The 114,135-nt window shown below is 65.9% G+C and carries 107 protein-coding genes and 1 pseudogene (1 of these 108 cut by a window edge); 46 read left to right on the top strand and 62 right to left on the bottom strand.

Features of this window, described 5'->3' with window-relative positions; translation table 11 throughout:
• Positions 1-502: the 3' portion of an aldose epimerase family protein gene (locus tag ASE91_RS08585; RefSeq protein ID WP_056625009.1), read on the top strand. It extends 638 nt beyond the left edge of the window; 502 of the gene's 1,140 nt are visible here — the last part of the coding sequence; its start codon lies beyond the left edge, outside the window; the stop codon is at positions 500-502.
• A gap of 68 nt (positions 503-570) precedes the next feature.
• On the opposite strand, the gene ASE91_RS08580 is transcribed toward ASE91_RS08585, so the two are convergent.
• The 4 genes from ASE91_RS08580 to cysD all read right to left on the bottom strand — a co-directional run bounded on the left by ASE91_RS08580 (position 571) and on the right by cysD (position 5,288).
• Positions 571-1,515: a cation diffusion facilitator family transporter gene (locus ASE91_RS08580; RefSeq protein WP_056625007.1), complete on the bottom strand. Its 945-nt coding sequence runs from the start codon at positions 1,513-1,515 to the stop codon at positions 571-573.
• A 193-nt stretch (positions 1,516-1,708) separates the two neighbouring features.
• Complete coding sequence (locus tag ASE91_RS08575; RefSeq protein WP_156357743.1) at positions 1,709-2,455, bottom strand: 3'(2'),5'-bisphosphate nucleotidase CysQ; 747 nt, start codon at positions 2,453-2,455, stop codon at positions 1,709-1,711.
• On the bottom strand, positions 2,449-4,371 hold the full coding sequence (cysN, locus tag ASE91_RS08570) for a sulfate adenylyltransferase subunit CysN (protein WP_056625000.1): 1,923 nt from the start codon (positions 4,369-4,371) through the stop codon (positions 2,449-2,451). Before cysN ends, ASE91_RS08575 begins: the two co-directional genes overlap by 7 nt.
• Positions 4,371-5,288 (bottom strand): sulfate adenylyltransferase subunit CysD, encoded by a 918-nt coding sequence (gene cysD / locus ASE91_RS08565; RefSeq protein WP_056624994.1) that lies wholly within the window; start codon positions 5,286-5,288, stop codon positions 4,371-4,373. Before cysD ends, cysN begins: the two co-directional genes overlap by 1 nt.
• 396 nt (positions 5,289-5,684) lie before the next feature.
• On the opposite strand from cysD, the gene ASE91_RS08560 reads away from it, so the two are divergent.
• The 7 genes from ASE91_RS08560 to ASE91_RS08530 all read left to right on the top strand — a co-directional run bounded on the left by ASE91_RS08560 (position 5,685) and on the right by ASE91_RS08530 (position 12,648).
• Positions 5,685-7,049: an EAL domain-containing protein gene (locus tag ASE91_RS08560; protein ID WP_082453914.1), complete on the top strand. Its 1,365-nt coding sequence runs from the start codon at positions 5,685-5,687 to the stop codon at positions 7,047-7,049.
• 79 nt (positions 7,050-7,128) lie between these two features.
• Positions 7,129-9,528, top strand: coding sequence for an ATP-binding protein (locus ASE91_RS08555; protein ID WP_056624991.1), 2,400 nt, complete (start codon positions 7,129-7,131; stop codon positions 9,526-9,528).
• Positions 9,529-9,589: 61 nt separating this feature from the next.
• Positions 9,590-9,979: a response regulator gene (locus ASE91_RS08550; RefSeq protein WP_056624988.1), complete on the top strand. Its 390-nt coding sequence runs from the start codon at positions 9,590-9,592 to the stop codon at positions 9,977-9,979.
• A 123-nt stretch (positions 9,980-10,102) separates the two neighbouring features.
• A complete protein-coding gene (rpsU, locus tag ASE91_RS08545) occupies positions 10,103-10,309 on the top strand; it encodes a 30S ribosomal protein S21 (RefSeq protein ID WP_056001986.1) in 207 nt (68 codons plus the stop codon).
• Between the two features lie 88 nt (positions 10,310-10,397).
• Positions 10,398-11,012, top strand: coding sequence for an FKBP-type peptidyl-prolyl cis-trans isomerase (locus ASE91_RS08540; RefSeq protein ID WP_056002359.1), 615 nt, complete (start codon positions 10,398-10,400; stop codon positions 11,010-11,012).
• A gap of 126 nt (positions 11,013-11,138) precedes the next feature.
• Positions 11,139-12,176, top strand: coding sequence for a M48 family metallopeptidase (locus ASE91_RS08535; RefSeq protein ID WP_156357742.1), 1,038 nt, complete (start codon positions 11,139-11,141; stop codon positions 12,174-12,176).
• 253 nt (positions 12,177-12,429) lie between these two features.
• On the top strand, positions 12,430-12,648 hold the full coding sequence (locus ASE91_RS08530) for a hypothetical protein (RefSeq protein ID WP_200909493.1): 219 nt from the start codon (positions 12,430-12,432) through the stop codon (positions 12,646-12,648).
• Positions 12,649-12,793: 145 nt separating this feature from the next.
• On the opposite strand, the gene ASE91_RS08525 is transcribed toward ASE91_RS08530, so the two are convergent.
• The gene (locus ASE91_RS08525) at positions 12,794-13,576 is read right to left on the bottom strand and encodes a metallophosphoesterase family protein (RefSeq protein ID WP_056624983.1); all 783 of its coding nucleotides are present in this window, start codon (positions 13,574-13,576) and stop codon (positions 12,794-12,796) included.
• Positions 13,577-13,719: 143 nt separating this feature from the next.
• On the opposite strand from ASE91_RS08525, the gene galU reads away from it, so the two are divergent.
• Positions 13,720-14,586 carry a UTP--glucose-1-phosphate uridylyltransferase GalU gene (galU, locus tag ASE91_RS08520; protein ID WP_056001976.1) on the top strand — a complete coding sequence of 289 codons (867 nt, stop codon included), beginning with the start codon at positions 13,720-13,722 and terminating at the stop codon, positions 14,584-14,586.
• 34 nt (positions 14,587-14,620) lie between these two features.
• On the opposite strand, the gene ASE91_RS08515 is transcribed toward galU, so the two are convergent.
• From ASE91_RS08515 to ASE91_RS08475, 9 genes are read right to left on the bottom strand one after another with little or no spacing between them, the layout of a single operon-like run.
• On the bottom strand, positions 14,621-14,956 hold the full coding sequence (locus ASE91_RS08515; protein WP_056624980.1) for a DsrE family protein: 336 nt from the start codon (positions 14,954-14,956) through the stop codon (positions 14,621-14,623).
• Entirely contained in the window at positions 14,944-15,693 is a 750-nt protein-coding gene (locus ASE91_RS08510; RefSeq protein ID WP_056624972.1) for a HesA/MoeB/ThiF family protein, read from the bottom strand. Before ASE91_RS08510 ends, ASE91_RS08515 begins: the two co-directional genes overlap by 13 nt.
• Positions 15,690-16,112, bottom strand: coding sequence for a hypothetical protein (locus ASE91_RS08505; protein ID WP_056624969.1), 423 nt, complete (start codon positions 16,110-16,112; stop codon positions 15,690-15,692). The genes ASE91_RS08510 and ASE91_RS08505 overlap by 4 nt, the downstream gene beginning before the upstream one ends.
• Positions 16,109-16,546 (bottom strand): dUTP diphosphatase, encoded by a 438-nt coding sequence (gene dut / locus ASE91_RS08500; RefSeq protein ID WP_056624966.1) that lies wholly within the window; start codon positions 16,544-16,546, stop codon positions 16,109-16,111. The genes ASE91_RS08505 and dut overlap by 4 nt, the downstream gene beginning before the upstream one ends.
• Complete coding sequence (locus ASE91_RS08495) at positions 16,543-17,331, bottom strand: alpha/beta hydrolase family protein (RefSeq protein WP_235530386.1); 789 nt, start codon at positions 17,329-17,331, stop codon at positions 16,543-16,545. The genes dut and ASE91_RS08495 overlap by 4 nt, the downstream gene beginning before the upstream one ends.
• A 4-nt stretch (positions 17,332-17,335) precedes the next feature.
• Positions 17,336-18,511, bottom strand: coding sequence for a bifunctional phosphopantothenoylcysteine decarboxylase/phosphopantothenate--cysteine ligase CoaBC (gene coaBC, locus ASE91_RS08490; RefSeq protein ID WP_056624963.1), 1,176 nt, complete (start codon positions 18,509-18,511; stop codon positions 17,336-17,338).
• Positions 18,508-19,596 (bottom strand): hypothetical protein, encoded by a 1,089-nt coding sequence (locus ASE91_RS08485; protein WP_082453911.1) that lies wholly within the window; start codon positions 19,594-19,596, stop codon positions 18,508-18,510. Before ASE91_RS08485 ends, coaBC begins: the two co-directional genes overlap by 4 nt.
• Positions 19,593-21,125, bottom strand: coding sequence for a 2-polyprenylphenol 6-hydroxylase (gene ubiB, locus ASE91_RS08480; protein ID WP_056624960.1), 1,533 nt, complete (start codon positions 21,123-21,125; stop codon positions 19,593-19,595). The genes ASE91_RS08485 and ubiB overlap by 4 nt, the downstream gene beginning before the upstream one ends.
• Before the next feature lie 52 nt (positions 21,126-21,177).
• Positions 21,178-21,909 carry a class I SAM-dependent methyltransferase gene (locus ASE91_RS08475; protein ID WP_056624957.1) on the bottom strand — a complete coding sequence of 244 codons (732 nt, stop codon included), beginning with the start codon at positions 21,907-21,909 and terminating at the stop codon, positions 21,178-21,180.
• Positions 21,910-22,004: 95 nt separating this feature from the next.
• Here ASE91_RS08475 and mutM point away from each other — a divergent pair, with 95 nt between their 5' ends.
• From mutM to dnaA, 3 genes are all read left to right on the top strand, one after another.
• Positions 22,005-22,817 carry a bifunctional DNA-formamidopyrimidine glycosylase/DNA-(apurinic or apyrimidinic site) lyase gene (gene mutM / locus ASE91_RS08470; protein ID WP_056624954.1) on the top strand — a complete coding sequence of 271 codons (813 nt, stop codon included), beginning with the start codon at positions 22,005-22,007 and terminating at the stop codon, positions 22,815-22,817.
• A gap of 91 nt (positions 22,818-22,908) precedes the next feature.
• Positions 22,909-23,172: a 30S ribosomal protein S20 gene (gene rpsT, locus ASE91_RS08465; RefSeq protein WP_056001951.1), complete on the top strand. Its 264-nt coding sequence runs from the start codon at positions 22,909-22,911 to the stop codon at positions 23,170-23,172.
• Between the two features lie 466 nt (positions 23,173-23,638).
• Complete coding sequence (dnaA, locus tag ASE91_RS08460) at positions 23,639-25,045, top strand: chromosomal replication initiator protein DnaA (RefSeq protein ID WP_056624952.1); 1,407 nt, start codon at positions 23,639-23,641, stop codon at positions 25,043-25,045.
• Between the two features lie 188 nt (positions 25,046-25,233).
• Here dnaA and ASE91_RS08455 read toward each other — a convergent pair whose 3' ends face one another.
• The 4 genes from ASE91_RS08455 to secB all read right to left on the bottom strand — a co-directional run bounded on the left by ASE91_RS08455 (position 25,234) and on the right by secB (position 30,282).
• Positions 25,234-26,865: an alpha-D-glucose phosphate-specific phosphoglucomutase gene (locus ASE91_RS08455; RefSeq protein ID WP_056624949.1), complete on the bottom strand. Its 1,632-nt coding sequence runs from the start codon at positions 26,863-26,865 to the stop codon at positions 25,234-25,236.
• Positions 26,866-26,968: 103 nt separating this feature from the next.
• On the bottom strand, positions 26,969-27,973 hold the full coding sequence (trpS, locus tag ASE91_RS08450; RefSeq protein ID WP_056624945.1) for a tryptophan--tRNA ligase: 1,005 nt from the start codon (positions 27,971-27,973) through the stop codon (positions 26,969-26,971).
• 12 nt (positions 27,974-27,985) lie between these two features.
• Positions 27,986-29,566, bottom strand: a complete 1,581-nt coding sequence (gene murJ, locus ASE91_RS08445) for a murein biosynthesis integral membrane protein MurJ (protein ID WP_056624942.1) — start codon at positions 29,564-29,566, stop codon at positions 27,986-27,988.
• Between the two features lie 215 nt (positions 29,567-29,781).
• Positions 29,782-30,282, bottom strand: coding sequence for a protein-export chaperone SecB (gene secB / locus ASE91_RS08440; protein WP_056001935.1), 501 nt, complete (start codon positions 30,280-30,282; stop codon positions 29,782-29,784).
• A 179-nt stretch (positions 30,283-30,461) separates the two neighbouring features.
• On the opposite strand from secB, the gene ASE91_RS08435 reads away from it, so the two are divergent.
• The 4 genes from ASE91_RS08435 to ASE91_RS08420 all read left to right on the top strand — a co-directional run bounded on the left by ASE91_RS08435 (position 30,462) and on the right by ASE91_RS08420 (position 34,090).
• Positions 30,462-31,106 carry a Tim44/TimA family putative adaptor protein gene (locus tag ASE91_RS08435; protein WP_443024528.1) on the top strand — a complete coding sequence of 215 codons (645 nt, stop codon included), beginning with the start codon at positions 30,462-30,464 and terminating at the stop codon, positions 31,104-31,106.
• Positions 31,107-31,111: 5 nt separating this feature from the next.
• Complete coding sequence (gene mltA, locus ASE91_RS08430) at positions 31,112-32,389, top strand: murein transglycosylase A (protein ID WP_056624939.1); 1,278 nt, start codon at positions 31,112-31,114, stop codon at positions 32,387-32,389.
• Positions 32,370-32,912: a Smr/MutS family protein gene (locus ASE91_RS08425; RefSeq protein ID WP_056624936.1), complete on the top strand. Its 543-nt coding sequence runs from the start codon at positions 32,370-32,372 to the stop codon at positions 32,910-32,912. The genes mltA and ASE91_RS08425 overlap by 20 nt, the downstream gene beginning before the upstream one ends.
• Positions 32,913-33,157: 245 nt before the next feature.
• The gene (locus ASE91_RS08420) at positions 33,158-34,090 is read left to right on the top strand and encodes a hypothetical protein (protein ID WP_156357741.1); all 933 of its coding nucleotides are present in this window, start codon (positions 33,158-33,160) and stop codon (positions 34,088-34,090) included.
• A 50-nt stretch (positions 34,091-34,140) separates the two neighbouring features.
• Here ASE91_RS08420 and ASE91_RS08415 read toward each other — a convergent pair whose 3' ends face one another.
• The gene (locus ASE91_RS08415; protein WP_056624933.1) at positions 34,141-34,584 is read right to left on the bottom strand and encodes a J domain-containing protein; all 444 of its coding nucleotides are present in this window, start codon (positions 34,582-34,584) and stop codon (positions 34,141-34,143) included.
• A 122-nt stretch (positions 34,585-34,706) separates the two neighbouring features.
• Here ASE91_RS08415 and ASE91_RS08410 point away from each other — a divergent pair, with 122 nt between their 5' ends.
• The 3 genes from ASE91_RS08410 to ASE91_RS08400 all read left to right on the top strand — a co-directional run bounded on the left by ASE91_RS08410 (position 34,707) and on the right by ASE91_RS08400 (position 38,976).
• On the top strand, positions 34,707-35,447 hold the full coding sequence (locus ASE91_RS08410; protein WP_056624930.1) for a WecB/TagA/CpsF family glycosyltransferase: 741 nt from the start codon (positions 34,707-34,709) through the stop codon (positions 35,445-35,447).
• A 105-nt stretch (positions 35,448-35,552) separates the two neighbouring features.
• Entirely contained in the window at positions 35,553-37,700 is a 2,148-nt protein-coding gene (locus ASE91_RS08405; protein ID WP_056001919.1) for a cellulase family glycosylhydrolase, read from the top strand.
• A gap of 286 nt (positions 37,701-37,986) precedes the next feature.
• The gene (locus tag ASE91_RS08400; protein ID WP_056624927.1) at positions 37,987-38,976 is read left to right on the top strand and encodes a glycosyltransferase; all 990 of its coding nucleotides are present in this window, start codon (positions 37,987-37,989) and stop codon (positions 38,974-38,976) included.
• A gap of 39 nt (positions 38,977-39,015) precedes the next feature.
• Here the strand turns inward: ASE91_RS08400 and ASE91_RS08395 are convergent, their stop codons facing one another.
• The 4 genes from ASE91_RS08395 to ASE91_RS08380 all read right to left on the bottom strand — a co-directional run bounded on the left by ASE91_RS08395 (position 39,016) and on the right by ASE91_RS08380 (position 43,807).
• Complete coding sequence (locus ASE91_RS08395; protein ID WP_156357740.1) at positions 39,016-39,882, bottom strand: hypothetical protein; 867 nt, start codon at positions 39,880-39,882, stop codon at positions 39,016-39,018.
• On the bottom strand, positions 39,879-41,249 hold the full coding sequence (locus ASE91_RS08390) for a GNVR domain-containing protein (RefSeq protein ID WP_056624921.1): 1,371 nt from the start codon (positions 41,247-41,249) through the stop codon (positions 39,879-39,881). Before ASE91_RS08390 ends, ASE91_RS08395 begins: the two co-directional genes overlap by 4 nt.
• Positions 41,246-42,586 (bottom strand): ATP-binding protein, encoded by a 1,341-nt coding sequence (locus tag ASE91_RS08385; RefSeq protein ID WP_056624918.1) that lies wholly within the window; start codon positions 42,584-42,586, stop codon positions 41,246-41,248. Before ASE91_RS08385 ends, ASE91_RS08390 begins: the two co-directional genes overlap by 4 nt.
• A 69-nt stretch (positions 42,587-42,655) precedes the next feature.
• Positions 42,656-43,807 carry a GumK N-terminal domain-containing glycosyltransferase gene (locus ASE91_RS08380; RefSeq protein WP_056624915.1) on the bottom strand — a complete coding sequence of 384 codons (1,152 nt, stop codon included), beginning with the start codon at positions 43,805-43,807 and terminating at the stop codon, positions 42,656-42,658.
• 292 nt (positions 43,808-44,099) lie between these two features.
• Here ASE91_RS08380 and ASE91_RS08375 point away from each other — a divergent pair, with 292 nt between their 5' ends.
• The 8 genes from ASE91_RS08375 (at position 44,100) to ASE91_RS08335 (ending at position 52,685) form a co-directional block, all read left to right on the top strand.
• A complete protein-coding gene (locus ASE91_RS08375; RefSeq protein WP_056624913.1) occupies positions 44,100-45,284 on the top strand; it encodes an outer membrane beta-barrel protein in 1,185 nt (394 codons plus the stop codon).
• Positions 45,284-46,072, top strand: coding sequence for a polysaccharide biosynthesis/export family protein (locus ASE91_RS08370; protein ID WP_056624908.1), 789 nt, complete (start codon positions 45,284-45,286; stop codon positions 46,070-46,072). The genes ASE91_RS08375 and ASE91_RS08370 overlap by 1 nt, the downstream gene beginning before the upstream one ends.
• Positions 46,073-46,133: 61 nt before the next feature.
• A complete protein-coding gene (locus ASE91_RS08365) occupies positions 46,134-47,672 on the top strand; it encodes a lipopolysaccharide biosynthesis protein (protein ID WP_056624905.1) in 1,539 nt (512 codons plus the stop codon).
• Positions 47,669-48,748, top strand: coding sequence for a cellulase family glycosylhydrolase (locus ASE91_RS19930; protein WP_056624902.1), 1,080 nt, complete (start codon positions 47,669-47,671; stop codon positions 48,746-48,748). Before ASE91_RS08365 ends, ASE91_RS19930 begins: the two co-directional genes overlap by 4 nt.
• Positions 48,745-49,863 carry a glycosyltransferase family 4 protein gene (locus tag ASE91_RS08355; RefSeq protein ID WP_056624899.1) on the top strand — a complete coding sequence of 373 codons (1,119 nt, stop codon included), beginning with the start codon at positions 48,745-48,747 and terminating at the stop codon, positions 49,861-49,863. Before ASE91_RS19930 ends, ASE91_RS08355 begins: the two co-directional genes overlap by 4 nt.
• 260 nt (positions 49,864-50,123) lie before the next feature.
• Positions 50,124-51,413, top strand: coding sequence for an exopolysaccharide biosynthesis polyprenyl glycosylphosphotransferase (locus tag ASE91_RS08350; RefSeq protein WP_235530385.1), 1,290 nt, complete (start codon positions 50,124-50,126; stop codon positions 51,411-51,413).
• Positions 51,414-51,527: 114 nt separating this feature from the next.
• The gene (locus ASE91_RS20945; protein WP_321163787.1) at positions 51,528-52,085 is read left to right on the top strand and encodes an acyltransferase; all 558 of its coding nucleotides are present in this window, start codon (positions 51,528-51,530) and stop codon (positions 52,083-52,085) included.
• A gap of 135 nt (positions 52,086-52,220) precedes the next feature.
• Positions 52,221-52,685 carry a PilZ domain-containing protein gene (locus tag ASE91_RS08335; RefSeq protein WP_082453905.1) on the top strand — a complete coding sequence of 155 codons (465 nt, stop codon included), beginning with the start codon at positions 52,221-52,223 and terminating at the stop codon, positions 52,683-52,685.
• Positions 52,686-52,689: 4 nt separating this feature from the next.
• Here the strand turns inward: ASE91_RS08335 and ASE91_RS08330 are convergent, their stop codons facing one another.
• From ASE91_RS08330 to ASE91_RS19290, 4 genes are all read right to left on the bottom strand, one after another.
• Positions 52,690-54,000, bottom strand: coding sequence for a hypothetical protein (locus ASE91_RS08330; protein WP_056624891.1), 1,311 nt, complete (start codon positions 53,998-54,000; stop codon positions 52,690-52,692).
• 148 nt (positions 54,001-54,148) lie between these two features.
• Entirely contained in the window at positions 54,149-56,116 is a 1,968-nt protein-coding gene (locus ASE91_RS20080) for a M10 family metallopeptidase (protein WP_056624888.1), read from the bottom strand.
• Entirely contained in the window at positions 56,116-56,556 is a 441-nt protein-coding gene (locus ASE91_RS08320; protein ID WP_156357738.1) for a hypothetical protein, read from the bottom strand. Before ASE91_RS08320 ends, ASE91_RS20080 begins: the two co-directional genes overlap by 1 nt.
• Positions 56,557-56,738: 182 nt before the next feature.
• Positions 56,739-56,960 carry a hypothetical protein gene (locus ASE91_RS19290; protein ID WP_156357737.1) on the bottom strand — a complete coding sequence of 74 codons (222 nt, stop codon included), beginning with the start codon at positions 56,958-56,960 and terminating at the stop codon, positions 56,739-56,741.
• A 315-nt stretch (positions 56,961-57,275) separates the two neighbouring features.
• Here ASE91_RS19290 and ASE91_RS08315 point away from each other — a divergent pair, with 315 nt between their 5' ends.
• The gene (locus ASE91_RS08315) at positions 57,276-58,088 is read left to right on the top strand and encodes a hypothetical protein (RefSeq protein ID WP_056624885.1); all 813 of its coding nucleotides are present in this window, start codon (positions 57,276-57,278) and stop codon (positions 58,086-58,088) included.
• A gap of 598 nt (positions 58,089-58,686) precedes the next feature.
• On the opposite strand, the gene ASE91_RS08310 is transcribed toward ASE91_RS08315, so the two are convergent.
• From ASE91_RS08310 to murB, 10 genes are all read right to left on the bottom strand, one after another.
• Positions 58,687-62,412, bottom strand: coding sequence for a Calx-beta domain-containing protein (locus tag ASE91_RS08310; RefSeq protein ID WP_082453904.1), 3,726 nt, complete (start codon positions 62,410-62,412; stop codon positions 58,687-58,689).
• 144 nt (positions 62,413-62,556) lie between these two features.
• Positions 62,557-62,778, bottom strand: coding sequence for a hypothetical protein (locus tag ASE91_RS08305; protein WP_056001864.1), 222 nt, complete (start codon positions 62,776-62,778; stop codon positions 62,557-62,559).
• 168 nt (positions 62,779-62,946) lie between these two features.
• Complete coding sequence (locus ASE91_RS08300; protein WP_235530384.1) at positions 62,947-64,872, bottom strand: cadherin-like domain-containing protein; 1,926 nt, start codon at positions 64,870-64,872, stop codon at positions 62,947-62,949.
• A gap of 425 nt (positions 64,873-65,297) precedes the next feature.
• Positions 65,298-66,887, bottom strand: coding sequence for a hypothetical protein (locus ASE91_RS08295; protein ID WP_056624879.1), 1,590 nt, complete (start codon positions 66,885-66,887; stop codon positions 65,298-65,300).
• Positions 66,887-67,153: a spike base protein, RCAP_Rcc01079 family gene (locus tag ASE91_RS08290; protein ID WP_056002344.1), complete on the bottom strand. Its 267-nt coding sequence runs from the start codon at positions 67,151-67,153 to the stop codon at positions 66,887-66,889. Before ASE91_RS08290 ends, ASE91_RS08295 begins: the two co-directional genes overlap by 1 nt.
• Before the next feature lie 830 nt (positions 67,154-67,983).
• Positions 67,984-69,708 carry a TolC family outer membrane protein gene (locus ASE91_RS08285; protein WP_056624873.1) on the bottom strand — a complete coding sequence of 575 codons (1,725 nt, stop codon included), beginning with the start codon at positions 69,706-69,708 and terminating at the stop codon, positions 67,984-67,986.
• A gap of 148 nt (positions 69,709-69,856) precedes the next feature.
• Positions 69,857-71,242, bottom strand: a complete 1,386-nt coding sequence (locus ASE91_RS08280; protein WP_056624870.1) for an HlyD family type I secretion periplasmic adaptor subunit — start codon at positions 71,240-71,242, stop codon at positions 69,857-69,859.
• A complete protein-coding gene (locus tag ASE91_RS08275) occupies positions 71,239-73,083 on the bottom strand; it encodes a type I secretion system permease/ATPase (RefSeq protein ID WP_056624864.1) in 1,845 nt (614 codons plus the stop codon). The genes ASE91_RS08280 and ASE91_RS08275 overlap by 4 nt, the downstream gene beginning before the upstream one ends.
• Positions 73,084-73,129: 46 nt before the next feature.
• Positions 73,130-74,422: a UDP-N-acetylglucosamine 1-carboxyvinyltransferase gene (locus ASE91_RS08270; protein WP_200911217.1), complete on the bottom strand. Its 1,293-nt coding sequence runs from the start codon at positions 74,420-74,422 to the stop codon at positions 73,130-73,132.
• A complete protein-coding gene (gene murB, locus ASE91_RS08265) occupies positions 74,419-75,438 on the bottom strand; it encodes a UDP-N-acetylmuramate dehydrogenase (RefSeq protein WP_082453903.1) in 1,020 nt (339 codons plus the stop codon). The genes ASE91_RS08270 and murB overlap by 4 nt, the downstream gene beginning before the upstream one ends.
• A 430-nt stretch (positions 75,439-75,868) precedes the next feature.
• Between murB and ASE91_RS08260 the strand changes: the two genes are divergently transcribed.
• Positions 75,869-76,849, top strand: coding sequence for an SDR family NAD(P)-dependent oxidoreductase (locus tag ASE91_RS08260; RefSeq protein ID WP_056624862.1), 981 nt, complete (start codon positions 75,869-75,871; stop codon positions 76,847-76,849).
• Between the two features lie 125 nt (positions 76,850-76,974).
• On the opposite strand, the gene dapE is transcribed toward ASE91_RS08260, so the two are convergent.
• A complete protein-coding gene (gene dapE, locus ASE91_RS08255; protein ID WP_056624861.1) occupies positions 76,975-78,105 on the bottom strand; it encodes a succinyl-diaminopimelate desuccinylase in 1,131 nt (376 codons plus the stop codon).
• A 91-nt stretch (positions 78,106-78,196) separates the two neighbouring features.
• On the opposite strand from dapE, the gene ASE91_RS08250 reads away from it, so the two are divergent.
• The gene (locus ASE91_RS08250; RefSeq protein WP_082453902.1) at positions 78,197-79,222 is read left to right on the top strand and encodes an esterase-like activity of phytase family protein; all 1,026 of its coding nucleotides are present in this window, start codon (positions 78,197-78,199) and stop codon (positions 79,220-79,222) included.
• A gap of 274 nt (positions 79,223-79,496) precedes the next feature.
• Here ASE91_RS08250 and rpmB read toward each other — a convergent pair whose 3' ends face one another.
• Positions 79,497-79,799, bottom strand: coding sequence for a 50S ribosomal protein L28 (rpmB, locus tag ASE91_RS08245; protein ID WP_056001840.1), 303 nt, complete (start codon positions 79,797-79,799; stop codon positions 79,497-79,499).
• Between the two features lie 167 nt (positions 79,800-79,966).
• On the opposite strand from rpmB, the gene ASE91_RS08240 reads away from it, so the two are divergent.
• Positions 79,967-80,200, top strand: a complete 234-nt coding sequence (locus tag ASE91_RS08240) for a hypothetical protein (RefSeq protein WP_056001837.1) — start codon at positions 79,967-79,969, stop codon at positions 80,198-80,200.
• A 60-nt stretch (positions 80,201-80,260) separates the two neighbouring features.
• Entirely contained in the window at positions 80,261-80,692 is a 432-nt protein-coding gene (locus ASE91_RS08235; protein WP_056625205.1) for a nucleoside deaminase, read from the top strand.
• A gap of 2 nt (positions 80,693-80,694) precedes the next feature.
• Here ASE91_RS08235 and ASE91_RS08230 read toward each other — a convergent pair whose 3' ends face one another.
• Positions 80,695-81,372, bottom strand: coding sequence for an OmpA family protein (locus tag ASE91_RS08230; protein WP_056625202.1), 678 nt, complete (start codon positions 81,370-81,372; stop codon positions 80,695-80,697).
• A 174-nt stretch (positions 81,373-81,546) separates the two neighbouring features.
• Between ASE91_RS08230 and ASE91_RS08225 the strand changes: the two genes are divergently transcribed.
• The 3 genes from ASE91_RS08225 (at position 81,547) to ASE91_RS08215 (ending at position 83,877) form a co-directional block, all read left to right on the top strand.
• Positions 81,547-82,851 (top strand): hemolysin family protein, encoded by a 1,305-nt coding sequence (locus ASE91_RS08225; RefSeq protein WP_056001834.1) that lies wholly within the window; start codon positions 81,547-81,549, stop codon positions 82,849-82,851.
• A 9-nt stretch (positions 82,852-82,860) separates the two neighbouring features.
• Positions 82,861-83,334, top strand: coding sequence for a hypothetical protein (locus ASE91_RS08220; RefSeq protein WP_156357736.1), 474 nt, complete (start codon positions 82,861-82,863; stop codon positions 83,332-83,334).
• 192 nt (positions 83,335-83,526) lie between these two features.
• Positions 83,527-83,877, top strand: coding sequence for a hypothetical protein (locus ASE91_RS08215; RefSeq protein ID WP_056624857.1), 351 nt, complete (start codon positions 83,527-83,529; stop codon positions 83,875-83,877).
• A 311-nt stretch (positions 83,878-84,188) separates the two neighbouring features.
• Here ASE91_RS08215 and ASE91_RS08210 read toward each other — a convergent pair whose 3' ends face one another.
• Both ASE91_RS08210 and purD read right to left on the bottom strand, forming a co-directional pair.
• Positions 84,189-84,857 carry a hypothetical protein gene (locus ASE91_RS08210; RefSeq protein WP_056624854.1) on the bottom strand — a complete coding sequence of 223 codons (669 nt, stop codon included), beginning with the start codon at positions 84,855-84,857 and terminating at the stop codon, positions 84,189-84,191.
• Positions 84,858-84,860: 3 nt separating this feature from the next.
• Positions 84,861-86,129, bottom strand: a complete 1,269-nt coding sequence (gene purD, locus ASE91_RS08205; protein WP_056624851.1) for a phosphoribosylamine--glycine ligase — start codon at positions 86,127-86,129, stop codon at positions 84,861-84,863.
• Between purD and xseA the strand changes: the two genes are divergently transcribed.
• Genes xseA through ASE91_RS08180 form a run of 5 tightly spaced genes read left to right on the top strand, consistent with a single transcriptional unit; the run spans position 86,128 to position 90,217 of the window.
• Positions 86,128-87,501, top strand: coding sequence for an exodeoxyribonuclease VII large subunit (gene xseA / locus ASE91_RS08200; RefSeq protein WP_056624848.1), 1,374 nt, complete (start codon positions 86,128-86,130; stop codon positions 87,499-87,501). The two genes, purD and xseA, sit on opposite strands and share 2 nt — an antisense overlap.
• Positions 87,502-87,516: 15 nt before the next feature.
• Entirely contained in the window at positions 87,517-87,714 is a 198-nt protein-coding gene (locus tag ASE91_RS08195) for a DUF2093 domain-containing protein (protein ID WP_056001818.1), read from the top strand.
• Positions 87,711-88,517 (top strand): M23 family metallopeptidase, encoded by an 807-nt coding sequence (locus ASE91_RS08190; protein ID WP_056624846.1) that lies wholly within the window; start codon positions 87,711-87,713, stop codon positions 88,515-88,517. The genes ASE91_RS08195 and ASE91_RS08190 overlap by 4 nt, the downstream gene beginning before the upstream one ends.
• A gap of 57 nt (positions 88,518-88,574) precedes the next feature.
• Entirely contained in the window at positions 88,575-89,105 is a 531-nt protein-coding gene (locus tag ASE91_RS08185) for a superoxide dismutase family protein (RefSeq protein WP_082453901.1), read from the top strand.
• A 35-nt stretch (positions 89,106-89,140) separates the two neighbouring features.
• Positions 89,141-90,217, top strand: a complete 1,077-nt coding sequence (locus ASE91_RS08180) for a lactonase family protein (RefSeq protein WP_056624844.1) — start codon at positions 89,141-89,143, stop codon at positions 90,215-90,217.
• Positions 90,218-90,390: 173 nt separating this feature from the next.
• Here the strand turns inward: ASE91_RS08180 and ASE91_RS08175 are convergent, their stop codons facing one another.
• Both ASE91_RS08175 and ASE91_RS08170 read right to left on the bottom strand, forming a co-directional pair.
• Positions 90,391-90,939: a 5'-methylthioadenosine/S-adenosylhomocysteine nucleosidase gene (locus tag ASE91_RS08175; RefSeq protein ID WP_235530383.1), complete on the bottom strand. Its 549-nt coding sequence runs from the start codon at positions 90,937-90,939 to the stop codon at positions 90,391-90,393.
• Positions 90,902-91,507, bottom strand: a complete 606-nt coding sequence (locus ASE91_RS08170; protein WP_056624837.1) for a hypothetical protein — start codon at positions 91,505-91,507, stop codon at positions 90,902-90,904. Before ASE91_RS08170 ends, ASE91_RS08175 begins: the two co-directional genes overlap by 38 nt.
• Before the next feature lie 416 nt (positions 91,508-91,923).
• Here ASE91_RS08170 and acnA point away from each other — a divergent pair, with 416 nt between their 5' ends.
• Together acnA and ASE91_RS08160 are read left to right on the top strand one after the other, a co-directional pair.
• The gene (gene acnA / locus ASE91_RS08165; RefSeq protein ID WP_056624831.1) at positions 91,924-94,599 is read left to right on the top strand and encodes an aconitate hydratase AcnA; all 2,676 of its coding nucleotides are present in this window, start codon (positions 91,924-91,926) and stop codon (positions 94,597-94,599) included.
• Positions 94,600-94,684: 85 nt separating this feature from the next.
• A complete protein-coding gene (locus ASE91_RS08160; protein WP_056624819.1) occupies positions 94,685-95,689 on the top strand; it encodes a glycosyltransferase in 1,005 nt (334 codons plus the stop codon).
• A gap of 30 nt (positions 95,690-95,719) precedes the next feature.
• On the opposite strand, the gene ASE91_RS08155 is transcribed toward ASE91_RS08160, so the two are convergent.
• The 5 genes from ASE91_RS08155 to ASE91_RS08135 form a co-directional block, all read right to left on the bottom strand.
• A complete protein-coding gene (locus ASE91_RS08155; RefSeq protein WP_156357735.1) occupies positions 95,720-96,067 on the bottom strand; it encodes a hypothetical protein in 348 nt (115 codons plus the stop codon).
• 48 nt (positions 96,068-96,115) lie between these two features.
• Positions 96,116-96,514, bottom strand: coding sequence for a hypothetical protein (locus ASE91_RS08150; RefSeq protein ID WP_056624812.1), 399 nt, complete (start codon positions 96,512-96,514; stop codon positions 96,116-96,118).
• A 259-nt stretch (positions 96,515-96,773) separates the two neighbouring features.
• On the bottom strand, positions 96,774-97,520 hold the full coding sequence (locus tag ASE91_RS08145; RefSeq protein WP_056624810.1) for an HAD-IIB family hydrolase: 747 nt from the start codon (positions 97,518-97,520) through the stop codon (positions 96,774-96,776).
• A 64-nt stretch (positions 97,521-97,584) separates the two neighbouring features.
• Positions 97,585-97,965, bottom strand: a complete 381-nt coding sequence (locus ASE91_RS08140; RefSeq protein ID WP_056001791.1) for a hypothetical protein — start codon at positions 97,963-97,965, stop codon at positions 97,585-97,587.
• Positions 97,958-98,656, bottom strand: a complete 699-nt coding sequence (locus ASE91_RS08135) for an EI24 domain-containing protein (protein WP_056624806.1) — start codon at positions 98,654-98,656, stop codon at positions 97,958-97,960. Before ASE91_RS08135 ends, ASE91_RS08140 begins: the two co-directional genes overlap by 8 nt.
• A gap of 125 nt (positions 98,657-98,781) precedes the next feature.
• On the opposite strand from ASE91_RS08135, the gene ASE91_RS08130 reads away from it, so the two are divergent.
• Positions 98,782-99,780: an adenosine kinase gene (locus tag ASE91_RS08130; RefSeq protein ID WP_056624803.1), complete on the top strand. Its 999-nt coding sequence runs from the start codon at positions 98,782-98,784 to the stop codon at positions 99,778-99,780.
• A gap of 83 nt (positions 99,781-99,863) precedes the next feature.
• On the opposite strand, the gene ASE91_RS08125 is transcribed toward ASE91_RS08130, so the two are convergent.
• From ASE91_RS08125 to ASE91_RS19285, 4 genes are all read right to left on the bottom strand, one after another.
• Positions 99,864-101,360, bottom strand: coding sequence for an amino acid permease (locus ASE91_RS08125; RefSeq protein WP_056624801.1), 1,497 nt, complete (start codon positions 101,358-101,360; stop codon positions 99,864-99,866).
• A gap of 107 nt (positions 101,361-101,467) precedes the next feature.
• Positions 101,468-101,845: a histidine triad nucleotide-binding protein gene (locus ASE91_RS08120; protein WP_056624800.1), complete on the bottom strand. Its 378-nt coding sequence runs from the start codon at positions 101,843-101,845 to the stop codon at positions 101,468-101,470.
• 4 nt (positions 101,846-101,849) lie between these two features.
• Positions 101,850-102,167, bottom strand: a complete 318-nt coding sequence (locus ASE91_RS08115) for a phosphoribosyl-ATP diphosphatase (RefSeq protein ID WP_056624798.1) — start codon at positions 102,165-102,167, stop codon at positions 101,850-101,852.
• A 1-nt stretch (position 102,168) separates the two neighbouring features.
• On the bottom strand, positions 102,169-102,315 hold the full coding sequence (locus ASE91_RS19285; RefSeq protein ID WP_156357734.1) for a hypothetical protein: 147 nt from the start codon (positions 102,313-102,315) through the stop codon (positions 102,169-102,171).
• A 171-nt stretch (positions 102,316-102,486) separates the two neighbouring features.
• Here ASE91_RS19285 and ASE91_RS08110 point away from each other — a divergent pair, with 171 nt between their 5' ends.
• Positions 102,487-103,251: a hypothetical protein gene (locus ASE91_RS08110; RefSeq protein ID WP_056001774.1), complete on the top strand. Its 765-nt coding sequence runs from the start codon at positions 102,487-102,489 to the stop codon at positions 103,249-103,251.
• A 181-nt stretch (positions 103,252-103,432) separates the two neighbouring features.
• Here ASE91_RS08110 and ASE91_RS08105 read toward each other — a convergent pair whose 3' ends face one another.
• The 9 genes from ASE91_RS08105 to ASE91_RS08065 form a co-directional block, all read right to left on the bottom strand.
• Positions 103,433-103,885 (bottom strand): MaoC family dehydratase, encoded by a 453-nt coding sequence (locus tag ASE91_RS08105; protein WP_056001771.1) that lies wholly within the window; start codon positions 103,883-103,885, stop codon positions 103,433-103,435.
• A gap of 39 nt (positions 103,886-103,924) precedes the next feature.
• Entirely contained in the window at positions 103,925-105,184 is a 1,260-nt protein-coding gene (locus ASE91_RS08100) for an alkaline phosphatase family protein (RefSeq protein WP_056624793.1), read from the bottom strand.
• A 67-nt stretch (positions 105,185-105,251) separates the two neighbouring features.
• The gene (ychF, locus tag ASE91_RS08095) at positions 105,252-106,352 is read right to left on the bottom strand and encodes a redox-regulated ATPase YchF (protein WP_056001765.1); all 1,101 of its coding nucleotides are present in this window, start codon (positions 106,350-106,352) and stop codon (positions 105,252-105,254) included.
• Between the two features lie 65 nt (positions 106,353-106,417).
• Complete coding sequence (locus ASE91_RS08090; RefSeq protein WP_056624790.1) at positions 106,418-106,999, bottom strand: TIGR02466 family protein; 582 nt, start codon at positions 106,997-106,999, stop codon at positions 106,418-106,420.
• A 38-nt stretch (positions 107,000-107,037) separates the two neighbouring features.
• Positions 107,038-107,919 (bottom strand): alpha/beta hydrolase family esterase, encoded by an 882-nt coding sequence (locus ASE91_RS08085; RefSeq protein WP_056624787.1) that lies wholly within the window; start codon positions 107,917-107,919, stop codon positions 107,038-107,040.
• A 342-nt stretch (positions 107,920-108,261) separates the two neighbouring features.
• Positions 108,262-109,131 carry an AraC family transcriptional regulator gene (locus tag ASE91_RS08080; RefSeq protein ID WP_056624785.1) on the bottom strand — a complete coding sequence of 290 codons (870 nt, stop codon included), beginning with the start codon at positions 109,129-109,131 and terminating at the stop codon, positions 108,262-108,264.
• A gap of 167 nt (positions 109,132-109,298) precedes the next feature.
• On the bottom strand, positions 109,299-109,865 hold the full coding sequence (gene pth, locus ASE91_RS08075) for an aminoacyl-tRNA hydrolase (RefSeq protein WP_056001753.1): 567 nt from the start codon (positions 109,863-109,865) through the stop codon (positions 109,299-109,301).
• 328 nt (positions 109,866-110,193) lie between these two features.
• On the bottom strand, positions 110,194-110,862 hold the full coding sequence (locus ASE91_RS08070) for a 50S ribosomal protein L25/general stress protein Ctc (RefSeq protein WP_056625196.1): 669 nt from the start codon (positions 110,860-110,862) through the stop codon (positions 110,194-110,196).
• A 283-nt stretch (positions 110,863-111,145) separates the two neighbouring features.
• The gene (locus ASE91_RS08065) at positions 111,146-112,015 is read right to left on the bottom strand and encodes a TraB/GumN family protein (RefSeq protein WP_056624782.1); all 870 of its coding nucleotides are present in this window, start codon (positions 112,013-112,015) and stop codon (positions 111,146-111,148) included.
• 125 nt (positions 112,016-112,140) lie between these two features.
• On the opposite strand from ASE91_RS08065, the gene ASE91_RS08060 reads away from it, so the two are divergent.
• Together ASE91_RS08060 and glyS are read left to right on the top strand one after the other, a co-directional pair.
• On the top strand, positions 112,141-113,007 hold the full coding sequence (locus ASE91_RS08060; protein ID WP_056002326.1) for a glycine--tRNA ligase subunit alpha: 867 nt from the start codon (positions 112,141-112,143) through the stop codon (positions 113,005-113,007).
• Positions 113,004-114,135: pseudogene (glyS, locus tag ASE91_RS20560) on the top strand (glycine--tRNA ligase subunit beta); the annotation flags it as partial. The gene ASE91_RS08060 and the pseudogene glyS, both read left to right, overlap by 4 nt.

Below are 114,135 nucleotides of genomic sequence, written 5' to 3'. Positions count from 1 at the left end.
TGCGCTGGGCACGATGGCTCACAAGCTGACCATCCCGGCCAGCCGCTATACCCCGGTCAACGACGCGCTGATCCCGACCGGCGAACGTCGCCCGGTCGCGGGCACGGTGTTCGACTTCACCCGCGGGCGGATCGTCGGACAGGATGTCCGCGACGGCCGCGATCCGCAGATCGTCGCCGGGCGCGGCTATGACCATAATTTCGTGCTCGACGCCGGGATCACCCGCGAACCCAAGCTCGCCGCGCGCCTCGAAGATCCGGCGTCGGGCCGCGTGCTCGAAGTGCTGACGACCGAACCGGGCGTGCAATTCTATTCGGGCAATTTCATCGTCGGGACGCTGATCGGCAAGAACCGTCATGTCTATCGCATGGGCGACGGCATCGCCCTCGAACCGCAGAAATTCCCTGATACGCCGAACCAGCCGGCGTTCGGATCGGCACGGGTCGAACCGGGCAAGCCGTACCACCACCGCATGGTCTATCGCGTCTCGGTGGCACGGTAAGTTTCACTAGGGGGAAATCGTATCCCCGCCTGCGCGGGGATACGCTTATGCGGCGCAGACCATAGCCTTCAATGCGCGTGGATCAGCGCGCAATCGTCGCCAGCCTCGACCTGCACGGTCGCATGGCCGATGCCGAACGCCTGCTCCAGCCGTCCCGACAGGTCGGTCAGGAACGCGTCCCCCGGATGCCCCTGCGGCATCACCAGATGCGCGGTCAGCGCGGTTTCGGTCGTGCTCATCGGCCAGATGTGCAGGTCGTGCACCCGCGCCACGCCGGGCAGCCCGGCCAGCAGCGCCTCGACCGCAACCGCATCGATCCCGCGCGGCACCGCCTGTAGCGCGAGGAGCAGCGATTCGCTCAGCAGACTCCACGTCCCGATCAGGATGATCGCGACGACCGCGAGACTGACGACCGGATCGATCCATCCCGCCCCGGTCCACAGGATCGCCAGCCCGGCGATCACCACCCCCGCCGACACCGCTGCATCGGCCGCCATGTGTAGATACGCGCCCCGGATATTGACGTCGCCATGCCGCCCGCGCGCGAACAGCAGCGCCGTGGCAAGGTTGACGACGATCCCGGTCAGCGCGACCCAGACGACCGGCCAGCCATCGATCGGGCGCGGATTGCCCAGCCGCTGGATCGTTTCGAGCAGGATCGCCCCGACCGCGATCAGCAGCACCAGCGCGTTGGCGAGTGCGGCAAGGATCGTGGACGCGCCAAGGCCATAGGTGAACCGCCTCGACGCCGGTCGCTTGGCCAGTTCGACCCCGCCCCACGCGATCAGCAGCCCCAGCACGTCCGACAGATTGTGCCCGGCATCGGCAAGCAGTGCCATCGAATCGAACCAGAAACCCGCCGCCCCTTCGATCAGAACGAAGCCGATGTTGAGCAGCGTTCCGATCGCGAAGGCGCGGCCGAAGTCGGCCGGTGCGTGCGAATGTCCGTGATGCCCGTGCTGGTGATGGCCGTGCCCGGAATGATCGCCATGGTCGTGATGATGATTGCCCATGGTTCGCTTCTGACAGGTGGGTCGTGCCGAGGCCAGATGCGATACGGTTCGTGGCCGCAACCGGGGGCGGCGGGGACGACGGACATGGGCCACAGGCTGGCATCGATCGCAGCCTGTTGTCGGTGAACGGATCGAAGCGTCGGACCCGTCCCGATCGGTCAAACCATTACATCGGCCGCTTGGAAGCCGTGCGCTACCGATCCAGTTCCAGACCGGCGATGATCGGCAGGATCCGCGCCGCATCGTCGCGCCGACAGATCAGCAGATCGGGCAGCCACGTATCCTGACAATTATAATAGAGCGGCGACCCATCGATCCGCGACGCGTGCAGTCCGGCCGCCAGCGCCACTGCGACCGGCGCGCAACTGTCCCATTCATACTGCCCGCCAGCATGCAGATAGATGTCGGCCTCCCCGCGCACCACCGCCATCGCCTTGGCACCCGCCGATCCCATCGGGATCAGTTCGGCGTCGATCGCTTCGGCGACCGCCAGCGCCTGTGGCGCGGGGCGGGTGCGGCTGACGACCATGCGCGGGCGGGCGGGGCGGGGCGGCACCACCGGTGCGGGGCTGCTCGACAAGGTGACGCCCAGCGACGGCAACGCCACCGCTCCGGCCTCGGCACGGCCGCCGACCGCGAGCGCGATATGCACCGCCCAGTCGTCGCGTCCCTCGGCATATTCGCGGGTGCCGTCCAGCGGATCGACGATCCATGTCTGCGCGGCGGCGCAGCGCGCCTTGTCGTCGGCGGACTCTTCGGACAGCACGAACGCATCGGGGCGGGCGGCGCGCAGTCGTTCGAGGATCAGCGTATTCGCTTCCCGGTCGCCGCGGTCGCCCAGCGCCTTGCCGGTCTCGCGCCCCTCCGCCCGGATTGAGAGCAACAGCTTGCCGGCCTCGTCGGCGATCGCGGTGGCGAGAAGTGCGTCGTCGGTCACAATACCGGCGCCCAGATGCCTAGCACATGTTCGACGATGCGTTCGGCGGCGGCTTCCGGCGTTTCGCGCGTCGTGTCGACATGGATTTCCGGTGCGAGCGGCGGTTCGTAGGGGCTGTCGATGCCGGTAAAGTTGGCCAGCGCGCCGCTGCGCGCCTTGGCATACAGCCCCTTCACGTCACGCGCTTCGGCGACGGCCAGCGGCGTATCGACGAACACCTCGACGAACTCGCCCGCGGGCAGCATCGAACGCGCCAGATCGCGTTCGGCACGGAACGGCGAGATGAAGGCGGTCAGCACGATCAGTCCGGCATCGGCCATCAACTTGGCGACCTCGCCGACGCGGCGGACATTCTCGACCCGGTCGGCATCCGTGAAGCCCAGATCGCGGTTCAGCCCATGACGGACATTGTCGCCGTCGAGCAGGAAGCTGTGCTTGCCCAGCGCGTGCAGCTTCTTCTCGACCAGATTGGCGATCGTAGACTTGCCCGACCCCGACAGGCCGGTGAACCACAGGACGCGGGGGGATTGGTTCTTCTGCGCGGCGTGCGCCTGCCGCGTAATGTCGATCGACTGCCAATGCACATTCTGGCTACGCCGCAGGCAATAGTCGATCATGCCGGCGGCTACGGTGGCGTTGGTGATCTTGTCGATGAGGATGAACCCGCCGAGGTCGCGATTGTCGGCATAGGGTTCGAAGGCGATGCCGCGATCGGTGAAGACGTCGGCCACGCCGATATCGTTGAGCGACAGCGTCTTGACCGACAATTCGGCCAGCGTGTTGACGTCGATCGCATGGCGCGGGGGCTGCACCGTCGCCGAGACGGTGCCGGCACCGGTCTTAAGCCAATAGGCGCGACCGGGCAGCATCGGTTCGCCGTCCATCCACACGATCGTCGCGCGAAACTGGTCGGCGACCTGCGGCGGCGCATCGGCGGCGGCGATCACGTCGCCGCGCGAACAGTCGATCTCGTCGGTCAGGGTCAACGTCACCGACTGACCGGCGACCGCCTCCGTCAGATCGCCGTCCATCGACACGATCCGCGCGATGCGCGACGTCTTGCCCGACGGCAGCACCCGCACGGCATCGCCCGGACGGATGGTGCCGCTGGCGATCAGGCCGGCGAAACCGCGGAAGTCGAGGTCGGGGCGGTTGACCCATTGCACCGGCAGGCGGAACGGCTGCGTTGCCGCCGCATCGCTGTCGAGCGCGACCGATTCGAGATGCTCGATCAGTGCCGGGCCACCATACCATGGCGTGTTGTCGGAGAGGGCGGCGATATTGTCGCCCTTGAACCCTGACAAGGGAATCGCGGTGAAGCCGGCAATGCCGATCGATTCGGCAAAGGCGGCATAATCGGCGACGATGCGATCGAACGTCGCCTGGTCATAGCCGACCAGATCCATCTTGTTCACCGCCAGCACGATGTGCCGGATACCGATCAGATGCGCGAGATAGCTGTGCCGCCGCGTCTGGGTCAGCACGCCCTTGCGCGCGTCGATCAGGATCACCGCCAGATCGGCGGTCGACGCGCCGGTCACCATGTTGCGGGTATATTGTTCGTGGCCGGGCGTATCGGCGACGATGAACTTGCGCTTTTCGGTCGCGAAGAAGCGATAGGCGACGTCGATGGTGATGCCCTGTTCGCGCTCGGCGGCAAGACCATCGACCAGCAACGCGAAGTCGATCTCCTGCCCCTGCGTGCCGACGCGCTTCGAATCGCTCTCCAGCGCGGCGAGCTGATCCTCGAAGATCATCTTCGAATCATAGAGCAGCCGGCCGATCAGGGTCGATTTGCCGTCGTCGACCGATCCGCAGGTGATGAAGCGGAGCAGCGACTTGGTCTGGTGCTGCGCCAGATAGGCGTCGATATCGGCCGCGATCAGGGCGTCGGGCGTATAGGCGGGGGCGGTTGCCATCAGAAATAGCCCTCCTGCTTCTTTTTTTCCATGCTGGCCGACCCTGCGTCGCGGTCGATCGCGCGCCCCTGCCGTTCGGAGGTGGTGGTCAGCAACATTTCCTGGATGACGTCGCTCAATGTCGCCGCCTCGCTCTCGACCGCGCCGGTCAGCGGGTAGCAGCCCAGCGTGCGGAACCGGATCGATCGTGTCGTCGGTATCTCACCGGGCAACAGCCGGAAGCGGTCGTCGTCGACCATCAGCAACATCCCGTCACGCTCGACGGTCGGGCGGGGGGCGGCGAAATACAGCGGCACGATCTCGATCCGCTCGCGCAGGATATATTGCCAGATGTCGAGCTCGGTCCAGTTCGACAGCGGGAAGACCCGGATCGATTCGCCCTTCGCTTTCCGCGCATTATACAGATGCCACAGTTCGGGTCGCTGCGCCTTCGGGTCCCAGCGGTGATTGGCCGAACGGAAGGAAAAGACGCGTTCCTTGGCGCGACTCTTCTCCTCGTCGCGGCGGGCGCCACCAAACGCGGCATCGAAGCCATATTGGTCGAGCGCCTGCTTCAGCCCCTCGGTCTTCCATAAATCGGTGTGCAGGCTGCCATGATCGAACGGATTGATGCCGCGCGCCTGTGCATCGGGATTGTGGTGGACCAGCAACTCCATGCCGGCATCGCGCGCCGCCTTGTCCCGCAGATCGTACATCGCGCGGAATTTCCACGTCGTGTCGACATGCAGCAACGGGAAGGGCGGCGGGGCCGGATAGAATGCCTTTTTGGCGAGGTGCAGCATCACCGCCGAATCCTTGCCAACCGAATACAGCATCACCGGGCGTTCAGCCTCGGCGACCACTTCGCGCAGGATATGAATGCTTTCCGCCTCGAGCCGTTCGAGGTGGGTGAGGCGGTGGAATGCAGGATCGGTCATGGTCCCGTCGCAGGTAGCGACCAACGGCGGTGCGACAAGACAACGATTCTTCGCGTGCCCGCCAGTTCAGCTTTGCCGCGTTCGAATCGGGCAGGTCGTCGGAGAGGCCGTCCGGATCGGTCCGGCAGGGTGTTTCGCAAAAACGCCTGGATCGTTCCGGCGAACCGTCCCGATCCAGGCGAATATTCCGTTCAGATCGGACGAAGGTCTTCGCCGTAGTGATCACGGAACAGTGCGAAAAACGCCTGCATTTTCAGTCTCCCAGTAGCGCCGAAGCGCGGCACCTTATTAACCGGAAATTAACCATAGGCCAATCTCAAATTACAAGAAAACCATCTCGTCGCGATTGGGAGCGTTAACGGATGCTTCGGGGTTTGCGAGGTAGCGTCAGACATCATGGCACGCGCCGATTCGGAACATATCCCGCTGGTCGGGCCGTCAGGACACGGGAGGGGGCAGCGGCCCCTGTCGCCGGTCGCTGTGCGCGACGGATCGATCTCGGCGTGCGCTGGCGCGCCCTCTGCCGGATATCGCTTCCTGTTTCTCGCCGAAATCGAGGACTTCGCCGCGTTGCGACGGCAGATCGGCGTCGTCGGCGCAGGGGTGGCGCTGACCGACATTGCCGCGCGTCTGAACGCGATGATCGCCGATAGCCGGATCACGCCGGTCGGCAGGAGCGGATTGGAGATCAAGTTCGAGCGCGATTCGGCCACGGCCGGCAACGCCATGGCCGAGCGTATCCGAGCGGCGATGGTGCAGCCGTTCGACCTGAACGGCGAAAGCTATCGCGTGACGTTGCGAATCGGCGGCGTGGGTGGCCGGGTGCGCGAGGCCGACGAGGTCCGGCTGATCGAGGCAGCCGAGCTTGCGCTTGTCGACGGACAGCAGATCGGCGCGGATGTCGTGCGCGATCTGAACGACCCCGCCGCGGGTCACGACCCGGTCCAGCTGATGCGCGACCTGCCCGGCGCGATCGAGGACGGGCAGATCTTCCTGCAATATCAGCCCAAGGTACGGGTGCGCCAACAATGCGTGGCGAGTGCCGAAGCGCTGGTGCGGTGGCGGCATCCGACGCGCGGGCTGGTGCTGCCCGGCGATTTCATCGAGGCCGCCGAGCGATCGAACGTCATCGGTGCGCTGACGCTGTGGACCATCCGCCGGGTGATCGCCGATCAGCGCATGCTTGCGGCGGCTGGCTATGACATTCCGATCTTCATCAACATGTCGGGCGTCTTGCTGTCCGATCCGGGGTTCGTCCGCGAGGCCTGCCGACTCGTCCGCGAAGGCGACGCACGTGTCGGGTTCGAGATCACCGAAACCGCCGTCATCCGCGATCCCGAAAGCGCGATCGCCAATCTGCGGACGTTCAGCGAGATCGGCGTGCCGCTGGCGATCGACGATTATGGGGCGGGCCTGTCGTCGCTGGCCTATCTCAAGCGTCTGCCCGCCAGCGAATTGAAGATCGACAAGCTGTTCGTCACCCAGTTGACCAGCAGCAACCGTGATCCGCTGATCGTGCGTTCGACGATCGATCTCGCCCATGCGCTGGACATGGAAGTGACCGCCGAAGGCGTCGAAACACCCGCCGCGCTGGCGCTGCTCGGCGTCATGGGCTGCGACATGGTGCAGGGCTATCTGATCAGCCGCCCGATCGAGTTCGCTGCGTTCCGCACCTTTTTGCTGGAAGAACGCCATCTTGCGGCGATGGCCAGTCCGCGCCTGTCGTTCCTGCGCAACGAAGGTCAGTGGAAGACCGGTTAAGCGGTACCAATCATTAACCCAATCGGGTTAGTTTGCTCCAATGCGCTTGCGTCTCCCGCTCCTTGCCCTGACTCTCTTGATGGCGACCAGCGCGTTGCCGGCAAGTGCGCAGCCGGGCGTCGACCCGCTGGACCGCCGTTTCGATGTGATTCGCGCCGCCCTGGTCGCCGAACCCCGCGCCGGTTTGCGGGCCGGGCAGGAACTGGAGCGCGTCGCCCTGCAGCGTGACGGTGCCTCCTCACGGCTGGTCGCCGCTAGCATCTGGTTGCAGGCCGAGGCTTATATCCGGCTCGATCAGGAAGCGGCCGCCAAGCGCGCGGTCGACCGTTCGCTGGCGATCCTCGCCAGGCTCTCCCCCCGTGTCGCGATCGAAGGCGACGCGCTGCGTACGCGGGGCGACCTGTCCGCCGATGAGGGGCAGGTGGCAGCGGCGCTGGGCGATTATCAATCGGCCTATCGCGTCTATCTTGCCGCCGGTGATCGGCGCGGGCAGGCCATGGCGTTGCTCAGCATCGGTGCGCTGTATCGGCAGGGCAGCGATTTCGAAGCGGCGCTTCGCTATTACGAGCAGGCGATCGAGACCTATGGCGGCGATCCCCTGCTGTCGGTTTCGCTGCTGAACAATCGCGGCAACGTGATCAGCGAGATGCGCGACTATCGACGCGCGATCGTGGATTTCGAACGGGCGCTGGTCGCGGTACGCCGGCTGAACAATCCGTCGTTCGAAGTGCAGATCCTGCGCAACCTCGCGCGGACGCAGCGCGCGGCGGGCAATGATGCGGCGGCATGGCAGTCGGTCATGGCGGGTATGAAGATCGCGGAAGCGGTCGGGTCGAAGGCCTCGCTGGACCAGCTGCGCACGCTGGCGGCGCGGGTGGCGATCGATCGCGGCGACACGGCGCTGGCGGTGCAGCTGGTCGATGCCGCATTCGACGGGGTCGATCTGCGCACGACCGGCCTTCCCGCGCGCGACAATCATCAGAACGCCTATGCCGTCTATTCGGCGGTCGGCGATGCACCGAAGTCGCTCGCCCATCTGGAAGCGCTCAGCCGGCTGAACGAACAGGCGACGAAGCTCACCACCTCGACCAAGACCGCGTTGATGGCGGCGCGGTTCGATTTTCAGAACCAGGAACTGCGCATTGCCCGGCTGAAGCAGGAGGAACTGCGTCGCAACATCGTGTTCGAGCGGGCGAGCGCGCGATACCAGCGCATCCTGTTCGGCGGCATCGCGGCTGCGGTCGCGGTGCTGGTCGCGCTGTTGACCTTCGGTCTCATTACGCTTCGCCGGAGCCGGAATGCGGTGCGCGACGCCAACGTCGAATTGGCGGCGAGCAATGTCGCGCTGGAAAAGGCGTTGAAGGCCAAGGGTGATTTCCTCGCGACGACCAGCCATGAGATCCGCACTCCGCTCAACGGCATCCTCGGCATGGCGCAGGTTATGCTGCGCGATCAGCGACTGACGCCCGACCTGCGCGATCGGTTGGGCATCGTCCACGACGCCGGGGTCACGATGCGCGCGCTGGTCGACGATATTCTCGATGTCGCCAAGATGCAGTCGGGCAATCTGTCGGTCGAACGTATTCCGACCGACCTGATTGAGACGGTCGAGACGCTGGCGCGATCGTCGCGGCGGCACGCGGAGGATCGCGGGCTGCGCTTCACGCTCGGGATCGGGCAGGTCCCCCGCTGGATCGAGGGGGATCCGGTACGGCTGCGTCAGATCCTCTTCAACCTGCTGTCGAATGCGTTGAAGTTCACCGAAACCGGCGGCATCGGCCTGCGGGTCGAGGGTGACGACCATCATGTCCGGATCGCCGTGACCGATACCGGCATCGGTATCGCCGCCGACCGTATCGATGATGTCTTCGAATCGTTTCAGCAGGCCGACAACAGCACGACGCGCCGCTTCGGCGGTACCGGCCTCGGGCTGACCATCTGTCGCAATCTTGCCCGCGCAATGGGCGGAGACATCCGCGTGACGAGTGTCGCGGGCAAAGGGTCGACCTTCACGCTCGACCTGCCGGTGACGCCGGCGGACCCGGGGGAAACGGACGGGGGCGACGTGGCCGGTCCGAACAAGCTGGTCATCCTCGAACGCAATCCGATCGCCCGGGGGATGATGCGGACCCTGTTTGCCGATCACAGCGCGGCGATCGCGTTCGTCGACGACGTGGCGACGGTGCGGCAGCTGTTGGCCGGGGGCAGGGTGCTCGCCTTGTTGATGGATATGAAAGCAGTCCGCACCGGCAGCGATGCGCCGGAGCGCGATCTTGCCGAGATCGGGACGGTGCTTCGGACAGCGCCGGTGCCGGCCGTTCTGATGCGCAACGCAGAAGAATATGACGTAAATATCGACGAGGGCGTCATAACATTGCTAAACAAGCCGGTTTCGGCTAAGCAACTTATCGATGCATTGTTCGTCGTTCGGGATAACCAGGGTGCGGTGCCAACAGCCCTTGTTTCAAATGCGGCGTAGCGATAGCGGATCTCGATATGCAAAGCTTTGAAAACAGGGCGATCCTTCGGATCGGTGACGCATGAGAATCCTGTTCGTCGAGGATGACGCGATGAATCGCCGGGTCGTCCGCGACATGCTGGACGTCGCCGGTGCGACCATGGTCGAGGCGGATCTGGCCGAAGCCGGGCTGCGCCGGATCGACGAGGAAGAATTCGATCTGGTCCTGCTCGACCTGCGGATGCCCGGCATGGACGGGTTCGAGGTCATCCGCCGCGTGCGGGCGCGCGAGGATGTGAAACAGACGCTGCCGATCATCATCGTCACCGCCGATACGGCGGTCGACCTGACCGAGCGATGTCTTGCCGCGGGCGCCGACGAAGTCCTGTTCAAGCCGGTGGCGATGGATGCGTTGTTTGACGCAATCGGCCGGATATTGGCCCGACGCGCCGGAGGCGACCTGCTGTTCTGACCCCGGCAGGCGCTCACGCTTGCCCGCAGAGAGCACTCCTGTTAGGGGAAAGCGTCACGCCGCGGCCATGCTTCGGCGAACCCTATTCTATTGCAATGAAAAGACCCGGAGTTTTTCGACCTCATGCAGATCATGGTTCGTGAAAATAATGTCGATCAGGCCCTGCGCGCGCTCAAGAAGAAGCTGCAGCGCGAGGGTGTGTATCGCGAAATGAAGCTGCGTCGTCATTACGAAAAGCCTTCGGAAAAGCGCGCTCGCGAACGGGCGGCAGCGATCAGCCGGGCGCGCAAGATGGAGCGCAAGCGCCTCGAGCGCGACAGCGCCCGGTAATTCCGCGATTGCGGTCCGCCGGCGATGATGCCGACGATGCCGCCGGTTTCCTGAGATCGGGTGCGCGAGGCGTGCCAAAGGGGTGTCGATGTCGGTCACTGCCGTTCCGCTGCAGCCTGTCAAGCAGCGTCATATCGTCTGGGTGTGGATCGGGATCGCGCTCGCGTTGCTGGTCGCGGCCGGTTTCGCCTGGGTTGGTTCGCGCAGCGAAACGGCCTCGTTTCTCGCCGCCAATGCATCGCGGCCCGGCGTCGTCACGACCGCCAGCGGTCTGCAATATGAAGTGCTGACCAAGGGTAGCGGCCCGACCCCGACCGATGCCGACGTGACGCTGATCAACTATGTCGGCAAGTTGACGGACGGCACGATCTTCGACCAGAGCCGCAACCCGACCCCGATGTCGCCCAAGCAGGTCGTTCCGGGGTTCGGAGAGGCGTTGAAGCTGATGTCGAAGGGGTCGCGATATCGTTTCTGGTTGCCGCCGGCGCTCGGCTATGGCGCGCCGCGTCCCGAAGGTGCGCCGCCGATGTCGCCGGAGGTCAAGAAACTGTCGAAGCAGGTGCTGGTGTTCGATGTCGACATGATCGAATTCATCCCCGAGGCAGTGCTGCAGCAGATGCAGATGCAACAGATGATGCAGCAGCAGGGCGGTGGTGCCGGCGCACCGCCCCCCGGACAGGCGCTTCCGCCCGGCATGCGTTAAACGCGAGACCGGTTCGATCGAGAACGGCGTCGGAGGTTTCCGGCGCCGTTTTTCGTTTCGGTGGGCCGATACCCTGCAGTCTGCCCGGCATCGCCTTGGGCTTTGCGATCATGCTATCGCGGGCGGATGTCTTTTCCCTTTCCTTGGATCGCCGAGCATCGCCGGGTGGTTCGGACGCGGCATCCCGTTTTGCTCGCGACAATATTGCTGACGATCGGTGCTGCGCCGAATACCGCCGTCACCACCGGGACGGACCAGGCGACTCTGGAAACACTTCGCGCTGCCGATCTGCGGCTGGGGGCGATCGGCTATCGGCTGGCCCACGCCAATGCTGCGCTGTGCGCCGATCGCGCGCCCGTCACCGGACTGATCGTGCACGCCATCGATCAGTATGACGTCAGCGAGCAGGCGACTGCCCGCACGACCTTCGGCTTCGAATCCGCGATCGCGGTCGAAGCGGTCGTACCCGGCAGTCCCGCCGACCGCGCCGGGGTGCGAGCGAACGATTCCATCGTCAGCGTAAACGCACGGCCGGTACCGGTCGCGAGCGGCGGTGGTCATGTCGCAACCCGCGACGCCTTCGCCGTGATGCTGGAAGCGCAACCGTCCGATCGACCGTTGGCGATGATCCTGCGCCGTGCAGGTCAGGAGCGACCGGTGACCGTCCCGGCCTCACCCGGATGTCGCACCCTGTTCGAATTGCGGGTCGGACCATCGATGGATGCCGTTGCCGATGGCCGGCTGGTGCAGATTTCCAGCCAGTTTCTCGAACGCTTCGATGATTCGCAACTTGCCGTCGTCGTTGCGCATGAATTGTCGCACAATATCCTGCGCCACCACGTCCGCCTTGAAGCGGCGAAGGTAAGTCGTGGCCTGTTGCGCGAATTGGGCCGAAATGGACGCATCTTTCGCATGACCGAAGACGACGCCGACCGGCTGAGCGTCCATCTGCTCCGCAATGCGCGTTGGGATCCGGCGTCGGCCGTTGCGTTCTGGAAAGGACCCGGTGCCCGGATCGACGGCGGCATTTTCCATAGCCGGACCCATTCATCCGCAGGAAAACGTGCGGAAAATATCGCCTTGGAGATCGCCGCGATCCCGCCCGGCGCGCCGATCCCGTCCGTGCCGCCGATCGTGGCGACGCGCGACCAGCCGCTCCGATAATCCGATCATCATCGGACGCAGTGCGCTTGCCCTAATTGGTACCGCATTGCATACTGAACTTCCGCGATTGCGAACGAAACCGGGCACGCCCCGGTGAGTTTCAGCCGTGCGCAAGGCGTATTATGCTCGTCCGGAACCGGAAACGGTTGGCCGTGATTGGTATGATTAAGCTTGCAGGGGGGCGGACCGTATGCGAAGGGCCGCTCGACGTGTAGAGATACAAGGGAGTGTTGACATGGGTTTTGCTAAGAACATGCTGATCGCGGCTTCGGCCGTTTCGATGACCGTTGCTCCGACGGTTGCGACCGCCGCCAACGCTTCGAAGCTGTCGGTTGCTCGCGCTTCGGCTCCGGCCGCCAAGGGCGAAAAGCTGGCCGGCGGCGGCATCATCGTGGCGCTTCTCGCCGCGGCTGCTGTCGTTGCGGGCATCGTCGTTGTTGCCGATTCGGACAGCGACTCGGACAGCAACTGATTGCTCGCGCGGGAAACCGCGCTTCAGTCTAGGGAAGGGGCGCTCCGTTGGGGCGCCCTTTTTCGTTCGTCCGGCGATCAACGCATCGGGCGATGCCAGTCACAGCGGCTTGCCGTGCTTGTCATTGTTCAGGAACGGTTGGCGTTTACGCCGCTGCGGCGTGGTTGCCTGCGGACAGGGCCGTCGACAGGAACCGCCGCATGTCCCCCTCCAGCACCAGCGCGGTCAATCGGCCGCTGCGATAGGCACCGGTATCGATGCCGATGCGGTTGGCGCGGATGTCGGGATCTTGCGTTACGGTGTGGCCATGCACGACGAAACGTTCGTAGCGGCCGACATGGTCGAGAAATGGCGAGCGAATCCAGCGCAAGTCCGAGGATTTCTGCGCATCGAGCGGAACGCCGGGGCGGATGCCGGCGTGAACGAACACATACTCCCCAACGACCAACTGGTCGGGCAGGCCGCGTAGAAAGTCGAGATGCGCCGCCGGCACATGCCCGGCGATCAGGCGCTGGACGCCCTTCAGATCTTCTCGCTCATAGGCCGCTTCGTCGACGCCGTAGCTGAGCAGGGTTTCCTTGCCGCCGGCGCGTGCGAAGATGCCGAGCGCCTGGCGGGCACCTTCTGCAGCGGAGAGCAGCAGTTCCTCGTGATTGCCGCACAGGCAGTGCACATCGACGCTGGCCGCGCACATCGCCATGACCCGGTCGACAACGCCACGCGATTCCGGACCACGATCGATCAGGTCGCCGAGGAAAACCAGCACCGGCCGCCGTCCGCCGCGTGCCGGATCGGCGTCGATCTGCCCAAGCAGATCGTCGAGGCAATCGAGCCGCCCATGCACGTCACCGATCGCATAAACGACGACATCGTCGGGAACGCGGGGGGCGGGGGTTGCGGGCCTGCGAAATAGCTTGGAGAACACCATGATCTGCGTCGCCCTTAGGGGAAAGGGGCTGTACGATCAATGAACTGCCGCAATGCCGCAGCCGGCAGTACGGCAGGCAAACGTCGTTTGCCAATTCCGCAGCGTATCTCTATCGCGGCGCAGCAAATTTTGGGGATGAAACGATGACGATCAAGAAGGTTCGCAAGGCAGTCTTTCCAGTCGCCGGCCTCGGCACCCGGTTTCTTCCCGCTACCAAATCGATGCCGAAAGAAATGCTGACGGTCGTCGACAAGCCGTTGATCCAGTACGCCGTCGAAGAGGCGCTGGAAGCCGGCATCGAACAGATCATTTTCGTCACCGGCCGCGGCAAGGGCGCGCTGGAGGATCATTTCGACGTTTCCTACGAACTGGAAGCGACGATGAAGGCGCGTGGCAAGTCGATGTCGCTGATCGAGGGCATCCGCCAGAAGCCGGGCAGCCCGGTCTATGTTCGCCAGCAGGAGCCGCTGGGCCTCGGCCATGCGGTGTGGTGCGCGCGTGAGATCGTCGGCGACGAGCCGTTCGCGGTGCTGCTGCCCGACGAACTGATGGTGGGCGGTTTCCTGCGTCAGATGGTCGAAGCCTATAATGAGGTCGGCGGCAACGTCATCGGCGCGCTGGAAGTGCCCGACAGCGAGACCGACAAGTACGGCATCATCTCGCCCGGCAAGCAGGACGGCCGCCTGACCGAAGTCACTGCGCTGGTCGAAAAGCCCAAGGGCAAGGCGCCGTCGAACCTGATGATTCCGGGCCGTTACATCTTGCAGCCCGAAGTCATGCAGATCCTCGATTCGCAGGAGCCGGGCGCCGGTGGCGAAATCCAGCTGACCGACGCGATGGCCAAGCTGATCGGGAACCAGCCGTTCCACGGCTTCACGTTCGACGGCAAGCGGTACGATTGCGGCGACAAGGCCGGCTGGGTGCAGGCGAACATCGCCGTGGCGCTGGGTCGGGCCGATATCGGACCGGCAGTGCGTGCGTTCGCGCAGGAAGCACTCGCCAACGGTTGAGCGGGTCGGGCGGGGGCCACGGCCTCCGCCCCGTCTACACGGTGACCAGCCGGTCGTCGGCGAGGGTCGCGAGCAGGTCGATCATGCCACCTGCCGCGACCATCGCGTCGTCCGCCGCCAGCCCGGCAAGCGCGAGCCCGGTCTGACAGGCGATCAGTTCGACGCCGCTCTCGATCGCGACGGCCCGCATCCCGGTCAGGTTCGGCAACCCCGCCGGCGCGGTCCCGGCCTCCGCCAGCAGCGCCACGGCCCCCTCGTGCAGATAGACCCGCGTTCGCCCGCCCAGCGCCGCTGCCGCGCAGGCGAGGGTAAGTGCGGCGCGGAAGCGGTCGGGATCGGGCGCGACGACGATGATCGTCAGCCCGCGCATCGGCAGCCCGGATCCTTCGGCAGCGACAGAGTGCGGAAGCGGAAGGCGAGCAGGTCGGCGACCAGCAGCTTGCCCGCCGGATCGTCGCCGAAGCCGACGATCGCGCGGATGGTCTCCAGCGCGGCGAGGCTGCCCATCACCCCGGTCAGCGCGCCCAGCACCCCCTGATCGGCGCAACTGGCATCGGCGCGGGCGGGATCGTTGCCGACGAGGCAGCGATAACAGGGCAGATGCGCTTCCCAGCCGCGAAAGACCCCCAATTGTCCCTCGAACTGGCCGACCGCCGCCGAGACCAGCGGAACGCGCTCCGCCAGCGCGGCATCGGCGACGATCAGGCGCGTGGCGAAATTGTCGCAGCCATCGAGAATCACGTCCGCCCTGGCGAGCAGCTTGCTGGCGTTGGCCGCGTCGATGCGCGTGGCGACCGGCTCGACCGTGACATACGGGTTGATGCGGCCGAGCGCCTGCGCGGCGGCGGTCACCTTGGCCGTGCCGATATCGCCGTCCCCGAACAACGTCTGGCGTTGCAGGTTGCTCGCGTCGACCCGGTCGTCGTCGATCACGACCAGCGTGCCGACCCCCGCCGCCGCCAGATATTGCAGCGCGGGCGAACCGATGCCGCCCGCGCCGATGACGACGACGCGCGCGGCCTTCAGCGCCGCCTGTCCCGCCCCGCCGACCTCGCGCAGGACGAGGTGGCGGGCGTAGCGATCGAGTTCGGCGTCGGAAAAGGTCATTCGGTCCAGTCGAACCGCAACGAGGCGCGGTACCAGCTGCCACCTTTGACGAAGTGCGGCATCAGATTGCCGCGCGCGAAGCTGACGACCAGCCCGGCACCATATTGTTCGACGGTCGGACAGCCGATCGCACGGGGGATGGTGGCACGGACTAGATCATCCTCGCCGATCAGCACCGCGACGTCGACCTGCAACTCCGTACGGCCCATCACCGGCATGGGGCGCGGGCATTCGTTGCGGCGCAGTTCGGTCACGACGAAATTGACCATCGACGTCGTCGGTTGCGGAGTCCGGCGATAGGGCAAGGGCGGCAGCGCGGCCCAGTCGATCGGCGAGCGGGCGATCGGGGGTGCGGCGGGCACCGGCATCGGCACCAGCGGCATCGCCTGCGTTAGCGTGAGCAGGGTCAGCAGCGTCATCGCCCGGTCGAACCGAATCCGCCGGTTCCTCGTGCGGTATCGTCGAGCGTATCGACCTCGATCACGTCGGCGCGGGTGACGGCGGCGGGAACGAGCTGTGCGATGCGTTCGCCGCGTACGACGCGGAACGGTTGGTCGCCGAGATTGGCGAGGATCACCTTCACCTCACCGCGATAATCGCTGTCGATCGTCCCGGGGGTGTTCAGGCAGGTGATGCCATTTTTGAGCGCGAGGCCCGAGCGTGGGCGGACCTGTACCTCGAACCCATCGGGGATCGCGATGGCGAAGCCGGTCGCGACGGCGTGGCGCGCACCGGGGGCGAGTTCGACCTCCTCGGCCGCGACCACGTCCATGCCCGCCGCACCGGCGGTGGCATAGCCGGGCAGCGGCAGATCGTGCCCATGGGGCAGGCGGCGCAGGCGGATCGGGATCATGGCGTCACCATCGCATTGCGTTGCGGGGTCGTGGGCGGCGCGGCGGCCATGCGGCGTACCGCGTCGATCAGATCGCCGTCGCGCAACAGGTCATGCCCGCGCCCGGGCAGGACGCGATAGTCGGTGGCGATCCCGCGCAGCGCCAGCGCCTCGGCATAGCCGCGCGAAAAGCGCAGGGGCGTTTCCCGGTCGTCGGCGCCCACCAGCAGCGCGACGCGGGTCGATGGCGCGACGCCGCCGACGGTCTGCAACGGATCGAAGCTGTCCACCGCCGTCCTGAACCCGACCGCCCCCTGATTCGCGCGATACTTTCGCCATTCGGGCAACATGCACGGGCAACCCGCCAGCACGACGCCGTCGACGAGCCCCGGACGGACCCCCATCAACGTCGCCGCCATCGCCGCCCCGCCCGATTGCCCGACCAGGATCACGCGCGCCTGTTGATAGCGGGTGCGCCAGCCCGCAATAGCATCGGCGACCGCCGCCACACGATCGGCAGTATAGCTGTCGCCGTCGGTCCCGCCGCGGGTGCCGGGCGATGCGTTGCCTGTCGCATCGCGATAGCCCGGCCGCAGCAATGCGACCGCGCGTGCGCCGGGGATCGCGTCGGCAATGGCATGGGCGGCGTCGTTGAACGCGGCGGGCACCATGCCGTCGCCGTCGCCGTGCAGCACGAGGACGAGGGTGCGGACATCGCGCGACGCGGTCGGGCCGAAACTGGCACCGGCCAGCGTCACCGGTGGCGGCGCGGTGGTGGCGCAGCCGACGGTGGCAAGGAGCAACAAGGGACTAAAGCAGCGCATCGGCAATCCGGTCGGCCAGTCGGGCCGCGATATCGGTCTTGGGGGCGTCGGACCAGCGTTCGACACCGTCGGCGGTGACGAGTTGGACCGCGTTGCGATCCCCGCCCATCACATCGCCTGACACGTCGTTGGCGACGATCCAGTCGGCATTCTTGGCGCTGCGCTTGGCGGTGGCATGGGCGAGCACGTCGTCGGTTTCGGCCGCGAAGCCGACCAACAGGCGCGGACGGCGCGGCGAACGGCCGAGCATGGCGAGGATGTCGGGATTGGGCAGCAGGGTGAGCGTCGGCGGGCCGTCGCCCTTCTTCAGTTTGGACGGGGCGGCCTCGACCTGCCAGTCGGCGACGGCGGCGACCATGACGGCGGCATCGGCGGGCAGCGCCTGTGCCACCGCATTGGCCATGTCGCGCGCCGATTCGACATCGACCCGCGTCACGCCCGGCGGCGTCGGCATCGTTACCGGTCCGGCGATCAACGTCACCTGCGCACCGCGCGCGGCGCACGCGGCGGCGATGGCGAAACCCTGTTTGCCCGAGGAGCGGTTGGCGAGATAGCGGACCGGATCGATCGCCTCATGCGTCGGGCCGGCGGTCACCAGCACATGGCGACCGGCCAGCGACGGGTTGGTCGGGGTCGTCATCGCCTCGATCGCGGCGACGATCGCGGGCGGTTCGGGCAGGCGGCCGGGGCCGAATTCGCCGCAGGCCATTGCCCCGTCATCGGGGTCGAGCACGGTCACGCCGCGCCGGCGCAGGGTCGCGACATTGTCGGTGGTCGCGGCATGTTGCCACATGCGGACGTTCATCGCCGGGACGGCCAGCACCGGCTTGTCGGTGGCGAGCAGCAACGTGGTGGCGAGGTCGTCGGCCATGCCCGCCGCCATGCGCGCGAGCAGGTCGGCAGTGGCCGGGGCGACGACCACCAGATCGGCCTGCCGGCTGAGCTGGATATGGCCCATCTCGGCCTCGTCCTTCAGGTCCCACAGGCTGGTATGGACCGGCTGCTCGCTGAGTGCCGCCAGTGTCATCGGCGTCACGAACTGCGCGCCGCCATCGGTCAGCACGCAGCGGACGCTATGGCCGCGGCCGCGCAACAGGCGGATCAGCTCGCACGCCTTGTATGCGGCGATGCCGCCACCGACGATCAGCAATATGCGCGTCATCGGGTAATCCTCTGCACCCGAACACGCCGCCTGTCGAGGATCGGCCGGGCCAGGTCGCGTACCGCGTCGGGAAGAAACGCCATGCCCACCAGATAGGCAGGGGCGGTGGCGAGCGCCCAGTAGAAGTTGTCGGTGCGTGCGAACACCGCGATCACCAGCGCATATCCGCCAAAGGTGAGTGCGGCACGTCCGCCGAGCGGCCCCGGTGCCGCCGCCCAGCCGAGCATCGCCAGCATCGCCAGCGGCGCGCCCAGCCACCATGGCAGGATGATGAGCGCGGTCGATCGCGCCATGGCGGAAGCGAACAGGCTGGGGCCGTGCAGGCCGCTCCAGCCGGGCGATACCGCGTCGAGCGGCCCGGCGACCAGCACGACCGCGCGGGCATGGAGCAGCAGGACGGCGACGAACACCAGCAGCGCCGCGACCCAGCCCAGCGCCTCGCGTCGACGCCCGTCCAGCAGTGCCGCCGCCAGCATCGCCAGTGCATAGAGCGCCGCCGTTTCCTGGATCACCATCGCGCACAGTGCCAGTGCGACCGCCTCGACCCAGCGGTCCTCGCGCCGGATCGCCAGCGACCATGCGATCAGCAGCCCGGCCCATAGCTCGTGGAAAGCGACCAGCGACGGCTGGACGAACGCGACCATGCCACCGGCGAGCAGGAACAGCGCGACGATGCGCGGCGGGCCGCGTTCGAACCAGCCGCCGATCCGCCGGCTCCATGCAAGGCCGGTGGCGGCGGCGATGGCGATCAGCAGCAGGATCGAGACGAGGTCGGGCAGCGCCGCCTGCACCACGCTCAGCGTCGGCAGGCGGATCGCGGGGAAGGGGTGGAGCGGGGCGCGATTGGCGCGCAGTTCCTGCGCTGCAACGGCATAATAATCGCCGCCGCTGCGCAGCCCGTCGACGACCGAGGCATAGAGGTCGACACCGAGCGGCGCGTCGCGGGCCGGGTCCTCGGCCGGCAGGAACCAGGCCGATGCCAGCAGGGCGAGCGCCAGCAGCGCGATGCCGAGCGCCATGCCGGGCCGCAGCGTCGCGAACCGGCTGGAGCACGACAGCCAGACCGGCGGTCGCGCGCGGATCATCCCAGCAGCATCGCCGAGGCCGCACCGACGAGGCCGCCGGCGATCCCGACCGCCGCATAGCGCCAGCCGCCGCCGACGCGGACGACGGCGACCTCGGGCAGCGGCGGGGAGGGCGGGGCACCGCCGGGCGCGGGATAGCGCGCCTCGATATTGCGGATCAGGTCGGGCAGCCGGGCAAAGGTGCGCAGGTCGGTGATGATCCGGTCGGCGACCATCGCCTCCGGCCCCAGCTCGTCGCGAATCCAGCCGCGCACGAACGGCGCCGCCGTCTCCCACAGGTTGATGTCGGGATCGAGTGCGGTCGCGACCCCTTCCACCATCACCATCGTCTTTTGCAGCAGCAGCAGGTGCGGCTGCGTTTCCATGTCGAAGTCGCGGGTGATGTTGAACAGCGAATCGAGCATCATGCCGACCGACATGTCCTTGACCGCCAGCCCGCGCATCGGTTCGCCGACCGCACGCAGCGCCGTGGCGAACTCGGCGACATTGTGATGGGCCGGGACATAGCCCGCCTCGAAATGGATCTCGGCGACGCGCTTATAGTCCCCGGTGATGAGGCCATACAGGATCTCAGCCAACCACACCCGCGCGCGGCGGTCGATCCGGCCCATGATTCCGAAATCGATCGCGGCGATGCGACCATCGGGCAGGGCGAACAGATTGCCCTGGTGCATGTCGGCGTGGAAGAATCCGTCGGCGATCGCCTGTCGCAGGAACGCGCGGACCAGCCGCGTCGCCATCGCATGCAGGTCGTGCCCTGCCGCGATCAGCGCCGGGCGGTTCGACAGCTTGATACCGTCGATCCATTCGGTGGTCAGAATCTTGGACGTGGTCCGCTGCCAGTCGATTGCGGGAATGGTGAAGTCGGGCTCCGCCTCCATCCCCTGTGCCAGTTCCGACGCGGACGCGGCTTCGCGGCGCAGGTCGAGTTCGCGCGCGGTCCAGCGCTTCATCGTCTCGATCACGAGGCGCGGGCGCAGCCGCCGCAATTCGCCGCCCATCGTCTCCATGCGGGCGGCGGCCCATTCATAGGTGTCGATCGCGTCGAAAAACTGCACCTCGACGCCGGGCCTCAGGACCTTCACCGCGACCCGGCGGCCGTCGGTGGTGATGGCGCGGTGGACCTGTGCGATCGAGGCGGCACCGACCGGGCTTTCCTCGATCGACTGGAACAGGCGCTCGATCGGCTGACCCAGTCCCGATTCGATCGCCGGGCGCACCACAGCCCATGACAGCGGCGGTAGCGCGTCTTGCAGCGACAACAGGTCCTGCGCCACATCCTCGCCGACCAGATCGGGGCGGGTGGCGAGCGTCTGGCCGAGCTTGATCGCTGCCGGACCCAGCGCCGCGAACGCCTCGGCATAGCGCGGGGTCGCGGGGACGCGCGCGCCCAGCCGGGCAAGGCGCACGACCCGGCGCAGGCGCGGCGGCGTGCGCGGGTTGCGCTCCAGCTCGATCAACGCGCCGTGGCGGGCGAGCGTGCGCCCCCATTTCAGGATGCGCCAGTAATGGGTGAGGGGCGACGTCATGCGGCCTTTTGCCCTGGACCCCCGCCTGCGCGGGGGTTTGATGCGTGCCGCATCAAATCTTCCACCCGCTATGGATCGCGACCAGCCCACCCATGATCGGCTCCACCCGCGTGCGGATGAAGCCCGCCTCGCCGATCATCCGTTCGAAGGTCGGCATGTCGGGAAAGCGACGGATCGATTCGATCAGATACCGATAGCTGTCCTCGTCATTCGCCAGCAGCTTGCCGAGCTTGGGCACCAGCTTGTGCGAATATTGGTCGTAGACATCGGCAAAGCCCGGCCACGTCACCGTCGAGAATTCGAGACAGAAGAAGCGCCCGCCGCGCTTCAGCACGCGGTGCGCCTCGCGCAACGCCTTGGGAATGTCGGTCACGTTGCGGATGCCGAACGCAATCGTATAGCCGTCGAACGCCCGGTCGCCGAAATCGAGCGTCTCGGCATTTTGTTCGGACCAGAGCAGGCCGTCGATGCCACGCTTTTCGGCGCGTTCCATGCCCACGCCCAGCATCGCCGGGTTGATGTCGGCGACCGTGATGTGCGCGCCGGCCTTGGCCATGCGGAACGCGATGTCGCCGGTGCCGCCGGCCATGTCGAGAATCGATTCGCCCTTTTGCGGCTTCACCCGCGCGACGAACCGGTCCTTCCACAACCGGTGCATGCCCCCCGACATCGCGTCGTTCATCAGGTCGTAGCGCGAGGCGACGCTGGCGAAGACATCGCCGACGCGCTTGGTCTTTTCCGCAGGAGCCACATCTTCGTAACCGAAGGATACCGTGTCGTTCATGGGACTGCCCTAGCCGTGCCTTGTGGCGGGGGCAAACCGAACCTAGCTCTCTGGCGTACATACCGGTGCCAAGCGCCGGCCGACCGAAGGACCGCATGCCCGAACTTCCCGAAGTCGAAACCACCGTTCGCGGTCTGGCACCCGTCTTGACCGGTCAGCGGCTGGCGCGAGTCATCGCGAATCGTGCCGATCTTCGCCGGGCGCTGCCGGTCGATCTGGGGCAGCGGCTGACCGGGGCGACGGTGACCGGCCTGTCGCGCCGCGCCAAATACGGGCTGATCGCGACCGATCGCGACGACACCTTCATCTTTCACCTCGGCATGTCGGGGCGGTGGCGGGTCGATCCGACCGAGCCGCTGGCCCATGACCATCTGGAGCTGACGACCGATGCCGGGCGGCAGGTGGTGCTCAACGATCCGCGTCGCTTCGGGTCGGTCGATCTGATGCCGACCGCCGAGGTCCCGGCATGGCCGCCCTTTGCCGCACTGGGGCCCGAGCCGCTGGGCCCGGACTTTACCGCCGAGCATCTGGAGCGGCGGTTCGCAGGGCGAATCGCGCCGGTCAAGATCCTGCTGCTCGATCAGCGAATCGTTGCGGGACTCGGCAATATCTATGTGTGCGAGGCGCTGAACGTCGCGGGCATTTCACCGACCCGGCCGGCGGGGCAAATCGCGCGCGAACGGCTGGCGCTGCTGGTCGATGCGACCCGCGCGGTGCTGTTGTCGGCGATCGAGGCAGGGGGATCGACCCTGCGCGATTATGCCCGTCCCGATGGCGAACTGGGCTATTTCTCGAAACAATTCAGGGTCTATGGCCGTGAAGGCGAACCATGCCCGTGCGGCGGTATCGTCGAGCGGCGCGTCGATGGTGGACGCTCCACCTTCTGGTGCCGATCCTGCCAGCGATAGTTGACCTGACGCCCCCGACCAGTTAAGGGGCGCACCTTCTCCGGTCGGATTGTTCGATCGGCACCAATCATTTGCGAGAGTCGAGGACGGCATGGCGAATACGCCACAGGCGAAGAAGCGTATCCGGCGCAATGCGCGTCGTGCGGAAATCAATGGTGCGCGCGTTGGTCGCATCCGTACCTTCGTAAAGAAGGTCGAGGCAGCGATCGTGGCGGGTGACCGCGAAGCGGCGACCACCGCGCTGGCGAGCGTCCAGCCGGAGCTGGCCCGTGGCGTCGCCAAGGGCGTGCTGCACAAGAACACTGCGAGCCGCAAGTTCTCGCGCCTGACGAAGGCGGTCGGCGCGATCGCCTGATCGCTTTGTCCTTGTCGGACAGGATCAACCCCGTCGACCACATGGTCGGCGGGGTTTCTTGCGTCGCCCGATCACGGTGTCACACGTCGGTCCGAAGCGCCCGTTCCGCGCTGGAATGGTTCCTGCAAACCGTGCCGAATCAACGCCCGGGAAAACGGCAGAAATCCGTGGATTCGAGGATTCGGACCAAGCGAAAATCTGCTAAGATATTGACATAAAAAGCAAAAAAATAAATCCAACGGGTTTCCGCCGCTGGGGCGCTGTCAACCGCCTTTATTTCGGTTTCGTGACTTGATCGATCGGCGTCGCGGTTCCTAAACAGCACTTCCCGACGCCGATAGCGGTGGTCGGGGCCCGCACGAATCTCCGTGTACGATCGTCGCTCCGGCACGGTCAGGGGGGCTTTTAAACGATGGATGAACCGTGGCGGAGAAGCTGATTCTCCGGGCGGGAGGGGTGTATCTGAGTGACGAAACCGGTGGATCATGGTCAGGTTGAGGTTGCCGCGGCATGGGCCTGCGTGCGCCAGAACCTGCGTGCGTCCGCCGGACAGCGGCTGTTCGACCGGTGGCTGAAGCCGATGGAACTGGTCGCCCCCGATGGCGACGGCGTCGTCCGCCTGACGCTGCCGTCGGCCTTCATGACCGATTGGGTCCGCAATCATTATGCTGAACGCCTGACGCACGAGTTCCGGGCGCAATTGCCGGAAGTGCGCGACGTGGTGGTCGAAACGGCGAGCGCGCTGCAATCGCGAATCGTGCCGCCGGCCGTATTGCCGGAATCGGCGCCAGCCCCCGTCGCGCCGCCGGTGGCCTTCGCGGCCGCCGTGCCGCAGCGGGTGCCCGGCGACCGTCCGGTGTTCGATCCGCGCTATCGTTTCGACCGGTTCGTCGTTTCGGCATCGAATCGAGTGGCGTTCAATGCCGCGAAGGCGGTGGCGGAACCTGGCGCGCCGCGCTTCAGCCCGCTATTCCTGCATAGCGGTACCGGCCTTGGCAAAACGCATCTGATGCATGCGATCGGTCATGCGTTCCTCGACGCCGATCCGGCGGCAAGCGCGACCTATCTGCCGGCCGAGCGGTTCATGTTCGAGTTCGTCGCGGCGATGCGCGCGCGCGATACCCATGGATTCAAGGCGCGGCTGCGCGGGGTCGATCTGCTGATGATCGACGACCTGCAATTCGTGGCGGGCAAGGATGCGACGCAGGAGGAATGCCTGCACACGATCAACGCGTTCATGGATGCGGGCAAGCGGGTGGTGATCGCCTGCGACCGTTCGCCGGGGCTGCTGGAGGGCATCGATCCCCGGCTGCTGTCGCGGCTGGGCGGGGGGCTGGTCGCCGACATCAAGCTGCCGGAAACCGAGCTGCGCCATGCGATCCTCGCGGCGAAGCTGGCCGAGGTGCCCGGCATCGTCGTGCCCGAGGATGTGCTCGAACTGCTGGCCGGACGTATTCGCGGCAGCGTGCGCGAACTGGAAGGTGCGCTGAACCGGTTGATCGCCTATGCCTCGCTGACCGGCGATACGATCGATATGGCGTTCGCCCATGCGACGCTGGGCGAGATGCTGGCCGGGCCGGCCAAGCGGGTCACGATCGATGACATCCAGCGCGCGGTGTCCGCGCATTTCGAGGTCAAGCAGCTCGACCTGATTTCTGCCCGGCGGGCGCAGGCGATCGCGCGGCCGCGGCAGGTGGCGATGTATCTCGCCAAGCGGCTGACGACGCGCTCGTTGCCCGAAATCGGTCGCAAGTTCGGCAATCGCGACCATTCGACCGTGATCCACGCCGTGCGGCGGATCGAGGAATTGCGCGGGGTCGATCGCGAGATCGACAGCGCGGTGCGGACGTTGTTGCGCTCGCTCGACGGCTGAGCGAATTCAAGCAGAATTGATTCACGCGAAGGCGCGAAGACGCGGAGGGGTTGCGTCAGACGCTATCCTTGCCCGCGCCAGTGGCCTGTTCTGCGCGGTCGCCGCCAGCGCAAGCGTCTCCCGATCGCAGAGGGGGTGCTGCGAACACTTCCCCTCCGCGCCCTCGCGCCTCCGCGTGAACCCCCTTCTTACGTAATAACGTCCGGCTCGTTGCGGCCGGTATGCTGCTGGATCGCGGCGAGCGTCTCGGCAGCGGCGACCAGCGGGGCCAGCGCGTCACCGGTTTCCTGCGCCAGATCGCCCTCGGCCGGTTCGTAGCGTTCGATATAGACACGCAGCGTCGCGCCTTGCGTGCCGGTGCCCGACAGGCGGAACACGATGCGCGATCCGTCGGCGAACAGAATGCGGATGCCCTGTTTGCGGCTGACCGATCCGTCGGTGCTGTCATGATAGGCGAAGTCGTCGGCCTCCGACACGGTCAGGTCGCCGATCATGGTGCCCGGCAGCGTGGCGAGACGATCGCGCAGCGACGCCACCAGCGCGTCGGCCCCCGCCTGTTCGACGCCCTCATAATCATGCCGCGCATAATAGTTGCGGCCATAGCGCGCCCAGTGGTCGGCCATGATCTCGGCGACCGGCTGGCGGCGGGCGGCAAGGATGTTGAGCCAGAGCAGCACCGCCCACAGCCCGTCCTTCTCCCGGACATGGTCCGATCCGGTGCCGGCGCTTTCCTCGCCACAAATGGTGACGAGGCCGGCGTCGAGTAGATTGCCGAAGAATTTCCAGCCGGTCGGCGTTTCGTACAGCGGCACGTTCAGCGCCTGCGCAACGCGGTCGGCGGCGGCGGAGGTCGGCATCGATCGGGCGATGCCGGCGATGCCGTCCTTGTAGGCGGGGGCAAGATGGGCGTTGGCGGCGAGCACCGCGAGCGAATCGGACGGGGTCACGAAGATGCCGCGGCCGATGATGAGGTTCCGGTCGCCGTCGCCGTCCGACGCCGCGCCGAACTCGGGCGCGTCGGCGGCCATCATCCGGTCGTACAGTTCATGGGCATGGACCAGATTGGGGTCTGGGTGATGCCCGCCGAAATCGGGCAGGGGGGTGCCGTTGACGACGGTACCCGGTGCGGCACCGAGACGGCGTTCGAGGATCTCGGTCGCATAGGGACCGGTCACTGCGCTCATCGCGTCGAACGACAGGCGGAAGCCGCCGGCGATCAGGTCGCGGATCGCGGCGAAATCGAACAGCGTCTCCATCAGGTCGGCATAGGCGGCGACCGAATCGACCACCTCGACGGTCATGCCGTCGACATCCTGTTCGCCGAGCGAATCGAGGTCGATGCCGGTCACGTCGCTGATGGCATAGCGGTCGATGTCGAGCGTGCGGGCATAGAGCGCGTCGGTGAAGCTTTCGGGGGCGGGGCCACCGTTCGACACGTTGTATTTGATGCCGAAGTCTTCGTCCGGGCCGCCGGGATTATGGCTGGCCGACAGGACAAGGCCGCCGATCGCACCGCGCCGGCGGATGACGTTCGAGGCGGCGGGGGTCGACAGGATGCCGCCCTGTCCGACGATCGCGCGGGCGAAGCCATTGGCGGCGGCCATGCGGATCGCGGTCTGGATGACGTCGCGGTTCAGATAACGGCCGTCGCCGCCGATCACCAGCGTAGCGCCGGCCTTTCCCTCGACCACGTCGAACACCGACTGGATGAAGTTTTCGGCGTAATGCGGCTGCTGGAATACCCGCACCTTCTTGCGCAGGCCCGACGTGCCGGGCTTCTGATCGGTAAAGGGCTTGGTGTCGACGGTGGTGCTGGTCACGAACGGCTTCCCCTGTAGTGGGTGTTCCCGAACGCATAAGGTGACGAAGGTGCCACGGACAACACATAATTATCCGTGGCATCCGATTAAATAAAACAAATATTCAAACTTGCAGCCCCAACGCCTGCTGCGCCGCCAACAGGGTAGGCCGGGCCAGCGCCTCGGCTTTCGCCGCGCCCTTGGCCAGTGTCGCTCCGACCGCCGCGCGATCGCCGAGCAGCGCCACCAGCCGATCGCGGATCGGGCCGAGCTTGGCGACCGCCAGATCGGCGAGCGCGGGCTTGAATGCGCCGAACCCCTGGCCGCCGAAGTTGGCGAGTACGTCCTGCGACGTCTCCCCCGACAGCGCGGCATAGATGGTGACGAGGTTGCGCGCCTCGGGCCGCTCCGCCAGCCCGGCGACTTCGGACGGCAGGGGTTCCGGATCGGTCTTGGCCTTGCGGAACTTGGCCATGATCTGATCGTCCGAATCGATCAGGTTGATGCGGCTCAGGTCCGACAGGTCGGACTTGGACATCTTGGCGGTGCCGTCGCGCAGGGACATGATGCGCGGCGTATCCTCGGGGATCATCGGTTCGGGCAGCGGGAACAGATCGACGTTGAAATCGAGGTTGAACTTGGTCGCGATGTCGCGCGCGAGTTCGAGATGCTGTTTCTGGTCCTCGCCGACCGGAACGTGCGTCGCCCGGTACGCAAGAATGTCGGCGGCCTGGAGCACCGGATAGGTGAACAGGCCGACACTGGCACCTTCGCGGTTCTTGCCGGCCTTGTCCTTCCACTGGGTCATGCGATTGAGCCAGCCGACGCGGGCGGTGCCGCCGAGAATCCATGCCAGCTCGCTATGCGCCGGCACCCGCGCCTGATTGAACAGGATCGAGCGGTCGGGATCGATGCCGGCCGCGAGCAAAGTCGCCGCCATCTCGATCGTGTTCGACGCCATTTCCTTCGGGTCCTGCGTCACGGTCAGCGCGTGCAGGTCGGCCAGGAAGAACAGGCAGACATCGTCGGCGCCCATCCGGTCCTGCAACCGTACCCAGTTGCGGATCGCGCCCAGATAATTGCCGAGATGAAGATTGCCGGTGGTCTGGATGCCGGAGACGACACGCATGTTTCTATCCTATCAGGCGGCGCGCCGACGCAGCAGCGCGCGGAGATCGGCCAGCCGGAACGCTCCGGTGGCAAGGCAGGCAAGGCCGTAGACGACGGCCCCGGCCCCGACCAGCGCGACCATGCCGATGATACGGGTCAGCACTTCGCCGGTGGTCCATGGCGCGACGATCCGGTCGGCGAAGAACAGCGCGGCACCCATCAACAGCGAAGCGATGGCGAAGCGCGGCAGGCGGTGGGTCAGTTGCCGGTCGAACGCGAAATGGCCCCGTCGCCGGAGCGTACCATAGAGCATGGCGAAGTTGACCCATGCCGCGACGGCGGTGGCGAGCGGCGGGCCGATATGGGCGATGGTCGGGATGAAGGCGAGGTTCAGGACGATGTTGATGACGATCGATATCATCGCGAACCGCACCGGCGTCCGCGTATCCTCGCGCGCATAGAAGCCGGGCGTCATCACCTTGATGAGGACATAGGCGGGCAGGCCGAGCGAGAAGGCGGCCAGCGACTGGGCGCTGCGCAGCGTATCCTCGGGACCGAAGGCACCATGCTGGAACAGCGCCCGGAGGATCGGTTCGGCGACGGTCAGGAAGGCGATGGTCGCGGGCAGCGTCAGCAACAGTGCCAGTTCGATGCCGCGATTTTGGGTGTCCATCGCCGCCGCGTCTTCCCTGCGCGCCAGTTGCCGCGAAATGGTGGGCAGCAGGATCGTGCCGAGACCGATGCCGATCAGCCCGAGCGGCAACTGGTTCAGCCGGTCGGCATAATAGATGTAGGAGATCGATCCCTGATCGAGCAGCCGCCCCGACAACGCGGTCGAGATCAGCAGGTTGATCTGCATCGCGCCCGCGCCGATCGCGGCGGGGACGATCAGGCGCAGCATCTCGCGCACTTCCGGCGTCAGGCGCGGGCGTTGCGGGCGGAGCGACACGCCGGCCTGACGACAGGCGAACATCACCCAGCCGAGCTGCAACGCGCCACCGACGGTGACCGCCCATGCCTGTACCCGCGCCGTCGCGTACGGGTCGGGGCCGTGGAAGAACAGCAGCCCGGCGACCATCGCGACGTTCAGCAGGATGGGTGCTGCGGCATTGACCCAGAATTTATCGAGCGAATTGAGGATCGCGCCGAGCAGCGACACGATCGAGATCAGCAGCAGATAGGGAATGGTGATCCGCGACAGCATGACCGCATAGGCGAATTGTTCGGTCGTCGGGTTCTTGAACCCGCCCGATAGCAGATAGGTGAGCGGCCATGCGGCGATCAGCATCACGACCGTCGCGGCGACCAGCACCGGCAGCAGTACCGACAGCACCGCCTGCGCAAAGCCGAGCGCGGCGGGCAGCCCCTGACCCTCCGCCGCCGCATCACCCTCGGCCACCTTTTTGTTGAAGAGCGGCACGAAGGCGGCGTTGAACGCCCCTTCGGCAAACAAGGCGCGGAACATGTTGGGCAGGCGAAAGGCGACGAGGAACGCGTCCGACGCGAACCCCGCGCCGACGAACGTGGCTTGGAGCGAGTCGCGACCCAGCGCCAGCACGCGGCTGGCCAATGTCAGCCCGCCGACCGACCCCAGTGATTTCGCGAGTTTCATGCCGTCAGTCCGCGGCCGTGCTCATCAGGACCGATCGACATTGAACGACTCCATCTTGTTTCGTCATTCCCGCGGAGGCGGGAATCCATGGCCGCTACGGTTTCCAATGGATTGGCGACCTCTGCGCATATGGACTCCCGCCTGCGCGGGAGTGACGACAGGACGTCCGTCGGTCACAGCCCCGCGCGGCGGACGGAATGTCGATCGGCTCCAGTTCAGGCGTGGCCGGCGACTTCGCCGAGCGCGCCCTGCTGTTCGGCCTGCGACAGATAGAGCTGCGCGAAGTCGATCGGTTCGAGCAGCAGCGGCGGGAAGCCGCCATCGCGCACCGCATCGGCCAGCACGCGGCGGGCGAAGGGGAACAGGATGCGGGGGGCTTCGCCGAGCAGGAAGGGTTGCAGATGTTCGGCCGGAATGTTGCGCAGGCCGAACAGGCCGGCGAACGACAGGTCGACCAGATACATGACCTGATCCTCGACCTCGGCACGCGCTTCGATCTTCAGCACGACTTCGTGGACATCGTCGCCGACCTGGTTGGCGCCGATGTTGAACTGCACGTCCAGCTTGGGCTGACCGGCGATCTGATAGACGCCCGGCGCGCCGGGATTTTCGAACGAGAGGTCCTTGACGTATTGCGTGATGACGTTGACCGCCGGCTGGCTGTCGTCCCCGTTGGCAAAAGCGTCGATGCCGCCTGCGGCGTTCTGTTCGTCCATGTCGATCCCTGTCGGCTCGGGCGGATAGCTTTGGCGCTTCCCGCGTTAAGATGGCGCGGACTAGCAGCGGCCCGACCACGATTCAACGGGTCGACCACCCGGGCGAACGTAAGGCCGTCACGCCGTTTGTATCCGCGCTCGTTCGGTCCTATGTCCGATCGATGGAAGGAAGTGAAGGCATGGTGGTTTTTGTCGTCCTGCTCGCGATGGTCGCGGCGTTTCTCGCAATGCGGCTCTATGCCGTGCTGGGGAAGCGTACCGGTCATGAACCCTTGCCGCGCACCGCGGACGAGCGGATTGCGACGCCCGCGACCGCACGCCCGATCGAAGTGACGCCCGAAGCGCGTGTGCTGGGTCCGCGTCATGTCGACAGCGGGGCCGAAAGCGGTCTGCGCGCGCTGATCGCCGCCGACCCGTCGTTCGACGTCGCGCAGTTCGTCGAAGGGGCGAAGTCGGCCTATCGCATGATCCTCGAAGCCTTCTGGAAGGGCGATGAGGCAACGCTGGAGTGGCTGACCGAGCGCGATGTGCGGGACGCGTTCGCGCAGGCGATCGCCGATCGCAACGCGGCGGGCCATGTCCTCGACAACCGGCTGGTATCGATCGAACGCGCGGTCGTGACCGAGGCGTCTGTCGAAGGTGGCGTGGCGCGCGTATCGGTGCGCTTCGATGCCGATATCGCCGCGATCACCCGCGATGCCGACGGCAATATCGTCGCGGGCTCGATGTCCGACGCGGTCGAGACGCATGACGTCTGGACGTTCCTGCGGGTGCTCAAGAGCAACGACCCGAACTGGAAGCTTGCCGATACCGACGAAGCCTGACGTCGATGCGCAAAGGGGGATTGGCGGCGCTTGCCGCGCTGCTGCTGGTTGGCTGTTCGAATGCGATCGTGCCGCGGGGCGTGGAGACGACGACGTCGGCGCGTCCTGCCGCCCGCGCTCAGGCACCGGTGCAGCGCCCGGTTGCGGTTCGTCAGCCGACCGGTGCGGTCCCGCTGCCGCCGATTACCGGCGGCACTGCGGTCGATGGCGCTGCCACGGCGCTTGCGGCGGGGGTCGTTGCCGGACCGCCGGTCGCGACGCTGCCACTGACCGAAGAATCTGCCGCGCGCGCGCTGGCGGCGTTTCGCATCTCCTGTTCCTCGCTGGTGCGGCGGACCGATCCGACCGGGCTGACGCAGGGGGCCGACTGGCAGGGCGCGTGTGATGCGGCACGGTCGACAGGGACGGGGCAGGCGCGGGCATTCTTCGGGCAATGGTTCGAAACCGCGCAGGTAGGCGACGGCAAGGCGTTCGCCACCGGCTATTACGAACCGGAAATCCACGGATCGCGAACGCGGCAACCGGGCTATGAAACACCGGTCTATGGTGTGCCGGGCGATCTGGTCGAGGCCGATCTCGGCCTGTTTTCGACCGATCTGAAGGGCAAGCGGGTTCGCGGTCGGGTCGATGGCGCGAAGCTGATACCCTATTATGATCGAACGGCGATCGAGGAAGGCGCGCTGGCCGGACGCGGCCTCGAAATCGCGTGGGCGGCCGATCCGGTCGAGATGTTCTTTTTGCAGGTACAGGGTTCGGGGCGGCTGCGGCTGCCCGATGGCGGAGTCATGCGCATCGGCTATGCCGGGCAGAATGGTCGCGACTATACCGGCATCGGCAAGCTGATGCGTGACCGCGGGCTGATCGGGCCGGGGCAGGCGTCGATGCAGGGGCTGATGGCGTGGCTGCGCGCCAATCCTGAACAGGGGCGCGCGGTGATGCGCGAGAACAAGAGCTTCGTGTTCTTTCGCGAACTGACCGGGCCGGGGCCGCTGGGCGCGATGGGCCTGCCAGTGACCGGCAATGCCAGCGTGGCGACCGATGTCCGCTTCGTGCCGCTGGGCGCGCCGGTGTTCCTGTCGATGGATCGCACCGATGCCTCCGGCCTGTGGGTGGCGCAGGATACCGGCGGCGCGATCAAGGGCACCAATCGTTTCGATACGTTCTGGGGGGCGGGCGACGAAGCGCGGGCGATCGCGGGCGGCATGAGCGCGCGCGGCACGGCGTTCCTGCTGGTGCCGATCGGAACCGTTGCACGGATCGCGAGTGGCCGGCCGACGCCTTGATCCGGGTGAGGCGGCGCTGTGGGCGCGGGTCGTCGCGGCGGTAAAGCCGCTGCACGGCGCGCGACCCGTCGCTCCTCTCGCCGTGCTGGAACAACATGGTGCACCCAGACCCAAACCGACTCGTCCGGTCGTGGCACCCGCCCTCAAGCCCGCGCGCGGGGCACGGACGCCCGGCGATACGCTCGACGCCAGCTGGGACCACAAGCTTGCGCGCGGGCTGGTCAGTCCCGATGCGACCATCGATCTGCACGGCCACACGCTGGCGGCGGCCCATGCCCGGCTCGATCAGGAACTGGGACGGGCTATCGTGCGGGGCGACCGGGTGTTGCTGGTCGTGACCGGTCGACCGCCGCGTGCCGAATCCGAACGACCCCATGCCCGCGGGGCGATTCGGGCCGCAATCGGCGACTGGATCGCGGCTGGCCGCCATGTCGACCGCATCGCATCAATTCGCGGTGCCCATCCAAGGCATGGCGGAGGGGGTGCGCTCTACCTAATATTGCGGCGCAACCGGACGGGTTGAAAATTGCCACAGGCGGCCTGTCTGCGGTCCGTGGTAACCAGCGGATTCCCCGTCGGAAATGGCCAAAGTCAAGGGATCGTAACGCATACGTACTGATCCCGATATCGTTTGCGGGAACCAGTTGCATTTCAACTAGTTGGTCCCGGTTTGGTACATTTTTGCCACGCTTGTGCTGTCCCGCAACAAGACATATGTAAAAGCCTGTCTCCGACCGGGAACGAAATGGTTACTCGACAGTAAATGCGGTGCTCGTCGAGGAGACGTTGCTGACCCGGGGGAAGACATTCGACAAACCTGTTTCCTGCCTGTGTGCGGAAAAAGGGGGACTGAATGGTGCAGGGAGTCGATCGTCGACCACCGCGCACCTCCGGGGCAACAAGGAGGATTATTTTATGGCTTTCGGTGATAACAGTGTTCTGATCACGACTGCGACCCAGCAGAACGTGGTCGCCAACGGCAACAGCGACACCTACCAGGCAGCAGACGGCGCGAATGCGTTCGTGATCGCAAACGGCAATGTCGGTAACGACCTGTTCCTCGGCTGGGGCGCGAACGACTCGATCATCAACAACCGTCAGATCTTTGACGGAAATGGCGATGGCTTCATTCAGTTCGGCTCGAACGGCGTTCTCGACATCGATCGCGTCAGCCGCCGCAACGCCGGTCAGGACCAGCTGCAGCTCGCCGGTGAAAACGCCAACATCACCGAACTGCGCTATCTCGGTGAAAAGAACGGCGGCTACGTCTATGCCGACTCGGCAACGCTGAAGAACCTGTGGGAACCCTTCGGCCGCACCAACGTGATCGAAGGCACGGTCGGCGACAACTCGTTCAACATGGCAGGCGGCGCCAAGGTGCTGTTCCATGACAACGCGCTGGGTCTGAACCTCGGTGGCGACACGATCAGCAACTTCGGCAGCGACGATCTGCTCGTCAGCACGTCGATGATCTTCGACAGCGACATGAACGACACCGTCACCTTCGGCAAGAACGGCGTGCTCGACATTTCGGGTTCGACCGGTCCTGCGGCGACCGACCCGATGGGTGGCCCGGGCGGCCAGCTGGGCTTCACCGATCAGACGTCGGTCAAGTATCTCGGTTCGAACGAAATCGGTGGCGTGACGTATTACTATTACGGCACGACCGACTCGACCTTCGACCCGACCCCGAGCGCGTAAGCGTCTCTCCGGTAACGGACGGAAAGCCCGGCACGAAAGTGTCGGGCTTTTCATTGTTCCGGCCCGATGACCGCCGCTGCGATTGCGGCGCCGTCGCCCCGGTCGCGCTGATAGGCGCGGATATCAGGGGAAAGCACATAGGCGACGAGGGCGAGCGCAACGGCCGCCGACGCACCGTCGCGGACCCGCACGGCCCGGTATCGCGATCGAGACACCGCAGCGCGATCCGAAGTCCGGCGAACGGATTGTCGCCGTTCGGTTCCGGGCGGCATCGGTCGCATGACATTCCGTCGGTCGGCGATCCGACGCCGTTCGGGATCGGATAGCGTGCGGTAGGCGCTGATGATCGCCGCTGCGCGGTCGGCGGCATCGGCATCGCACGACCGGTCGGGATGCCAGCGCGCGATCATCCGGCGAAAGGCGCGCTTGATCTGGTCCGGATCCGCTCCACGATCGATATCGAGTACCGTATAGGGATCGGCAGTATCGGTCATCGGCCCGCCTCGATTGACTATCCGTCCGAGGCATTGCTACGAGCGCGGTTGCGGGGCGGTTGAGCAACAGGCTTAGCGCCGGGTTCACCATAGTGCGCACATACCAACCCGACGGAGCAGGAATGATCGAGGCGGAAACCAGCAGGATCGGCCCGGTCGACATCGCCGTTCTGACGTTCGACGAAGCGGTTGCGGCGGTCGACGACCGTATCGACGCGGCCGATGGCGGCAGCGTCACCTTTTGCAACGCGCACAGCGTCAACCTGGCGCGCGTCGACCGGCGGCTGGTCGATGCCTATTCCGACAGCCTCGTGCTGAACGACGGGATCGGCGTCGATATGGCACGCAAGCTGTTATACGGTGCGCCGTTCCCGGCGAACGTCAATGGCAGCGACTTCATCCCGATCTTCTTCGAACGGAGCCGCCACGACCTGCGCCTGTTTCTTCTCGGCAGCCGGCCGGGCATTGCCGCACAGGCAGGCGCGATCATCACCGAGCGTTATCCGCGACATCGGATCATCGGCGTGCGCGACGGCTATTTCAAACCGGACGAAGAGCCAGCGCTGGTCAACGAGATTGCGCGATCGGGTGCGAACCTGCTGATCATCGGCATGGGCCAGCCGCGCCAGGAGATTTTTGCGGCGGAACATGCGGCAAAGATCGGGATGGCATCGATGAGCGTAGGCGCGTTCCTCGACTTTACCTCGGGTGCGATTCCGCGTGCGCCGGGCTGGCTGCGTGCGGCCCGGCTGGAATGGGTCTACCGCCTCGCGCTGGAGCCGCGGCGCATGTTCGACCGCTATGTCCTCGGTAATCCCCGGTTCATCCTCGGCGTCCTAAAGGATCGCAGGCGTAACGACTAAAATGTGATGAACGACGTGTTAGCCGGATCACGCAACCGATTATCGACAGGCCTGGAAGCATAAAGACCGGGAAGGTCGCAAACTGCGACGGCTGCGGGGTCTGAAATGCTTGGTATCAACCTGTCTGGTGCGGAGTTCGGCAAGGGCGACCGCTATGGCTATGACTATGTCTACCCATCGCTGAAGGATCTGACCTTTTACGCGCAAAAGGGTATCGAACTCGTTCGTCTTCCGGTGAAGTGGGAACGTCTGCAGGACAAGCTGGGCGGGCCGCTCGACGAGCAGGAAATGGCGCGGCTGACCAAGTTCCTCGACAATGCCCAGAGCCTGGGCATCAAGGTCGTCGTCGACGTCCACAATTTCGGACGCTTTGCCGGCAAGGCGATCGGCACGGCCGATGTTCCGGTCGAGAAGTTCGCCGATTTCTGGGCGAAGCTGGCCGATGCCATCGGCGACAAGCCGGCGGTGTATGGCTATGACCTGATGAACGAGCCGCACAACATGCCGAACAAGACGGTGTGGCCGGCGGCAGCGCAGGCGGCGGTCGATGCGATCCGGGCGCTGGGCGACAAGACCACGATCTTCGTCGAGGGCGAGAGCTGGGCCAATGCGACCAATTGGGGTTCGAACAACCCCAATCTGGACATCAAGGATCCGGCCGACAACATCGTCTACGAAGCGCATCTCTACCTCGACAAGAATCAGTCGGGTACCTATGCCGGCAGCTACGATCAGGAAGGGGCCACCGCCGATATCGGCGTAAAGCGCTTGCAGGCGTTCGTCGCGTGGCTGGAGGAAAAGGGCGCGCGCGGCTTCATCGGCGAATTCGGCGTCCCCTCGGACGATCCGCGCTGGCAGGTCGCGCTCGACAACATGCTCGACGCGATGAACGATTACGGCCTGTCGGGCACCTATTGGGGCGCAGGCAAGTGGTTCAACGGCTATAATGTCGGCCTGCTCGACAAGAATGGCAACGGGAAGGCGTCGCTCGACACCTTGCTGGCGAACCTGGCCGATGGTCGTGATGTCGGGCTCGCGCAGTTGTGGGCCCCCGATCCGGTCTCGACCGGTACGGTCAATAGCACGACGTCGGTGCCGCGGATCGGCACCGCCGCAAATTACGACAAGGTCGATTTCTCGACCGCCACGGCAGGTGTCACCGTCAAGCTCGACGGCGTGAAATATGTGTCGATCGAGGAAGTGGTCGGCAGCAATTTCAAGGACGTGCTGATCGGTGACAATGCCGCCAACACCCTGATCGGCGGCAAGGGCAACGACGTGCTCGACGGCGGGGCGGGGGCCGATATCCTGACCGGCGGCCTCGGCGACGACGTCTATTATGTCGATAACGCCCGCGACGTGCTGACCGAGCGGGTCGGCGAGGGCCATGACGTGGTTCATGCCACCGTGGACTGGGTTCTCGGCAATTCGTTCGAGGATTTGAAGCTCGACGGCACCGCGATCAGCGGCACCGGCAACAAGCTGGACAACGTCATCATCGGCAACGCGCTGGGGAATATTCTGAACGGTGGCTGGGGCGATGACGTGCTCGACGGTCTGGGCGGTGCGGACCGCCTGATCGGCGGCACCGGCAACGACACCTATTATGTCGACAATGTCGGCGACGAGACCGTCGAGGCGTACAAGGCCGGCAACGACACCGTCATCGCGACGATCGACTGGACGCTCGCCGCCAATGTCGAGAACCTGACGCTGTCCGGTGGGGCACGGCGCGGGACGGGCAACGGCAGCGACAACAAGCTGACCGCCAACGACGCCGGCAATTACCTGTACGGATTGAAGGGCGACGACATCCTGACCGGCGGCGCCGGCAAGGACTGGCTGGAAGGCGGCGAGGGTGAGGACAGGCTGTCCGGCGGGGCCGGCGACGACATCCTGACCGGCGGCACCAATCGCGACTGGCTGACCGGTGGAGCCGGGCGCGACACCTTCCGCTATCTCGCCGGCAACGAATCCAAGGGCAGCACGATGGACCGCATCCTCGATTTCACGCGCGGCGAGGACGTCATCGACCTGTCGGCATTGGACGCCAACAGCAAGATCGGCGGCAATCAGGCGATGACCTTCATCGGCACCGCCGAATTCGGTCGGAAGGCCGGGCAACTCCGCTACGAAGTGATCGACGATTACACGCAGGTCGAAGTCGATCTGAACGGCGACGGCAAGGCGGATTTCGGCATCCGGCTGGAAGAGTTCCACTACAAGCTGGCGGCCAGCGACTTCATCCTCTGATCGACGATCTGCGTCGCGCCGACGATACCGTTCGTCCCCCAGGGAGACGGACGGTATCGTCATGCCGGAGACGGGTAGCTGCACGCACTTGCTGCCGTGGGAACGAAGCCGTACATCGACCATTCCGCCTGCATCGGTCATCGCGGAAAAAAGACGGGCAGCCATCGCTATCGAAGTCCGGCGGACTGCAGGCGGAGTGTCTCGTACTTGCAGGCCAGACTTTGCGCGCGGCATGGCCTGCGGTGCCGGTAAGGACGGTCGCGACAGGACGATAGAGGGAAAGCGAATGACCGACCTGCCCCGCGTGTCGGTGGTGAGTGCCTTCTACAATCGTGGCAGCCGGGTGAGGGAATCGGTCGGTACCATCCTGGCGCAGACCTATCCGAACCTCGAACTGGTGATCGTCGACGACGGATCGACCGACGATACGCTGGCGCAGCTAAAGATGTTCGACGATCCTCGCCTCAAAATCATCTCGCGCGACAATCGCGGCTTCGTTGCCTCGATCAACGAAGCCATCCGGGCGAGCAGCGGCGCGATCGTCGCCATCCATGGTTCGGGCGATCTGTCCTTTCCCGACCGGATCGCGCGACAGGCGCAGGTGCTGGTCGACGATCCGTCGGTCGGCGTGGTCGGATGCTGGGTCGAGGATGACGAGACGGTAGGGGACGGGACGCTGGTATTCCGGCCACCCGCCGGCCTGCCGTTTCACGAGGTCCTGCTGGGCCGCAACCTGTTCACTCATGGCGAGACGATGTTCCGCCGGGCGTTGTACGATCGGGTCGGCGGTTACCGCGAGTTTTTCCGCTATGCGCAGGATCGCGACCTGTGGCTGCGCATGTCGCGCCATACCGATTATGCGATCGTTCCCGACATCCTGTACCGGCGGTTCAAGCCGGCGGGCGGGGTCAGCGCCGATCCGCAAAAGCTGGTGCTGCAGGCCTATCTGTCGGACTTCGCCGTGCAATGCGCGCTGGCGGTGGACCGGGGGGAGGACGATCCGATCGACCGGCATGGATATCTTGCCCCGTTCCTCCGCCAACGACCGGAAGTACTGGCGCGCAAGCTCGCCTGGTATGGCGCGCGCTTGATGGTGAAGGGCGATTTCGCGCGGGGGTGGCCGGTGATCGAACAGGCACGGCGCGAAGCGGGAAGCTGGCAGGTGCGGATGATCCACGCTTTGGCCGGGCTGCACACGTCGCCGGCGATCTGGGAGCGAATCGGGCGGCCGGTTCTGGCGCAGCGGCTGGCCTATTTTCGCCAGTCCGACGACTGACCGGGCAGGACGGCTCCGCGAGCCCGTCCTGCCCGCAGTTCAGCGGATCAGGATGCTGCCGAGAACCGGTACGTCGGCCGCTTCGAGGCGCGGCAACAGCGCGTCGAGCGCGGCAAAGGGCGTCTGGGTGCGTTCGATCACCAGCAGCAGCCCATCGGCGCCACGCGCGATCGCGGCGATCATTTCGGGCGGCTGATGACCGGCGTCGACGATCGCGAAGCGATGGCCGAGGCGGATGGCGCGGATCTGTTCGACCAGTGAGACGCGCTCGACCGTCTCCGGCAGCGCGGCGATTGCCGGGCCGGCGGCGATCAGCGACAGGTTCGGCACCGGCGTCTCGGTCACGGTCGCTTCGCGGTCCTCGGCACCGGACAGGAGCGAGGTGACGCCTTCGACCGGGTCGACCGCGAACAGGCTGTGATGGGTAGGGGCGGCGAAGTTCGCATCGACCAGCAGCCCCGGTTGGCCAAGCTGTGCGACGAGCGTCGCCAGGTTCGCGGCGACGCCCGGCGCATCGTCGGTCCCGACCGCCGCGACGACGATCACGCGCAGGTCACCGCGTTCGAGATCCTCGATCGCGAACAGGCTGGAGCGCAGCGCACGCAGCTTTACGGTCAATGGATTGTCGGGATCATAGGCGGCGACGACGGCGCGGCTGACGCCGGTGGCGTCGGGATCGATCAGCGTGCCTGCCTCGGCCCGCGTCGCCAGCGTACGCTGAACCTGTTCGGGCAGGACGACGCCAAGGTCGACGACTGCTTCGGTGAAGCTGGCCCCGGTCCGTGCGCGATACGCCTCGATCCGGTCCAGTTCCTCGCGACCCAGCCGGTTGGCGTCGATCAGCGCAGTTTCAACGTCGCTGTAGCGATCCGCAGCTGACCGCGACGTGCTGGAACGCAACCTCATGCCGATGCTTCCTTTCCGGCGAAACCAACATTGACCGAACCACGGCTGAGATCGACCAGTACCGGCAATCCGGTCGCCCGTTCGAACCCGTCGATGGTGCGTACGCGGGGCCGGCGCCATTCGAGGAACAGCGCGAGGATGATCCCGGCAAAGATGCCGCCGACGATGCCGAGCAGCACCCGCAAGCCGACATCCGGGCTGGACGGTAGCGTTGGCGCGGTCGCCCGGTCGAGCACACTGACGTTGGTCTGCGGAATTTCGCTCTGCAGGCGGACTTCGTTCAATCGCGCGGTGACCGCGTCATAGGCAGCGCGCGACGAATCGACGTCGCGTTGCAGCACCGCCATTTCGTCCTGCGCGCTGGCCAGCCGCAGCACCCGCTCGCGCTGTGCCGCGACCAGGCCACGCAGATTGGCCTCGCGCGCCGAGGCGGCGGCGCTGTCGGTGCGCACCGCGTCGACGACCGTGCCGACGGCCTGCCCACGCCGGGCGCGCAATTCGGCGATCTGTGCCTGTGCCGCGACGACCATCGGATGGTTCGGGCCAAGCGACTGACGCAATTGTTGCAATTCCGCCGACTTGGTCGCGATCTGCCCGTCCAGCCCCTGTACGACGGCGGATTGCTGTGCCGAGGACGACGATCCGACCGAGGTGTTGGCGCGGGCACGGGACTGGGCGGTTTCCGCCTGCGCCGTGGTCATCTGTTGCGACAGTTCGCTCAGCTGCGCCTGTTCGATGTCGAACCGGCCGGCGCCGACGAGGCCGCGTGCCTGCTGGAAGCCGCTGAGGCGACGCTGCGCCTGTTCCAGACGGTCGCGCGCCTCGTTGATCTGCGACCGGAACCACTGCGAATAGACGCGGGCCGGATCGATGCGCAGCTGCAACTGCGTCTGCACATAGGCCTCGGCAAAGGCGGTCGCGAGCTGGGCGGCTTTTTCGGGGTCGGCACTCTTGTAGTTGAGCGACAACACATTGGTCGTGCGGGTAGTCACCACTTCGAGCGGGGCGACCAGCCGGCGGCCGATCCATTCGCGCAGGCCGATGCGTTGTTCGCCCGATTCGCGGTAGCGCCGGATCAGGTCGGGATCCTTGTCGTACCCGAGCTTTTCGGCGACACGCTGCGCGACGACGCCCGACCGGATGATGTCGACCTGCGTACCCAGCACCGACGCCGACGCCTTGGCAGCGCCGTTGCCGCCAGCGACCGGATCGGATTGCTGCAGATCGAACAGCAGGGTCGACGATGCGGTGTAGGTGCGCGGCGACTGCCACGTCCAGATCGCGACTGCGACGATGCAGGCGAGCGCGACGAGCGCGACCAGCCGCCAGCGGCTTTTCAGCGACTCGAGATAGTCCCAGACATTCATTGCATGGTTCCTTCGTCGGCGGCCGATGCGGAGGCAGTGCCCGTCCGCGTCGTCACGCACATCGCCAGCAGCAATTGCGGCGCGAGCACGTCGTCGAACGCCAGCCGCTGCGATCCTTCCTGCATCCGACCGAGCGCGGGGGCGAAACTTTCGATCAAGTGGGGCACCTGCGCCGGATCATGGCCGTCGCGGATCAGGGCGTCGGTCAGGTCGGCGACGGTGAATTCGAGGTGGTTGGCGCAAGCGCGCGCAAAGCTTTCGAGCAGCGCGATCGGATAGCGGCGTTCGCCGATCAGCCGCGTGAACAGTTCGTCGTCGCGCGGATTGGTCGTCCGCCAGACCGCCTGCGCGCGGCGCAGCCCCTCGGTCATCGCCGCATCGTCGACCTCCTGCTGCCCGCGATCGATCGCGACCAGACAGGCCTGCAGGCTGAACAGCCGCATGTGATAGGGCGAACCGCATGCCGCCCAGCGCAGTGCTTCCAGCGCGCTCGTCGTCATCGTCAGGCCGATGGCGTTGCTGGTCAGGCGGATGAAATTCTTCACCTCGGCATCGGCGATCGGTTTCAGCCCGACCGCGGTCAGGTGGCGGCGGACCGAAGCATGGACGTCGATCAGTTCGCTGACGTCGCCCGAGATGCCGACGAACAGCAGCCGCACCCGCGACCGCATGTCGGACAGCAGTTTCAGCAGCAACGCCAGCTGCGCCTTGGTCTCGGTATCGTCGAGCCGGTCGAATTCGTCGAGAATGAAGACGACGTCGTCGCGGTCGGCCCGCGCCAGCAGCGCAGCGACCGCGCGCGGCGTCGGCGCGGCCGACAACAGGTCGATCGCCTTGGTATATTCGTCCCCGCGCAACCCGAACGGGGCGGGGCCGAGTTCATGGAGATAGGGCAGGATCACCTGACCGAAGTCCCCGGTGCCGGCGCACGACAGATAGATGATCGTGGCGCCGCGCGCGTCGGCCATATCGCCGAATACGCGGACCAGCGATGTCTTGCCGCTGCCGCGCGGGCCGTGGATCACGGCGTGCATGCCCGATTCGAGCACCGCCTCGCGCAGCGTCGTCAGTTCGAGCTCCCGCCCGAACAGGTCGCGTGGATTGTCGACCGGCTGATTCGCGCCGAACAGGCGGACGGCGAGTGCGCGGGTACGCTCGATACGGCGTTCGGGCGACATGTCGGGGGTGGCGGCCCGGGCCGGTGTCGTCGGCGCGCGGGGGACCGGCGGGCGCGAAGCCTGCGCCGCGACCTTCAGCGGGCTGGGCAGCATCCGGCCGGTATCACCGTTGAGCTTTCGCATTAGCAGACGGACGCGCGCCATCAGTTGATCGAACATTCCGCCTCCTTCCCCGCGGGCTGGCGCTGGCCAGTCCGGACCTTGCATCGCATAAACGTCATCAAATGCCTATCGGTTCGAATGCGGTAGGGCGTGGCCCGGCAACGCGGTGTCCGGATAGCGTTCGGGGTGCAGCAACCGTTCGCCGATCCCGTCCCATGTCGGGAAAGCGCGCGGTGCCACGCTGCCCGCTGCCGCCAGCGCATCGCGTATTGCCGCCCCGATCGATACGGCATCGTCGTTACGATACCCGAAACGCGACGCGACATCGCCGCACGCGAAATCAGGACAAACGGCGGGCAGGCCGAGATATTCGTACTGTGCGAGCTTCAGACTGGACTCCGCCAGATATTCGACGCCGGCCGCGCGGTGATAGGGGGCAAGTCCGATCGTCGCATGACGCAGATAGGGCAGGGTCGCGCGGAACGGCATTTCGTCGTGCAGGATGACGTTGGGTGGCGCGTCGAACGTCGCGCCGCTGCCGATCACGTGGAATTGCACATCGGGAAACGCCGGTGCAGCGATGCGGAAGAAATTCTGGTCGAACAGCATCGCCCCGACCGACACCGCGTTCACCGTGCCGGGCGCGTACGGATTGACGCCGTCGTCGACGAAATCGTCGGGATCGATGCCGAAGCCGATCCGCGTCAGCCGGTCGGTCGCCCAGCCGAAATCCTCCGCCATCACGCTGGAGCGCAGGCTCACGTGGTGGACCAGCGCACCATCGACCTCCAGCCGCTGGCGGACATAGGGATGGGCTCCGACGGTATCGAGCCGGTCGGTCGCGTAATATATGATCCGCGCGGTCGGGTTCAGCCGGCGCATCCGCCGCAGCATCACCGCTGCGACCGTCGCCTCGACCACCAGATAATCGGCCTCCGCGAACATCCGGTCGACGTCGCGATTGGGCAGTTCGGCATAGAGCGGGAACAGCGTGCCCATCACCTTGTCGCCCAGCTTCGATCCCGTGGCAAATGGGTGGAAGGCGGTGCGCCACAGATAGCAGCGGATATTGTCGACCGTTTCGAAGCGGTTGGCCCGGTCCCACAGGAACAGTCGCGAATCACCCTTGCGCCGCGACAGCCGGCTGAACCGCGTCGACAGGAAGGTGACGTCGTACCCGGTATTGGCCAGCGCCTTGGCGATCGGGTGGATGCTCGCCCGCTTGGCGGTGCGATAATCGTGAAACGCGGACACGAACACGACCCGTCCCTTGCTCATGTCGCGCTCCCTGTGGCGTACTGCGCGCATTCTCGATCCGCGCGTTCGGCGACGCAATGGCTTGCCACGCGCGCAGGGTCAATGGTGCGACGTCAAAATGATGCCGCAGTGCAGCATTGGATATACTTTTCGCGGCGCAGTCGATAGTTACGGCGACCCGATCGGGCGATCGGACCAGTTGCGTGCCGGATACCGCCCGTATCGTAACGGTCGCGTACGGGTTTTGACCGGACGATCGGAAAGTCATAGAGCGGTTGGCCGGGTGCGTCGCATCCGACAGGGAGTTCGGGGAATGAAGGGTCCAGTCGCCATCGCCGCGACCGCTGGCGCGGTCGGCCTTGTCATGGCCGCGGCACCCGCGCGGGCGCAGGAAAACAAGTTCGACCTGTCGCTGGCGTTGGTCGAAACCTACGACACCAATATCCTGCGCCTGGGCGAGCAGCGGACGAACCAGCCGACCGACAACCTGTCGACCGCACCCCGGCTGACGCTGGATTACAGCCGGCAGCTGGCGCGGCAGCGGATCTTTGCCAATGGTTATGCCGGCTATGTGTGGAACAACCGGTTCGACTTCCTGAATCGGCAGGATATCGCGCTGACCGGCGGTGCCGACATCCGCGTCGGGCCGAAATGCCGGGCGACGGTGCTGGGTACCTTCGTTCAGGCGCAGTCCGATCTGGAGGATCTGGGCGTCGTCATCAGCAACGTCGCGACGACCACCGATTATTCGATCGCCGCCAGCTGCCCACGCCCCTCCGGTTTCTACCCGATCGCCTCGGCCGGATATTTCAAGGTCGACAATGAACGCCGCCAGCTGCGGAACCAGAACATCGTCGATGGGCGCGTCGGCATCGGCTACAGCTTGCCCAGTCTCGGCACGGCGCAATTGTTCGGTGCGTTCTCGACCATCCGCCGCGCGCGCGTCTTCGATACGCCCGAGGGGCCGGTCCGCGACGTGACGCAGATCCGGTCGGCCGGTCTGCGCGTGGGGCGCGACGTCGGTACCCGGATCAAGGCGAGCGGTGAGGTCGGCTATACCTCCGCCGATCCCGCATCGCCGCAGGCGACGCCGTTCAGCGGCATCACCTACTCGATCAACGCATCCTATACCCCGATCTCGCGATTCGTGCTGTCGGCCGCGTTCGGCCGGTCGGTGTCGGCGCGCGGCAACCTTGGCGTCAGCTATATCCTGCGGGATCAGGTCGACTTCGGCGCACGGCTGACGGTCAGCCGGCGGACATCGTTCGGCGCGAGCGTCCAGCTGTCGCAGCGCGATTACAAGGGGGAAGACCCGTTGTTCGTCGCGGAGCCGCGCCTGTCCGATACGCAGCTTAACGCTCAGGCCGATGTCCGCTACCGATTGGCGCAGCCGATCACGCTGGAACTGGCCGCCCGGTACCGGCAGCGTACGGCCGAAAATGATTTTTACGATTATGACAGCTTTGCCACGACATTGCGGGCGATGCTGAGCATATGATGGGAAAGGATATGGGGATGAAGGCGTTCGTCAGTCTGGCCATCGCGATTGCGATGCCGTGCGCCCTCGCGCAACCCGCCGCCGGGCAGGCGACGTGGGATGGATATCGGCTGGGGGCCGAGGACCAGATCGAAGTGTCGATCTATGGTCAGGGCGGTTCGGTGACCAAGACCCGCATCAAGTCCGACGGATCGATCACCCTGCCGCTGGTCGGCCGGGTCGAGGCGTCGAATCGTACGACGCAGGCGCTGGCCAGCGCGATCCAGGAACAGCTGCGTCGCGGCGGTTACGTCAACGATCCGATCGTCAATGTCGAGATCGCCGAATATGCCAGCCGCACGGTCACCGTGCTTGGCGAATTCGCCAAGCCGGGGGTGGTGCCGCTCGACCGGCCGACCCAGCTGAGCGAACTGGCGGCGCGGGCGGGCGGTCTGCGCGAAGGCGGGTCGGACATCGTCGAGCTGCGCCGTGACGGCAAGGTGACGACCTATAGCCTGACCCAGATCGCGCGCGGACAGCAGCCCGATGTCACGATGCAGCCCGGCGATGCGGTCTATGCGATCGCGGCGCCGCAATATTATGTCTATGGCCAGATCGGCAATGCCGGCGCATTCGGGATTGCGCCGGGCATGACCATCCGTCAGGCGCTGGCCCGCGCCGGCGGCCCGACCCTGTCGGGGTCGGAGCGCAAGGTGACGCTGTATCGCGGCGGGCGTGAGCTGGAGGCCGAACTGGCCGCACCGGTCCTGCCCGACGACGTGCTGTTCGTCCGCGAGCGCATTTTCTGATCCGGGCGGCGGGCGCTCGGTTCGGGCGTCCGCCGACCCGTTCGCACCGGCCCCGCGATCGATGAGCGACGACAGCCGTATCGACGATCGGGACCCGTTGGCGAATGCCGGTCCGCCGGGGTCGATGAAACGCACCCTGGCGGCCGGGGCGGGGTGGACCACCGCCCTGCAACTGACGTCGAAGGCGATCGAACTCGGCTTCACCGCCGTCCTTGCCCGCATCCTGTTCCCGCGTGACTTCGGGGTGATTGCGGGCGCGACGATCTTCATCGAACTGGCGCTGTTGCTGGCCGAGGTCGGAATCGGCGCGACGATCGTCCAGATGCCGGGGCTGACCCGCGACGACGTCCGTGTCGCCGGCACGCTCGTGTTCCTGAGCGGCATCGGGTATTTCCTGCTGGCACAGCTGTTGGCCCCGCTGGCGGGTGCGTTTCTGAACATCGATGGCGTGACCGAAGTCCTGCGGGTGCTGGCGCTGGTGTTCGTCATCCAGTCGTTCGGGATCGTGCCCGAAAACCTGCTGGTCCGCCGTCTCGACGTGCGGCGGGTGATGATCGCGCAGGTGCTGGCGCGGATCGTCGGGACCGGCGGGGTCGGCATCGCGCTGGCATGGCTCGGCTGGGGCTATTGGGCCTTGGTGGCGGCGGCGCTGGTCGAGACGGTGGTCAAGGCGGCGTGGCTGGTCGCGATCGTCCGTCCGCCGATGCGGCCGCTGCTGACCCGCGCCGGTACGAAGCGGCTGATGGGGCGCAGCGCCGGTTTCTCGGTCGCGCGCATCCTGAACTTCTTCGCGCTGCGTTCGAACAATCTGGTGGTCGGGCGGACGATGGATGCCGCGGCGCTCGGCATCTATTCGCGCGCCTTCAACCTGATGAGCGTACCGTCCGAACTCTATACCCGCATCGCCGAACGGCTGGTGTTTCCGGCGATGGCACAGGTGCAGGACGATGCCGTGCGGTTGCGGGCGGCGTTCCTGCGCGGGACCGAACTGACGGCGGCGATCGGGATGCCGATGTCGGCGTTGCTGGCGGTGCTGGCTCCGGAAGTGATCGAGATCATTCTGGGATCGCGGTGGGCGGCGGTGATCGGGCCGTTCGCGATCCTGTGTTCGGCAAGCTATTTCCGCCTGGGTTCGAAGATCGGCGGATCGCTTCAGCGGGCAAAGGCCGCGACCGGTGCGATGATTACGAACCAGATCGTGTATCTGGCGATGGTCGTCGGCGGTGCGTTGATCGCCTATCCCTATGGTATCGAAGCCGTCGCACTGGCAGGGAGCATCGCCGTGGTCGCATCCTATATCATCATCAACGTCAACGCCTGTCGCATCGCCGGCGTCGACCTGCGCGCGTTCGTCGGCAGCCATCTGCACGGCGTGCTGCTGGCGGTGCTGGGCGTCGCGGTCGTGCTGCCGGTCGTGGCGGCGTTGCGGCGGGCGGCGGTACCGGCGGTGGTGACGCTCGGCGTCGCCGGGGCGGTGCTGGTAGTGATGGCGCTGTTGCTGTTCTGGTGGCGGCCGCGATGGTTGTTGGGGGATTTTCTGGTGTCGCTAATGAACGATGCAGCCCGATCCCTTGCCCGGCGGCGGGGGGCATTGTCGTGACGCGTGCCGGTTGGCTGCTGGCCGCCGTGATGTTGGTCGCGGGATGCAACGGGCAGGGGGAGGCCCAGCCCAAGGATCCGCCACGCCGTCCCGCGCCGCCACCCCGCTTCGGCGTCAATCTGTCGGGGGCCGAGGGCAAGGAGAGCGATGCGCCGCGCCCGACGCTGGCCGATGTGCGCAACGCCGTCGACCGGCTGCGCTTCGGCCTGATCCGCTACCCGTTCCGCCCGAGCCGGATGACGCCCGACCGGGTCGAGGAGCTGAAGGCGATCGCCGCGTTCACGCGGTCGCGCCGGGTACCGCTGATCCTCGACAATCACAATTCGCGCTGGAACCCGGTCGGCGAGCAGGTCGCGTTCTGGACCGATCTGGCGCGCCAATTCCTCGACGACGGGTCGGTGATGATCGATCTGGTCAACGAACCCGGCAATGTCGAGTGGATGCAGTGGGCCAGCGAGGCCAAGGCGGTGATCGCCGGATTGCGCCGGGGTGGCATCCGCCATCCGATCCTGCTGCAATGGCCGGGATATTCGGGCATCCAGCGTTTCGACAAGCATGAGCGAGCGGACGGCGCGTGCCAGAGTGCCGGCTGCGCGCTCGATCGCACGCCGGGGCTGCTCGACCCGATCGACCGCACGTTCCTGAACGGCCATCGCTATTTCGACTCGGATGGTTCGGGCACGAAGCGCGATTGCACCAACGACAAGGGCGAGCCGCGCACCGACAGCGGCTTCGACCGGTTTGCGAAGCAATTGCGGCGACGCGGCCTGCGCGGGTACATTACCGAATCGGCGTTCGGCAACTATGCTGCGGTGCCGCCCGGCTGCGTGGCCGTCGGAGCCGATGCCGTGGCGCAGCTGCGCGCGAACAGCGACGTGCTGCTGGGCATCACCTGGTGGGGTGGGGGCCGGATGTGGCCCGACCGTTATCTGTTCAAGATCGAATGTTCCAAGGACGATCGACTGACCTGTCCTCCATCGGAGTATCAACGGATGCTGAACCCAGCCCTTTCCGCCGGCCCCGGACCGATCCCCGGACCCGACTTGCGCACCGGCGGCGCGGAGCCGCGTCCATGAGCGCCGATCGCCCCCTGTCGATCGTCCATGTCGTTCGCCAGTTCCATCCCGGGATCGGCGGCATGGAGGAGTGCGTCCTGCAACTGGCGCGATACCAGCAACGCGACGGGCATGGCGTGCGCGTGGTGACGCTCGACACGATCTTCGACGACGATGCGACGGTCATGCTGCCGCACCACGACGCGATCGACGGGATCGAGATCCGCCGGGTGCCGTGGAAGGGGTCGAAGCGCTATCCGATCGCGCCGGGCGTGCTGCGCCATCTGAACGGCGCGGACATCGTCCATGTCCATGGCGTCGACTTCCTGTTCGACTATCTGGCGCTGACCAAGCCGATCCATGGCCGCACGCTGGTGCTGTCGACCCATGGGGGGTTCTTTCACACGCAATTCGCCGGCAAGATGAAGCTGCGCTATTTCGCGACGGTCACCCGCACCGCGATGCGGGCCTATGCCGCAACCGGGGCATCGAGTACACAGGATTACGACCGGTTCCAGCAGATCCATCCGCGCAATTTGCGGCTGATCGAAAATGGCGTCAGCCTCGACAAGTTTCGCGGGCTGGCCGATCCGTCGGCGCACACGATGCTCTATTTCGGCCGGCTGGCGCCGAACAAGGGGCTGTTCGAACTGCTGCCCTGGTTCGCACGGGCGCGCACGGTCGATCCGGCGTGGCGGCTGGTGATCGCAGGCAAGCCGATGGGCGTGGAAGCGGCGGACCTGCGCGAGCGTGCCGCCGCGGCGGGCGTCGCCGATGCGGTCGAGGTGGTGGTGACGCCGACCGATGCCGAGATCGCGGATATCGTGCGCCGGTCGTCGGTCTACGTGTCGGCATCGAGCTATGAAGGGTTCGGCCTGGCGGCGATCGAGGGGGCATCGGCACATCTCTACCCGGTACTAAATGCCATTCCCGCGTTCGAACGGACGATCGAGACGATGGGGTTCGGCCGCATCGTCGATTTCACCGATCCGGCATCGGGCGCGGCGTTCGCGCGGGACTGGTCGACGATCGACCGGCCCGATCCCGGCGCGCTGGATGCACTGCTCGACGCACGCTTCGGCTGGCGGGGGCATGTCGATGCGTTTTACGACTTGTATCGCGCCGCCGGGAAGTAAAGAGATGGTAACGCTTTTACCGTAACGCCATCTGTACAACGCCTCGCACCGGACTTGCGCCGCAAGCGCAACTGATCCATGGACACGCGGCGCATGCACGGGCTTCAAGACCAAGACCAATTACAGCCGTTAACGGCGTATAGCGGACATCGGGGATCAGGGTGACAGGAATACCAGCCGATTCCGGAACGGATATTGCTGGCGCGGCCAGAAGTTCGCGTTTCTGGCTGACCCCGCATGCGCTTCGCCTGCGCCTCTATGTGATATTGCTGGCGCTGGACATCGCCGCAATCGCGTTCGGCTTCCTGTTGCCGAGCCACTTGCTGAAGTCCGATTTCAAGCTGTTCGAGCTGCTGACGTTGACGGCGATCGTCTATACCGGAATCGCGTTCAATTCGGGCGCGTTCTCGCTGCGGTCGGCGCAGGACGTGTCGGTCGACACCGCGCCTGCGGTCCGGGCGCTGCTGTTCACTTACGGCGTATTGTTCCTGCTGTCGTACTTCCTGAAGCTGGAGCGCGATCTGTCGCGCCTGCTGATCGGGATCGCGATGGTCGTCGGCACGCTGACGCTGGTCGTGTTCCGGCAGATCGTCGCGATCTATGTCGAATCGCGGCTGCGCGACCGGTTGCTGGTGCAGATGCTGATCCTCGACGGAGCGGACATCGCACCGCTTCCCGGGTACCGGGTGGTCCGGGCCAGCGATATCGGTCTTGTTCCCGACCTGCGCGATCCGGCGATGCTCAACGCCTTCGGTTCGCTGATCCGCGAATGCGAACGGGTGGTGGTCGCCTGTTCCGAAGGGCGCTGCCAGGACTGGGCGATGCTGCTGAAGGGCGCAAACGTGCGCGGTGACGTGGTGGTCGATACGATCTCGCATTTCGGGGCGCTGGGCGTATCGCATATCGGCGATCGGCCGACGCTGACCGTGTCGGTCGGGCCGCTGTCGCTCCGCGATGCCTTTGCGAAGCGGGCGTTCGATCTGGCGGTATGCGTGCCTGCGCTGATCGCGCTGGCGCCGGCGCTGTTGCTGACCGCGCTGCTCATCAAGCTCGACAGCCCGGGTCCGGTGCTTTTCCGCCAGCGGCGGGTCGGGCGCGGCAACGAATTCTTCGACATTCTGAAGTTCCGCAGCATGCGCGTCGAGAATTGCGACGCCGATGGCAACGTGTCGACCAGCCGCGACGACGACCGTATCACCCGCGTCGGCTATTTCATCCGTCGCACCAGCATCGATGAATTGCCGCAGTTGCTGAACGTGTTTCTCGGACAGATGAGCATCGTCGGTCCGCGTCCGCACGCGCTGGGCTCGCTGGCGGGTAATCACCTGTTCTGGGACGTGGACACGCGGTACTGGCATCGCCATGCGCTGAAGCCCGGTATCACCGGTCTGGCACAGGTGCGCGGCTATCGCGGGGCCACGAACCATGTCGAGGATCTGACCCGCCGGTTGCAGGCCGATCTGGAATATGCCGCCAACTGGTCGTTCTGGCGCGACGTCACGATCCTGGCGATGACCGTCAAGGTCGTCGTGCATAAAAATACGTATTGAACCAATATACTTATCGTTCGTTCGCCATGAATGGGCGGGGGAATTGATTTGAGTGTATTTTCGCGCGCGGCACCTCTTCTCCGGCTGCTGCTGCGGTTGCGACCGTTCGCAACCTTGTTCGCAAATCTGCGTACGCCGTTTCGGGTTCTGATCTACCGGCGCGCGCGGCTGTCGATCGCCGGACCATTGAGCGGCAAGGGGCGATTGGCCATCGGCAAATGCTGGCCCGGGCAGGTGTCGCGCGGGACCGAAGTCGCGGTGCGGCCCGGCGGCGCGATGCAGGTCGACGGCATCTTTGCCTTGCATCGCGGTGTCGAGATTCGCGTTGGAAAGGGCGGGCGGTTGACGCTCGGCAGCGGCTATCTGGCCGACGACGTGCGGATCGATTGCCATCAGGCGGTGACGATCGGACACCGCGTCGCGATCGCCGCGCGGACCGTCATCATGGATACCGATCATCACGACCTGACCGGGTCGCGCGCGCGGACCGCGCCGGTGGTGATCGGCGACGATGTCTGGATCGGGCTGGGAGTGATGGTGCTGAAGGGCGTGACGATCGGATCGGGCGCGGTGATCGCCGCCGGATCGATCGTGGTCCGCGACGTCGCGCCCCGCATGCTGGTCGCAGGTAGTCCGGCGCGCGATATCCGGCCGGTAACCTGGTCGATATAATAACTAAATTTGATGGTGAACAATAATGGCGCAATGATTTACTCGCCGTTTACCAATTATCGCTTAGTAACCATCAATTCGATCTCCGCAGAAAAGCTTTGGTAAGACCTGATCCGCTATCTGGTGTGCAGCCAGATGGAGGATGCCATGAGTCTTCAGGCACGCATAATTGAAGAACAGTTTGTCGGTCGTCGCGATGACGATCGTGTATCGGTCGGTCGTGCGTGCGTGTTGCGCGCTGCGGGGCGTCCGCCAGTGCATAGCGCACTGCTCGACCTGACCCGACACGGATGTCGTATCCGCACCGGCCATCCGCTCGGCGTCGGTGAATCGGTCTTGCTGGGCCTTGCCGGGGTCGGCACGGTCGAGGCGACCGTCGTGTGGGGCGAGGGTACCCAATATGGCTGCGAATTCATCGGGGCGTTGCCGTCAGGTGCGGTGTCCGACGCGACTCGCGTTAATGTCATCAGTTTCGATGTCGCACCCGCTGCACAACCGTTCAAATGGTCGCCCCGCCAGCGGTTGATGACGCTGGCGGTCTATGCGGCGACGCCGTGGCTGGCGATCATGGCGGCGATCCATTTGTTCCGGTCACACTGACCGGTCAACCGGCGGCGGCGTGTCGTCGGGCCATGCGCTCGCGCGGTGTCAGTCGGTGGGCCTCGGCCTGCCGGCGCGCCCCTTCGTCGTGCGCCGACAGATAGGTTGCCCGGCAATAGCCGAGCAGCAGCCAGAGCAGCGGTGCCGACTTCATCGAGAAGGTGCCGGTGCCGCCGACCAGCAGCCAGACATAGATGTACAGCGCGGACGCCCATGCCGCCCGTCGCGACATGTCCGAATTCTGAGGCACGACGACGATCAGATAGGCCCAGTAGACGAAGGCACCCGCGAGTCCCATCGACGCGATCACGAAGCCATAGCCGGTATCGCCGGTCCGCGCGATGAGCGCGGGTACGCCGAACAGGAAATCGCCGGCAGTATAGGTTGTCAGATAGCGATAGGTCACGCCGAGCCGTCCGACCGGATCGTCGCCCGACCGCCACGGGATGAACGCGAAGAGCAGGAAGGTCGCGCCGATCGACACGACCGGGATCAGCCCCTGCCAATAGCGCGGCAGGCGCGGAAACAGGAAATACCCGATCAGGAACAGCGGCGCGAGCAGCGCCGACATGCGCGCATTGTTGGTGACCACGATCAGGAACACGGTCGCCAGCGCCAGCGCCCGTTCGGCGATGCTCAGTCGTTGCCACAGGGTGCACAGATACACCATGATGACGATCGAGAAGCAGTTGATGCTGACCTGTTCGAGAAAGATCGACGAGGTGCGCGGCCCGTCATACAGGCCGAAGGTGAAGCGCCCGCTGTAGGAGATCGTCCCGATCGCCAGCGAATTTTCGTCCATGAATTCCTTGACGACGAAACCGCGCGTCTTGGTCAGATAGCTGGCTGGCTGGAAGATCGAGGCATAGGTGTCGACGCTGCTGATTTCGAGCAGCAATACGCCCAGCGCGATCCCGCAACTGACCGCAAAGGCGATGCGGACCATCCGTTCGTTGCAACGAATGCCGAGGATCGTGAAGGCGGCGATGATCAGCGCGTTGCGCACCCCTTCGATCATCGGGCGTTCGAACACCATCGATCCGACCATCGCGACCGCGACGATCCCGGCGACGAACAGCAGCGGCGCCATATCCTCGCGGCGGATGCCGTCACGGACGAACGACAGACCGATCGCGCTGACGATGATCAGCAGTTCGGCCGCGATGACGATCGCATTGTTCATCGGTGCACCGACCGCAGCGACGGCGGCGAAGATGCCGTTATAGGCGATCGCGAACGGCGGGATCAGCGTCATCGTCCAGCGCAGCGCCGCCGAGTCGCGGCCGGTGCCGGCCTGAAGTGCGACGCGGTTCATCGCGCCGCCGCGTGCTTATGGCCAAACGTCACGGCGATCGATCCCTTCCCAGCGAAGCTCCGCCAATAGCAGAGCCTTGGCCGGTTTGCGAAGGGGGGAAGGGGGTGGCGCGATCCCGCATCGGGGATCGCGCCACCCCCCTTGGTCTTCAGACGTCGACGCTGCCCATGCCGACGCTCGAACCGACGGCGCTGTAGATATAGAAGCGCAGCCCGTTCTGTTCGATCATCGCGTCGAATTCCAGCGCCCGCGTGCCGGAGATGGCGACGGTGCCACCCATGCCCGACAGGTCGAGGACGCCATCGTTGAAGCGGATGATGCCGTCATCATTCCCGTCGAACAACGCCGTCGTGGTGACGATGATGTCGCGCGCGGTGAAGCTCAGCGAGTCGTTGCCGAGCCCGGCGATCGGGTTGGCGGTATCGAAGAAGAAGATGTCGCTGATCTTCTTGTTGCTCGACGATTTGAGGACATCGTCGCCAAAGCCGCTTTCGGCGACCTGCTGGTTGCGACCGGCGACCGGGCGAACGCGGGCGTCGCCATAATAGAAGGTGCCGTCGATGCTGCCCATCAGGCGCAGCCCGGCCGCGCCGTTCGCACCGGCCAGCGTGGCCGCATCGCCATCGCTGGTGTCGAGGGCCAGCGGGCCGCCGCGCCACGTGACGATGCCGTCATTGTTATTGTCGCGAATCGCCCGATCGACCGCCAACACGTCGCCGCGTTGCCAATCGGTCACCGTATCGACGCCCGAGACGCCCGAGGTTCGCAATTCGAAGATGTCGCGTCCCGCACCGCCGGTCAGCTTGTTGGCGACCTGGTTACCGATCAGCCGGTCGTTGCCGCCGCCGCCGATCGCATTCTCGATCGTCACGCCGTACGCGATCGAAATATTGTCCTTGTACAGGCCGCTGGTCAGGCCGAGGTCCTCACGCAACGCGGTATAGGCGTCGAACGTCGCCTGCGAACGGGCTGCCAAACCCTGCGCGGCGCGATTGGCATTGACCTGTTCGAGCGTCAGGAACGCCTCGATCCCGCCACCCGACGAAAACGCGCCGGCGTTCAGGTCGATGACCGACGGCGTGTTCCAGCCCGAGAAATCGAGCGTGTCGTTGCCGCCGGCGTCGTAGACCGAGACGATCGGTGCCGCGTTCTTTGCAAAGTCGTACTCGGCGCGGTTCGCGGTCGAATTGAAGCCATAGACGGTGTCGCCGGTCCGCGTCGTCCGGTCAGCGCCATAGATTTTCTGGATGGCGACGATGTCGTGAACCATCGGGGTCGACGCATAGCCGAAGCGGAGGTTGGCCCAATCGATATGCTGCGCGCCGGTTTCGTAGGCGTCGAAATAGCTCATGATCGAATATTGCGCCGAATCCTGCGCATAGGCGGCGTCGTTGGCATAGGTGATCGGATCGGGCTGGCCATCGCCGTCGTCGTCGTCGAGCGCGTCGTAATTGCCCGGATGGCTCAGCCCCAGCGAGTGGCCGAGTTCGTGGATGATCGTCGTCTTGGCATAGAAGCTGTCGCGCGCCGGAAAGAAGTTCGAGCTGACGAAGCCGTCGATCCAGACGTCGCCACTTAGCCGGCCATAATCCTCGAACCCGTCCTGGAGCGCCTCGGCGTCGAAGATGTTGCCGAACGGCAGATAGGCATAGGCCTGCGCACCACCGGTAGAGGTGTTACCGAAGGTGATGTCGGCATTGTACGACTTCGTTTCCTGAAAGCTGATCGCGATCAGATCGTCCCACAGGGCTATACCCGCGCGTGCCAGGATACGCTGATCGGCATTGAAGGCCGAAAAATCGTCGCTGTAGTACGCCTCGTTCAACGCGATCGTACCGGTCGCGTTGACGTAATAGCTGTTCGCCAGTTCCTCCGCGCTGTTCCAGAACCCGAAGTTCAGGACCCCGTCGCTCAGTTCGCCATAATTGTTGTAGGTCCAGTTCCAACCCGAACGGGTCAGGATGTTCCCGGCCTGGGTCGCCGTGGCGATCGGCTTGTTCGCATAGGTCTGACCCGCGAACGGATCGAGCGACAATGATTCGACGACATCGTCGGCACCACCCAGCGGCCAGTCGCGTTCGACTGGCGTGCCCGGTACCAGAGCACTATTCTCCATCACTCTATCTCCCCTGTAAGTCGGTTATCCGGTCGTACGCCGCGCCATGGCAGCGCGCGGTCCAGCGCGCGTTCGGCGAGGGAAGCGAAATCCTCCCTCTCGCCGGCGACGATCGCCGGACCGTTCCATTCCCCCTGTGCATCGTCCATCACGATAGATGGCCGCACCAACAGCGTGATCGCCGGTTGGCCATCGACCGGCGTCAGATCGGCGGTGATTTGCACACGCGACCGTTTGGCCGCGTCGGTGCCGTCGATCGGCACCGGCGCGCCTCGCCGTGCAGTCGCGACCAGCGTCGCGCATTGTTCGGGCGTGGCAGCAACGCAGGTCAGTCCGACCGACCTGACCCCGCGCCACAATGGCGCGGCGATCGAGCGTTTCGACATGGCGGCGGCGAAGCTGGACAGGGCGGGTGGCATGGCATTCGGCAAATCGGGCAACGCTACGCTCCCTGTACAACTGCGCAGATGATGCGCGGATTGGGGCACTGCGCAAACTGATAATTAACGTTTGTTCATCAAACACCCGCAATTGTGACGAAAATGGCACAATACTGTTCCGAAGCGGGAAAGTCGGCACAGTTTCGACATTGTGCGCCGCCGCAACCGACTTGCATCCGGCATCAGTTCTCGTAGAGCGATGCCGGGGAAAACAAGGGGTCCATGTCCGAAACGACTGGGCAGGGTTGGAGATCGTTGTAGCGCCGACAATGTCGGTAACGCGACGTCGCGAGCGCGCATCCTTCCGCACTTGGCTGGAACGGTCCGACGGTTTCGATGGAAACCGCAATTTCGGCAATGGTGCTTTGTGCCCGCTGTTCCAGCGTTTTGTCAAATAAAGCCATAGTAAAAAAATCAGCTCCGATCTGCAGCTGGTTCAGGTCGTCGCACGTTTGCGGCGGCCGAACGAACCGAAACGGATCGATACTTCATACGACGTAGAAACGATCGGTTGCGGAACGTCGCGTCGTCCTGCGTCAACAAAATTAGAACGTTAATCGCTGTCCTAAAGCTGGATCGGCAGGATTCCTGTTCATGTCGAAGCCTTCATAATTCATTGACGGTTCACGACAATCTACGTAAATGCCTTCTTAAGCACGGTGCGCCTTCAAACGGCGGGCGTGCCGAACGACTTTTTTAGTACTCAGGGAGATAACGTCATGGTTGATACGGTTCCGAAGTTCCGCGACAACAGCAATCTGATCTCGACCGCCACGAAGGTCGACATCGCGCTCAACAACACCGCCGACACCTATAACGGCAGCGCCGGCGCGACCGCGTTTGTGTTTCAGGAAGGCAACGCTGGCGACGACACGCTTCTGGGTTTCGGCAGCAATGATTCGATCCTGAACTACAAGAAGATCTTCGACGGCAACAACGACGGCTTCATCCAGTTCGGTCCGAACGGCGAACTCGACATCGACCGCGTGAGCCGCAAGAATGCCGGCAACGACCAGATCCAGGTTGGTGGCGACAACGGTCCCGTCACCGAACTGCGCTATCTGGGCAGCAAGGGCGCTCCGGGTGACCTGCACGTCTATGCCAACTCGGCGACGCTGAAGAACTTGTGGATCTCCGAGTTCGGCGGTCGTGACAATGTCATGGAAAACAAGGTCGGTAACGAAACCTATGATTTCGCGGGCGGCAACAAGACCCTGCTGATCGACAACGCACTCGGCCTGAACATGGGTCAGGACGTACTGACTAACTTCGGCGCGGGCGACAAGCTGGTCACCACCGCCAAGCTGTTCGACAACACCAGCAACAATGTCGTCGGTTTCGGCAAGAACTTCGTTCTCGACGTTTCGGGTTCGATGGGTCCGCAGTCGACCGATCCGACGACTGGCCCGGGTGGTCAGATCGATTTCTCCACGCCGGATATCACGAAGATCAAGTACACCGGGTCGGAAACGATCAACGGCGTGACCTACTACGTGTACGAAGCACCCGACGCTTCGACCCCGCCGCTCTAAGCGGACGGAAAGTCGTCGCTTCTGCGGCGATCGGTAAGGGAGGCGCTGGCGAAAGCCGGCGCCTCTTTTTTTGTGCGGACGATGGGTCGATCGAGCGCCGACCGATCGCCGGGATGGCGGCCGTGCTGCCGTATTGCATCGAGCATGGACAATCGTTTCGGTACGATCGCGCCCATGGCCAGCACGCGAGCCTGCACCTGCGTGAAAGACGTCCGCTCACCATTCCCGGATGGCGTGCGAGGTCATGCCATCGGTTTCGATCAGGGCGAGGGAGCACGATCCGGCGCATATTCGCTGTGGGCGGCGTGCCGACCCGAATAGTCCGGGAACGCCGGCCTTATGCTTGCGGTATTGGCAGTAGAGCGGTCTCCGACCATGTGAACCATCGGCCTCGTCTTGCGAGTGACCGCTGGGCGGCGGGCCGCTTTCGTGTTCACGGTGGTGTTGCTCGTCCGTCGCGATGCTCCGGCGTCGCTCGCCGCTCGCACCCTGCCGCAAATCGAAATCCGATACCCCAACCCGATCGGAAAATGGCTTTGGACGAAAAAAGGGGCGGAGCCGCGAACCGGTTCCGCCCCTTCGTCGTTGCCCGGGCCGATCAGAGCAGCGCGAGCGCCTCGACCGGATCGGTGGTCGAGCCGACCGCGCTGTAGATATAATAGGCGACGCCGTTCTTCATCAGCATGCCGTCATACTCGATCGTACGGACGCTCGATCCGTTGACCGCTTCGATCGCGATCGAACCGCCGCCCGACAGGTCGAAGACCTTGTTCGAGCCGGCACCGATCATGCCGTTCTTGTTGTTGTCGCGCAGGCGGACGGTGGTGACGATGAAGTCTTCGGACGAAAAGTCCTTGATCCGGTCCTTTCCGCCGGCCCCGGTCGCGTCGTAGAAGAACGCGTCGCTGCCGGCACCGCCCCACATCGTGTCACTGCCGGCCCCGCCGATCAGCAGGTCGTTGCCGTCGCCGCCGAACAGCTGGTCGTTGCCGGCCAGCCCCTCGATCCGGTCGTCGCCGCCAAGCCCCTCGATCCGGTCGATCGCGGCAGTCCCGCGCAGGCGTTCGCCGAAAGTGCGGAAGTCGAACTGGGCGAGCGCGGGATCATGGTCCGACAATGCCGGGTTGTTGCCACCGCGGTTGTTATAGCCGGTGTTGATGTGGACGACGTCATAGCTGGCGACCGCGCCCAATTGCTGGTCGACGATGACATGATCGATCGCCTGCGACCGGCCATCGAACATATAGGTGTAGCGCTCAGCCTCGGTCAGCTCGGTCACGGTCAGATTGTCGAACCGTGCGCCACCTGCGCGGGCATCGCCGTTGGCGTCGACATAACCGGTCGCGGCTTCCATCGCCCGGTTGAAGTAGAATTCGTTCCAGTCACCGCCCGCGACAATCCGGTTGTCGGACGATGCCGACTGGATCGTATCGAGCATGTGCCAGACGTCTTCGGCGATGGCGTTGCGCTTTGCCCAGCCGGCATTGGTCGGCTGACCATTGTCGATATTCTGGTCGAGCTGCCAGAATTCGCCCGATCCGCCCTTCGACGGCAGGTGGTTGGCGGCGACATAGACGTCGTTGCCGGCAAAGCTGAACTGGCCCAGCAGCGATTTGCGGGTGTTGGTCCAGTCGGCACCGTTGATCTGGCCAGCGATCTGGCTGTCGTCATGGCCGATCCGGTCGCCGGCATCGCGCACACCGTCGCCGATCCGGTCGGTGAAGGCACGGCGCTGTTCGATCGTCGCGTCGGCGGCCAGGTCGCCGAGCTGCACGCGGTTGGTATTGTAGAGGAAGCCGACGCGAATATTACCGTTGGGTTGGCCACCTTCGGCATTATAGACCGGCAGTTCGTCGACCCACTGATACCGCTGTCCCGTCGCCGCGTTGACCGCGTCGACCAGCTTCTGCCACGTCAGCGAGGCGTCGGTACCGGTCGAGGAGGTACCATCACCCGCGGTCGCGCCGTTATTGTCCTGGATTTCCTCGATCGTCAGGATATCGGGCGTCTTCAGATTGACGGCGATGGCATCGGCGATCGCGGTGAAGCGCGCGTCGGCATCGGTCGCGGCAAGGTTTTCGACGTTGAACGTGCCGATGGTCAGCGCGCGGGCATCGGCGACGATCGTCGTCACCTCGCGTACCGGCGTCACGTCTTCCTTGATCGTCACCGGATCGGTCACGAACAGCTTCAGGTCGGTAAAGTCGAATTCGACGATGCCGGTCACGTCGCCCAGCTTGTCGCCGGCCGATGCGGCGGTGACGAGATCGGCCGGTGCGGCGGTGGCGAAGTCGGTGAAATCGAGTTCGAGGATGTCGGGATTGGTGTCGCCGTCATGGATATAGCGCCCGCCCGAACGAACGTCGTCGCGGGTATCGGCAGTGTCGGGCGGCGACAGCTTCGGGTCGCCACCGATCGTGTAGCCGCCGCGGCTGTTGATCTGGTCGGCATCGGCGTGGACGGTCGAATAGGCTTTCATGAACGGCTTGCCGCCCGACACACCTACGAAGCCGTCGGCGACGACCATGTCGGGCACGGTGACCCGCATCCCCTCGATCGTTTCGAAGAAGTCGAGCGCGTCCTTGGCCGGATCGAACCCCGCACCGCCGACCGAATCGAAATAATTGGGGACTTCGTCGGTCAGGATCGCGCTGGGGATCGCACGGCCGGGCGATCCATCGAGGATCAGGGTCGGCAAATCCTGGTTGCTGGCATCCACGGTGATGCCGCTGACGCCGGTCAGCACGGTGCGCGGCATGTTGGTGAACGCCTGATATTCCATCACCTGCGCGGTGACGGTCACGAGGTCGCCGACCCGCAGATTCGGCGCAAGCGCGGCCAGCGTCGTTCCGACGTTGCGGTCGTCGCGGGCCATCACGAAGATCCCTTCGGACGTCAGCGCACTCATATCCCAGTCGGCGGTTTCCTCGGTCAGGTAGAAACCCTGCCGCGCGCCGGTGCCGTCGAGGGCGGTCACCACCGCCTGCACGGTAACGGTGGTCGTCGACCGGATATTGAAGCCACCGACCCCTTCGGCCGCGAGGACGGGGCTGAAGAACGCCGCGCCCTGTACGTCATGGATGCGGAACAGGTCGTCGTTGACGATCGTCGCTTCGCCGAGCGAATCGGTCAGCGTCGCACCATTGGTGGCATCGGACAGCGCCACGTAGAATTTCTCGTTGCTTTCGCGAACGGTGTCGCCATTCACCGCGATCGAGATGGTCGCCGTCTGCTGACCCGCGGCGAATTCGATGCGGCCGTCGGCACCGACGAAATCGCTGCCCGCGGTCGCGGTGTTGCTCATTGTTTCATACGCGACCGAAAACGCGCCATCGCCGCCGGTGCGCGTGACGGTGAAGGTCGCCAGCGTCTCGCCCGAATCACCCTCGACCACCGAAACATCGCCGATCGAAACCGATGGCGCGGTGCCATCGTCGTTGACGATTGTGCCGGTCGCCTCCGCATCCCCGATCGTCGCGCCGCCGGTGGCGTCGGTCAGCGTCAGGGCGATCGTCTCGTCCGATTCGCGGACGGTGTCGCCCGCGACCGTGATGGTCACGGTCTTTTCGGTCTCGCCAGCGGCGAAGGTCAGCGTGCCGGCAGGCAACGACCCGACGACATCGTCGGCATCGGCCGATCCGAAGGTCGCGGCATAGTCGACGGTGACCTCGCCGTCGCTGCCACCGTCGCGGGTGACGGTGAAGGTCAGGTCGGTCGTGCCGGCATCGCCTTCGTTCACCGATACATCGGCGACTTCGAACGCACCGGCATTGCTGCCGCCGCCGACATCGAAGCCGCTGGCATAGGTGACACCGGCAGTATCGTTGGTGGTCCAGTTCTTCGCATCGGCGATCGCGGAGAGGATTTCCGCGCGGGTGCCGGTCGTCGGGCCGGTATAGGCACCGTTGTCGTCGCCGAATGCCAGCGCATCCGCGCCGGCGGTCAGGCCGGTCGGCACCGCGCTGGTGTTCGAACTCGTCGCGTCGCCGGCGAACGCCGTCTTGCCGTCGGCGAAGTTCAGCGCGAACAGGAAGGTCGGATTGGCGGCGCTGCCGGTATAAGCGAGGATCTGATCGCCGCTCGCGGACGGATTGAGCGCCCCGGTCAGCCCGGAAATAGTCACGACCGTGCCGATTTTCGCATCGACAGGCACGGTATAGGAGACCGTCCCTTCATTGGCACGGAAACCGCCCGCCGCCAGCCAGCCATTGTCGGTGAAATAAAGGGTCTGCCCGGCCAGATCGGCCAGCAGGACGAATGCGAACGACTTTACACCGGCATCGGCACCATAGCCGACCAACGCGATATCTCCAGCAACTGCCACGCCATGTCCCCTTGTGATGTGTCCACTGGGTAGGGTGGTTACATGACAGCGATATTAATTTCCCGTAATCATATTGAAGGATGTCTCGCCCGGTCGCCGGCGGCGATCACCATGACGGACCGGGAGAGGCCCGGCCCGGCCGCGTTACGCGCTGAAACAATCGTGCATGAACGGCGGGATCGTCTGCATCCACACGCTGGCGAACGGGGTAGCGGCCTCGCCATGCGCCGCCGGAGCGGTCGCGCTGATCGCCAGTACCGCTTCGGCAATGGCGCGCACTTCGCTGGGCGCAAGAATCTCACTGACCGGGTCGCCGCCCATCAGTTCGACTTCGGCAATGATGGCGCAAAGATTATCGAGATGCATGGCTTCCTCCCACCGGTTCCCCATCGATAGCCTGTAAAGGTGAAGAAACGATGTGCCAAATGAACGCGGCGATTGTCGTTAACATTTTCGCGCGTGCAGCACCACGCTGAACGGCAAAACGCCGGCCCCGTGTGGGACCGGCGTTCGCTTGTGTCCCTGTGGGACCGTTCAGAAGCTCAGATCGCTCGCGTCGGTTCCGGTCGATCCAACCAGCGAGTAGACATAGTAGGTCAGCCCGTCGCGGACGACCAATCCGTCGAATTCGAGCGAGTCGATCGCGGCACCCTTGGTATCGCTGACCAGCAGCGAGCCGGTGTCGCCGGGCAGCGCGAACTTGCCACCGGTGGCGCTGATGATGCCGTCGCTGTTGTCGTCGGCCAGCTTCGTGGTCGTGACGACCAGATCGTGCTTGCCGAAGTTGCCGATCGTGTCGCTGCCCAGGTCGAGGCCGTGGTTGGTGTCGAAGAAGAACACGCTCTTCGACTTGTTGCGGGCGTCGCCCATGAAGGCGTCGTCGGCGGTGGTACCTTCCTTGGCGCTCTTCGGACGGGCGCTGGCATCGGCATAGACCGCATGGCCCGCATCGTCGGTGCCGAGGAAGCGCAGCTTCGACACACCTTCGATCACGACCGTATCGCCATTCCTGCCGCCGTCGATCGACACCTTGCTCTTCGACAGGGCGATGATGCCGTCATTGTTGCCGTCGTACAGCTTGGCATCGGTGACGAAGAGGTCGCTCTTGCCGAAGCCGACGATGCGGTCCTGACCGGTGGCGGCAGCGTTCGAGAAGTGGAAGACGTCGGCGCCGGCGGTACCCGTCAGGATTTCGTTGGCGCTGGCATTGCCGTTGACCACCGATGCGGCCTGCAGCAGGTCGAGGAACGGGTCGGTCGAAACCGGCGGCAGGACGATGGGGTCGGCGACCGGCGGCACAACGATCGGGTCGGCGACGGGCGGTTCCTCGATGACCGGGGCGGCTTCGATCGTCAGGCCGACGGTGGCGTTCGACTTGTGCACGCCATCCGATGCGGCATAGGTGAAGCTGTCGCCGCCGCTCCAGCCGGCGTCCGGGGTGTAGATGAACGAGCCGTCGGCCGAGAACTTGATCGTGCCATGGTCCGGACCGTCGAGCAGGCTGGCGGTCAGCTTCTTGCCCTCGGGGTCCTTGTCGTTCGACAGGACGTTGCCGGTCACCGCATTGTCCTGGTCGCCGTCAAAGGCATCGGCCACTGCTTCGGGAGCGAGGTCGACGACGACCGGCGCCTTGCCGGCGTCGATCTGCGCGATCGTCGCCTTCAGATTGTCGGTGACGCCCATGTACAGCGTGATCTTGGCCGATTCGCCGGGCTTCAGCGTGCCGAGGCCGAAGGTCAGGTTCAGCGTCTGGTCGACCGTCTTGGCATATCCCTGCGCCTGCGACGCGGCCGTCGATGCATAGGGGTCGAGATTGACGAAGCCGTAGAAGGAAGCGGTCGCCCGCGTGTCCTGCGAATACAGGAAGAAGGGGGTGTCCTTCTGGAGCATCGCCGTAACCAGCGCGCCGTCGCCCTGCTTTTCGATCTTGTTCGCGGTGTCGTACTTGCCGGCCTGATCGGGATCGGCGGTCCGCATGTAGCGGACATCGTTCATGGTCGTCGCCGAATTGTTGGTCAGCGTGACGTCGATCTTGATGTACTTGGCGTCATTGGCCAGCGTGATGGTCTGCGCGACGCCCAGATTGTCCTTGGTCGCGCCGTTCCAGATCGCCTTGCCTTCGGTTTCGGTGCTGGCATCGCTCAGCTTGCCGTTGATCTGGTGATAGCCGGTCAGCAGCTGGTTGCTCTGCACGATCTTGTTCGAACCGATCGTGTAGCCGATGTTGAAGCCTTCGATCGAACGACCCTGCAGCAGCGCGTCGTCGAGCGTGGTTGCGTTGCCCTGACCGAACCCGTCGAGGTCGGCGAACATGCCGACGCGCAGGAAGCCGCTGTCGGCGTCGGTTGCAAAGCCCTTGGGCGCGTTCTTGGTAGTGCCAAGGTTGCCATCGGCGTTGATGCCAATGCTCAGATAGGTGCCCTGAAGATGAAGTTCGCCGTTTGCGACTGCGCTGTTCATGGTCATCGATTTTCCCCGCCGAAAATGATTGTGAAATCTCGGTGGAACTCGCGGTGAGCAGTGTTTGTCTGCTTCGCAAACCCAAGGACCATAAACACCGAATCCCTTTTCCGATGTTCTAAAGTACTAGGTTATAAGGATGTTTACCGAAGATTGTTGGACGCCCGAACGACGTCAGATTTTCGTGAACTCTGGAACTCCAGCGTCAAAACTGCCGATTTCCAGCCTATTGCGTGTATCGTCGTGATACGGCAGATGGTGGATCGGCCATTTACCTTGGCGACCAAGTACAGGACTAAATGTCGTTCATCGACGGCAGTACACCGGTGACCGCCAGCGTAACGAATTCTGTCTGATCGGGGGACGCTCGTCCCTGCATGGGACAAGCCGGCGCTGGCCGCCCGTGCCGCGCGCCGGCGCGTTCGTCACGGCATATAGGTCAACAGGCGATTTCGCGCCGGATTGCCCGAATTCGTTGCGCCGTCATTGGCGATCCACAGCGAATTGCCGTGGATATGAACGCCTTCGACCGATTCGGCTCCAGTCAGGACGTCGATCACGATCTGATTCGGCCCGCCATAATCGCCGGTACGAAGGCGAAGCAGCGATCCGGCCGCGCCGTTCGCGCCAAAGCTGACGACGATATCGCCGATCGCATAGTCACCCTGCGCTGCATCGACGACGAACACATGGTCGCTGTTCGCGGGCAGTTCGATGGCGCCGGTGCGTGGCCGACCCTGCCGATCATAGAGTATCAGCTCGTTCTGGTCGCGTACGATCCAGAAACCGTCGCGCCGCGAATCAAAGGCGATGCCGTTGTCGCCCGGCAGGACGAGGGTCGGCGCGCCCGCCAGCGCGGCCGTCGCCGGATCGAAGCTCGCCAGATAGGTCTTGTCGCCGCTGCTGCTCGCCTGTTTCAGCAGAAACCAGATTCGTCCCGTCGTCCGGTCGCAGGTCATGCCCTGGCACGATCCGGTAAAGTCGCTCGACAGCCCCAGCCGGGTCAGGTCGAATTCCTCGTCGATCGCCGACAGGTCGGGCTTCATCCGGGTGAACAGCAACGCGGTCCGGGTCGGTCGGCCATTACCCAGATACCAGCGACCGGCCAGATCACGGGTGATGCCGGTGACTGCCATGCCGCTGCCGGCGACGATCGGTGCCGATCCGTCGGGCAGGGCGATGCTTTGCGTGGACGACAAGGTCCGGGTGGTCGGGGCGGGCAGGGGATTGACGCCGACATCGCGCATATAGCTGGCCAGTGCCGCCGCCAGCATCTGGTGCTGCGCATCGGACAGCGTGCCGCCGGCGACGAACGCGCAGAATTGCCCCTCGGAATAGATGTCGTTGGTCAGCCCCAGTCCGATCGTCGCCGATGCCGGCGCGGTCGACGGCGCCGAACTGGTGCTGCCGGTCACTCGACCGTTGATGATCTGGCGCAATCGCGACGAACTGCTGCGGTCGATGGCGGTAAAGCCATAGCCGGTTTCGACCGTGCCGCCCGCAACCAGCGTCGTTCCGTTCAGTCGGCCGGTGCTGGCGTTGCCGACGTTGCGCGGGTTGATCAGCAGCGAACTGCCGGTGATCGTGCCGATCGGGGCCGCGGGATTGCGCGCGTCCTTACGCGTCCATGCGCCCACCATTGCGGCGTTCCGCTGGAACTGCGTACCCGAAACCGGCGACAGCGCGGTGTCGATCCAGTCGTCCAGCCCGTCGCACCAATAGCCGCGATCGGGCACGAACACCGGCGCGCCACCGCCGATCGCCGCGTCGCGCCGGCCGGTCCAGTTCAGCAGCGCCGCTTTCGGACCATGCGCGGCGAGGATCAGCACGGTATCCAGCCGGCTCCAGATATCGGCATCGATCAGCGCGCCGATCAGCCGGTCGATCTGCACCATCCGGTCGAAGGAGGGCGGCGGGTCCATCCGCGCGATCAGGTCGCGGGTCGCGCCACGCCACGCGGGCGTGGCCCTGCGCCGCCCGCGCGATGCGGCGATATTGAAGGCGAACCCCAGCATCAGCCGAGCGCCACGATCGCGGTGGCGGTCGTTCCGGTCGAGCGCACGAACTGCGCCCGCACCGGCAGGACGCTGCCCCCCGGTACCGCGCTCAACACGATGTCGGCACTGCTGTCGACGCAGCGCAACGTCACGTCACCGCCGCCGCCGATATAGAGCGCCTTGGGCAGACGGAGCAGCGGCGCGCTGTCGCTCGGCGTCACTGCGGTGGCGGTGCGGGCCGGACCGACCGGCGAATCGGTGAAGGACTGGAACGGATCGGACATGAACATTCTCCCGCTGATGATCCGGGTGGATCGTTCATGGTTCGTTCCACAAGTCGCAGCTTGTAGGAAAGTGTTTTTGCGAAGCCACGGTCGGACGGAGCATGCTTGACGGGTATCGGATCGAGTCCCGCCTGTGCGCGGAAGGGCGGCACCCGAGCGGCGGTAACGCTGCCGTGGTACCGGCGCTTCCGGCGGCGTCCTGCTCACTGCGGCATCTTCGCGACGATACTGGATGTGCGGGAGCCAGCATGCCAAGCGCGGCAAAGGTGGACGGACGGACAAATCAGGTCTGTTTGAAATACGCCCACGCACGGGGCGGACACCGCAGCAGACAAGCAGCGGCGTGCGCAGGTTTGCCCGAATGCGGGTTCGCCGGAAGGTAAGATTTTGCGCGAACCATCCGGCGGTGAACAGTTCGCAAGCCGCCCGCCGGAACCTCGCGGATGTACTCGACCGCCAAGGCAGTGTGGGTTGGCATCGCCACGAGTAAACCAGCGGATGCCTTATCGCGAACCGCGCGCACCGCACGTCCGGTATTGCTACAGAGGCAGCGGCAACCCGCTAGGACCGATCGACATTCAGCGACGACCACGGAATTTCGTTATTCCCGCGCAGGCGGGAATCCATAGACGCAGACGGTTTGGCTGGATCCGCGACGCTGACGTATATGGGCGCCCGCCTGCGCGGGAGTGACGAACGGGGATCGAGCGCTATTCCTGCGCCTAGCGAACTGAATGTCGATCCCGCCTAGGACGTGTCGATCGATCCGCTGCCGATCAGCCCGCCTAGAAAAAACGCGGCCGGACCAGAAGCCCGACCGCGCCAGATCCTCAGTCATCCTTGCGGGCGGCCGCCGGGTTGCGGCGCGTCGACGGCGGCGCGACATCCTCGGCCGGGAGCGCGATCGCACCCGGATCGCTGAACACCGGCAGCGCAGTGCCGAGCGGACGGCCGGGCAGCGGGGCGGTCGGCGGCAGCAGGTCCGGCGGGCCGGCGACCGGCACTGCCGGCGGCGCCTTGGGATCGTCGGGCGCGCGCGCCAGCTTGTCGAGGACGCTGACGAAGGGCTGGAAGGGATCGATCTGCATCGCCTTCTGCTTCTTCAGGTTGCGCTCCATGTCATAGGTCGCGGCACCCGGATTGAGCAGCGCGGTTTCGAGGCGACCGATATAGGTCAGCAACGTCGCCTGCGAGCTGTAACGCTGATATTCCGCATTCGCGACCAGCTGCTGCGAGTTGAGCAGCCGCTGCTCCGAATCGAGCACTTCGAAGTTCGAGCGGAAACCTTCCTGGAACCCGCGCCGCACACCTTCCAGCGCGCGGGCGGCCGCCTCGACGCTACGCAGGCCGATCGTCTGCTGCTCGCTCGACGAGATCGTCTGGTTCCATGCCTGCTGCACCTGCGACGACACGCCGCGGCGGGTCGCCTCGACGGTGAACGCCTGTGCCTGCTGATTGGCCAGCGCCTGCCGCACGCGCGAATCGACCACGCCGCCGGTCAGCAGCGGCACGGTCAGCGTCGCCGACGCGCTGGCGCCGCGACGCAGATTGTCGAAACCGATGCCGTTGGGATCGTTGAGGCCGATCGACGCATCGGCGCTCAGCACCGGATTACGCTCGGCACGCTCGGCGGCGATCCGCGCCCGCGCACCGCGTTCGTTCAGGATCGCCTGCCACAGTGCCGGGCTTTCCTGTTCGGCGCTGCGAAACGCGAGATCGATCGACGTCGGAATGCCCGGCAGCACCGGCGGCGGGGTCAGATTACCCGGATTGCGCCCGACCGCGACGGCGAAGCGGGCGCGGCTGCGTTCGAGATTGGCCTCGCCCTGCGCCAGCTGCGCCTGCACCAGCCCGAGCTGGGCCTGTGCCTGATTGATGTCGGTCTGCGTCAGGTCGCCCGCGCGTTCGCGCGCCTGCGCCTGATCGACCTGCCGCTGGTATGAATCGACCGAGCGCCGCTGGATCGCGATCAGCGTCTGGTCGCGCAGCACCGATGCATAGGCATCGACGACTTCGAACAGGATGAAGCTTTCCACCTCGCGCAGCCGTTCGCGTGCCGACAGCACATCGGCCTCCGCCGCCGATACCTGCGCGGCGGTACGGCCGCCGTTGAACAGGATCTGCGACGCGGTCAGCGACGCGCCGGTCGCGCGGTTCCGGTTGGTGACCAGATCGTTGAAGAAGATCTGGCGCTGGACCTGTTCCTGATAGCGCACCGTGCCGACGACGCTGGACCGCAGACGATAGGGCGAGCTGGCCTGGATGACGCTTTCGTCGATCGAGCGCAACTGGGCGCGCTGCGCCTCGAGCTGCGGATTATGACGATAGGCATCGGCGACCGCCTCGGCCAGCGTTTCGGTCCGCGCATTGGGATCGGCGGGCAGGGTCGGGATTTCCGACGACACCGGGTCCGACCGCATCGGGTTGAGGGCGGGCTGCGCCGGTCGCGTGGCCGGTCGCGTCGTCGGACGGGCGACCTGCGCCATCGCCGGGGTTACCCCGGTCAGCGCCACCGACAGCAGCAGTAGTGCGCGCGAACGATATCCCGCCGACATAAAATCCCCCTTGTCAGAACCTGCCCCCGGCTTCCCTCTCCGGACGGGCGGTCGTGTCGATGCCGCGATCCTTATCGCAGCGCCCGACAGAAGTAACCCTGATAAGTGCCGGACGAAGCGTGTTCCCGCCCGTCCGGCACAGGGTCGATCAACGCTCGTGCAGCGACCGGCGGAACGCCTCGGTCAGCGGATCGAGCATATATTGCAGCGCGGTGCGCGGACGCAGCTTCACCAGCACGCTGACCGGTACGCCCGCGCGGATGCCGGTATCGGCCCCGCGCACTTCCTTCAGCATCGCGATCTGCGACCGCGGCACCACGATCTCTGCGGTGAAGTAGCTGCGACCCGACTTTTCGTCGGTCAGGCTGTCGGCCGACACGTTGCGAATATTGCCGAGCAGGATCGGCAGGTCGCGTTCGTGCAGGGACAGGAACTTCACCTCGGCCTGACGCCCTTCATAGACGCCGTCGATGTCGCTCGGGTCGAAATTGGCACGGACGACCAGCGGTGCGGCATCGGGAACGATGTCGAGGATCGGCTGACCGGCCTGCACCACGCCGCCTTGTGAGAAGACGCGCAGTTCGACCACCCGGCCGGCAACCGGCGCGCGGATGACCGTGCGTTCCAGCTGCTCCTTCGCGGCGATCCATTTCGGCATTATCTCATTGAGCTGGAACTGGGTGTCGCGCAACAGCGTCGCTGCGTCTTCGATATAGCGACGCGAGGTCGCGACCGACGATTCGCGCGCCTGGCCCACCTGTTCGCGGGCGGCGCGGGCGCGCGAGGCATAGTCGGCATCGGCCCCTTCGAGCTGCTGGATCGACCGTTCGATCTGGCGGACCGAGTTGCGCGAGACATAGCCTTCATCGGCCAGCCGCTTGGTGCTGGCCAGCTGTTCCTCCAGCGAGCGGCGCTGTTCGGAACTGGCGCGCGACTGCGCCGAATAACCGCCGATGCTCTGCGACGCTTCGGCCTGTTGCTGGCGGATGACCGCGCGGTTGGCGTTGAGCGCGTTGTTGCGGGCGCTCTGCTGCGCGATCTGCAACGTCTTGGCGCGTTCGACCAGCACCCGGTCGTCGCCGGTCGCCTGCGCAAAGCTGGCCGGCCACTGGATCGGCGTGCCGCGGATTTCGGCTTCGAGGCGGGCGCGCTGTGCCTGCAGATCGATCACGCTGCCGGCCAGCGCGCGTTCGGTCGCCTGAACTTCCGCACCGCGCAGGCGGATGATGACCTGCCCCTGGTTGACGTGCTGTCCTTCGCGGACATCGAGATGTTCGACATAGCCGCCGTCACGGTGCTGCACCGTCTGGCGATTGCCCGACACCACGACCCGGCCGTCGCCCGCCGCCGCCGCGTCGAGCCGGGCGAACGCCGCCCAGCCGAGCAGCACGACAAAGAACAGCACGGCGATGATGACGCCGGCGCGCAACGCCCTGTTCGGCGAGTCGTCGATTTCCAGCCGCTCGCGGATCGCCTGCGCGACCGGTACGATGTTCTGCCCCGTCTGGGGAGCGTTTACCAGTTCGCCGCTCACGCTTCACCTCCGTTGGCGCGGTTGCCCGTCGCATCGTTCTGCGCACCGTCATTGCCCGGCAATGGCGGGGCGGACGGCGGGTTCACCGGTCCTTGGCCGGCCTGGGGCGGGGTGCCGCCACCCGGCGCACCAGCGCCCTGCTGCTCCATTTGCGGTGCGGCGGGACGGATCACCTTGCTGCGGTCGTCATAGATCTGGATGACGCCGTCGCGCAGCAGCATGACCTTGTCCACCGCCTGCAACAGCCCCGTACGGTGCGTCGATACGACCACGGTCGCGCCGCGTTCGCGCAGATGCTGCAGCGTCTCCATCAACCGTCCCTCGGCGCTGATGTCGAGATGCGCGTTTGGTTCGTCGAGGAACAGGATGCGCGGCGCGCCGAACAACGCACGGGCCAGCGCCACCACCTGCCGCTGTCCGGCCGACAGACCGCCGCCCTCGCGCATCGCCAGCTGGGTATCATAGCCACGCTCGAAGCGCAGGATCAGGTCATGCGCGCCGGCCAGCTGCGCCGCGGTCACCACCTGCGCATCGAGCTCCGGCCCGCTCGCCCCGTCGAACTGGCGAAAGCGCGAAATGTTCGAATGGACTGTTGCCGGGAACAGTGTCGGCGTCTGCGGCATATAGCCCATATGCCGGCCCAGCTCTTCGCGGTTCCAGTCGTTCAGGCTGGCACCGTCGACGCGAATCTCGCCCTCGTCGGGATCGATCGCCCCGGCCAGCGCGCGCAGCAGCGTCGACTTGCCGGCGCCCGATGGGCCGACCAGCGCGACGATGGTGCCCGGTTCGATGGTGAAGCTCAACTTGTTGAGCAGCACCCGGTCCGAGCCGGGCACGCGGATCGTGAGGCCGTCGACCTCGATCCGGCCGACCGGATCGGGCAGCGAGGTGCGCTGTACCGTCACGTCGGGCAGGAGGCAGAAGGCGTTCAGACCCTTGTACGCGTTCTGCGCACTGATGACGTTCTTCAGCGCATTCAGGATCTGTTCGACCGGCTGCAACGCGCGGCCGAGGATCAGCGACGCGGCAAAGATCGCGCCGCCCGAAATCTGCTGGTTGATCGCCAGATAGGCACCCAGCGCCAGCGCCATCGACTGCAGGAACAGACGGAAGAACTTGGTGATCGCAAGGAAGACGCCCGACGTGCCGGCGATATCGCCCTGCGCCCGGACCAGATCGGCCCGCTCGACCAGATGGCGGGTGACCAGCGCGCTGCGCATGCCCAGCGCCCGGGCAACTTCGGACGCCTGGATCGAATAATCCTGCGATCGATACGCCATGGTCGTGCGCTGCCCGACCTCGTTCAGCTTGTTCTTGGTCGTCTTGTCGCTCAGCACCGCCAGCGTGATCAGCAGCGCCGAGCTGATGAGCGCCAGCAGACCGATCAGCGGGTGCAGCAGGTACGAGATGATGATGTAGATCGGTGCCCATGGGGCGTCGAACATCGCGATGATCGCCGGCCCGGTCAGCGTGCCGCGCAGCGTATCGAAATCGCGCATCGCCTGCGCACGTTGTGCCGGCGACGCCCCGTTGCTGCCGAGGATGCGGTGCAGGATGTTGCCCGCCGCCATCTTTTCCAGCCGCATGCTGGCCTGCAGCAGCAGCTTCATGCGCACCGTGTCCAGCGCGGCGAAGACGATCAGCGATATCGCGAGGATCAGCGACAGGACCAGCAGCGTGGCGACCCCGCGCGTCGGCACGACACGGTCGTACACCTGCAACATGAAGATCGAGGGCACGAGGTACAGGATGTTGATCAGCCCGGAAAAGATGCCAGTGGCGATGAAATGCCGCCGGCACTTGCGCAGGGCTGCCTGCAACGGGTTCGATTCGTAGGACATGGGAAGAAGCCGAATCCCTTTAATACGGGCCAGTTAGATGCGCGCGTTATGAACCATGATAGGAAAGCGTGGCATTAAGACCGCGCGCCTTCTCGAGAAACTTATCATAGCCGCGTTCGATCTGCCACGCATCGCTGATCCGTGTCTGTCCCGCGGCTTTCATACCAAGTAATGCCAGCGCCGCCCCGGCGCGCAGATCGGCGGCGCGAACGTCGGCCCCGGTCAGCGTCTGCGTGCCGATGATATGCGCGGTGCCGTCGCGCACGAAACTGTGCACGCCCATTCGCTCGAAATCGGGCAGATAGGCATAGCGGCCGGCAAAGCGCAGGTCGACGATCCGCGATTCGCCCCGTGCACACGCCCCCAGCGCGGCGAACAGCGGCTGCATGTCCGAATTGATCCCCGGATAGGGGCCGGTACTGATCTCGACCGGATAGGGACGGCCCGACCGGACGATCGCGACATTGCCGTCGCGAAAGATCTTCGCGCCGCTTTCGCGCAGGAAGATCAGCGGGACTTCGAGATCCTCGAACGGAAAGTCGCGGATTTCCACATCGCCGCCGGTGATGACCGACCCGACCAGCCACGTCATCGCTTCCATATTGTCGGGCATCACCCGCCGGCTGGTGCCCGACAGTTCGGCCACGCCGGTAATCTCGATGCTTTCCTGCCCATAGACGGTGATCGTTGCGCCCATCGATCGCAGGAAATCGCACAGGTCGAGGATTTCGGGCCGGATATGCGGGTTCCACAGCCGCGTCGTACCGCGTGCGAGCGAGGCGACGAGCAGCGCGTTCTCGGTTGCGCCGGTCGAACGCAACGGCAGCACGATCTCGGCCCCGGTCAACCCGTTGGGCGCTTCGGCATATAGTCGACCCTGCTCGCCCCATACCCGCGCGCCCAGCCGCGTCAGCACCAGTTCGTGCAGGTCGTAGCCGCGCCCGCCCAGATCGCATCCGCCGGGCAGCGGCACGCTGCCCGCGCCGGTCCGTGCGACCAGTGCGCCGAGGATCAGCAGCGTGTTGCGGATCGACCGTCCGTCCCACACCAGTTCGGCCGGCGGCGGCGAAGCCTCCTCGATCGTCAGTGCGTCGCCCGCGATCGTGCAGCGTTTGCCCAACGCCTCCAGCATCCCGACATGGACCTGCGCATCGAGCAGCCCTTGCGGATAATTGTCGAGCACGATCCGCCCGGACGTCAGCAGCGATGCCGCCATCAGCCGCAGCACGCTGTTCTTGGCCCCGCTGACGGTGACGATTCCTTCGAGCCGCGACGGTTCGACGCTTAGGATGCGGATCGACGGTCGCGCGACGCGCGGTGTGTCGATGGCGATGGTCACGCCGGGTCGGCCAGCAGTTCGGCGACTTCATGCGCCGGACGCATCACGCCATCGGGGGCAAGGTGGCGGACTTCGGCGTCCATCGCGATCCCCGACATGGCGGCGACCGAGCGTCGCGCCAGACGGATCAGGTGCAACACGTCCTGTGCCCGCGCGCCGCCATTGTTCACGATGAAATTGGCGTGGTCCGGCGAAATCTGCGCGCCGCCTGCCGATACGCCCTTCAATCCGGCCCGTTCGATCGCGAGGCCGGGTGGGCCGATCAGCGAATAGAGCGCCGGGTCGCTGACGAACACCGACCCGCAATTGGCGCGCACCATCGGGAATTTGGCGCGCCGCGCAGCGAGGATCGACAACGCCTCGCGCCGCAACGCCTGCCGGTCGCCGGTCGCGAAGCGCAACTGCGCCGCGACGACGATCAGGTCGCCGCGCTGCAGTCGCGACGCGCGGTACCGATAGTCGAGATCGTCCTGCGTCAGCCGCTGCATCCGCCCGACATGATCGATCGCGTCGACCCGCACGACATTCTCGCCGATGCCCTTGCGCTGGCTGCCGCCGTTCATGGTGATCAGGCCGCCCAGCGTCCCCGGAATGCCGATCGCATGGACCGCGCCCGCCAGACCCCAGTCGATCACCTGCCGGACGAACGCGGGCACCCACAGCCCCGCGCCGGCCTCGACCACGCCGTCGCCGAGGTTGCGGATACCACCGAGTCCGCGCCCGATGCGCAGCACGACGCCGCGAAATCCGGCATCGTCGAACAACAGGTTCGATCCGTCACCGATGACGATATGGCGCGCATCCTGTTCGGCGATCACCGCCAGCGCGGTCGCCAGCGTCTCGACCGATTGCGGGGTAACGACGATATCGGCCGGGCCGCCGATCCGCCAGCGGCCGAGCGTCGCCAGCGGGACATCGGTCGCGACTTCGCCCGACGGGAGCGCGCTGCGCAGCGCGGCGGCGACGCCGGCGTCCGGCGCATGGCCCGGCGGGGCGAGATCGGCAGCGAAAGTCATCCGTCCCTGTTCCCCGTTGGCCAGACGATCCCGGCACCTGCCAAGTCCGCCGCGGTTCGGCCCAGATCCGTCGGCGGTTCCGCGTCCGGCAAGGTCGTTGATCGGCGGTGCCTTAGATCGTCCGTGCCGACGGGTCCAGTCCCGCCGCATTGCCGCCCAAGTCATTGGAAAATCGATACACGCCGGATCATGCGAATTTGTTAACGGCCACCGGTATATCCCGAACATCGTCGGCCGCACGTCTTGCATGGCGGCGGTTGGCCGATATGCTACGGGCTCCATTGAGTGTTTCTGCGTATGCCGATGTTGCACCGCGGCACGATACCAACATGTTGCGGTAAGGGAAACGAATGATACGCGACCGAGGAACCGGTTCGGGACAGGCGATGCAGAACGACCCGACCATGGGTATCGCGGCGGGTCTGCGCTGATGTCGGGTCCGATTCTGGTGACCGGCGCGGCCGGCTTCGTCGGTCATGCGACCGCGCATCGCCTGCTCGCGCGCGGCGAGCGGGTGATCGGCATCGATATTCTCAACGATTATTACGACGTAACGCTGAAGGAAGCCCGGCTCGCGACGTTCGACGGGATCGACGCCTTTACCTTCCACCGGGTCGACGTGTCCGATGCCGATGCGGTCGCGGCGCTGGTCCGCGACCATGCTATCCGCCGCGTCGTCCATCTGGCGGCACAGGCGGGGGTTCGGCACAGCATCGACAACCCCTTCGCCTATGAACGCTCGAACGTCGGCGGCCAGCTCGCGATACTGGAGGCCTGCCGCCACGCGCCGGGCTTCGAACATCTCGTCTACGCCTCGTCCAGTTCGGTCTATGGCGACAAGCCGATGGGCGGGGAGGGGTTTCGCGAGGATGAACCGGCGAACCGGCCGGTCTCGCTCTATGCCGCGACCAAGCGCGCCTGCGAACTGATGAGCCAGTCCTACGCCCATCTCTATCGCATGCCGCAGACCGGCCTGCGTTTCTTCACCGTCTATGGCCCATGGGGCCGGCCCGACATGGCGTACTTCAGCTTCACCGATAAGATCGTCGCCGGCACCCCGATCGAAGTCTTCGGCGAAGGCCGCATGGCGCGCGATTTCACCTATATCGACGATATCGTCGACGGCATTATCGGCGCACTCGACCATCCGCCGACGCCCGGCGACCACCGCATCCTCAATATCGGCGGCAGCCAGCCGGTCGGGCTGATGGACATGATCCAGACACTCGAACGCGCGATCGGTCGCGACGCGGTGAAGATCATGAAGCCGATGCAGCCCGGCGACGTCACCGCGACCTATGCCGACATATCGCAACTCCGCGCGCTGACCGGCTACGAACCGAAGGTGCGGCTGGCCGAGGGGCTGGGACGGTTCGCCGAGTGGTACAAGGGCTATCACAAGGTGAATTGATAGCTACTCGGTCGCGATCGTCGTCATTCCCGCGAAGGCGGGAATCTATAGCCGCAACCGTGCGATTCGATCGCTGACGTCAGCGTGAATGGATTCCCGCCTGCGCGAGAATGACGAATGTCGCCTCATTCTCCGGCCAGCGCCGCCCCCACGATATCGACATAGATCGCCGTCAGCAGCCGCAGGTCGTCGACCGCTACCGCCTCGTCGACCTTGTGCATCGTCGCATTGAGCAGCCCGAACTCCACCGTCGGGCATAGCGCCGACAGGAACCGGGCATCGGACGTGCCGCCGGTCGTCGACAATTCCGGCTTCAGCCCGGTATGCTTGCCGATCGCATCGCCGATCAGCATCGAAAACGCGCCCGGTGCGGTCAGGAACGCCTCGCCCGACACCCGCCCGACGACCTGTGCGTCCGGCGCATGTGACCGCACGATGCCGGCGATCCGCTCGACCAGCGCGTCGCCGCGCTGTTCGTCGTTGAAGCGGATCGATAGCCGCGCCGCCGCATGGCCGGGGATGACGTTGGTCGCGGGATTGCCGACGGTCAGGTCGGTGATCTCGATATTCGACGGCTGGAACCACGCATTGCCCCGATCGAGCACGATCCCCTCGATTTCGGCCAGGGCGGCGATCAGCGGGGTGATCGGATTGTCGGCCAGATGCGGATAGGCGACATGCCCCTGACGCCCCGGCACATCGATCCAGATATTGACCGATCCGCGCCGCCCGATCTTCACCATGTCACCCAGCCGTTGCTGCGACGTCGGCTCGCCGACCAGGCACAGGTCGGGCGCGATGCCCCGCGCCGCCATGCGATCGATCAGCGCGCGGGTGCCATACACCGCCGGTCCTTCCTCATCGCCGGTGATGATCAGGCTGATCGTACCCGCGTCGACCGGCACGCGCGCCGCCGCCGCGACGAACGCCGCGACCGCGCCTTTCATGTCGACCGCGCCCCGCCCAACGATCATGCCGTCGCGGATCGTCCCGCCGAACGGATCGCCCTGCCATCCCGCCCCGGCGGGTACGACATCGACATGGCCGGCAAAGGCGAAATGCCGTCCGCTGCCCCCCCGCACCGCCAGCAGGTTTTCTACCGGCCCATCCGGCGCCTCGCCGACGGTGAACCGGTCGACATCGAAGCCGATCGCGGTCAGCGCGGTCTCCAGCACGTCGAACACGCTGCCGGTCGCCGGGGTCACACTGTCGCAGGCGATCAGGCGGCAGGTCAGGTCGACGACATCGGCAGACATAGGCTTCTCCACGCGTATTTCGTCGCGGCTGTACCCTATGCCGGGGCAAACGCCACTGGCGCTGGGGCGTTCGGACGCTACAGCCGGGGCGATGCGAATCCTGTTCGTGATATTGGCGGTGCTGCTGCTCGTGCCCAGCTGGAGTGGGGCCGAGCGGCTGCCGCTCTATGCGAAGGTGCCGACGATCACGGCCGAGCGGGTCGCGCTCTATCCCAAAAACCCCCGGCGGCGCGATCGCGGATCGTTCACCTATCTCGGCGGGGTGGTCCTGCGCGGTAACGATCCCGCCTTTGGGGGCTTTTCGTCGATGCACGTCGACGGCGACCGGTTCAGCCTGTTGTCCGATGGCGGGTCGCTGGTCCAGTTCACCATGGGTGCCGACTGGACCCCGCGCGACGTCGCCGTCCGCGAAATCGCCGGTCCCGGCACCGGCTGGGAAAAGCGCGATCGCGATACCGAATCGCTGGCGGTCCGGCCCGACGGATCGGTGCTGGTCGGCTACGAACGCCACAACCAGATCTGGCGCTTCACCGCCGACCTTTCGCGCCCTCTGTCGCACGCCGCGCCACAGCGCATGGCCGACTGGTCGGCGAACAGCGGTGCGGAGGCGATGGCGCAATTGCATGACGGCAGCGTCGTCGTGTTCAGCGAAAGCCATGGCGAGAAGGGGCGGCGGGGCTATAGCGCGATCCGCTTCCTCGGCGACCCGACCGATCCGAAGACGCCGCGCTACGGCTTTCGCTATGCGCCGCCCGCCAGTTTCGTGAACACCGACGCCGCGCAACTGCCCGATGGGCGGCTGCTGGTGCTGACCCGCCGCACCCGGCTGAAGGACTTTTTCACCACCGGCATCGAACTGGTCGACCTGCGCGGCGTCCGCCCCGGCCAATCCCTGCGCGGCCGCACGCTCGCCCGGCTCGTGCCGCCGACCCTGCACGACAATTTCGAAGCGATGGCGATCACCCGCGAAGGCGGACGGCTGATCCTGTGGCTGGCGAGCGACGACAACCAGTCGATGCTGCAACGCTCGCTGCTGCTGAAATTCGCGATCGGCCCGCTGCCGGAGTCATGGCAGCCGAAACCGAAGCAGAAGAAAAAGCGCAAGAACCGAGGCTGAACCCATCGTCATTCCGGCGAAAGCCGGAATCCATGAACCCGACCGGCCTCGACTCGGTCGAAGCGTCCCGCATCCATGGATTCCGGCCTATGCCGGGATGACGGGGTTTGCAGGACATCGCCCGTCATTCCCGCGCAGGCGAGAATCAACCGCACCGCAACGTCCATCGGTTCGGAGCGATGGTCGGAACAAAAATCAGGCGTCGGCATCACCCACGACAAAACCCCCGGCACCGCTTGGGTGCCGGGGGCATATCTTACGTCACCCGAACCGCTTATGCGGCGGTGGGGGCGACCTTCTTCGCGACCTTGGCAACGTCGCGCTTCAGGCGACGGGCGCGCAGAGACAGGTCGTCGTCACGGGTCTTGAGCAGCCAGTTGTCGAGGCCGCCGACATGCTCGACCGAGCGCAGGCCGTGCGTCGATACGCGCAGACGGATCGAGCGCTCCAGCGCTTCCGACATCAGCGTGACATTCTGCAGGTTCGGCAGGAAGGTCCGCTTGGTCTTGTTGTTCGCGTGGGAAACGTTGTGACCCACCTGCCGGCCCTTGCCGGTCAGCTCGCAGATGCGCGACATGATCGTTGATCCTGATTCTGTGTCGGGACACATGCCCCGGAAAGACGGCGCGGATAGCGTCGAACGGCGCGGACGTCAACCGTTGCGCGCCGTTGCAACCCTCGTCGCCGCCCCGGCGTTGTTACGGCATCGATTCGGACAATGGCACATTACAAGGGAGTGGCGGAATGCGCGCAATATTGGTTCTGCTGGGGGTCGCGGCGTTGATCGTCGCCGCGCTGATGAGCTTCGGTTTCATCGGCATCGATCAGACCCGGACCGCCGCCCTGCCGCAGGTGCGGGTCGAAGGGGGACAGGCGCCCAAATTCGACGTCGATGTCGGCAAGGTGGATGTCGGCACCGTCAACCGCACCGTCGAAGTACCCGCAATCAAGGTCGAGCGTCCCGCCACCGCACAATAAGACGCTGGCAGCGTAGAACCGCCGATGGCAAGGGGATGCGCGATGTTCGACGCGTCCCCCATGCATCTGGCCCTCGCCGCCGCCCGCACCGCGGCGGACGCTGGCGAAGTTCCGGTCGGCGCGGTCATCGTGCAACGGGGCAGAGTGATCGCGACCGGTGCCAACGCACCGCGGACGCGCAACGACCCTACCGCCCATGCAGAAATGATGGCGATTCGTGCCGCTGCGCAGGCGCTGGGCCGCGACCGGCTGGAAGATTGCGATCTATGGGTGACGCTGGAACCATGTGCGATGTGCGCCGGGGCGATCGCCCATGCCCGTATCGCGCGGCTCTATTATGCTGCGGACGATCCCAAGGGTGGCGCGGTCGCGCACGGTCCGCGCTTCTTCGGTCAACCGACCTGCCACCACCGCCCCGACATCTATTCGGGGATCGGTGAGGTCGAGGCCGCGGCGCTGCTCCGCGATTTCTTCGGGCAGCGCCGCGGATAGGATCAGCGCAGTTCGTTCTGCGCGATCGGCACGATCTTGACCTCAACCCGGCGGTTTTCCGCACGACCTTCTTCGGTCTCGTTCGACGCGATCGGCTGCGTCTCGCCGAAACCGCGCGTACCGATACGCGCGGACTGCACACCCTTGCTGCTCAGATAGCTGGCGACCGCGCTGGCACGCCGTTCCGAGAGCGTCTGGTTGTACGCGTCCGATCCGGTCGAATCGGTATGGCCGTACACGTCAATATAGGTCTGGTTATATTCGCGCAGCACGTCGGCGACCTGGTCCAGCGTCGGCCGGAACTGCGGCTGCACATTCGCACTGTCGGTGGCGAAGGTGATGCCCGACGGCATGTTGAGGACCAGATCATCGCCGCGCCGGGTTACTTCGACATCGGTGCCGGCGGTCCGGGCGCGCAGGTCGCGCTCCTGCTTGTCCATATAGGCACCGATCCCGGCCCCGGCCAAACCGCCGATGCCCGCGCCGAGGATCTTTTCGGTCCGGTCGCGCCGTCCGCCGACGAGATCGCCGAGCAGATAGCCGCCGACCGCGCCGCCGATGCCGCCGATCGCCGCGCGCGAAATGCTGCGCTGGCCGGTTTCGGGGTCGGTCACACAGGCCGATGTCAGCATCGCTGCCGACAGCGCACCCGCCACCCAGATTTTTGAACGAGCTGCCATCATAATTCTCCGCGGTATCCGATTTCGTTGTCGCCCGGGAAAACCGGACAGGACCGGCATTGTTCCGCAGCCGTTTTGAACGGACGCTGACCGGCAAGGTGGGCCAAATCGTCCCTCGACCGCGACTCGCCGGTTGTGCGGCACGCGGCATTGCTGCATGGGAGGGGCAGTTCGATGGAACCTCTTTCTCCCTTCCCCTGGTTCGACGTCGTCATCATCCTCGCGCTGGTGGCGTTGAACGGCGTGTTCGCCATGTCCGAACTCGCCATCGTTTCCGCGCGCAGGGCCCGACTGGAAGGCCTGGCGAAAGCGGGGGGCAGGGGCGCGCAGACCGCGATGCGGCTGGCCGACGATCCCGGCAAGTTCCTGTCGACCGTCCAGATCGGCATCACCCTGATCGGCATCCTGTCGGGTGCGTATTCGGGAGCCAGTCTCGGCGGACCGGTCGGCGAACGGATGGTGTTGCTCGGGCTGCCCGAATCGCTTGCGGCCAATGTCGGGTTCGGCGTCGTCATCGGCGTGACCACCTTCGCCAGCCTCGTCATCGGCGAGCTGGTGCCCAAGCAGTTCGCCTTGCGCAGCCCGGAACCGATCGCGGTGCTGGTCGCGGTGCCGATGCTGTGGCTGTCGCGCATCACCGCGCCGTTCGTATGGCTGCTCGACAACACGTCCGCGCTGATCTTCAAGCTGCTGCGCATGAACCGCGAATCCGAAAACCGGGTGACGGCGGAGGAACTGCACCTGCTGGTCGCCGAAGCCAGCAAGTCGGGCGTGATCGAGGAACATGAACGCTCGATCATCTCGGGCGTCGTTCGCCTCGCCGACCGGCCGGTGCGTGAAGTCATGACCCCGCGGACCGATGTCGAATGGCTCGACGTCTCGCTCGACGAAGCCGGCATTCGCGCGGCGATGGCGGCGACGCCGCATACCCGCCTGCCGATCGCCGAGGGATCGGTCGATGCGGTGATCGGCGTCGTGCAGGCGCGCGACATCGTCGCCGCCCTATGCCGGGGCGAGCCGCTCGACCTGCGCGCGCTGCTCCACGAAGCACCGGTGCTCCCCGATCAGGTCGACGCGATGGATGCGTTGCAGGCGATCCGCCGCGCCGCCGTGCCGATGGGCCTCGTCCATGACGAATATGGCCATTTCGAAGGGATCGTGACCCCCGCCGATCTGCTGCGCGCCATTGCCGGCGACTTCGCATCGGATGCGGAGGAGGGCGACCACCCCCTGATCGTCCGCCGCGACGACGGATCGCTGCTGGTATCGGGCCAGACCCCCGCCGACCAGCTTGCCGAACGCATCGGCATCGACCTGCCCGAGGACCGCGATTACGCCACCGTCGCCGGCCTTGCGCTCGCGATCCTCAAGCATCTTCCGACCGAAGGCGAGCATTTCGCCGAACAGGGCTGGCGCTTCGAGATCGTCGACATGGACGGGCGCAAGATCGACAAGCTGTTGGTGCAACCGGTCGAGTAAAGGTTCGGGATGTGGCAGGCGCGATCTTCACCGTGGCGGTTGCTCGGCATTTTGATCCCATCGTTCCTGCTGGCTGTGCTCGGCGTTCTGGCGATACTCGATGGTGATGTCATCTTCGGGTTTGTCGGACTGCTCGGCATCGTGGCGTTTGCTACAGCTTGCTCGCTCGTCATTGGCCGTATGCGCCGGAGTCGCAGGATTGAAATCGAGGTGTCGGAAGATGGTCTGTGCTGGCGAGCGTGGAGTGACGACGTCATCGCGTGGCACGAAATTCGCCATGCCGAAGTGCGCCGGCAAGGGCCGATGCGTCACCTTTGTCTCTGGCTGAACCGGGAGCCGGAGTTCCGTAGCCACTTCGCTACGTACGGCGCGGCCAAGTCCAAAACCATGGGCTATGGCGACGTGGCCATCAATACGATCGGCACGGACCGAAGGTTCGAGGATCTGGTCGATACCGTCCGACGGTACGTTCCCGTCGGCTGACGATAGTCGCATTTTCCGGCTGCGTTCGATCGCAGGCGGAGCGCGATCCGCAACAGGTCTCGCGCCAACGGTCTTTGGCGGTTCAGGCCTTTAACAGGCTGCTGGAGCAATAAGTCGTGTAGCGATCCGACCCATGTTGCAATGCAATGTAAAATGTTGCGCTGCGATTGTGTCGGGTGGTAATCATGCTCCATGCAGATTTCTTCGGAATATGCGTCGCTGGTACAGTGGATACGCGACAACACCGACGCGTCGGACGCGGTGTTGCATATTCATGCCGGCATGATCGTGCTGATCCTCGCCCGGCTGGTCACCCGCTATCCGCTGTCGCACCCGGTCCCGTTTGTCGTGGTGCTGGTCGTTGCGGCGGGGAACGAGGTGCTGAACCGTCTGAACTTCGGATCATGGCGGTGGAGCGACACGACGGTCGATTTCACCTGCTCGGTGTTCTGGCCGGCGATGCTGTTCGTCGTGCTGGCGATGCAGCAGCGGGTCGGGCGGCGTCCCTCGCTTCGGGGAATGCCCAGCAGCCGACGCCGCTGACGAGACGTCGCCCTAACCCTTCCGCGGCGCTACCGCTTCCTCCCTCTCCTATCGGGAGAGGGCGGGCCGCCCGGCCGAGCCGGGTGGGAAGGGTGACGGTGACGCGCTAAGTACTAGGCGCGATCGACATTCAGTTCGCTAGGCGCAGGAATAGCCTTCGATCCCCGTTCGTCACTCCCGCGCAGGCGGGAGTCCATATACGCCAGCGTCGCGGATCCAGCCAAACACTCGGCGTCTATTGATTCCCGCCTGCGCGGGAATGTCGAAATTCCGTGGTTATCGCTGAATGTCGATCGACCCTAATCGCCCCCTCACAACTTCCCGAACACCGCCTCGAACCCTGCGATATCCCCGGCCGCCAGATAGCGCGCCTGTTCGACCCAGCGGTCCTTCGCCATGCGCGGCGCGAACGTGCCCAGCCGTGACGCGACATCGTCCGCCTCGGCCGGCTGCAACCGGGCCAGCGTCGCGATATCGGGGATGCCCTGTTCGACCAGCATCGCCGCGACCTTCGGACCCAGCCCCTTCAACCGGGTCAGATCGGACCCGACCGGCGCGGCGGGCACTACTGGCGCGGCGGTTTCGGCGAACGGCGCACGCGCCGGCGCGGGCGCGGCGACCGGCGGTTCCATGGGGATTGCGGTCGGTTCCTGCACGACCGGCGCAGCAGGCTCCTCCACGACCGGTGCGACCGGTTCGATCAGCGTGGGCGCTGGCGGTTCGACCCGCGCCGGCTCACTCGGCGCGATCGTTTCCGCCGGCCGGTCGGGATCGGCCGCCGGCACGTCGCCGGTCCGCTCCAGATGCCCGGCATCTTCCAGCTCGCGCGTCGCCGAGCGCCGCTCGCGCGCCAGTTTCATTCCATAGCCGATGCCGATGATGACCAGCACCGCCAGCAGCGCGATGATGACGAAATGCACCGTGGTCAGCGCGCCCAGAAAGCCCGGCGATTGCAACGGGGTCGTACCGCTATCCTGCATGCTCTAATCCTGCCCATTCTCACGTGCGACTTCGCGCCAGCCGATATCGCGGCGGCAAAAACCGGGGAAGTCGAGCGCATCGACGCCGCGATACGCCGCCGCCTGTGCGGTGGTGACGGTCGCTCCGCGCGCGGTAACGGCCAGCACCCGGCCTCCGGCGGTCACAACGCCCGCATCGCCCATCCGGGTTCCCGCGTGGAACACGGTCGTGCCCGCCGCCTCGGCCGCATCGATCCCGCCGATCGGTTTGCCGGTCTCGGGCGTCCCCGGATAGCCGGGCGCGGCCATGACCACCGTCAGCGCGCTGTCGTTCGAAAATACCGGCGCTTCCGCTTCCGCCAGCCGACCCTCGGCCACCGCCAGCAACAGTGGCAGCAGATCGCTGTCCAGCCGCGCCATCAGCACCTGACATTCGGGATCGCCGAACCGCGCATTATATTCGATCAGCTTGGGCCCCCGATCGGTCAGCATCAGCCCGGCATAGAGCACCCCCGAATAGGGCGTCCCACGCGCCGCCATCGCCGCGACGGTCGGCCGGACGATGGTGTCGATCGCCAGTTGCTCCAGCGTGGGGCTAAGTACCGGCGCGGGCGAATAGGCACCCATGCCGCCGGTATTCGGACCCGTATCGCCGTCACCGACGCGCTTGTGGTCCTGTGCCGATCCGAACGGCATCAGCGATACGCCGTCGGTCAGCACGAACAGGCTGGCTTCCTCGCCGCTCAGAAACTCCTCGATCACCGCCTCGCCGCCGGGCTTTTCGAAGATCGCGGCCAATGCAGCCTCCGCCTCGGCGCGGTCCATCGCGATCGTCACGCCCTTGCCCGCCGCAAGGCCGTCGGCCTTGATGACCACCGGCAGCGAGAAGGGGGACAGTGCGGCGATCCCGCTGTCTAGGTCGGTGACGCGGACATAGCCGGCGGTCGGGATATCGGCCTCGCGGCACAGATCCTTGGTATAGCCCTTCGATCCTTCGAGCTGTGCGGCGGCCGCCGACGGGCCGAAGGTCGCGATGCCCGCCGCCCGCAGATCGTCGGCCAGCCCCGCGACCAGCGGCGCTTCGGGTCCGACCACCACCAGCTTGACCGTCCGTTCGACGCAGAACCGCACCACCGCGGCGTGATCGTTCACGTCCAGCGGCACCAGCGTCGCGTGGTTGCCGATGCCGGGGTTGCCCGGTGCGGCATAAAGCGTACCTAGGAGCGGCGAACGCGCCAGCTTCCACGCCAGCGCATGTTCGCGCCCACCCGATCCGATCAACAGGACATTCATGGACGATCGCTTCCCCGGTTTTCAGTCGAGCCGGCTCGTAGCCGAGCAACAGCCCGGCGACAACGCCGCGCCCGAAAGCGTGTCCGAACTGGCCGGTCGCCTGAAACGCATGGTCGAGGGCGAATTCGGCCGCGTCCGCCTGCGCGGGGAGATTTCGGGCTACAAGCGCGCGTCGTCGGGCCATGTCTATCTGTGCCTGAAGGATGATTCGGCGCTAATCGACGGGGTGATGTGGCGCGGATCAGCAGGCAGCCTGCCGTTCACGCCGCAGGACGGCGTCGAGGTGATCGCCAGCGGCAAGCTGACCACCTATCCCGGCCGCTCGCGCTATCAGATCGTGATCGACCGGATGGAACTGGCCGGTGAAGGCGCGCTGATGGCGCTGCTCGAAAAGCTTAAAGGTAAGCTGGCGGACGAGGGGCTGTTCGACCCGGCGAAGAAACGCCGCCTGCCGTTCCTGCCGCGCACCATCGGCATCGTCACCTCGCCGACCGGCGCGGTCATCCGCGACATCCTCCACCGGCTGGAGGATCGCTGCCCGACCCACGTCATCGTCTGGCCGGTCAAGGTGCAGGGCGAAGGCTCGGCGGCGGAAATCGCGCGCGCGGTACAGGGGTTCGGCGCGTTGCCGGAGGGCGGACCGGTCCGCCGCCCCGACCTGCTGATCGTCGCGCGCGGCGGCGGCTCGATCGAGGATTTGTGGTCGTTCAACGAAGAGATCGTGGTGCGCGCGGTCGCCGCCTCGCCGATCCCGGTCATCTCAGCGGTCGGCCACGAAACCGATACGACGTTGTGCGACCACGCCGCCGATCTGCGCGCGCCGACGCCGACCGCCGCCGCCGAGATCGCGGTACCGGTCCGCGCCGAACTGGCGCACACCATCGCCACGCTGTCGCTGCGCACCCAGCGCATCGTCCGCCGCTATCATGAACGCGGGACCGAGCAGCTGGCGGCGCTGGTCCGCGTCATGCCGCGCCGCGACGCGCTGCTGGGGCCGCAGCGTCAGCGGCTCGACGATGTCGCCGCCCGCCTGTCGCTCGCGCTCGAACGCCGGGTCGCGACCGCGCGCCGCAATCTCGACCGCCATGGCCATGCGCTCAGGCCCGCGATGCTGACCCAGCGGCTGGCGCAGGCGCGCGCGCAGTTCGAGGGGACGGCGCGGATGCTGGGACAGGTCGATCCCGACAATCTGCTGCAAAAGGGCTATGTCCGCGTCACCGCCCGCGCCACCGGCAAGACGGTGACGTCGGCTGCCGAAGCGCGCGCGGCGGGCGCGTTGCAACTCCACTTCGGCGACGGCGCGCTGGACGCAAAGGTTGAGCGCACTCCCGGCCGCGCCTATGTCTCGCCCGCGCAACCCACCTTGCTGTAGAACCGGACCCGATCGATGCTGACAACCGAAAGCCGCCCCGCCAAGCTGCACTATCTGACGAACAATTTCCGGGTGCTGGTCGATGGCGACTTCGTGACCTGCGCGGTCACCGGCGCGCGCATCCCGCTCGACGAACTGCGCTACTGGAGCGCGGCGCGGCAGGAACCCTATATCGACGCCGAGGCATCGACAAAGGCGATGGCCCCGCAGTGATCGCGTTCGCCGCCACGCTGCTGGTGGCGGCGCAGCCCGTCCCCGCGCCCGCGATCATGCTGACCGGATCGCCGGGGCAGGGGGCGGCGATGACCGGACAGGTTCCGCCCGGCACGATCCTGACCCTCGACGGACAGCCGGTGGCGGTCGCGCCCGACGGCGCGTTCCTGATCGCGTTCGACCGCGACGCCGGCCCCGCCGCCACGATGGTCGCGACCCTGCCCGATGGCCGCCGGCTGGTCCGCCCCCTGACCATCGCCCCGCGCGCATGGCGGATCGAGCGCCTGCCGACCCTGCCGCGCCTGTCGCAGCCCACCCCCGAATTCCAGCGCCGCCGCGCCCCCGAACTGGCGCAGATCGCCGCCGCGCGCGACCGGGCTACCGACGCGCAGGGCTGGCGGCAGCGGTTCGTCTGGCCGGTCCGGGGGCGTGTCTCCGGCCTGTTCGGAGCGCAGCGTATCTATGCCGGCGAACCCGGCGCCTATCATTCGGGCGTCGACGTCGCCCGCCCGTCCGGCACGCCCGTCGCCGCGCCCGCCGACGGTGTCGTCATCCTCGCCGCCGCTACGCCCTTCACCCTCGAAGGCAATTTGCTGATGATCGACCACGGCATGGGGCTGAACAGCGCGTTCCTGCACCTGTCGCGCATCGACGTGGCGGTCGGCGACCGGGTCACGCAGGGGCAGGTCGTGGGGGCGATCGGCGCGACCGGCCGCGCCACCGGGCCGCATCTGCATTGGGGCATGAAGTTGCACGATGCGCGCATCGACCCGCTGCTGCTCGCCGGACCGATGCCGCAATAAAGGAACCGCGTGGCGGTCCCGATCATTGCGTCCCCGAGATTACAGGGAATTCCGACCATGCTGCGTGCCACCATCCTGACCGCCGTCGCCGCCGCCGCGCTTGCCGGCTGTACCACCACCACCACCGCCGGATCGGGCGAAGCTGCCGGGCGCAGCGCCACCGCGCCACTGCGCACCGCAGCCGGGGCCGATGTCGGCACCGTCACCGCCACCCAGACCGCGAACGGCATCCAAATCCGCGTCGATGCGCGCGGCATGCCCGCCGGTGTCCATGGCGCACACGTCCACACCATCGGCCGCTGCGACGCGCCCGACTTCACCACCGCCGGCGGCCACTGGAACCCGACGTCGAAGCAGCATGGCACCAGCAATCCCGCCGGTCCACATGCCGGCGACGCGCCCAACCTGACCATCGGTGCAGATGGCACCGGATCGGTCACCGTCGAGCTGCCGGCCGGCACGATGGACGGTCTGCTCGACGCCGATGGCGCGGCCTTCGTCATCCACGCCAATGCCGACGACTACAAGACCGATCCGTCGGGCAATTCGGGCGGGCGCATCGCCTGTGGCGTGTTCGCCGCCGCCTGATTGCCTAGCCGTCCGGCCACGGGCATAGCGTCGGGATGACCACCCGACGCACGCTCCTGGCCGGCATGGCCGCCACCGCCACGCTCGCCGCCGTCCCCGTCCGAGCGGCCGGGCGTGGGCCTGACCTGATCGCCGGCACCTATGCCAGGCCGGGCGGACAGGGCCTGTACGCGCTCCCCGCGCGCGGCACCGGCTGGAACGTCGGCACCGCCGACACCGCGCTCACCAATATTTCGTTCGGCGTATCGCGCGGCGCGATGCGGTATCTGGTCCGCGAGTCGGCCGCCGGCCGGCTGATCGCCACCGATCATCAGGGCAAGATCCTCGCCGATCTGCCCAGCGGCGGCGAAGATCCCTGCCACGTCGCGCTCAACCATCGCGGCAATCTGCTCGCCGTCGCCAATTATTCGTCGGGTACCGTCGCGCTCTACCCGCTCGCCGCCGGTCTGCCGCAGCCGCCGATCGTCCGCCGCCATAGCGGTACCGGCCCGAACAAGGATCGGCAGAGCGCCCCGCACGCCCACTGGGTCGGCTTCACCCCGAACGATCGCTTCTGCCATTCGGTAGACCTCGGCGCGGACACCATCTTCGCCTATCCGCTCGACAGCGGCGAGATCGCCGAGCCGGTGGTGGCATGGCGCGCGCCACCCGGGGCCGGCCCGCGCCATATGGCCTATCACCCGACGTTGACGACGGTCTATGTCGTCACCGAACTGGCCAACACGCTGGTCACGCTCGACGCGCAGGCCGATGGCAGCTTCACCACCCGCGCCACCACCTCGCTGCTCCCGCCCGGCTGGACGGGGCAGTCGCAGGCCGCCCACATCGCCATCGACAGCGCCGGCCGTCGTCTCTTCGCCTCGAACCGCGGCCATAACAGCATCGCGGTGTTCGACCTCGCCGAAGACGGCACCGCGACGCTCGTCCAGCATATCGACTGCGGCGGCGACTGGCCCCGGTTCTTTCTGTTGCTGGAAGAAACCGGTCAGTTGCTGGTCGCCAACGAACGCAGCGGCACCGTGGCGGTGTTCAACGTGACCGTCGACGGCCCGGTCCGCCACACCCCGGCGCGGCTGGCCATTCCCGGCGTGGTGTTTCTCGACAAGGCGTAGGGAGAAGTCGGTTCACGCGAAGGCGCGAAGACGCGGAGGGGTTGCGTCCGGGGTGACCGTACCCGCGCCAGCGGCCTCTCGCTCGCTGGCAACGGATAATTCCGTCTCCCGTTCGCGAGCGCTCACCCGGAACGCAGCTCCTCCGCGTCTCCGCGTGAACCCCGATCTTCCTTCTACCTAAGCAAATCCACCGCCACCGCCAGCCGTTCGTCGAGCACCCCCAGCATCGCCGTCCACCCGCCCAGCGCTTCCAGCTCGCCCGGCCCGTCCGAAACGCCACGCAACCCCATCACCGGCACCCCGAACCGCCCGCAGGCACGCAGCACCGCGAACGTCTCCATATCGACCAACTCGGCATCGATCGCGTCATACGCGTCACCGCCGACGATATTCGCCCCCGTCGACAGCCGCGCCACCGGCCAGTCGAGCGGCGTCGCCAGCGGCAGTTCGGCGGGATGATCGGCAAAGGGCGTCACCCCTTTCGGCACGCCGATCCGCGTCGCATCCATGTCGCGCCACGACACGCTGGCGACCTGCCAGATCGACCCGAGCGGCAACCGCCGCGACCCCGCCGATCCGATCGACACGACCAGATCGGGCAGGTCCGCCATCCCGGCCAGCACCTGCGTCGTGCCGATCGCCGCCTCGACCGGCCCGACCCCGGTGATGACCGGCACGAAGCGTTCAGCCAGACAGGGTCCATATTCGTGGTCCGTCGCCATGACGAACAGCACCCGCCGTCCCCCGATCCGCGTCACCTGCATCGTTATTCCCCGTCTGTGTCGGTGCCGTGGTGGCGACCGGGGCCGCCGCGGGCAAGGCCTTGCCCGCCGCCTCGGTCTCTATCCGCCGCTTCAACCCGCGCAGATTGGCGAGCAGCATCGCATCGGTCTCTGCCTGCGTCGCACGGTCCCATCCGCCCTTCAACGGCCGGTCCTCCGGGTCCTCCGACCCGGCGGACACGCCCCGCGTCAAAAGCAACCGCAACAGCCCGTCCGAATAGCGCCGCCGATGCCCCACGATCTTGCCGCCATGCCAGACCGGCTCCTCCCACCCCAGCACCGCGCGTTCATAGGCCGCCTGCTCGATCGTCGGCGCGACCTTGGCCAGCGCCCGCCGCCACGCCCGGTCGAACGCCGCCGACCGATCGCGCATCCGATAGGCGGAGGTCGTCGAAATCTGCGCCCGCGCACAGGCGTCGCGCACCGATCCCGTCTCGCTCAACGCCCGCAGGAACGCCCGCTGCCGCTGCGGCGTCCACCCGTCATGCCGCACCCGATATTCCGCCATCGCCCATCCCCCGAGATTGTGACGGAACGTTAAGGGAACGTGTGGGCTGTAGGAAAGGCCTGACACGATGCACAACGTCGTTCCCGCGCAGGCGGGAACCTATAAACGCTGACGCCCGACATACCTCGAACCAGTACGGAGTGTAGATTCGCGTTGGCGCGGAATGACGGCCGCTTGCCAGAACAACTCCGCTCTACCCCGACAAAAACGGCGATTATCGCTATTGCAAAGCGAAAGCATTTGTGATGGACTAAAAGTCGCCCATCGACCGCCCGTCCGACGGATTCAACCACTTCCCCCGGCTTTATACGGTTGCTAAGGCGCTCGGGTACAGCTCGATAACCTCCCGCGGCGGCATGCACGTCGACGGCCCCCGGCCGATCGATCCCGCCCGCGACCAACTGGGAAGGATCCGCATGACCGCAATCGGCCAGGACACGCTCGGCACCCGCGACACCCTCGATGTCGACGGCAAGACCTATTCCTATTATTCGCTGGCAAAGGCGTCGGCAAAGCTCGGCGACGTGTCGCGGCTGCCCTTCTCGATGAAGGTGCTGCTCGAAAACATGCTCCGCTTCGAGGACGGCGTGACCGTCACGCCCGAGGATGCACAGGCGATCGTCGACTGGCAGAAGGATGCCCGGTCGGACCGTGAAATCCAGTATCGCCCGGCGCGCGTGCTGATGCAGGATTTCACCGGCGTTCCCTGCGTCGTCGATCTCGCGGCAATGCGCGATGCGATCACCAAGCTCGGCGGCGACGCGGGCAAGATCAATCCGCAGGTTCCGGTCCACCTCGTGATCGACCACTCGGTCATGGTCGACGAATTCGGCACGCCCAAGGCGGCCGAACAGAATGTTGAGCTGGAATATCAGCGCAATATCGAACGCTATGAATTCCTGAAATGGGGATCGAAGGCGCTCGACAATTTCTCGGTGGTCCCGCCGGGCACCGGCATCTGCCACCAGGTGAACCTCGAGTACGTCGCGCAGGCGGTGTGGTCGTCGGAATCGACCGATGGCAGCGGCACGATCGCCTACCCCGACACGCTGGTCGGCACCGACAGCCACACGACGATGGTCAACGGCCTTGGCGTGCTCGGCTGGGGCGTGGGCGGCATCGAGGCGGAAGCGGCGATGCTGGGTCAGCCGGTGTCGATGCTGATTCCCGAAGTCGTCGGCTTCAAGCTGACCGGCAAGCTGGGCGAGGGCATCACCGCCACCGACCTCGTGCTCACCGTCACGCAGATGCTGCGCGCGCGCGGCGTGGTTGGTCGCTTCGTCGAATTCTACGGTCCGGGCCTGTCGACGATGACGCTGGCCGATCGTGCGACGATCGCCAACATGGCCCCCGAATATGGCGCGACCTGCGGCTTCTTCCCGATCGACGACAAGACGATCGACTATATGCGCCTGACCGCGCGTCCCGCCGAAGTGATCGCGCTGACCGAAGCCTATGCGAAGGCCAACGGCTTCTGGCGCGACGAGAACGCCGTCGATCCGATCTTCACCGATACGCTCGAACTCGACATGTCGTCGGTCGTGCCGTCGCTCGCCGGTCCGAAGCGTCCGCAGGACCGCGTCGAACTGCCGAACGTCGACGACGTCTTCAACGCCGACCTGACCAACGTCTACAAGAAGGACGCGGCCAAGCGCGTTGCGGTCGAGGGCGCGGCCCATGACATCGGCGATGGCGACGTCGTCATCGCCGCGATCACCAGCTGCACCAACACGTCGAACCCGTCGGTGCTGGTCGCCGCCGGCCTCGTCGCGCGCAAGGCGAATGCACTGGGCCTCAAGCCCAAGCCGTGGGTCAAGACCTCGCTGGCACCGGGTTCGCAGGTCGTCACCGACTATCTCGACAAGGCGGGCCTGACCGCCGATCTGAACGCGGTCGGGTTCAACCTCGTCGGCTATGGCTGCACCACCTGCATCGGCAATTCGGGTCCGCTGGCCGCACCGATCTCGGCGGCGATCAACGGCAACGACATCGTCGCCGCCTCGGTCCTGTCGGGCAACCGCAACTTCGAAGGCCGCGTGTCGGCCGACGTCCGCGCCAACTTCCTCGCCTCGCCGCCGCTGGTCGTTGCGTACGCGCTGAAGGGCACCGTGACGCAGGATATGGTGTCGACCCCGATCGGGCAGGGCTCGGACGGGCAGGACGTGTATCTGAAGGACATCTGGCCGACCAACGAAGAGGTCGCCGACCTGATGGCCGCCAACATCGACGACGGCATGTTCCGTTCGCGCTATGGCAATGTCTATGCCGGCGACAAGCATTGGGCGGGCATTTCGGTCGAGGGGTCGGACACCTATAACTGGCCGACGTCGAGCACCTACATCGCCAATCCGCCCTATTTCGACGGGCTTACGATGACCCCGAAGCCGACGTCGGACATCATCGAGGCGAAGCCGCTGGCGATCCTCGGCGATTCGATCACGACCGACCACATCTCGCCGGCCGGCAGCATCAAGGCCGACAGCCCGGCCGGAACTTTCCTGCAAGAACATCAGGTTAGCCGCCGGGACTTCAACAGCTACGGCGCCCGTCGCGGCAACCACGATGTCATGATGCGTGGCACCTTCGCCAACATCCGCATCAAGAACGAAATGGTCCCCGGCGTCGAAGGCGGCATGAGCCGCTATGACGGCGAAGTCATGCCGATCTACGACGCCGCCATGCGCCACAAGGCCGACGGCACGCCGCTGGTCGTCATCGCCGGCAAGGAATATGGCACCGGCTCGTCGCGCGACTGGGCGGCGAAGGGCACCAACCTGCTCGGCGTCCGCGCCGTCATCACCGAAAGCTTCGAACGTATCCACCGTTCGAACCTCGTCGGCATGGGCGTCCTGCCGCTGCAGTTCGCCGAAGGCGTGACCCGCCAGACGCTCGGCCTGACCGGCGACGAAACCTTCACGATCCAGGGGGTTGCCGGCATCCGTCCGCGTCAGGACGTCGACGTCATCATGGTCCGCGCCGACGGCACGACCGAGACGTTCCAGACCAAGTGCCGCATCGATACCGTCAACGAACTGGAATATTTCCTGAACGGTGGCATCCTGCAGTACGTGCTGCGCAAGCTGGCCGCGTAAGCGCGCCACTTGACGGCTAGGGCGGGCCGCGTCTCCGACCGGAGGCGCGGCCCGTTTCGTGTGCGGGGGCAGGGGGGGACGGACCATGGCGAGCATCACGGTCATCACGGTGTTCCACAATCGGGCCAGCCGGGTCCGGCCATCGATCGAATCGCTGCTGTCGCAGGATTGCGACGATGTGCGGATCGTCGCCATCGATGACGGTTCGCGCGACGATACGCTGGCCGAACTTCGCGCGCTGTCGGCACCGAACCTGACGGTGATCGCGCAACCGAATACGGGGTTTACCGCAACGATGGCAGCGGCCTGCGCGGCCGCCGACACCGACTTCATCGCCGTCCATGGCGCAGGCGACGAGAGTCTGCCGGGACGGTTGCGCGCGCAACGCGACTTCCTGCTCGCGCATCCCGACGTCGTCGCCGTCGGCTGCGCGATCGAAAATGTCGAGGAGGGCGGCAAGGGGTATGTCGTCCAGCCTGCCGCGGCGATCCGCAAGGGACCGATGATCGCCGGGTTCGGCATATCGCACGGCGAGGTCATGTTCCGCCGCTCGGCCTATCTCGCGGCGGGCGGCTATCGCCCGTTCTTCCGGGTGGCGCAGGCGACCGACCTGTTCCGGCGGATGAGCCGGATCGGCGATTTCGGCTATGTCGACCAACTGTTGTACCGGCGTTTCCTGTTCCGCGACGGCGTCAACGCCTCCGCCCCCAAATTCGCCGAGCATGAACTCTATTCGGCGGTCGGCCACGACGCCTTCGTCGATGCGCTATCGAGCGGGGGGACGGCGGACGTCATCGACCGGCACGGCGTCCTCGCGCCCTATTATATGCCGCGATCGAAGAAGATCGCCGGCGGCCTCGCCCGGGCGGCGGTCGTCCACTGGTTGCAGGGCGACGACCGGACCGCCTGGCTTCTCGCCCGCCGGTCGCTCGTCGAAAAGATGACGCTGCGCGGCACGATCGTCGCCACGCAATTGCTGCTGTCGAAGATGGGCCTGCGCGACGTGATGCAGCGTCTGGCGGTACAGACCAATCGCGGCCGCAACGAATATGCGCTGTCCCGCTTCTACCGCCCGCCCGCCGGAAAATAGCGCGATCGTGCCGTCGACCGGCATGGCGGATCAGGGCGTCGCGACCGTCCCTTGCCGCATGAGTGAGTCGAGGGCCGACAATGCCGCCATTGGCTCCGGCACACCGCGGGCATCGATTTCGTTGACGTTGTCGGTCCCGCGCCGTTCGACCAGCGCGATCCAGCCGCGCGCGTCGTTTCCCTCGACCAGCCCGGCCTCGACCAGATCGCCGCCAGCGATCTCCCGGTACACGAACCCGTTCGATGGCGCGATCCAGATGACCCGTCGGTCGGTCACCGCCATCGTTCCGAAGCTGTCATACCAGAGATGCTGCATCGCTTCTGGGCCGTGGAGGATCGCCATGCCCAACGGACCGGAAAAGACAAACAGGACAAACACGAACCAGAACGTCCTGAGCCAGGGATGGACATCGCCGGTCCCGACCCATCACAGCATCAGCAGAATACCTATCAGACCGACCGCAAACAGGCCAAGCACGGTCAACCGCGTCGAGGTCAGGCTACGCCAGCCCTGTTTCCCTTGCCACCAAATGACCTCGCCCGGCACCAGCAGCGCGGCATCCATGCCGCTGCCTGCATCGGCGCGAGCGGCATCGCGGTTCTCGCGATAGGCCCGTAATATTGACTTGCCGAGCCACCAGAGCAGCAGTCCGCACACGAACAGTAATGGCGGCAAGGCGACCAGTTGAACCTGCCAAGTCGGCATCTGGGTCCGCACCCCGCCGTGCCGACGGACCCATGTCATGTCGTCGGGTGACGTCACGACGGCATAAATCGCCGCGATCAGGATCACCAGCATCGGCCCGACCACGATCAGTACCGTCAATGTTCGTGCCGTCCACCCGCGGGACCACCGTGTCCGTTTCATGCGCCACCTGCCCCGGCCTCGTCCGACATCGCCACTGTCCTACAGGGGAATGTTGAGCCTATCGTTGCGGGCGCTCTTTCTACGGTCGATTCAAATCAGACGTCGAATGGCCGGGCGCGAAGCGTGCGACGAAAACGCGGCAAGTGTGACTTTCGTGACCTTTGGCCCGCAAACCCCGCCCCGCGCGCGGCGGGGCGCGGCGGGGCAGGGGGCGTGATTACTTCTGGCAGGCGACGATCGCCTCGATCACCGCCAGCGTTTCCTGCGGGTCGCGGATCTTAACCGTGTCCATGCCCGCGGCCTTCGGCGCATAGTCGTTGCCGCCGGGGAAGATCGCATCGCCGATGAACAGCATGTCGTCTGTGGCGATGCCACTGACATCGGCCAGCTTTGCGAGGCCGGTCGCTTTGTCGACGCCTTCCTTGGTGATGTCGATCGACGTCGCACCGCCCATGTTGATCGACAGGCCCGGCAGCCGCTGCTTCAGGTCGGCCTGAATGATCTTGCGCTTCTCGAACTTGGGGTCCCAATGTTCCTTGGCATCGATCGGGGCCTGCTGGCCCAGTGCCGAGAACGTGATCTGGCTGCCGCGATCCTCAATCCGCTCGCCCCACGTCTGTTCGGGAACGAAGCCGGTCGCCTCCAGCGCCGCGTCGAATGCCGCAAGGATCTTGGCCTTGGTCTCATCGTCGAACAGGTCGGCATAGACCGCGTTCCAGCGCCCGTCGCCAAAGGTGTAGAGCTTGGTGCCGCTGGTCGGCATCATCCACAGGCGGGTAAGATCGGCGCGGTCGGGCAGGCGGGTGGCGACCTGCTTTTCGAACTGCGGCCAGTCGCCGCCGGAGATGATCGCGACATGCGCGACGCCCAGCAGGTCAGCGAGTGCTTCGCCCATCGCCTCGGTCAGTTGCTGTTTGCTTTCGGCCAGGGTTCCGTCGAGGTCGAAGGCTACGAGTTGCTTCATGAATGTACTCCGGCGTGGGGCGGTCGGCGGCGTCGTGCCACCGGTCTGGAAAGGTCGCAAGGCGTCAGCGGCCACCGTCGCGGCGGGTGAGGGCGGCGACGCAGCTGGCGCGGTCGATCGGCGCGCCGTTGCGCTGGCGGGAATCGATATGGCGCACCACCGGCACGCCTCCGGCCTGCGGCGGGTAGAGATAGGCGTCGAGCACGCAGATGTTCGATCCGAACTGCAGCTTGCGCCCGGCCCCCTCGGTCAGATCGAGTTGCGGCTGGCCGAACAGGCCGGTCAGGGCATTGGCATTCTGACCGAGCACGCGTTCAAGGCCGACGGTGCCATAGGTCGGGCGCGGCGGGACGGGCAGGACGTTCTGGCGCACCACCGGTCCAGTCGATGCTGCGCAGGCCGACAGGGTCAACCCCGCGACGACCGCGATGAAACCGCTACGCATGTCCGTCCCCCCGTGGGCGTCGCCGGTGGAACCGATGCGTCGCCATCGCCGCACCGATCAGGGGCGCGACGAAATTCACAAACGGCACAAGCAGCAATCCGGTTCCGGCAAGCCCCAGCACGAAGCGTCGCCCGCCCGTGGCGGACCGTTCGGCGGCCATGGCTGCCGGCGGCAAATGACGGGCCGCGACCATGTCCGACAGGTCGCGGCCGAGCAGCCAGCCATTGACGACAAAGAACACCGCCGCCGTCCCGATCCCGGTCGCCAGCAGCACCAGATAAAGCGGCAGAAAGAACAGGTTGACCGCCAACGCCCGCAGCGCCGACATCCCGCTCATCGCCAGCGACCGGCCGAGCGGTACCGGGCGGGCGGTGGCGAGCGCGGCGGGGTAATGCTTCGCCTCGACCGCCTCGACCACGTCGTCGGCGAACACGCCGATCACCGCGATCGCGACGATGCGGAACAGCAGCCACGCGATCCCGATCGCGGCGATGGCCGCCGCCACCGCCGCCAGCGTGCCGGCATCGTCGCCCAGCAGCAGGAAATCGGCGGTCAGCCAGTGCGCACCCCACGCGATCGCCGCGCCGAGCAAGGCCAGCAGAAACAGGGTCAGCGCCAGCGACTTGGCCAGCACACGCAGAAACGCGCGGTCGCCGAGTTGGCGCACGGACAGAAGAAAGCTCTCGATCATCGCCGGCAACGATGCGGGGAGTGCCGCCCGCCGTCAACGCCTTGCCTGCCCCCACGCCGCTGGCTAACGCGAACGCCTATGTCCCCGCCTATGCTGGCGGCGGATCGATTGTTCGGAGACCTTATTTGACCCAACCCACGCTCGACGTCGTCGCGATCGGCAACGCCATCGTCGATATTCTGGCGCAGTCCGACGATGCCTTCCTTGCCGCCGAGGGCATGACAAAGGGGTCGATGCAGCTCGTCTTCTCGCCCGCCGATGCCGATGCGCTCTATGCGAAGATGGGGCCGGGCCGCGAGATTTCCGGCGGGTCGGCGGCGAACACCGTTGCGGGCATCGCTGCGCTGGGCGGCAAGACCGGTTTCATCGGGCAGGTCGCCGACGATCAGCTGGGTGCAGTGTTCGCGCATGACATCCGTGCCGCCGGCGTCCGATTCGACACCCCGACCCGCCCCGGCGAGCCGACGACCGCCCGCTGCCTGATCTTCGTCACGCCCGACGGGCAGCGGACGATGAACACCTTTCTCGGTGCGTCGCAGTTCCTGCCGGAAGCGGCGCTCGATGCCGACCTGATCGCCAGCGGCGCGATCCTGTATCTTGAAGGATATTTGTGGGACCCGGAAGAGCCGCGCACCGCGATGCGGGCCGGCATCCGCATCGCGCGCGACGCGGGGCGCAAGGTCGCCTTTACCCTGTCCGACACCTTCTGCATCTCGCGCCACGGCGATGACTTCCGCGCGCTGATCGCCGAGGGGCAGGTCGACATCCTGTTCGCCAACGAGAGTGAGCTGCTGGCGCTGGCTAGGCAAGACGATTTCGACGCGGCGGTCGATCAGGTGAGCGCGCAGGTGCCGGTGCTGGTGGTAACCCGCGGCGAACACGGCGCGATCGCGGTGACCGGCGGCGAGCGTACCAGCGTGCCCGCCCAGCCGATCGAGCGCGTCGTCGACACGACCGGCGCAGGCGACCTGTTCGCCGCCGGCTTCCTGCACGGCCAGTCGCATGGCTACGACATCGAACGCTCGCTGAAGCTCGGCGCACTGTGCGCTGCCGAGATCATCTCGCACTATGGCGCGCGCCCCGAGGCTGATCTGACCAAGCTGATGGTCGAAAAGCTGGGCTGAGCCGCCCCAACCGATAACGGACAAAAACAAAGGGCCGGGGAAGCAATTTCCCGGCCCTTCTTTATCATCCGACGTGCTGGCGGTCAGTCCAGCGACGTACCCTCATCGGCACCATCGACGCCGCGCCCGACATGGCTGCGCGAACGGCTATAGCCGAAATATACGAGCAGCCCGAGCGTCGCCCAGCCAAAGAACAGCGCGAGGGTGTAGAAGGACAGGCTAAAGAACAGATAGATACATCCGATGACGGCCAACGGCGCGACGATCATGACGGCCGGCGTGCGGAACGGACGGCGGCGGTCTGGGTCGGTCTTACGCAGGACCAGCACCGCGATCGCGACCATCGCGAACGCGAAGAGCGTACCCGAGTTCGAGATGTCGGCCAGCGCGCCGACCGGGAACAGCGCCGCGAAGAACGCGACGAAGACGCCGGTGATGATCGTGACGACATGCGGGGTGCCGTATTTCGGGTGCACCTTCGACAGCTTGGCCGGCAGCAGCCCGTCGCGGCTCATCACGAAGAAGATGCGGGTCTGACCGAACATCATCATCAGTACGACGCTGGGCAGTGCCAGACCGGCAGCGAGACCGATCAGGTTGCCAACCTGCTTCCACCCGATTTCGCGCAACGTCCAGGCCAGTGCTTCCTTCGAACATACGACGGCCTGACTGCCGATATCGGCGCAGGCAGCGGCAAGTTCGGTGCTGCCCGGCGCAATGCCGCGACCCGCCGCATCGACCAACGGCTGTGCGCCGACCGTGCCGATGACGCCGGCGGCTACCAGAATGTAGAAGACGGTACAGATGGCGAGGCTGCCGATCAGACCGATCGGCATGTTACGTTGCGGGTTCTTCGTTTCCTCGGCCGCGGTCGATACGGCGTCGAACCCGACATAGGCGAAGAAGATCGACGCCGCTGCCGCCGAAACGCCTCCGAATCCCAAAGGCATGAACGGTTCGAAATTCTTCGACTGCATCACCGGCAGTGCCAGCGTGCAGAACAGGATCAGTGCACCGATCTTCACCGTGACAAGGATCGCATTGATGAATGCCGACTCTTTGGTCCCGATGACCAGCAGCCACGTGACAAGCAATGCGATGACGAACGCGGGGACGTTGATGATGCCGCCATCAATCGGCCCGAGCGTCAATGCGGTGGGCAGGTCGATATGCAAGAATTCCCTGAGCAATCCGACAAAATAGCCCGACCAGCCAACCGACACTGCGCCAGCTGCCACCGCATATTCGAGGACAAGCGCCCAGCCGACCATCCAGGCCAGCATCTCGCCCATCACCGCGTAGCTGTAGGTATAGGCCGATCCGGACACCGGGACCATCGACGACATTTCTGCGTAGCAGAGCGCGGCGACCGCACAGACAAGTCCGGCGATGATGAACGAGATCATCATGCCCGGTCCAGCCTTCTGCGCGGCTTCGGCGGTGAGAACGAAGATGCCGGTACCGATGATTGCTCCGACACCCAGCATGGTCAGCTGAAACGCACCCAAGGTGCGGGTTAGCGATTTTTTTTCCGCGGTCGCAAGGATCGCATCGAGTGGCTTGATACGGCCAAAAATCATACAGGCCCCCCAGACACGGCACCTTCAACCGAGGGCCGTGGATTACAAAGGCGTGAACCTACCCGCAAAAACCGTCCGTGCAATTCCTTTCGTGTAATAAAGCTGTCCTATCGCGACAGCATCGGTCCCAGCGGCTGCCCGCCGAACAGGTGGAGGTGCAGATGCGGCACCTCTTGTCCGCCGTCTCCGCCGATATTGGCGAGCAGGCGATAGCCGGGTTCGACCAGTCCGTTGTCGCGGGCGATCTGTCCCACCGCGCGGACGAAACCCGCGATTTCCGCATCGCTGCCGCGCGCGGAAAAATCGTCCCACGATACGTACGCGCCCTTCGGAATCACCAGAATATGAACCGGCGCCTGCGGAGCGATGTCGTGGAAGGCGAGGGCGAAATCATCCTCGTACACGCGCTTCGCCGGGATCTCGCCGCGCAGGATGCGGGCGAAGATGTTGTCGGGGTCGTACGCCTGGGTGGCATCGATCGGCATGGGATCACTCCTTGGGACGGGCGGCCTTTTCGGCGATGCCCGAGCGGCCTTCGCGGGCGGTCAGTTCGGCGCGGACGTCGTCCAGCGTGATGCCGCGATCGGCGAGCAGCACGGTCAGATGGAACATCAGGTCGGCCGCTTCGCCGATCAGGCCGGCGCGATCGTCGCTGCAGGCGGCGATGACGCATTCCACCGCCTCCTCGCCGACCTTCTGCGCGATCTTGCCCGTGCCGCGCGCATGGAGCTTCGCGACATAGGACTGGGCGGGATCGCCGCCGATCCGGCTGACGATTACCGATTCGAGCCGATCGAACGCGTCCATGTCAGTCCTTGCGCTTGCGGTTGCGGATCGCCCGCCGGGCCAGCACCACCATGAATACGAACGCCGCGAATGCCGCGACGTCGGACACGGCAAAGCCCTCCCGGGGAGGAACGACACCGGAATGGGCGGCGAGGGCGGCAGTCGGCATGGGCACGCTCTATGCGGTTTGGACGGCAGCGGGCAAGCGGCACGATGTCGTGCCGTGCCGGGACGGCGGCGTGCAGGAACCGGCCGCGTCGACCGGTCGTTTTACGTTATTATCCATTATCGGGCGCGGCAGCCGTTATCGACAGGCCCAGCGACCCGCAGGAGCAATCGCATGTTTTACCGGCTGCGCGCGATCGTGCTGGCATTGGCGGCGGGGGCAGGCGTGTCCGCCTGCGCCTATGGCGATCTTGGCTATGGTGGCGTCGGGGTCGGCGTCGGATCGGGCTATTACGGCGGCGGTGGTTATGGGGGCTATGGCGGCTATGCCGATCCCTATGCTGCCGGGTTCGGCGATCCGTATTGGGGATGGTTCGGCGACTATTATTATCCGGGCACCGGCTATTACGTCTACGATCGCTATCGTCGGCCGTTCCGCTGGAACGATCGCCAGCGTTACTTCTGGGAGCAGCGGCGCGGCCAGTGGCGCGGCGACTGGGGCAATGGGCGGCCGCGCTGGGATAGGTGGGATCGACCGGGGTTCGACCGGCGGCCCGGCTTCGAGAATGTCCCGCGCGGGACCAGCCAGTCCCCGCTGCCCGGTCGTCCGGGCGGCTGGCGTGGCAGGCCCGATGTGCGTCCGGATGGTGCGGCACGGCCGGGCTTCGATCGGCGACGCGGGTTCGAATATGTGCCGCGCGGATCGACCCAATCGCCGGTCCCCGGTCAGCCGGATGCCTCGCCGGGCAACGCGTCCCGGCCGGGTTTCGAACGACGGCGAGGATTCGAAAATGTGCCGCGCGGGTCCGGCCAGTCGCCAAGGCAAGGGGCTGGAGCGGTCCGTGGCTTCGAGCGGCCCGAAGGGGTTCGTCCGGCCGGCGGTCGCATCCGGGGACCGGAAGGACGCGGACCGGGGCGTGGCGGACGGCGACCGGATTAGGGCCACGCTCTTACCGGTTTCGAAGGTTTTAGATCGCGCGAAGTCGTGGAGTCTGCGAACGTCACGCGAAGCTTCGTATTCCTACAACGCCCCGGTATAGACGGTGGTACCAAGAAGGGCCCCGCTGGAATGGCGGGACGAGTTCGTAATGGCGTGCGGCAAAGAGCAGAAAAGAGGCGTATCAGGCCTTGCCCGCCCGCGTCGCGATCAGTGCTTGCGAAATGAACGTCAGCACCACCTGATCCGCCTGATTACGGACCGTCACCTCGCTCGCCACATTGCCCATTTCCGGACGGCTGCGCGACGCGCGAACCGACCGGACCACGGTTTCGCACGACAGGGTGTCGCCGGGATAGACGGGTCGCTTCCAGCGTAGTTCGTCGATGCCCGCCGCACCGAGGCTGGCGATCGGGTTCGCGGTCCAATGATCGACCAGCATCGCCATGGTCATCGCGCAGCTATGCCAGCCGCTCGCCGCCAGCCGCCCGAAATGGGTCTGCGCGGCGGCTTCGTCGGAAAGGTGGAACGGCTGTGGGTCGTACTCCCGGGCGAAGTCGACCACCGCGTCGCGTTCGACGCGGTAGGAGCCGAAGCGGGCGGTTTCGCCGACGGCGATGTCCTCGAAATAGCGCATGGCGGCAGTTTCAGGACGAAACCCACCGGCTGGCAAACATTATCGCAGCGCCGCCGCCGCGATGCCGCCATCCCCGTCGAGCGTCGGATCGGTGGGTAGTCCGAGCATCCGACGAAGCAGGGGGGCGACCGCCGTGTTGCGGAACGCCGGCAGCTTGACGCCCGGTCGGAAGGCAGGGCCGCCGGCGACGAACAGCGCCTGCATATCCGGCGCGGCGTCATCATAGCCGTGCGCGCCTCCCGTCAACGGCCGCGTCGGGGCGGTCGCCAGGATCGTCCAGCCGATCTCCGCAAGGCACAGGAACGACGGCACGCGCGGATGGGTGCCGTAGCGCAGCCGCGCCGGGATCTGTGCCTTCGGCCAGCATTGCATATGCGGCTGTGGCTGGCCGAGCGCAGCGGCAAGTACGGCTTCCTTGCCCGGCATCGGTTCGATCGCGGCATAGGGACCGGTTTCGATCAGGCGATAGCTGTCGACCGGTGCGATGCGGTCGAACGCAATGACCCGGTCGGTAGCGACCGCTGCCATGCCGTGATCGGCGACGACGATCAGATTCGCCGGCTGATTCAGAGCCGCCAGTTCGCGCTGCAACCGGCCGATCGCGGCATCGACGCGGGTCATCGCGCCCAGCGTCTCGGGCGAATGCGGGCCGTCGTCGTGGCCGGCGACGTCGACATCGTCGAAATAGAGGGTGACGAACCGCGGGCGGGTCGCCGCCGGTCGCCGCAGCCAGTCGACCACCGCATCGACGCGCTGTTCGGCGGTGATCGCCTGATTGAACGCCTGCCAGTCCGACGCGTGGTGGCCGCCGGTATAGACGCCGTGGTCGGGCTTGCCGGTACCGCCCCATGCGACTTCGCTGCCCGGCCAGAACATCGTCGCGCTGCGCACGCCACCTTCCTCGGCAGCGATCCAGATCGGCTTGGCGGTGTTCCACCAGAAGGGGTCGTCGGTCGCCATGGTGAAGACCTCGCCGGGGCGGGTGGCGTCCTCCATCTTGTTGCCGACGATGCCCGACTTGTCGGGGCGCACGCCGGTCGCGAGCGTCCAGAAATTGGGGAAGGTCTTGGTCGGGAAGCTCGGCTGCATCGACGCCGACACGCCGTCCGCCGCCAGCCGCGACAGGTTCGGCGCGATCGCTGGCGACAGATAGTCTGGCCGGGCGCCGTCGACGCCGATCAGGATCGTGACCGGCGCCTTCGCCTCGGCGACCGCAGCGGGCGGTGGCGCTACCGATCCGGTCTGGATGACGCAGCCTGACAAGGCGGCGAGCGCGACGAACAAAGCGGGGATACGCATGACAGGTCTCGGTACAAGGACACGTCGTTCGTCTATCGCCCGCCGGTGACAGGAATGTGGCGTGCGATCAGACGTTGAAGCGGAACAGCATCACGTCGCCGTCCTGCACGACATATTCCTTGCCTTCGGCGCGCAGCTTGCCCGCATCGCGTGCGCCGCTTTCGCCCTTGCACGCGACATAGTCGTCGAAGGCGATGGTTTCGGCACGGATGAAGCCGCGTTCGAAATCGCTGTGGATCTCGCCGGCCGCCTGCGGTGCCTTCGCTCCGACCGACACGGTCCATGCGCGGGCTTCCTTGGGGCCGACCGTGAAGAAGGTCAGCAGGTGAAGCAGCGAGTAGCCGGCGCGGATCACGCGGGCTAGGCCGGTTTCGGCCAGACCCAGATCGGACAGGAATTCGGCGCGGTCGGCGGGTGCCATCGTGGCGATTTCGGCCTCAATCGCGGCGGAGACGACGACAGCTTCGGCACCTTCCGCCTTGGCCTTGGCAAAGACCTTGGCGGACAGTTCGTTGCCCTCGGCCGCGTCCTCTTCGTTGACGTTGCAGACATAGAGGACCGGCTTGGCGGTCAGCAGCTGCGCCTGTGCGAACAGCCGTTCCTCTTCCTCGTCCTTGATCTCGGTCAGGCGCGCGGGCTTGCCTTCGCGCAACAGGTCGAGCGCGCGGCCGAGGACGACGACGCCGATCTTCGCTTCCTTGTCGCCCTGCTGCGCCTTCTTGGCGAGGTTCGGCACGCGCTTTTCGAGCGACTCGAGGTCAGAGAGCATCAGCTCGGTTTCAACGGTATCGGCATCGGCGATCGGGTCGACCCGGTCGTCGACATGCTGGATATCGTCATTCTCGAAACAGCGCAGCACATGCACGATCGCGTCGACTTCGCGGATGTTGCCGAGGAACTGGTTGCCGAGACCCTCGCCCTTCGACGCGCCGCGCACGAGGCCGGCGATGTCGACGAACGCCAGCTGCGTTTCGACCTTCTTGGCCGAACCGGCGATGTCCGACAGCGCATCCAGCCGCGGATCGGGGACGGCGACGTTACCGACGTTCGGTTCGATCGTGCAGAAGGGGTAGTTGGCCGCCTGCGCTGCCTGAGTCTGCGTCAGGGCATTGAACAGGGTGGACTTGCCGACATTCGGCAGCCCGACGATACCGCAGCGAAAACCCACTTGGCGCAATCCCGGTGATGATGGAAAGCCCGCCCCTTAGCGGCTGGCGGCGGTCTTTGCAAAAGCTACCAGCGATAGTTGAAGCTGACGCTGATCCGCTCGCCCTTGCCGGCATGGGGCATGACCTCGTGCCGCAGCCAGCTTTCCCACAGCAGGAGCGTGCCGGGCCGGGGCACGACGGTTTCGAACGTGCCGGGGCGGGTGGGAGCGGCCATCAGCATCGGCAGACGCGGGTCTTCGAAGCGGATGCCGCCGGCCCCCTCGGGAACCGCGACATAGACGGTGCCGGAGACGACACTGTGCGGGTGGAGATGGCCCGAATGGCCGCCGCCGGGTTTCAACAAGTTCACCCACAGGCTGTCGAGCTTCAGCTTGCCGCGCCCAAGCTCCATGCCGCAGGCGGCGGCAAATTTCGCGACATTGCGGTCGAGGATGCGCTTGAGATCGGCGAACACCGGATCGCGCAGTGGCAGGTCGTTCAGCGAGGCATAGGAGGTATAGCCGTGATAGCCATGCTCCTTCGACCAGCGTCGCCCGGCCATGTCCTGCTCGGCCAGTGCGCGGACCGACGCGTCTAGCTCGGCGACGAGCGCGTCGTCGAAGGTCGCTTCGTAGAGATGGGTCGGGAACAGGGCGCGGACGGTCATCGGTGCGACTTGGCGGATCGGAGGCGCTTTGGAAAGGGTCAGCGGCGGTGCTGCGACAGGAACGCCCAGAGCGCGTCGTTGTCGACCACCCAGCTATGCCCGCCGCCGACGGTGATCCGCCCGACCACGTCCGCGCCGCCCCGGCAGCGTGTGTAGCGTTCCTCATAGACCCTGGCCGCGACCCAGCGGGTCGTGGGGTCGGCGGTGCAGCGGTTGAGCGACGCCCAGCGCCGTTCGGCGGCGTGCATGGTGTAGGACCAGTATTTTGCGCCGCCGCCTTCGATCGGGTTGGTGGTGTCGGCATCGCCGGCGAAGGCGATGACCGGAACCGGCCGGCTCGGGCGGCAGGTGGCGGGATCGGGGCGGGTCGGATCGCTGGCGAGCGGATTGCCGGCGCGCAGGCCCACGACCGGGGCGATCGCGGCGAAGCGGTCGGCCGCGACGCAGCCGAGCCACGATGTCATCCGCCCGCCGCCCGACAGGCCGGTGGCATAGACGCGGGCGGGATCGACACAGCCGGCCTTCGCCAACCGGTCGATCAGCGCGCCGAGAAAGGCGACGTCGTCGGGCGCGTCGGGACCGGGGATCGTCCCGGCGACGGTGGGCACACCGGGGATGTTCCAGACGAAACCCTTGTCATGGGGGATGCCGGCGTCGGGGGCGGCGACGACGAAGCCGTGCTGGTCCGATGCTGCGGCGAGGTTCGAATCGCGGAGAATCGCCGGTCCGGTGCTGCCGCTGCCATGGAGCAGGATGACCAGCGGGGCGGGGGTGGTGGGGCTCGGCGGCAGGTGGACCAGTACCGATCGGTCGCCGACGGTGACCTGCGACTCGCCGGACAGGGTGCAGCGCGGGGCGGCATGGACGGCGCCGCCGGACAGGGCGAGGAGGAAAGCGAGCATTCGGAGGAGCTTGGCCATGGACGCTTTCCTATCGGCGCGGGCCGGCTTGGCGCAAGACCGGGCCAAAGGTCACAAAAGTCACACTCGTGCGCGTTTCGCGGTCGGGTCGCGTTGGTGGTGGCCGTGGTTGGCGGGCAAGGGATCGGTCCGGCGAGGATGGCTTGTCGCGAAGGTGTAGGAAAGCGGTTTTGCGATGACGCTGCCACGCGTCACCGTACCCGGTGGAGGCCGGGGTACGGATTGGGAAGTTGCCGACGTCTCGGCTCGATTCGGGGCCTGATTTTTGCGGTGGGCGGAAGAAGCGGGACCCCGGCTCAAGGCCGGGGTGACGGGGTTGGGAGCGCGCGCCCCCAACCCCCTCTAGCGCAGCGGCAGGAACAGGTCGGTGATCGCTTCCCCCTCCGGCACGTCGGGGAAGAAGCTGACCCGCTGACAGAATAGCGGGAAGTCGCGCAGTTCCTCGCCGCTGGCGGGCAGCCATTCGCGGTAGAGGTGCAGCGCGGCGGCCTCCAGATCGTCGCTGCGGCCGGTTACGCGCAGCACAGCGCAGCGGCCGGCGGGGATCAGTCCGGCGGTCACGTCATCGCTCGCCGGGAACTGGCGGTCGGTGCCGACGCACAGGTCGATGCGGACCGGTCCCGCCGCCGGGTCGGTGGGATCGGTGTGGAAGATGTTAAAGGTCGGGCTGTCGGCGGGCGACAGGCGGTTCGCGCGACGCCACGCGATGAAGCGGCGGATCGTGTCGCCGATCGCTGCCATATCGCCGTCATGCGACATGAGCGCGATCGGCGTGGCGGGGAAATCGCGGATGGTGATCGGGTCGAAATGCTGCATCGTTCGGTTCCTCAAGTCGTCGAGCGGCAGGAGCGCCGCACGCCACGGCGCCCAATCGGGCGCGGAACGGAAATCGGACGGCGATTGCCCGAAGCGCTTGCGAAAGACGCGGGCAAAGGCGTCGGGGGCGTCATAACCGGCATCCTGCGCAACGTCGGTGATCCGGTCGCGATCGCGATAGGCGAGCTGGTACGACGCGCGTTTCAGCCGGGCGAGCTGGACATAGCGATGCACCGACAGGCCGAAGCACGCGGTGAATTGCCGGTGGAAATGAAATTTCGAGAAGGCGGCAACCGCACTGATGGTTGCGAGGTCGAGATCGTCGTCCAGATGCCGGTCGATATGGTCGAGCGCGCGGCGCATGCGGTTGTGATAGGTGCGTTGCGCCGGCGTCATGTCCGTTCCTTGTGTGGCACGGGGATGTAGGCGCGGGAAGGGGCGGGGCGCTCGACCGATCTTGCGGTTTGGGGGGAGGGGACTCTTTCGTCACCCCGGATTAAGTGCGCGGTGACGATGCCGTTGTTGTAGTGGTCGACAACGTTCGTCGCCGTTCACAGCCCCTCTCACCCCATCCGCCGTGCGATCTCGTTCATGAAGCGCACGTCGTCGCCTGCCGCCAGCCATGGGGCTTCGGCGGCGACCGCGCCGAGCAGGTCGGTCAGGTCGTCGAGTTCGGCCTTGGCGAAATTGCCGAGGACATAGGGGCTTACCCGGTCCTTGTGCCCCGGATGGCCGATGCCGAGGCGGATGCGGCGGAAGTCGGGGCCGATATGCGCGTCGGTCGAGCGCAACCCGTTATGGCCGGCATGGCCGCCGCCGGTCTTCACCTTCAGCTTGAACGGGGCGAGGTCGAGTTCGTCGTGGAAGATGGTGACGTCGGCCGGCGTCAGCTTGTAGAAGCGCATCGCCTCGCCGACCGAACGGCCGCTTTCGTTCATATAGGTGCCGGGTTTGAGCAGCAGGATCTTCTGCGTGCCGATCCGACCTTCCTGTACCCAGCCCTGGAAGGCCCGTTTCGGGGCGGTGAAGCCATGGACCTCGGCGATGGCGTCGACTGCCATGAAACCGATATTGTGGCGGTGCATGGCATATTGCGGGCCGGGATTGCCGAGGCCGGTCCAGAGCTGCATCGAGGGGTCCTTTGGGGTGGCTGGCGGGTGACTGTAGCGGGTGTGGGGGCGTTGGTCACGGGTGGGAGCGCCTGGTTCCGGCGGAAGAAGAGGCGGGACCCCGGATCAGGTCCGGGGTGACGGTTGGGGGGCGAGGTTCGTCCTCGACGACGTACGTCATCCCGGCGGAGGCCGGGATCCATGGACGCGGCCCCGCTACATCTTCATCGCCAGCATCCGACAAAATGGATCCCGCCCTGCGCCGGGATGACGTGGTGCTCCAAAACGCAAAGGAGCGGGACGACCTCGGCCATCCCGCTCCTTCGTAGCGCCGGAAAGGCGGGGCGGATCAGCCCTCGGCCTTGTCCTCGCCTTCGCCTTCGGCAGCGGCTTCGGCCGACTGCGCTTCGGCGACTTCGGCGTCGAGCGCCTCGTCCTCGGCAGTCAGCGTGGTCGGCTGGCTGATCGTTGCGACGGTGACGGTGTCGTCCCCGGCGGTCGCTTCGGCGCCGTTCGGCAGCGTCACGTCCGACAGATGGATCGAATCGCCGACTTCGCGTCCGGTCAGGTCGACGACGATCTCGGTCGGGATGTTCGACGCTTCGACGGTCAGTTCGATCTCGTGCGCCACGACGTTCAGAACACCGCCATCCCGCTTGATGCCAGGTGCGTCGTCTTCGTTGGTGAACACCACCGGCACGGCGACGGTCACGGTCGCGTTCTCGGCAATACGCAGGAAATCGACATGGATCGGCTGGTCGCTGACGACGTCGAACGCGACGTCCTTGGCCAGCGTGCGCACCTTCGCGCCACCGACATCGACCATGATGACCGAGTTCATGAAGTGGCCGGTCATCAGCTGCTTCATCAGTTCACGGGCGTTCAGGTGGATGCCCTGTGGGTCCTGCTTGTTGCCATAGATCACGGCGGGGACGCGGCCATCGCGACGCAGGGCACGGGAGGCTCCCTTGCCTGCCCGATCGCGCGTCTCGGCCGACAGGTGCAGCGTATCGCTCATCATGTCTTCCTTGAATGCTTGGTTTATCAGTCTTGCGCGGCCGGGCCTCCAGGGATGACCCCGGCACGAACAAGCGCGGGCGCATAGGGGAGTTCGGGGAGAAAGGCAAGGTTAGGGGCCTGCCCCATATTACTGACGGCCTCAAATCCGTTTGCTTCGAGCTTGCCGAAAACCGTAGTCGAGAAGAGGGTGCCCCAAGCGACCGCGTTCTCGACGGACGCTTCCCGACTTCGCTCGAAGCGGCTCGAACCAAATGGGGTGGGTGGTGGGGCAGCGGCGGCGGCTACTGCACCCGCGTCACTTCTATCCCCATCGCCCGCAACCGTGCCTGCACGCTGCCCGGCCCGGCCAGATGCCCCGCGCCGACCGCGACGAATCGCGTGCCGCCTTGCCGCATCCACTTGGCGATCGTCCGCGCCCATGCCGCATTGCGCCGGTCGAGCAGCGCGGCGCGGACCGCCGGGCCGGCGTCGTCCATGTCGCTTGCCAGCAGGCGGTCGAGCGTGGCCACATTGCCCCGACCCCATGCGGCGACGACGCGGTCCATCGCCGGCACCGGATCGGGATCGTCGAGCACGCGCGCCAGCATCGTGCGCTGCGCGGGTTGCGGCAACGCGGCGAAGATGGCGAGTTGCCGGTCGAGGGTTTCGAGCGGCTCAATCGCGGTACCGCTGCGATCGGCGAGCGTCGCCAGCAGCGTTTCGGGCGCGGGGGCCGGGCCGTAGCCGGCACGGGCGAGCGGCTGTGCGGCGAGGGTGGTGGCGGCGAACCATGGATCGGTCGCGTCGAACGCCTGCGCCGGAAAGCCGAGGTCGTGCGCCCGCTTGCGCAAGCGCCGGTCGAGCGCGGGCGGCAGCGGGGCGGGGCGGACCGGCGCGACCGCGACCAGCGCCTGCGCCATCGCATCGGGGGTGGTCGGCGCGATTTCGAGGGTCAGCACGTCACTGTCGGCAACGGCCCGCGCGACCGGACCGGTCAGCCACGGCGTGCCGGGACGCAGCAGATGCACCGTGCCGAACAGCCAGATCGTCGTATCAGCATCGCGCGCGACCCACAGCGCCGGGGCAAGCGCTGCCGGGGCCGCGACCGGGCTGGCGAGCGAGAGCCAGCCGAGCACGAGGGCGATGCAGGACAGGAAGGGTCGGGCCGACATGCGCGTGGGCTTAGCGGGGCCGGTGCCCCGGCCGCAACCTTGACCCGCGTTCGCCCCAAGGGCTAGGCGCGAAGGCTCTTGCATCAATAGGCGAAACCATGTCCGCCCCGCTCAGCTTCCAGAAAATGATCCTGACGCTCCATGACTATTGGAGCGATCGGGGCTGCGTCATCCTGCAACCCTATGACATGCGGATGGGCGCGGGCACGTTCCACCCCGCGACCACGCTCCGCGCGCTGGGGCCGGAGCCGTGGAATGCGGCGTTCGTCCAGCCCTCGCGGCGGCCGACCGACGGGCGCTATGGCGAGAACCCGAACCGGTTGCAGCATTATTATCAGTATCAGGTGATCCTGAAGCCCTCTCCGCCCGATCTGCAGGAGCTGTATCTGGGGTCGCTGGCCGCGATCGGGATCGACTTCACGCAGCACGACATACGCTTCGTCGAGGACGACTGGGAATCGCCGACGCTGGGCGCGTGGGGTCTGGGCTGGGAAGTGTGGTGCGACGGGATGGAAGTCACCCAGTTCACCTATTTCCAGCAGATGGGCGGGTTCGATTGCAAGCCGGTCGCGGGTGAGCTGACCTATGGGCTGGAGCGGCTGGCCATGTATATCCAGGACAAGGACAGCGTGTACGACCTCGCGTTCAACGACGCCGGCGTCACCTATGGCGACGTGTTTCTCGAAAACGAGAAGCAGATGTCGAAATGGAATTTCGAGGTCGCCGATACCGACGGGCTGTTCGACCTGTTCAAAAAGGCGGCGGCCGAGTGCGAGAATGCGCTGGCCAACGACGTACCGATCGCGGCCTATGAACAGGCGATCGAGGCGAGCCATGTGTTCAACCTCCTGAATGCGCGCGGTGTGATCTCGGTCGCGGAGCGGCAGGCCTATATCGGGCGGGTGCGCGATCTGGCGAAGGCCAGCTGCGCGAAGTTTATCGAGACGCAGACGCCCAAATGGCAGGCGAAGTTTCCGGGGTGGGTGGCATGACCGATTTCCTGCTCGAACTGCGGTCGGAAGAGATCCCGGCACGGATGCAGGCCCGCGCGCGGGAGGATCTGCAGAAACTGTTCGTCGGCGAACTGGGCAAGGCGGGCATCGCGGCGGCGCGGATCACGACCTATGCGACGCCCCGGCGGCTGGTGCTGATCGCGCAAGACTTGCCCGAGCGGACCGAACCGGTGCGCGAAGAGGTGAAGGGGCCGCGGGCGTCGGCCCCGCCACAGGCGCTGGAAGGATTTCTGCGCAAGACCGGCCTGACGCGTGAGGCGCTGACCGAGCGCGACGGCGTGTTGTTCGCGGTGACCGAGGTGCCGGGGCGCGAGACGGCGCAGGTGCTTAGCCTAGCGATCCCGGCGATCGTGCGGGCGTTCCCGTGGCCCAAGTCGATGCGCTGGGGCGCGGTGTCGCTCAGCCCGGAGTCCCCACGCTGGGTGCGGCCGTTGCAGGGCATCGTCGCGCTGTTCGGCAGCGAAGTCGTGCCGTGCGAGGTTGCGGGCGTGACCAGCGGCGCGGTGACGCTGGGGCATCGTTTCCACCATCCGGGTGCGATCACGATCGGGTCGGCGGCGGACTATGTCGAGAAGCTGCGCGCGTGCCATGTGATTGTCGATCAGGACGAACGCGCCGCGATCATCGCGGTGGGCGCAAAGATGGCGGCACAGGGTGCCGGCCTGAAGCTGGTCGAGGATGAAGGGCTGCTGGCGGAAAATGCCGGCCTCACTGAATGGCCGGTGCCGTTGATCGGGCGCTTCGACGAAGCGTTCCTTAGCGTTCCGCCGGAGGTGATCCAGCTGACCGCGCGGGTGAACCAGAAATATTTCGTGTGCCGCGATGCGGAGGGCAAGCTGGCCAACGCGTTCGTCTGTACCAGCAATATCGATGCGGCGGACGGCGGCGAGCGGATCGTCGCGGGCAATGCCAAGGTGCTGGCGGCGCGGCTGTCGGATGCGAAGTTCTTTTACGAGACCGATCTGAAGACGCGGCTGGAGGACCAGTTGCCGAAGCTCGACAAGATCGTGTTTCACGAGAAGCTGGGCACGGTTGCCGACAAGGTCGAGCGGGTGGCGAAACTCGCGCGGTGGCTGGTCGAGAGTGGTGTCGTAAAGCCCTCTCCCC

The sequence above is a fragment of the Sphingomonas sp. Leaf62 genome (assembly GCF_001421915.1).
Classification (GTDB): Bacteria; Pseudomonadota; Alphaproteobacteria; order Sphingomonadales; family Sphingomonadaceae; genus Sphingomonas.
This window is presented reverse-complemented; position numbering and strand designations above follow the sequence as displayed.

Excerpts from the sequence above, each read along its gene's own strand:
- ASE91_RS08555 (WP_056624991.1), top strand. The coding sequence starts at position 7,129 with ATGGCGACCAGCGCGTTGCCGGCAAGTGCGCAGCCGGGCGTCGACCCG.
- galU (WP_056001976.1), top strand. The coding sequence starts at position 13,720 with ATGACGATCAAGAAGGTTCGCAAGGCAGTCTTTCCAGTCGCCGGCCTC.
- ASE91_RS08365 (WP_056624905.1), top strand. The coding sequence starts at position 46,134 with ATGAGCGACGACAGCCGTATCGACGATCGGGACCCGTTGGCGAATGCC.
- ASE91_RS08220 (WP_156357736.1), top strand. The coding sequence starts at position 82,861 with ATGTGGCAGGCGCGATCTTCACCGTGGCGGTTGCTCGGCATTTTGATC.
- ASE91_RS08230 (WP_056625202.1), bottom strand. The coding sequence starts at position 81,372 with ATGGCAGCTCGTTCAAAAATCTGGGTGGCGGGTGCGCTGTCGGCAGCG.
- ASE91_RS08485 (WP_082453911.1), bottom strand. The coding sequence starts at position 19,596 with ATGATCCGCGCGCGACCGCCGGTCTGGCTGTCGTGCTCCAGCCGGTTC.
- ASE91_RS08210 (WP_056624854.1), bottom strand. The coding sequence starts at position 84,857 with ATGCAGGATAGCGGTACGACCCCGTTGCAATCGCCGGGCTTTCTGGGC.
- xseA (WP_056624848.1), top strand. The coding sequence starts at position 86,128 with ATGGACGATCGCTTCCCCGGTTTTCAGTCGAGCCGGCTCGTAGCCGAG.
- ASE91_RS08275 (WP_056624864.1), bottom strand. The coding sequence starts at position 73,083 with ATGTCCTACGAATCGAACCCGTTGCAGGCAGCCCTGCGCAAGTGCCGG.
- ASE91_RS08110 (WP_056001774.1), top strand. The coding sequence starts at position 102,487 with ATGTTTTACCGGCTGCGCGCGATCGTGCTGGCATTGGCGGCGGGGGCA.
- ASE91_RS08225 (WP_056001834.1), top strand. The coding sequence starts at position 81,547 with ATGGAACCTCTTTCTCCCTTCCCCTGGTTCGACGTCGTCATCATCCTC.
- ASE91_RS08580 (WP_056625007.1), bottom strand. The coding sequence starts at position 1,515 with ATGGGCAATCATCATCACGACCATGGCGATCATTCCGGGCACGGCCAT.
- ASE91_RS08195 (WP_056001818.1), top strand. The coding sequence starts at position 87,517 with ATGCTGACAACCGAAAGCCGCCCCGCCAAGCTGCACTATCTGACGAAC.
- dapE (WP_056624861.1), bottom strand. The coding sequence starts at position 78,105 with ATGTCTGCCGATGTCGTCGACCTGACCTGCCGCCTGATCGCCTGCGAC.
- ASE91_RS08170 (WP_056624837.1), bottom strand. The coding sequence starts at position 91,507 with ATGGCGGAATATCGGGTGCGGCATGACGGGTGGACGCCGCAGCGGCAG.
- ASE91_RS08295 (WP_056624879.1), bottom strand. The coding sequence starts at position 66,887 with ATGCTGGGGTTCGCCTTCAATATCGCCGCATCGCGCGGGCGGCGCAGG.
- secB (WP_056001935.1), bottom strand. The coding sequence starts at position 30,282 with ATGGACGAACAGAACGCCGCAGGCGGCATCGACGCTTTTGCCAACGGG.
- ASE91_RS08380 (WP_056624915.1), bottom strand. The coding sequence starts at position 43,807 with ATGAGCAAGGGACGGGTCGTGTTCGTGTCCGCGTTTCACGATTATCGC.
- ASE91_RS08260 (WP_056624862.1), top strand. The coding sequence starts at position 75,869 with ATGTCGGGTCCGATTCTGGTGACCGGCGCGGCCGGCTTCGTCGGTCAT.
- cysN (WP_056625000.1), bottom strand. The coding sequence starts at position 4,371 with ATGGCAACCGCCCCCGCCTATACGCCCGACGCCCTGATCGCGGCCGAT.
- ASE91_RS08370 (WP_056624908.1), top strand. The coding sequence starts at position 45,284 with ATGGGAAAGGATATGGGGATGAAGGCGTTCGTCAGTCTGGCCATCGCG.
- trpS (WP_056624945.1), bottom strand. The coding sequence starts at position 27,973 with ATGCGTGTCGTCTCCGGCATCCAGACCACCGGCAATCTTCATCTCGGC.
- ASE91_RS08145 (WP_056624810.1), bottom strand. The coding sequence starts at position 97,520 with ATGAAGCAACTCGTAGCCTTCGACCTCGACGGAACCCTGGCCGAAAGC.
- ASE91_RS08065 (WP_056624782.1), bottom strand. The coding sequence starts at position 112,015 with ATGTCGGCCCGACCCTTCCTGTCCTGCATCGCCCTCGTGCTCGGCTGG.
- rpmB (WP_056001840.1), bottom strand. The coding sequence starts at position 79,799 with ATGTCGCGCATCTGCGAGCTGACCGGCAAGGGCCGGCAGGTGGGTCAC.
- ASE91_RS08535 (WP_156357742.1), top strand. The coding sequence starts at position 11,139 with ATGTCTTTTCCCTTTCCTTGGATCGCCGAGCATCGCCGGGTGGTTCGG.
- mutM (WP_056624954.1), top strand. The coding sequence starts at position 22,005 with ATGCCCGAACTTCCCGAAGTCGAAACCACCGTTCGCGGTCTGGCACCC.
- ASE91_RS08160 (WP_056624819.1), top strand. The coding sequence starts at position 94,685 with ATGGCGAGCATCACGGTCATCACGGTGTTCCACAATCGGGCCAGCCGG.
- ubiB (WP_056624960.1), bottom strand. The coding sequence starts at position 21,125 with ATGACGTCGCCCCTCACCCATTACTGGCGCATCCTGAAATGGGGGCGC.
- ASE91_RS08060 (WP_056002326.1), top strand. The coding sequence starts at position 112,141 with ATGATCCTGACGCTCCATGACTATTGGAGCGATCGGGGCTGCGTCATC.
- ASE91_RS08300 (WP_235530384.1), bottom strand. The coding sequence starts at position 64,872 with ATGAACAGCGCAGTCGCAAACGGCGAACTTCATCTTCAGGGCACCTAT.
- ASE91_RS08390 (WP_056624921.1), bottom strand. The coding sequence starts at position 41,249 with ATGAATGTCTGGGACTATCTCGAGTCGCTGAAAAGCCGCTGGCGGCTG.
- ASE91_RS08335 (WP_082453905.1), top strand. The coding sequence starts at position 52,221 with ATGGAGGATGCCATGAGTCTTCAGGCACGCATAATTGAAGAACAGTTT.
- ASE91_RS08140 (WP_056001791.1), bottom strand. The coding sequence starts at position 97,965 with ATGCGTAGCGGTTTCATCGCGGTCGTCGCGGGGTTGACCCTGTCGGCC.
- ASE91_RS08070 (WP_056625196.1), bottom strand. The coding sequence starts at position 110,862 with ATGAGCGATACGCTGCACCTGTCGGCCGAGACGCGCGATCGGGCAGGC.
- coaBC (WP_056624963.1), bottom strand. The coding sequence starts at position 18,511 with ATGACGCGCATATTGCTGATCGTCGGTGGCGGCATCGCCGCATACAAG.
- ASE91_RS08105 (WP_056001771.1), bottom strand. The coding sequence starts at position 103,885 with ATGCGCTATTTCGAGGACATCGCCGTCGGCGAAACCGCCCGCTTCGGC.
- ASE91_RS08505 (WP_056624969.1), bottom strand. The coding sequence starts at position 16,112 with ATGACGCTGCTGACCCTGCTCACGCTAACGCAGGCGATGCCGCTGGTG.
- ASE91_RS08215 (WP_056624857.1), top strand. The coding sequence starts at position 83,527 with ATGCAGATTTCTTCGGAATATGCGTCGCTGGTACAGTGGATACGCGAC.
- ASE91_RS08290 (WP_056002344.1), bottom strand. The coding sequence starts at position 67,153 with ATGTCCGATCCGTTCCAGTCCTTCACCGATTCGCCGGTCGGTCCGGCC.
- ASE91_RS19285 (WP_156357734.1), bottom strand. The coding sequence starts at position 102,315 with ATGCCGACTGCCGCCCTCGCCGCCCATTCCGGTGTCGTTCCTCCCCGG.
- ASE91_RS08395 (WP_156357740.1), bottom strand. The coding sequence starts at position 39,882 with ATGAGGTTGCGTTCCAGCACGTCGCGGTCAGCTGCGGATCGCTACAGC.
- pth (WP_056001753.1), bottom strand. The coding sequence starts at position 109,865 with ATGCAGCTCTGGACCGGCCTCGGCAATCCCGGCCCGCAATATGCCATG.
- ASE91_RS08235 (WP_056625205.1), top strand. The coding sequence starts at position 80,261 with ATGCATCTGGCCCTCGCCGCCGCCCGCACCGCGGCGGACGCTGGCGAA.
- ASE91_RS08560 (WP_082453914.1), top strand. The coding sequence starts at position 5,685 with ATGGCACGCGCCGATTCGGAACATATCCCGCTGGTCGGGCCGTCAGGA.
- ASE91_RS08305 (WP_056001864.1), bottom strand. The coding sequence starts at position 62,778 with ATGCATCTCGATAATCTTTGCGCCATCATTGCCGAAGTCGAACTGATG.
- ASE91_RS08115 (WP_056624798.1), bottom strand. The coding sequence starts at position 102,167 with ATGGACGCGTTCGATCGGCTCGAATCGGTAATCGTCAGCCGGATCGGC.
- murJ (WP_056624942.1), bottom strand. The coding sequence starts at position 29,566 with ATGAAACTCGCGAAATCACTGGGGTCGGTCGGCGGGCTGACATTGGCC.
- ASE91_RS08120 (WP_056624800.1), bottom strand. The coding sequence starts at position 101,845 with ATGCCGATCGATGCCACCCAGGCGTACGACCCCGACAACATCTTCGCC.
- ASE91_RS08180 (WP_056624844.1), top strand. The coding sequence starts at position 89,141 with ATGACCACCCGACGCACGCTCCTGGCCGGCATGGCCGCCACCGCCACG.
- ASE91_RS08405 (WP_056001919.1), top strand. The coding sequence starts at position 35,553 with ATGCTTGGTATCAACCTGTCTGGTGCGGAGTTCGGCAAGGGCGACCGC.
- ASE91_RS08415 (WP_056624933.1), bottom strand. The coding sequence starts at position 34,584 with ATGACCGATACTGCCGATCCCTATACGGTACTCGATATCGATCGTGGA.
- ASE91_RS20080 (WP_056624888.1), bottom strand. The coding sequence starts at position 56,116 with ATGGAGAATAGTGCTCTGGTACCGGGCACGCCAGTCGAACGCGACTGG.
- ASE91_RS08185 (WP_082453901.1), top strand. The coding sequence starts at position 88,575 with ATGCTGCGTGCCACCATCCTGACCGCCGTCGCCGCCGCCGCGCTTGCC.
- ASE91_RS08250 (WP_082453902.1), top strand. The coding sequence starts at position 78,197 with ATGCGAATCCTGTTCGTGATATTGGCGGTGCTGCTGCTCGTGCCCAGC.
- ASE91_RS08175 (WP_235530383.1), bottom strand. The coding sequence starts at position 90,939 with ATGGCGACGGACCACGAATATGGACCCTGTCTGGCTGAACGCTTCGTG.
- ASE91_RS08435 (WP_443024528.1), top strand. The coding sequence starts at position 30,462 with ATGGTGGTTTTTGTCGTCCTGCTCGCGATGGTCGCGGCGTTTCTCGCA.
- purD (WP_056624851.1), bottom strand. The coding sequence starts at position 86,129 with ATGAATGTCCTGTTGATCGGATCGGGTGGGCGCGAACATGCGCTGGCG.
- ASE91_RS08355 (WP_056624899.1), top strand. The coding sequence starts at position 48,745 with ATGAGCGCCGATCGCCCCCTGTCGATCGTCCATGTCGTTCGCCAGTTC.
- ASE91_RS08125 (WP_056624801.1), bottom strand. The coding sequence starts at position 101,360 with ATGATTTTTGGCCGTATCAAGCCACTCGATGCGATCCTTGCGACCGCG.
- ASE91_RS08410 (WP_056624930.1), top strand. The coding sequence starts at position 34,707 with ATGATCGAGGCGGAAACCAGCAGGATCGGCCCGGTCGACATCGCCGTT.
- dut (WP_056624966.1), bottom strand. The coding sequence starts at position 16,546 with ATGATCCCGATCCGCCTGCGCCGCCTGCCCCATGGGCACGATCTGCCG.
- ASE91_RS08540 (WP_056002359.1), top strand. The coding sequence starts at position 10,398 with ATGTCGGTCACTGCCGTTCCGCTGCAGCCTGTCAAGCAGCGTCATATC.
- ASE91_RS08525 (WP_056624983.1), bottom strand. The coding sequence starts at position 13,576 with ATGGTGTTCTCCAAGCTATTTCGCAGGCCCGCAACCCCCGCCCCCCGC.
- ASE91_RS08330 (WP_056624891.1), bottom strand. The coding sequence starts at position 54,000 with ATGAACCGCGTCGCACTTCAGGCCGGCACCGGCCGCGACTCGGCGGCG.
- ASE91_RS08315 (WP_056624885.1), top strand. The coding sequence starts at position 57,276 with ATGGTTGATACGGTTCCGAAGTTCCGCGACAACAGCAATCTGATCTCG.
- mltA (WP_056624939.1), top strand. The coding sequence starts at position 31,112 with ATGCGCAAAGGGGGATTGGCGGCGCTTGCCGCGCTGCTGCTGGTTGGC.
- ASE91_RS08475 (WP_056624957.1), bottom strand. The coding sequence starts at position 21,909 with ATGAACGACACGGTATCCTTCGGTTACGAAGATGTGGCTCCTGCGGAA.
- ASE91_RS08090 (WP_056624790.1), bottom strand. The coding sequence starts at position 106,999 with ATGACCGTCCGCGCCCTGTTCCCGACCCATCTCTACGAAGCGACCTTC.
- ASE91_RS08285 (WP_056624873.1), bottom strand. The coding sequence starts at position 69,708 with ATGTCGGCGGGATATCGTTCGCGCGCACTACTGCTGCTGTCGGTGGCG.
- ASE91_RS08510 (WP_056624972.1), bottom strand. The coding sequence starts at position 15,693 with ATGACCTTTTCCGACGCCGAACTCGATCGCTACGCCCGCCACCTCGTC.
- ASE91_RS08240 (WP_056001837.1), top strand. The coding sequence starts at position 79,967 with ATGCGCGCAATATTGGTTCTGCTGGGGGTCGCGGCGTTGATCGTCGCC.
- acnA (WP_056624831.1), top strand. The coding sequence starts at position 91,924 with ATGACCGCAATCGGCCAGGACACGCTCGGCACCCGCGACACCCTCGAT.
- rpsT (WP_056001951.1), top strand. The coding sequence starts at position 22,909 with ATGGCGAATACGCCACAGGCGAAGAAGCGTATCCGGCGCAATGCGCGT.
- rpsU (WP_056001986.1), top strand. The coding sequence starts at position 10,103 with ATGCAGATCATGGTTCGTGAAAATAATGTCGATCAGGCCCTGCGCGCG.
- ASE91_RS08135 (WP_056624806.1), bottom strand. The coding sequence starts at position 98,656 with ATGATCGAGAGCTTTCTTCTGTCCGTGCGCCAACTCGGCGACCGCGCG.
- ASE91_RS08080 (WP_056624785.1), bottom strand. The coding sequence starts at position 109,131 with ATGACGCCGGCGCAACGCACCTATCACAACCGCATGCGCCGCGCGCTC.
- murB (WP_082453903.1), bottom strand. The coding sequence starts at position 75,438 with ATGACTTTCGCTGCCGATCTCGCCCCGCCGGGCCATGCGCCGGACGCC.
- ASE91_RS08375 (WP_056624913.1), top strand. The coding sequence starts at position 44,100 with ATGAAGGGTCCAGTCGCCATCGCCGCGACCGCTGGCGCGGTCGGCCTT.
- ASE91_RS08100 (WP_056624793.1), bottom strand. The coding sequence starts at position 105,184 with ATGCGTATCCCCGCTTTGTTCGTCGCGCTCGCCGCCTTGTCAGGCTGC.
- ASE91_RS08530 (WP_200909493.1), top strand. The coding sequence starts at position 12,430 with ATGCTGATCGCGGCTTCGGCCGTTTCGATGACCGTTGCTCCGACGGTT.
- cysD (WP_056624994.1), bottom strand. The coding sequence starts at position 5,288 with ATGACCGATCCTGCATTCCACCGCCTCACCCACCTCGAACGGCTCGAG.
- ASE91_RS08515 (WP_056624980.1), bottom strand. The coding sequence starts at position 14,956 with ATGCGCGGGCTGACGATCATCGTCGTCGCGCCCGATCCCGACCGCTTC.
- ASE91_RS08085 (WP_056624787.1), bottom strand. The coding sequence starts at position 107,919 with ATGGCCAAGCTCCTCCGAATGCTCGCTTTCCTCCTCGCCCTGTCCGGC.
- ASE91_RS08385 (WP_056624918.1), bottom strand. The coding sequence starts at position 42,586 with ATGTTCGATCAACTGATGGCGCGCGTCCGTCTGCTAATGCGAAAGCTC.
- ASE91_RS08400 (WP_056624927.1), top strand. The coding sequence starts at position 37,987 with ATGACCGACCTGCCCCGCGTGTCGGTGGTGAGTGCCTTCTACAATCGT.
- ASE91_RS19290 (WP_156357737.1), bottom strand. The coding sequence starts at position 56,960 with ATGGCTTTATTTGACAAAACGCTGGAACAGCGGGCACAAAGCACCATT.
- ASE91_RS08550 (WP_056624988.1), top strand. The coding sequence starts at position 9,590 with ATGAGAATCCTGTTCGTCGAGGATGACGCGATGAATCGCCGGGTCGTC.